Here is a 115343-nt window from a genome sequence, read left to right as displayed (position 1 = left end):
AGGCGCTTGGTGAAGATCGCCGTGATCGCAAAGCAGACCGCCGCCAAAAGCGCCGCGCCCATGCCGATGGAAAACGGCACAGAGCCGGGCTGGACCACGATCAGCACGCCAACGAAGCCCATGACGCCCGCCCCGATCTTCACGGGTGTCAGACGCTCGCCCAGGAACAGGGCGGCCAGCGCCATTACCCAAAGCGGTGAGGTGAATTCCAGCGCGAAAAGCTGTGCCAGCGGGATCAGCCCGACCGCCAGGAACCACAGGTTCTGCCCGATAAAGTGGAAGACATTGCGCAGGGTGTGACCGCGCAGACGCGTGGTGCTGATTTGCCCCAAGGTGCCCGCCGCGGCCCCAACAGCCACCACCAGCACCATCCCGATGGCCGAGCGGTAGGTCATCAACTCGAACGTCGAAAGCGCCGTGGACAACTCGCGCCCCGCGACCGCCATGGACGAGAACGCCACCACCGCGCCGATCATCCACAGCGCGGCAAGAGGAACATTGGAGGGAGGGTCAGATTGTGTGGACATTGTCCGCACATTAGCCAAGCGCGGAGCACTGACCAGTGGCAAATGTGTCAGAGCCGTCCTGCGCCTTCAAAAAGACCGCCCCAATGGGGGCGGTTCTGGCGTTCAAAGTGCGGCGATCAGAACCGGAAACCGGCGCGGATCGTGGCCGTGTTCACCGTGGTTTCATAGTCGAAACCGCCTTGGGATCCTTCCAGTTGGCGGCCCGTCACGTCGGCGCCCAGAAAGAAGCTTTCACTAAGGTTATACTCGACGCCGATGCCGTAGTTGTAGCCATCCATATCGAAATCGGCTGCGGCGGTGGCTTGAGCCATTGTCCAGCCCGCAGCACCGTAAACCATGAAATCCTGGCCCATCGCGAAACCGACACGAGCGCGCAGATCGAGAAGCGAATTCACCTCGAACCCGGCGACGCCATCCGTCAGGTTCGTGTGCAGGTAACGCACTTCACCCCCGAAAACGGTCGAACCGTTCTGGAAGTTGAAGCCCGCAAACGCGCCGTAGACTTCGCCGTCGAAGTCCAGCGGTATCGTGGGACCACCGATGACGCTTTCATCGCCGTCGCCCTGACCATAGCCAAGTTCCAGACCGGCATAGAGGCAATCGAACGTCAGGGGGCAATTGTCCACGATCACCGGCGGCAAAGGCGGCGGAACGTCGACGGGCCCGGCAAGGGCGGGAGATGTGGCGGCCAGCGCAAGGGCGGCGGAGATCGAAAATCGATGCATGGGAGTAAATCCTGAAATTTGAGATAACGTGAAATTCGTCGAAAATCTTACGGCAAATACGCTGATTTTCAAAGCTCAACGGCCCGATCGTGGCGGCGGCAAGCCGCCTGTGTTGCGCAGAGCCCACGCCTTTGGCGCAGAGCGCGTCGATCCGCTGCTACAGCCCCGCGCGTTTGGCAGCGTCCCAAAGCGCGTCCATTTCTTCCAAGGTACTGTCCTCGGGACTTGAAGATCGCGCCGCAAGTTCTTGTTCAATATGGGAAAAGCGTCGAACAAACTTGGCATTGGCCCCCCGCAGGGCAACTTCAGGATCAACCTTCAGATGCCGCGCAAGGTTGGCCATCACGAACAGCAAGTCCCCCATCTCCTCGGCGATCTTTTCTTGCGGCAGCCTGTCACGTGCTTCAACCAATTCTTCAACCTCTTCGGCTATCTTGTTGATAACCATATCAATCTCGGGCCAGTCAAAGCCAACCCGCGCGGCGCGTTTCTGCAACTTCTCGGCGCGCATCAAGGCCGGCAATCCCAGCGCCACGTCGTCCAGCACACCGCCTTTTGCCTTGGCCGCGCGCTCTGCGGCCTTCACCGATTCCCAATCGCTCACCTGTTGCTCGGCGGATTTGGCGTTGCTCTCAGAGCCGAACACATGGGGGTGGCGCGCGATCATCTTGTCGCCAATGGCGCGCGCCACGTCGTCGAAATCGAAAAGGCCGTCGTCCTGCGCCATTTGCGCGTGGAATACGGATTGGAACAGCAGATCGCCCAATTCGCCCTTCAATTCGTCCATATCGCCACGCTCGATCGCGTCGGCGACCTCATAGGCCTCTTCGATGGTGTAGGGGGCAATCGTCGCAAAGGTCTGCGCCACGTCCCAGGGGCAGCCGTGAACGGGGTCGCGCAGCCGCGCCATGATGGCGCGCAGGCGGTGCATCGGGTCCGAGGGAAGGTCCATGGGCAACCGTTGCCTCAACCCGTCCCGCCACGCAAGCCCGTGTTGTGGCGGCTGCGAAAAGGGTGCAGGCTGCCTGAAACATACCAGAGGTGCCCCATGCCCGTCATCAACTCCATCGCCGCCCTCGCGCCCGAGATGAAAACCTGGCGCCGTCATCTGCATGCCCATCCCGAGCTGAACTTCGATTGCCACCAGACGGCTGCCTTCATCACCGAGCGCTTGAAGGCCTTCGGGATCACCGACATCCACGGCGGCATTGCGACCAGCGGGATCGTGGCGATCATCGACAGCGGTGTGCCTGGTCCCACGATCGGCCTGCGTGCCGATATCGACGCGCTCCCGATCCTTGAGGCGACGGGCGCCGCGCATGCCTCGACCATCCCCGGCAAGATGCACGCCTGCGGCCACGACGGGCACACGACGATGCTGTTGGGGGCCGCGAAATACCTGGCCGAAACGCGCAACTTCAAGGGCCGCGTCGCGTTGATCTTCCAACCCGCCGAAGAAGACGGCGGCGGCGGAGAGGTCATGGTGCAGGAGGGCGCGATGGACCGGTTTGATATCGAACGGGTGTTCGCCATCCACAACGTCCCCGGCGCGCCCGAGGGGGCGTTCTTCACCACTCCTGGCCCAATCATGGCTGCCGTCGATACCGTCACGGTCGACATCACTGGCAAGGGCGGCCACGGCGCCTATCCGCAGGAGACGATTGACCCGATCCCGCCCGCCATCGCCATCGCGCAGGCCTTCGGCACCATCGTTTCGCGCAACAACCGCTCGCTCGATGATCTGGTCGTCTCCGTGACGCAGATCCATTCGGGCACGGCCAGCAATGTGACCCCTGACACGGCAATGCTCAACGGCACCGTGCGCACATTCGACCCGGTGGTGCAGGACATGGTGGAGCGCCGCATGCAGGAGATCGTCGCGGGCCATGCCGCCGCCTTCAACGTCGAGGCCAAGCTGACCTACGAGCGGGGCTATCCCGCCACCATCAACGATCCTGATCAGACGGCCTTTGCCGTTCAGGTCGCCCGCGAGGTCGTGGGGGACGCCGCCGTCGTGGACGACGCCAGCAAGGAAATGGGGGCCGAGGATTTCGCCTACATGCTGCAAGCGCGCCCCGGCGCCTACCTGTTCCTTGGCGCGGGCGAGGGGGCGGGCCTTCATCACCCGCAATTCGACTTCAACGACGACATCGCGCCCATCGGCGCGAGCCTGTTCGCGCGGCTTGTCGAAACGGCGAACCCGGCGTGAGGCAGCCATGTTGACAGCCCCCCGCATGCCACGCTTGGACACGCCGTGATCGGCAAGTGGCTTTGGGTGGTGCGCAGCATCCTGCGACGGCTATGGGTGCGCGTTGCGGCCTACGCCGTCTTGGCCCTGGTCGCCGCCGGTGTCGCGCCCACCCTGTCGCCCCTTGTGCCCGAGGGATGGGCCGCGTTCGTGGGCGAGGATGCCGTCGACCGTATCCTGACGATCCTGACCACCGCGATGCTGCCGGTGGCCACCTTTTCGCTTTCGATTGCGGTGAACGCTTATAACGCGGCCTCGCAAACCGCGACGCCTCGGGCGATTGCCCTGTTGCAAGAGGATCCGACCACCCAGAAGACGCTTGCGACCTTCGTGGGGGCCTTCGTCTTCGCGGTCGTCGCCGTGATCGGGTCGAGCGCGAATTTCTACGACACCGGCGCGCGGGTGATCGTGTTTTTTGCGGCCATTGCCGTGCTGTTGTTCGTCGTCTTCGCGCTGTTGCGCTGGATCGGATACCTCCAGGATTTCGGACGGATGGAGAACACCCTCGACCGGGTGCAGGCGGCGGCGCGCGAGTCGTTGAACACGCGGCTCTCCATGCCGTATCTGGGCGGCCGACGCGCCGACGAGGACGCGCCCGACTACGCCCATGACGTGACCACCGAAGGCTCTGGCTACGTGCAACACATCGACATGGCCGCGATCAATAGCTTTGCCAAGGACGCCGGCGCGCAGATCTGGCTGGTGGCGATGCCCGGCGATTTCGTCACCCCGGGTACCTGCCTTTTACGTATAAACGGGATGGCCCCGTCGGACGCGGACGCAAGCGCGCTCTGCGACACCTTCACGGTGAGGCGCCAGCGCACCTACGATCAGGATCCCGAGTACGGCTTGACCGTCCTGTCTGAAATCGCCTCGCGGGCGCTGTCGCCTTCCGTCAACGATCCCGGCACCGCCATCGCGGTCATCGACCGCGTTTTGTCGGTCCTGCTGGATTGGCAAGAGGGGCCGGATCCGGAGGTCGAATTCGACGCCGTTTGCGTGGCACCGATCGCGCCGCAGGACATGGTGGATGCCGCTTTCCGTCCGATCATCCGCGACGCCGCCGGGCACTCGGAAGTCTTGGAGCGTTTGATCCTTGCGTTCCAGGCCCTCAATGACCGCGCACCGGGGGTCTTTTCCGAACCGATGGGCGCGTTGTTGCAGGATCTTGACGAGCGCGTGGACAAAAGTGCCGCCCTATCGCAATGGGACACCGACCGGATCGCGCGTGCGCGCAAGACCCCCGCGCCTGATTAGCACCACTTGCGGCTAGTGCTCTTCGGCCCGCAGGTACTTGCGCATGCCATAAAGAAGCGGCTCGCCGTCGGGGGCGACCCGCACGGCCTGCACCGCACCGATGCAGATGTGGTGCGTGCCCAGTTTCTCGGCTGACACGAGACTGCAATCGAAGGCCACGAGCGCTTCGGTCAACCAGGGCGCGCCGGTCGCCAGCAGATCCACGTCGACTGCGTTGAACTTGTCGCCGCCCGGCGCGGGGCGCCGTGAGGAAAAGACGTCCGAGATATCGGTTTGCCCGATCCGCAACACGTTGATGCAAAAACAGCCGTTCTCCAGCAGGATCGGCAGGCACGAAGAGGCCGCGTTCAGGCAGGTCAGCATCGTCGGCGCTTCACCATCCGCCGAGATCGACGTCATCGCCGAAACAGTGACCCCGCCGCGCCCCGCAGGACCATCGGTCGTCACCACGCAGACCGAGGCCGCAGCCCGGCTCATGCCTTCCAGAAAACTCGCTTTCAGATCGTCCATCATCCGTCCCCAATACGCGCGGCCACACTCGCCCACGCAGCCGCGCGGTACAAGATGGATCAATTCGGGGGTTCGTCTCGTGAAATCTTGGGTATAGCAAGGGGACAGGCAGCCAAAGGGGCAAATCATGGCGTTGGAAGATGCGAAGAACGAAGTCGATGGCGCGATCATGCGGACCGACCTCAAGGGGCTGTCGTTCGAGAACGCCTTTGCGGGCGCGCCGTCGTTTCTGCGGCGCAGGTACACCAAGGATCTGTCCGGCGTGGATGTGGCCGTCACCGGCATTCCGTTCGACCAGGCCGTGACCAACCGCCCCGGCACGCGCCTTGGCCCCCGCGCGATCCGCGCGGCCTCCAGCCTGCAACCCTTCGATCCGCCCTATGGCTGGGACGGCTATTCCCCGCTGGAGGCGCTGGCCGTCGCGGACTACGGCGACATGGCCTTTGACTATGCCTACACGGCGGACGTGCCACAGCGGATCGAGGCGCATATCGCGGGCATCCTGCGCGCCGGGGCCGCCGCCATCACGCTTGGCGGCGATCATTCCATCACCTTGTCCATTCTGCGCGCCCATGCGGCGGTCCATGGACCCTTGGCGTTGATCCAGGTCGACGCCCATACCGACACCTGGCCCGATGATGACGCGGCGCGGATCGATCATGGCACCTTCTGCTACACCGCCGTGAAGGAAGGGCTGATCGATGTGGCGCGGTCCTCGCACATCGGCATTCGCACGGTGGTGGAAGATAACCTCGGCATTCACATCCATGACGCACGCGAGGTCCATGAGACAGGGGCCAGCGCGGTGGCGGCCGCCGCCAAGGCGCGGGCAGGGGACGCGCCCGTCTACCTCAGCTTCGACATCGACGCGCTTGACCCGGCCTTTGCGCCGGGCACGGGCACGCCGGTATGGGGCGGGCTTTCCAGCGCCCAGGCCGCGACCCTGCTGCGCGACCTGGCGGGCATCAACCTGGTGGGTGGCGACGTGGTCGAGGTCTCTCCGCCCTTCGACAGCGCCGAGATCACCGCCGTGGCGGGTGCCCATGTGGCGATGGAGCTGCTGTGCCTTTGGGGGTGGCCGGGCCAAACCGCGTAAGGCGCGCCAAACTGCGTAAGGCACGATAGTGGCGTGGTTACCCAAACGTCACTGGACCGGGCGCGCGGCAGTCCTTACATGTCGTCGTGCAAGCCCTTGACCAGGTCATCCGATGTCCAATCGTCGCCGCCGCGATTCCGAAAACAACCGAGAACACCGCGCCATTGCCCGTGAGATTTCCTACGCCAGTTCCGCCGCCACCAAGGGCGGACGGGCGATGATCCGCGCGATGGAAAACACGACCGGACGCTTGCGCCTGATCCGGACGGCGGCGGGCTACGACGAAGAAGTGCGCCAGGGGCGCGACTTCTGGGATGTCATGGTGGAACGCTACAAGCTGCAACTCAACGTCATCGGCGGATCGCTGGACAACATTCCCGAAACCGGCCCCGTGGTGCTGATCGCCAATCATCCCTACGGCATCCTCGATGGGTTGATGATGGGCCATATCCTGGCCCGGACGCGGGGCGATTTCCGCATCCTTGCCCATCAGGTGTTCCGCCGTGCCGAGGATCTGAACAAGGTCATCCTGCCCGTCTCGTTCGAGGAAACCAAAGAGGCGCTGGCCCAGAACATCGCAACCCGCAAGACGGCGCTGTCCTACCTGGCGGACGGCGGCGCGATTGGCGTCTTTCCCGGCGGCACCGTCTCGACGGCGGCAAAACCGTTCGGGCGACCGATGGACCCGAAATGGCGCAGTTTCACCGCGCGGATGATCGCCAAATCCGAGGCCACCGTGGTGCCGATCTATTTCGAAGGCCACAACTCGCGCCTGTTCCAGCTGATGAGTCACCTGCATTACACCCTGCGGATGGGCCTTCTGATCAAGGAGTTCAAGGCGCGCACCAATTCCGAGGTCAAGGTCGTCATTGGCGAGCCGATCGCGCGCGCGGACCTCGATGCGCTTGCCGGTGACGCGAAGGCGCTGATGGAGTTTCTGCGCAAGACAACCTATGCCTTGTCACCACGCCCCCTTGACGCGCAGGCCCATGGGTTCGAATTTGAGGACAGGCACCGTGGACCCGATGAGAAGTCCGCCAAGATCAAATTGCCCGGCATGAAAACAATAAGGGAGCGGTACTGATGGCAGTGGGAATTTTCGATAGCGGTTTGGGCGGGTTGACGGTGCTGGACGCGGTCAGCAAGGCCTTGCCCGAGGTGCCGTTGATCTACATGGGCGACAATGCCCATGCGCCCTACGGCGTGCGCGAGGCCGAAGATATCTACAACCTGACGACGGCGGGCGTGCAGGTCCTGTTCGACCGGGGGTGCGATCTGGTGATCCTGGCCTGCAACACCGCCTCCGCCGCCGCCCTGCGCCGGATGCAAGAAGGCTGGGTGCCCGAAGGCAAGCGCGTGTTGGGTGTCTTCGTGCCGTTGATCGAGGCGCTGACCGAACGTCAATGGGGCGACAACTCGCCCCCGCGTGAGGTGGACGTGAAAGAGGTGGCGCTGTTTGCCACGCCCACCACCGTCAGCAGCCGCGCCTTCCAGCGCGAACTGGCGTTCCGTGCCATCGGTGTGGACGTGGAGGCGCAGCCCTGTGGCGGCGTCGTTGACGCGATCGAGCAGGGCGACATGATCCTGGCCGAGGCGCTGGTGCGCTCTCACGTGGATGCGCTCAAACGTCGGATGCCCTCGCCGCAAGCGGCCATTCTGGGGTGCACCCATTATCCGCTGGTTGAGGACGTGTTCCGCGATGCCCTGGGCGACGGTGTTGCCGTCTTCTCGCAACCCTCGCTGGTGGCGGCCAGCCTTGGCGATTACCTCACCCGGCGCCCGGCGATGTTGGGCGGCGGAGAGCCTGCTTTCCTGACCTCGGGGGATCCGAAGTCGGTCGAGTCCAAGGCCACGATCTTCCTGCGACGAGAGATCAAGTTTCAGTCGGTGTAGTTACGGAAGACCTACAGAATAACTATCGGCGATTTGGTCCATCACCAAAGAAGATTTGAATAGACCACGCGCTTGGATTATCCCCAGCCGGGATCGTTTCGGAAGGCAGCCAAATGACCAAGAAAATCGCAATCCTAGGTGCCTCTGGCTACACGGGCGCAGAGCTGTGCCGCTTGATTGCGGGCCACCCGGGGATGGAGATCGTGGCCCTGACCGGCGACCGCAAGGCGGGGCAGTCGATGGCCTCGGTCTACCCGTTCCTGCGCTCTGCCGGTCTGCCTGATCTGGTGCGGATCGAGGATGTGGATTTCTCTGGGGTTGATCTGGCTTTCTGCGCCCTTCCGCATGCCACTTCCCAAAGCGTTATCAAGGCCTTGCCGATTGACCTTAAAGTTGTGGATTTGTCCGCCGATTTTCGCCTGCGCGACGTGGCGGATTACGCCAAATGGTACGGCAAGGCCCATGACGCGCCCGAGTTGCAGGCCGAGGCCGTCTATGGCCTGACCGAATTCTACCGCGACGAGATCCGCACCGCGCGGCTGGTGGCCGGCACGGGCTGCAACGCGGCCACCGGGCAATTCGCGCTCCGGCCATTGATTGCAGCGGGGGTGGTGGATCTTGATGACATCATCCTTGATTTGATCTGCGGCGTCTCGGGCGCCGGTCGCTCCCTGAAAGAGAACCTTCTGCACGCGGAACTGAGCGAAGGCACCAACGCCTACGCGCTGGGAAGCACGCACCGGCATCTGGGCGAATTCGATCAGGAGTTCAGCATGGTGGCGGGCCGCAAGGTCGAGGTGCAATTCACCCCTCACCTGGCGCCCTTCAACCGCGGCATCCTGGCGACCTGCTACGTGAAGGGGGACGCGCAAGCGATTTACGCCGCGTTGTCTGATGCATATCAATCCGAGGCGTTCATCGAGGTGCTACCGATGGGCGCAGCCCCCTCGACACATGACGTGCGGGGCACCAATTATTGCCACATCGGCGTCGTGGCCGATCGGCGGTCTGGACGGGCGCAAGTCGTGGCGGCGTTGGACAATTTGTGCAAGGGTTCCAGCGGGCAGGCAATTCAGAATGCCAACCTGATGCTGGACTTGGAAGAAACGGCGGGCTTGATGGGCCCCGGCGTTTTCCCGTAGCGGGGCCCTAAGGGAGGAATGCGATGCGTGGACTGAAGAAACAGCGACGGATCCAGATCTTGATCGTGGCCGCGGTCGCCTTGACGCTATCAACGGCGTTGATCGGCTACGCGTTGCGTGACGGCATCAATTTCTTTCGCCCACCGGCCGAAATCGTCGACAACCCGCCGCCCCCCGATGAGGTGTTCCGCATTGGTGGCATGGTGGAAGAGGGCTCGCTTGTGCGCGGTCAGGGCGAGACCATCACCTTCAACGTGACTGATTTCGCGGCGTCCATCCCGGTGCGCTACACTGGCGTTCTGCCGGATCTGTTCGGCGAGGGCGAAGGCATGGTCGGCACCGGGCGGCTTATCGATGGCACGTTTGAGGCCACGGAAATCCTGGCCCGCCATGACGAGACCTATATGCCCGCCGAAGTGACCGACGCGCTGGAGGCGTCGGGCTATAATGCCGAGGGCTACAGCACAGAAGATAACGGCAGCTGAGCCTGCGCCTGCACGGCCTTCGGTCGGTTTTCTTCCGTCTCCTTAGCGATTTGTTAACTGCCCCATGGTGGATTCGGGACTTCCGAAACACAGAGCATGGAGGGCGAACCCATGCAGTCGGTTCGGTCTATCGCAGAAGAAATCGTGTCCCGCGAAGGAGGCTTCGTCAATGATCCCGACGATCCGGGCGGGGCGACAAAGCACGGCGTGACGATCCACACGATGCGGGCCCTGGGCCTTGATCTGGACGCCGATGGCGACGTTGACGTGGACGATGTTCACCTCATTACGCCAGAAATCGCCACGGATCTATTCCTGGAACACTACTATAGCCGCCCCAACATTCATATGCTGCCCGAGCCGCTTCAGGCGAGCGTCTTCGACATGCAGGTCAACGCGGGCTCCAACGCGGTGCGGATCCTGCAACGGCTTCTGCGCGACATGGGTCTTGATATCGCCCTGGACGGCGCGATCGGCCCCCAGACCGCGCGTGCGGCCCATGCGGCGTTCTCGGATGCGCCCGATCACCTTGTAGATGCCTATGGCATTGCGCGGCGCAATTACTACTACCGGATCGGGGACCGCAGGCCCGCCTCGCGCAAATACGCGCGCAGGCGTGATGGCGGCAAGGGGGGATGGATCGTGCGGGCGGAAGAGTTCATTTCGCCGCGCTATCATCTGACGCTGGCACAGCACCGGGATCGGACCGCGTCATGGGGTTGATCGATCGCGCCCTGGGCGGGGGGCAAACCGTCAGCACCATCGGCGACGCCGCAGAGGGCCTGTCGGAGGTTTTCGTGCCCAATGCCACCCGCGCCATGGAACTGGCCGCCGAAATCCATCAGGCGACGCTGGAGACCGCCTCGGCCGAGTTCGAATACGCGGGCACAGGCTGGTTCGACCGCATGATTAATGGCCTTAACCGTTTGCCACGCCCGATGCTGGCGCTGGGAACCTTGGGCCTGTTTATCTACGCCATGGCTGAACCCGTGGGATTCTCGGAACGGATGGTCGGCTTGCAGGAAGTGCCCGAACCGCTTTGGTGGCTTTTGGGGGCGATTGTCAGCTTTTACTTCGGGGCGCGCGAATTGCATTACTCGCGCGATGAGCGGCCCCGACAGGAAGGCGCCGCGCGCCCGTCCTTGCGCGACCGCTTGGGCAATGTCTTCCAGCGCCGGCGTTCCCAGCCTGATCCAGGGCAGCCCGCCCCGCAAGCGCCGGACAATCCAGCGCTCTCGGAATGGCGCGACGCGGATTAACCGGTGGGTCGGGCGCGCAGGTCTTCGGGACGGGTGCCCGAAAGCGCCCCCAAGGCCACGCTCATCACGCCTGTTGCGTCCTGCAGCAGGCGTTTTGGCAGGTGCTCGTCGGGGGCATGTTGTGAGCAGCTGGGGAAGGAATGGGGCACCCAGACCGTGGGCAGCCCCAGGCCATCACAGAAGATGTCATTCGGCAAGGAGCCGCCAAGGGCGGGCAAGATCACCGGCGCGCTGCCGGTGCCCTCGGTGATCGCCGCGGCGATCAGCTGCGCGGCGGGATGGTCAACGGGGGTCTGGCTGGCGGCAAAGAACGGGCCTTCCTGGGTAATCTGCACATCGGCAAACCCATGGGCGTCGAGGTGGCTGCGCAAGGTGGCCTCCAGCCGGGTGTCGTCGGTGCCCGGTGCAAACCGCAGTTGCACCCAGGCTGAGGCGCGGGGCGGGATGGCATTGACCGGCGCGGGCGGATCGCCCGCGTGCAGGGCCAGCACCTCGGCCGAGGACCAGGCGTGAATGCGCTCGGCCGGTGTCAGGCCGGGCGCGCCCCAGTCCGCATCGATCGCACCGCCCGCAGGCGTCAACCCGGCCAAGGCCTGGCGCGTGGCGTCAGGGATGGTGCCCGGCGTCCAGTCGGGGATCTGGATCGCGCCGGTGCGATCGGTGATGCAGGCCAGCGCATGAGCCATCTCCAACGCCGGGTTGCGCAGCGCGCCGCCGAAGTTGCCGGAATGCCGCCCCGCGTCGCGCCGCACCAGATCAAGCCGGAAGGTCGCGCCGCCGCGCGCGCCCAGAAAGACCGTCGGGCGGTCAACGGCCACTCGGGGCCCGTCAGAGGCCAGCAGCATGTCAGCGGCCAGCAGATCGGCATGGGTCTGGCAAAACGTGGCCAGGCCCGGTGAGCCGATTTCCTCGCCCATCTCGATCAGCCACGTGACATTCGCGCCCAACCGCCCGCGCTGCGCCAGCACCGTTTCCACCGCCGTCAGGTTTACCAGGAATTGGCCCTTGTTGTCGGCAATCCCACGCCCAAACCAATCCTCGCCGATTTGCGTCAGGGTCCATGGGTCAAGGTTATTGCGCCAGCGTCCGGCCATGCCGGAGACGACATCGCCGTGGGAATAGCTGAGGATCGTGGGCAGGTCCGCGCCCTCAAGTCGTTGCACCACCAGAAAGAGGTGGCCGTCCTGCGTGTGGCGCGTGACGGAAAAGCCCAAAGCGGCAAACCATTGGCTGATGTGGTCCAGATAGGCCGATAGGTCAGGCCCAGACTCTGGCACCGTTGCATCGGTTCGAAAGCCGATCAACTCCGCCAGGCGACGCTTGAAATCAGGGGTTTGCGCGGCCGTAATCCCGGCCTTGTAGAGCGTTTGGGTCATGGCCGCAGTCTAATCGGAGCACGCGTCGCTGTGCACGCGGAAATTGTTTGCGACCACACACGACCCAAGACCATAACCGCGCCGCACCCCGCTACCGCGTTCTGATCTGGGCATCTCGGATCAGGGCCGCCAAGCGATAGAAGCCATGGACCATTTTCGAATAGGGCGTGGTCAGGAAAAACGCCAGCACGGTGCCCAAATGCAGTGCCAGAAGCGGTGCGACAAGGGCGGTGCCCGTGGCCGCGTATAGCATCAGGCCCGTTGCCCCCGTTGCCCCCAAAAGGCCCACGAACGCCATTTCCCCGCCCCAGACGGAGGGTGCCCCAAGCGCGCGGTCGGCCTTGGTCTTCAGCCACGCCAGCGAGACCGCACCCAAGGTCAACAGAATGCCGCCGGGAATACCAAACAGCTTCGGCAGGCTGAACAGGCCGTAGGGGGCCTCCATCCCGAAGCCATAGTGCAGAAGCGTGCCACTGGAGGTCGAGGCGAAGCACAGAAGAAAGCCATACATCACGGCGTGGTGGGCATGGCGGCGAGCCTGCGTGTAGCGGTCGCCTTCCTCATAATTGCACCCCTTCGCGGCACCGCCCGACAGGTTCTTCAGCCGCGCCGCATCGCCAAGGGCGGCCTTCAGATCGCCCCCTGTGATCCGCGTGCCGCCGACCTCGGACCAGTAGCGGCGCAGGCCCACGGCGATCACGGCCAGCGGAAACAGGAAGGCGGGCGCGAAAATCGCGACCATCGCGGCGTGCGAGAGGTAGGCGTAGAACCCCTCACCATCGGTCGGGGTCAGCGCGCTTATCGCCCAAAACAGGGCCGCAATGCCCACGACAAGGGCGGCGGCCAAGGAAACGCCCGAGGTCTGGAACACCCGCGCCAGGGCACCGGGCCAGGCAAAACGCTCCCACCCGTCAACGCGCACCTCGGCCAGCACGGCGGGCAGGTTCAGGGCGAATTCATGCGGTTCGGTGTATTGGCAGGCGTAGTAGCATCCCCGGCAGTTGTGGCAGAGGTTTGCGAGCTGCGTGATGTCGCCGTCCGCAAAGGCGCGTTCGCGGGTGATCGCGGGAAAGACCGAGCAGTAGCCCTCGCAATAGCGGCAGGCGTTGCAGATTTCCACCTGACGGCGGGCCTCTTCGGTGAGTGAAAGGGTAGGGGGATGATCAAGCGACATGGGCAGCGGCCTCCTGTCCTGCGATGCGTCCGAAGACGGTGCCAATGGTCATGCCGAAGCCGGCCAGATAGCCTTCGCCAAGGATCGAGCCTGCCATCATCTCGCCAGCGGACCAGACATTGTCCAGCGGGCCTGCGGGGCCGGACACCCGCGCCGTCTCGTCCACACGCAGGCCGAGGTAGGTGAAGGTGACGCCCGGGCGCAGGGAATAGCCATAGAACGGGGCCTGCGTGATGGGGCGCGCCCAGTTGGTCTTGGGCGGGCTGAGGCCCTCGGTCGCCAATCCGTCCAGTTCCGTTGGCATGAACTCCCCCTCACGGCAGGCGGCGTTGAAGGTCTCGATCGTGTCGCGTAGTTTTGCGCCTGAAATGCCAAGCTTCTGCGCCAGCCCGTCAATCGTGTCCGCCGTTTCGGGCGGGTAGACCGAGGGCATGAAATCGTGGATCGATTTGGCATCGATGATGCAATAGGCCACCTGCTCGGGCTGTGCGGCGACAAGGCGGCCCCAGATGGCATAGCGCTTGGGCCAGACGTCTTCGCCCTCATCATAGAACCGCTCGCCGTTCTTGTTGACCACGACCGAGAACGGCACGCAATCGAGCCGCGTGACGATACCGCCGTCGTATTGCGGCGCGCGCCCGTCGATGGCGACGGCATGGCATTGTGTGGGATCGCCCACGCTTTGCGCGCCCTGATCCAGCATGTCACGCAGCACCACGCCGCGATTATAGGGCGTGCCGCGGATCAGGAAATTGCGCGCGGCAGGGCCCCAGGCGTCGGCCAGCCAGTCCAGATCGGCCTGGAATCCGCCCGAGGCCAGCACCAGCGCGCGCGCCTTCAAACGCGTCGTGGTGCCGTCGAGGGTCACGTCCAACCCGGTGAACGCATTGTCCTCGATCGCGATATGGGTGACCTCTGCGTCGTAGGCGACGGTGACGCCAAGGTCTTGCGCCGTGTTGTAATAGGCATTCACAAGCGCCTTGCCGCCGCCCAGGAAGAAGGCGTTGGTGCGCGACAGCGACAGGGTCCCCGACAGCGATTTCTGAAAGGCGACGCCGTGGGCCTCCATCCACGGCAGACACGCTTCCGAGGCGCGGATCGTCATGCGGGCCAGCGCTTCGTCGGTCTTGCCCTTGGTCACGCGCAACAGGTCGTCGAAGTATTCCTCTTCCTCGTAGCTGCCCGTCAGCACCGACAGGGGCCCTTGGTGCATACAGCGAAAGTTGCGAGTGTGGCGCGAGTTACCGCCCCGGTACGCCTTCGGGGCGCTTTCCAGGATAAGCACACGCGCGCCTGTTTCCGCCGCCTCGATGGCGGCACAAAGGCCCGCATTGCCGCCGCCGACCACAATCAGGTCCCACAGCGTTTGGGTCAGGTCGCTCATGGCGCTAGGCCTCCGCGCAGTTGCTTCAGGCGTGCGCGGTGTGCAGCCTCGATATGCTGGCGCATAGCGGCTTCCGCCGCATCGCCGTCATGAGCCTTGAGCGCATCGATGATCGCGGCATGTTCGGCCAGCGCCCCCGCCGCGCGGTCCGCCTCTTCCAGCGTCGACGGGCCAAGGATCAGCAACGTTTTCTGGATCGACTGCACCGAGCGGACGAGAAACCGATTGCGCGCCGCGTTCAACAGCACCGCATGGAACCGCGCGTTCAGGGTGAACAGACCCGCGACATCGCCGGGAATGTCGGCCATGGCGTCATTGATCGCGGCAAGCTCTTCCGTTTCGCTGTCGTAGGCGGCGCGGGCGGCAAAGCGGGCGGCGGTGCCTTCCAGAATGGCGCGCATCTCGTAAAGCTCGGTGATTTCGGCGTAGTCCAGTGCACGGATCGTAGCGCCCACGCGCGGCGTGTGGATGACAAGCCCATCGGCTTCCAACGCGCGGATCGCCTCGCGAACCGGCGTGCGGCTGATGCCAAGACGCGTCGCCAGATCCGTCTCGGTCACACGGTCGCCGGGACGCAACGCGCCGCTGCGGATCTCGGCCAACAGACGCGCATAGGCGTCTTGCCCTTGCGAGGCGTCGTGGGGTTTCGGGTCAGACATACAGGCTGCCATTTCAGGGTTTCGAAATTGCATACACTTGGATACACTTGAATGCAACACGTGCGGAATCGTCATGACATCTTTCAAAAACAGCCCCCTGCAACAGCGCGGTGTGACCCTTGGCCTGGCGGTGATTGGCACGGCGCTGTTCTGGCTGACGGGCCTGCCGCTGCCGTTTCTGTTTGGTCCGATGCTGGCTTGCCTGATCGCCGCGCTGGCGGGGGTGCCGTTGAGGGGGATGGGACAAGTCTCGGTCGCGGCGCGTACGATCCTGGGCGTGGCCGTCGGGGCCTCGATCACGCCGGATCTGATCGGGCGCTTGCCGCAACTGGCGTTTTCCGTGGCGTTGATCCCGATTTATGTGGCGGTCATCGGGCTGATCGGCGTGCCGTTCTTTCGCAAGGTCTACAAGTTCGATTGGGTCACAAGCTGGTACGCGGCGATGCCGGGCGGCTTGCAGGACATGGTGATCTTCGGGACCGAGGCGGGGGGCGACCCACGCGCGCTGTCGCTGATCCATGCCACCCGCGTGCTGATCATCGTCACGGTCGCGCCGCTGATCCTGACCCTTGGGTTCGGCGTCTCGCTGAACAATCCCATCGGCGCGCCGGTGACGACGATGCCCCTGCACGAGCTGGGGTTGATGGTGGTGGCGGCCCTTGTGGGCTGGAAGGGCGGTGAGCGGATCGGCCTTTTCGGGGCGTCGATCCTGGGGCCGATGATCGTAACCGCGATCCTGTCGCTGTCCGGCCTGATCCACGTGCGCCCGCCCGCCGAAGCGATCCTGGTGGCGCAATTCATGATCGGGATCGGGATCGGCGTGGGCTATGTCGGGGTCACGCTTTACGAGTTGCGCCGCGATGTGACCTCGGGCGTGCTGTTCGTTCTGATGTTGGCGGCGCTGGCCGCCGGATTCACCGAGGTCGCCTATATGCTTGGCCTGGCCCCTCCGGTCGAAAGCTTCCTGGCCTTCGCCCCCGGCGGGCAAGCGGAAATGACCGTGCTGGCCATTGTGGCGGGGGCCGATCTGGGCTTTGTCATTGTGCATCATCTGACCCGGATCGTCATTGTCATCACCGGCGCCCCCATTGCGGCGCGGCTGTTTCGGGTCACGGACCGCGCGGCATCTGACCGTGGCTCTAACAACGGAGACACCACATGACTTTCACCACACGGCCCGAACTGTCGGGCACCTTCGGGATGGTCACGACGACTCATTGGCTCGCCTCGGCATCCGGCATGAAAATGTTGGAGATGGGCGGATCGGCGGCCGATGCGGCGGCGGCGGCGGGCTTCGTGCTGAACGTTGTAGAGCCGCACTTGAACGGCCCTCTGGGCGACATGCCCGCGATGATCTGGCCTGCGGGCGATGAGGCACCGACGGTCGTCTGCGGCCAAGGCACCGCGCCCGAGGGGGCCACGATCGACCATTATCGGGGCGAGGGGCTGGACCTGATCCCCGGCTCGGGCCTTTTGGCCACGGTGGTGCCGGGCCAGTTCGATGCCTTCATGCTGATGCTGCGCGACCATGGCCGCTTGCCCCTGCGCGAGGTGATGGCCCCCGCGATCTACTACGCGCGGCACGGCCATCCGATCCTGCCCCGTGTGGCCGCAACCATCGCCGATATGGCCGATGTCTTCCGGGACGAATGGCCAACCTCTGCGCCCGTATTCCTGCCCGGTGGCCATGCGCCCGAGCCGGGGACATTGTTCAAGAACGAGATGCTGGCGGATTTCTGGGACCGTCTGGTGACCGAGGCGGAGGCCGCCACGGGTCACGAGGCGCAGATCGAGGCCGCGCGCATCGCCTTTCACGAAGGCTTCGTGGCCGAGGCTATCGACGACTACCTCAAGAATGCCTGTGTCATGGACGCGACCGGCGCGCGGCGCAAAGGCGTGATGACGGGCGACGACATGGCGAAATGGCGCGCCAGCTACGAGCCCGCCTTACGCGTGCAACACTCCGGGTGGGACGTCTTCAAATGCGGGACATGGACCCAAGGGCCGGTACTGTTGCAATCGTTGCAGATGCTGGCAGGCGACGACATCGCCGCGCTGGACCCGGTGGGCGACGCTTTCGTGCACCGTGTGACCGAGGTGCTGAAACTGGCCTTTGCCGACCGCGAGGCCTACTACGGCGACCCGGACCACTTCGATGTGCCGGTAGACACCTTGATCTCTGCGACCTACGGGGCCGAGCGGCGCGCGCAGATCGGCGACAAAGCCTCGCTTGATCAACGCCCCGGTGCCATCGCGGGCCATGAAGCGCTGGCGCAAGCCTTCCTTGCCCGTGCCACCCGCCCGCCGGTGCAATCCGACGGCATCGGGATCGGTGAGCCGACCATGGCGCATCTGACCGAAAAGCGGGGGGACACCGTGCATATCGACGTGGTGGACCAATGGGGCCTTGCGGTCTCGGCCACGCCGTCAGGGGGCTGGCTGAAGTCGAACCCGGTCATTCCGGGCCTTGGCGTGCCTCTGAACACGCGCGCGCAGATGTTCTGGCTGGACGAGGGCCTGCCCACCTCGCTGGCGCCCGGCCGACGCCCACGCACGACCCTGTCGCCGTCGATGGCGCGCAAACCCGATGGGACGCGGGTTGCCTTCGGCACGCCCGGCGGCGACCAGCAGGACCAGTGGCAGTTGACGTTTCTGTTGCGCCTGATCCACCACGGCATGAACCTGCAAGAGGCCATCGACGGCCCACTGTTCCACACCGGACACCTGCAGGCGAGCTTCTTTCCGCGGGGCACCAAGCCGGGCCACCTGATGGCCGAGCCGCATTTCCCGGCGGCAACGCTCGACGCGCTGCGCACGCGCGGCCACAAGCTGGAGGTGTCAGAGCCCTGGGCCATCGGTCGCCTGACTGCCGCCTCTCTCAGCCCCGACGGAATGCTGAAAGCCGCCGCGACGCCGCGCCTGATGCAGGCCTATGCGATCGGGCGTTAGACCGGACGCGTCTGCGCGCTAGGCAGAGACATCAGCCAACGGCAGGCGCAGGGTCACCGCGAGGCCGCGCTGCTGGTCGGTGTCCAGGTGCAACGCGCCGCCGTGCCGCTCGGCCACCGCCTCGGCGATCGACAGGCCAAGGCCGCTGCCCTCTCCGGGGGAGGCCTGGCCGAAGCGTGACAGCACCGTCTCGATGTCGGCAGGGTCCAGCCCCACGCCGTCGTCGGCCACGCTCACCACGGCATTGTTGCCCTGTCGCGTCAGGCGCACTTGTACCTGGCTTAGCGCCGCACCGCCATGTTTCAGCGCGTTGTCGACCAAGTTGGTGATCGCCTCTTCCACCATCACCGCGTCGGCGACGACATTCGTCTGCCCCGGCCCAAGATCAGCCGAGATCCGGACGCCACGCGCCGCCGCTTTCGGCTGGAAGCCATCTACGATGTCGTTGATCATTGCCCCCATCTCCAGCGTGCTGTCGAATGCGCCCTCGGGTGCTGCGCGCACGCGCTCCAACGTCAGAAGCTTGTTGGCCAGGTCACTGGCCCGCCGCGCGGCGTGCAACAGCTCTTCCGTGCGGTCCTGCATGGCCACTTGGGTCGGCGCGGTTTGCACGGCCTCGGCCATTGCCAGCACGCCCGCAATCGGATTGCGCAACTGGTGAGCTGCGTTGGAAATCAGCGCAGTCTGTGCTTCCATCGTCCGCTCCACCTGCCCGAACAGCGTGTTGAGCCGAGTCACAAGCCCGCGCGTCTCGGGCGGGACGGCGCGGCGGATCGGGCTTAGATCATCGGAAGAGCGCCGCGAAATAGCGTCTTCCAGATCCAGAAGCGGGCGCAGGCCAAGGCTGACGCCGAACCAGACGACCAGGGCCACCGATCCGATCAGCACGGCAATTACCGTGAAGGTACGCAGCACAAGGTCCTGCACGAAGGCGCTTCGCACGGCCACATCCTGCCAGACGGTATAGGTGAACGCCCCGTTGATGCCGTCGATTGTCGTGACCGAACGGTAGCGCAGTACCCGCACATCGCGGCTGTGGTACCGGCCGTCGAAGAAAGTCACTTCCTCCTCGGATCCGATGGGCGCGTCGAGTGATACGGGCGGGGTGGCGTAGCCCAGGACGTATATGCCGTCGGGGGCGTAGACGTGGTAGAACACCGGCCCGCCAGAGGTATCTTGCAGCAGGTCCGTTGTCTCCAGCGAAATCGCGTCCCCATTGCTGAGCGCCACATCGGCCGAGATCGCCAGAGCAGCCGACAGAAGGCTGCGGTCAAAGAGGTCGGCTGCCTTGGTGCGCGCGTCGCTGACCTGCCACGCACCCACCGCCGCGCCGATCGCCAGAAGCGGCAGCAGGATGATCAGCGTCAGACGCAGCCGCAGAGAGGTCGAGGTCACACCTGCGCCTCCGCGATCAGCGCATAGCCAAGCCCACGGCTGACCACGATGGCAATCCCGTGCGGCTTGAGCCGTTTGCGCAGGCGCGAGATATGCGCCTCGATCGCCGCTTCATCCACGTCGCTGCCGGTGCCGTAGGTATGTTCCAGCAATTGCGACTTGGAGACATTGCGCCCGTCGGCTGCCATCAGCGCCTCCAGCAGACTGACCTCGCGTCGCGGCACCGTTTGGGGCGTGCCGTCGATCTCGACCTGTCGCGCGTCGAGGTCCAGCACCAACGGTCCAAGGGTCAGCGCCTTGCGGAAGGGCAGGGGCTTGCGGCGCGACAGCGCCCGGATGCGCGCCTCCAATTCGACCATCTCGAAGGGCTTCACAAGGTAGTCATCCGCGCCCGCATCCAACCCCCGAACCCGGTCGGCGGTATCCGCCCGCGCGGTCAGCAACAGGACCGGGCGGTCATCGCCGCGCGCCCGCAGTCCCTTGAGCAGGTCGATCCCGTCGCGTCCGGGCAGGTTGATATCAAGGATCACCAGGTCCGCCTGGTCCGTGCGCAGGTAGCTTTCCGCCGCCTCCCCGTCGTCCAGCACGTCCACCGCATGGCCTGCATCTTGCAGGCGATAGGTGATCCCCCGCGCGAGGCTGGCGTTATCTTCCACAAGAACAATGCGCATTCCGATAAACTTTCGTGCGGGGCTGCAAGCTTCAGGCAAGGTTCGCAGGTGACACCCGACACATCAAGCGGGGAAGATGCCCCGAGATTGAAGGAAAGCGTGGCCAGACCCGGGAGGGAGATGTGCCACGTTCCATGGGAGGATACTATGACGACACTGAAATCCATGCGCCGCACGGCGCAGGCCTTGCTTGCGGGCACGGCAACACTTGCATTGTCCACGGCGGCACAGGCGCAAGACGTCGATTATACCGGCGAGACGATTGAATTCGTGATCCCGTTCTCGGAATCCGGCGGATCCGCGCGGTGGGCAAACTTCTTCGCCCCGCTGCTTTCTGAAGCGCTGCCCGGCCAGCCCACCGTCGTCGTGCGCTACCGTCCCGGTGCCGGCTCCACCACCGGTGCCAACTGGTTCCAGGACCAGGACGTTGTCGATGGCACCGTGATCTTCGGCACGTCCGGTTCCACGCAGTTCCCCTATCTTCTGGGCGATCCCCGCGTGCGTTATGAGTACAACGACTGGCAGGTCGTACTGGCCTCGGGCACCGGCGGTGTCGCCTATCTGCCGCCAGATATGGCCGCGATGATGGACGGCCTTGACGCGACGGGCCTGCAAGACACCGACTTCATCTGGGGCAGCCAGGGCGCGACGCGTCTGGACCTGGTGGCCAACCTTGCCTGGGAAATGCTTGGCATGAACGTGGAGCCTGTTTTCGGCATCGAAGGTCGCGGCGATGGCCGCCTGATGTTCGAGCGGGGCGAAGCCAACATCGATTACCAGACCTCGTCCGCCTACCTGCGTTCGGTCGTGCCGATGGTGGAAGAGGGCCTTGCCGTGCCGATGATGTCCTGGGGCGCCCTGGATGGCGAAGGCAACATCGTTCGCGACCCCACATTTCCCGACATGCCAACATTTGCAGAGGTCTGCGAAGCGACACCCGCCTGCGAGACCGAGGGCCCCGTTTGGGAGGCCTGGCGCGCGTTCTTCATCGCCGGGTTCCCGGCCCAGAAGATGGTGTTCCTGCCCGAGGGCGCGTCGCCCCAAGTGGTCGAGACCTTCGCGCAGGCCTTTGACGAGGTCATCGCCCGCCCTGATTTCCAGGAGCTGGCCGAAGCCACTTTGGGAGACTACCCGCAGATGACCCGCGGTGCCGCAGAGGCCGCGTTCCAACTGGGCACCCAAGTGCCGCAGGAGGCGCGCGACTATGTCGTGAATTGGCTGGAAGAAAGCTACGGCGTTACCTTGAACTAATGCCGATCGGCCCCGCTGGATATCCGGCGGGGCCGTTTCGCCTTTGACAAACGCACCTCACTGAAAACCGACGGGCGGCCCGATGGACCTTCTTGCAACAGCGCTTCCGGCGCTTGGCGAAGCCTTTTCCCTGATCGTTCAGCCGGAACAGATCATGTTCCTGATGATCGGCGTGCTCCTGGGCCTGTCGGTCGGCGTATTTCCGGGCCTTGGCGGTATCGCGGGCCTGTCGCTTGTGCTGCCGTTCATCTTCGGGATGGACCCGGTTTCGGGCCTTGCGCTGATGGTCGGCCTGATCGCGGTGGTGCCCACATCCGATACTTTCGCCTCGGTTCTTCTGGGCATCCCCGGCTCTACCGCGAGCCAGGCCACGGTACTCGATGGCTTTCCGCTGGCCAAAAGGGGCGAGGCGGCGCGCGCGTTGGCGGCGGCCTTCGCCTCATCGCTTTTCGGGGGCATACTGGGCGCAATCATCCTGACTTTCTTCATCCTCATCGCGCGCCCCCTGATCCTTGCGTTCGGCACGCCCGAGATGTTGATGATCACGCTTCTGGGCCTGTCCATGGTCGCGATCCTTGCGGGCCGTGTGCCCCTGAAAGGCGTAGCCGCCGCGGGCCTTGGCCTGATGATCGGCACCATCGGCGAATCCGACGCCTCGGGCAGCCTGCGCATGGCCAGCTACTCCATTCCCTACCTGACCGACGGCATCAAACTGGTGATCGTGGGTCTTGGCATCTTCGCCATCCCCGAGATCATTGCCCTGTTGCGTCAGGATCGGGCGATTTCGCGCAGCGGGGGTCTTGGGTCCGGCTGGTTCCAGGGTATCCGCGATTGGTGGGCCAACATCTGGTTGTCGGTCCGCTCGGCTTTCATCGGGGTGATCGTGGGCGTGATCCCCGGCCTCGGCGGATCGGTGGTCGATTGGATCGCCTACGGCTTCACGGTGCAGGGCGCCAAGGACAAATCACAGTTTGGAAAGGGCGATATTCGCGGTGTGATCGGACCCGAATCCTCCAACAACGCCAAGGAAGGCGGTGGCTTGGTGCCGACGCTGATCTTCGGCATTCCCGGCTCCGGCTCCATGGCCGTATTCCTGGGCGGAATCGCACTTCTGGGGTACGATCCCGGCCCGCACATGGTGCGCAACAACCTCGACATCACCTACACGATTGTCTGGTCGCTGGCGCTGGCCAACGTCTTCGGCGCGGGCCTGTGCATCCTTTTGTCGGGCCAGATCGCGCGGATCACCACGATCCGCTTCACGCTGGTCGCGCCCTTCCTGTTCATGCTGATCGCTTTCGCCGCGTTCCAATCCAGCCAGTCCCTTGGCGATCTGGTGATGCTTCTGGGCATTGGCCTTCTGGGCATCTTCCTGCGCCGGTTCGAGTGGTCGCGGCCTGCCTTCCTGATCGGCTTCGTGCTGTCGTCGCAGGCGGAAAGCTTTGCCAACCAGGCGGTCCAGATCTCCACCATCCGCTTCCGCAACGATTTTTGGTCGGGGATGGAGTATATCTTCTCTCCCGTCTCCATCGGCATCCTGATCCTTCTGGTGGTCTCGGTCATCATCGGTATTCGGCAAGGAAAGAAGATCCTCGGCAATGACACGCCGCCCACGGGCGCGAAGCGTGCGCCGCTGATGTTCCTGATCGCGGTGACGGCCTATGTCGCGGTTGCGGTCTATGATGCCTCCACCATCAATGTGCTGCGCGACAAGATCTTCCCAGTCACCATTGGCATCGTGACCCTGATCGCCTGCGCCGCCCTGATGGTGCGGATGATGGCACAACCCGAGACGGACGTGGTTTTCGCAGACCTTGAATCGGGCGGCGAAGATGCCGCGGCCCCCCACGGCCTCTGGTCCACGCTTGCCTGGTTCGCCTTCCTTCTGGGCCTCTCGGCGCTGGTGGGCTTCGTTCTGGCGCTGGCCGTGTTCCTTGTGTCGTTCCTGCGCCTGCGCGCAAATGTCTCTTGGGTGCGGGCCGTGATCTTGACGGCGATCGGCATCGGCGTGCTGGCGTTTCTTGGCGGCTCGCTCGGGCGCGACTTCCCGCCGGGCCTTTTGCAGGAATACGTGAACCTGCCGTGGCCGCTGACATGACGCTTCGCCTGCTGGCGCTACCGGGCGACGGGATCGGGCCCGAGATCACGGAGGCCACCTGCGCGGTGGTTCGCGCGGCGCTGAACGGCGTCCAGATCGACGTGGCGCAGATCGGCTTCGCGGCGTTAGAGGCTGCGGGCACCACGATCCCGGAAAAGGTGATCGCCAAGGCCCGTGCCGCCGACGGCGTGATCCTTGGCCCGGTGTCGCACAACGCCTATCCGCCCGTGGCCGACGGCGGGTTGAACCCCTCTGGCGTGCTGCGCAAGCAACTGGCGTTATTTGCCAACATTCGCCCCGCGCGCAGCCACCCGGCTGTCCCGACGCCCACCGGCCATGCCGTGGACATGGTCGTCGTGCGCGAAAACCTTGAAGGCTTCTACGCCGACCGCAACATGGAAAGCGGCCCGGCCGAATTCATGCCCGTGCCCGGCGTGGCCCTTTCGATGCGCCGGATTACCGAGGCCAATTCCCGCGCGATTGCCGAAGCCGGATATGCGCTGGCCCGCCGCCGGGGCAGCCGCCGCGTGGCGGTGATCCACAAGGCCAACGTCCTGCGCTTGAGCGATGGCCTGTTCCTCGACACCGTGCGCGACGTGGCGCGCAACTACCCCGAGATCGAGACGGATGAGCTTCTGATTGACGCCGCCGCAGCCCTTTTCGTGCGCGACCCGACCCGGTTTGACGTTGTCATCGCCACCAACATGTACGGCGATATCCTGTCCGATCTGGCGTCCGAGCTTGCCGGCGGCCTTGGCCTTGCGGCGTCCCTCAACCACGGCGCGGATCATGCGGTGGCCCAAGCCCAACACGGCTCTGCCCCAGATCTGGCGGGGCAGGGCGTGGCCAATCCGGGCTCACTCATCGGGTCGGCGGCGATGTTGCTCGATCACTTGGGCCAGCCGGACGCGGCCGCCCTGATCCAGAACGCGCTTTTTGCAGCGCTCTGCGCGCCCGCGACGCGCACCCCGGACCTTGGCGGTGCGGCCAGCACCGCCGCCATGACCGACGCCATCCTCACCCATATCGAACAGGCCAAACCATGACCCAACGCGCCATACCCTACCATTTCCTGCGCGGCGGCACCTCTCGCGGGCCGTACTTCAATCGCGCCGACCTGCCCGAGGACCGCGCGGCCCTGTCCGCCGTTCTCACGCAGGTGATCGGCTCGGGAAACCCGCGTAACATCGATGGCATCGGTGGCGGTGATGCGGTGACCTGCAAGGTCGCGATGCTCAGCCCCTCGAACGAAGACGTGGCGGACATCGATTATTTCTTCGCCCAGGTCGATATCATGGAACCGATGGTCGACTACAGACCGACCTGTGGCAATATCCTTGTGGGCGTGGGGCCTGCGGCGATTGAAATGGGGCTTGTGCCTGTCACCGACGACACGACCACGGTGCGGATCCGGGCCGTGAATACCGGCGCGCTGGTGGAGTCAGTGGTGCAAACGCCGGGCGGGCAGGTGACCTATGCAGGTGACACCCACGTCGACGGCGTGCCCGGCACCGCCGCGCCCGTGGCGTTGAACTTCCTGGATGTTGTTGGCTCCAAATCGGGGGCGATGTTCCCTACCGGGCGGCCCCTGGACGTGATCGACGGGGTCGAAGTGACCTGCATCGACGTCGCCATGCCGATGATGATCGCGCGCGCCGCTGATTTCGGCCTGAGCGGTCACGAGACGCAGGCAGAGCTGGCCGAGAACTCGGCGCTTTTTGAAAGGATGGAGCCTATCCGCTTGAAGGCGGGTGCGCTGATGGGGTTTGGCGATGTCTCCAAATCCGTCGTCCCGAAGATTGGCCTGATCGCCCCACCCCGAACGGGCGCCCATTTTGCGGCGCGCTATTTCATGCCGTGGACGACCCACCCGACGCTGGCTGTCACCGGCTCTCAATGTCTGGCGGCTTGCGCGTTGGCCCCCGGCACGGTGGCAGAGGGGATCGCCCGCCCCGTGGAGCGTGGCCCCGAAGTCATGCGGATCGAGCACCCGATGGGCGAGATGGAAGTGACGGTGGATTTCACGCGCCAAGGCGATACGCTTGATTTTCGCTCGGCGGGCGTGGTGCGGACAGCGCGGCTGATCGCCCGCGGAGAGGTGATGGTCAGCGATGAGTAACGCGATGAAAACCTTCGATATCCTTGCCCGAAGCTTCCTGAACGAAGAGGTCTCGACCTGCTTCGCCCTGTTGGGCGACGCCAACATGAACTTCGCCACGCGCCTGGCCGAAGGCGGATGCGAGATGATCTATGTCCGCCACGAGCATTGCGCCGCCGCTGCCGCCATGGCCTACGCGCGCAAATCGGGGCAGGTGGGTGTGGCCACCGTCACCTGTGGTCCGGGGTTGACCCAACTGATGACCGCATTGCCCGCCGCCGTGCGCGCGCGGTTGCCGATGGTGATCCTTGCGGGCGAGGCGCCGCTGAAAACGGGCTGGTACAATCAAGGCATCGACCACGCGCCCTTCGTGGTGGCAACAGGATCTGCCTATCACGCACTTCACCACGTGGACCGCATGCCCACAGCCATCCGTGATGCCTTCCTTCAGGCAAAACGCGAACGCCGCCCGGTGGTGCTTGGCGTGCCGTTTGATCTGCAAAACCAGCCATGGACCGGCGCGACTGCTCTGCCCGCGCCGTCGCGCGACCTTATGCCGATAGCCTCTCCGATCCCGCCGCACGCCGATGATCTGGACCGCGCGCGCAAGATGATCGAGGGTGCCGAAAGGATCGTCATCATGGCTGGCCTTGGCGCGGTGGAGGCCGGGGCAGGGCCCGCCTGCCGCGATCTGGCAGAGCTGTGCGATGGACTTCTGGCCACGACCTTGCCCGCACGGGGGGTGTTCCATGACGATCCCTTCAATCTGGGTGTTGCGGGCGGTTTTTCCACTGAAACGGCGCGCGAGTGTCTGGGCAAGGCCGATCTGGTGATCGGCGTGGGCACCTCCTTGGCGCATCACAACTCGGACGGGGGCAAGCTGTGGCCCAAGGCGCAGTTGCTCCAGATCGATACCGATCCAATCGCGATCAGCCAGGGCCGTGTCGCCGCATCGGCGCACCTGCGGGCCGACGCCAAACTGGGGATGGAGGCGCTTGTCGCAGCGCTTTCCAAACGCCCCGCTGTCTGGCGCAGCGGCGCGCTGGCCAACCGCATCGCCACGGCACCCGCCGACAGCGCCTCTTTCCCGCCAGAGCCCGGCCTGCACGACCCCCGCGACGCGGTCGCGGCATTTGAGGCGCATCTTCCGGGCGATTGGCAAATGGTGAATTCCTCTGGCCATTGCTCGTTCTATTTCGCCCAGATGCCCTCGCGCCCGCAGACGCATTTCCTGACGATCCGGGAATTCGGTGCCATCGGCAATGGCATCAGCTTCGCCATGGGGGTGGCCGCCGCACGGCCCGACGACACGGTCGTGATGTTCGACGGGGACGGCAGCCTTTTGATGCATATTCAAGAACTTGAGACGATTGCCCGCCATGGCCTTAACATCCTCATCGTGGTGCTGAACGACGGGGCCTATGGCTCGGAAATCCACAAGCTGCGCGCCAAGGGGATCTCGGACCAGGGGGCCGTGTTCGGCCGCACGGATCTGGCCGCCATCGCGCGGGGCTTCGGCGTAGGGGGGGAGACGATCACCGACCTTGCGGCGCTACCGGCGCTGATCGCGGATTTTGCAGAAAACGGTGGCGCGGCGATCTGGGATGTGCCGATCTCCGATCAGGTCGCCTCTCCGGTGATCCGCCGCGCCCATCCCAAGCATTGATCGGAGGTTCGCCAGATGCAGAGGCTGCCCGCATGAAAGTTCATATCCTGGACGATTGGTTCGATACCCTGCGCACGCTGCCCAGTTTCGCAAAACTGGATGCCCACCAGGTGACGGTCTGGAACGACCACACAGAAGACGTGGACCTGCTGGCCGAGCGCCTGAAAGACGCCGAGGCGCTTGTCCTGTTCCGCGAACGCACGCCCGTTTCCGAACCGCTTCTGGCGCGTCTGCCGACCCTCAAGCTGATCAGCCAGCGCTCTGTCTATCCCCATGTGGATGTCCCGGCCTGCACCGCGAATGGCGTGGTCTTGTGCTCCAACATGCACGCAGGCACGCCCTCGACCGCCGCGTCAGAGCATACGTTTGCCTTGATCCTCGCTTCCGCCCGGCAGATCCCGCAGCAGATGGCCTCGATGCAGGCGGGGCAGTGGCAATTGGCACCGGGGCAGACCCTGTCGGGGCGGCGCATCGGCCTCTACGGCTATGGGCGCATCGCCAAGCAGGTGGCGGGATATGCGCGCGCCTTCGGGATGGAGGTGGTCTGGTGGGCGTCCGAGGCTGGCCGGGCCCGCGCCGCCGCCGATGGCGAAACCGTTGCCGAAAGCCGTGCCGCGTTCTTTGCGGACTCGGACATCGTCAGCCTGCACGTCCGTCTGAAGCCGGAAACGCGCGGCATCATCACGGCTGCGGACCTGACGGCCATGAAACCAACGGCCAGCTTCATCAACACCTCGCGCTCGGGCCTTGTGGAGGCCGGGGCATTGCAGGCGGTGCTTGACGCAGGCCGCCCCGGCAGGCTTGCGCTGGATGTGTTCGATACCGAGCCGCACACCGACCCGGACGATCCCCTTCTGACGCACCCCAATGTCATCGTGACACCGCACATCGGCTACGTCACCGAGGATGAATTGAACCTGCAATTCAGCGATATTTACGATCAGATCAACGCCTATGCCGAGGGGGCGCCGATCCACATGATCAATCCCGAGGTCTGGCCCGGATGAGCGGGGGCCGCGCCCCTCGGACCCTAGCTGGTCGGCGATGCTGAGCCTTCTGCCCGAAGGGCTGAGCCTTGCCGCGTTCTGGATCACCATGGCGGCCAGTTTCGCGGGGTCCTTCATCACCGCCGCCTTCGGCATTGGCGGCGGGGGACTGTTGCTGGCGATCCTGGCCTCGATCGTGCCGCCCGCCGCCCTGATCCCGGTGCACGGCGTGGTGCAGGCGGGATCAAACGCAGGCCGCATGGTGATGCTGTGGCGAGAGATCTTCTGGCCCGCGCTGCCATGGTTCGCCGTCGGCACGCTGATCGGCGTGGCGATCGGCGGGGCGGTGGCGGTCGAATTGCCGCCGCAATACGTGCAGATCGGGGTCGGCGCTTTCGTGATCTACACCGTGCTTGCCCGCGCCCCGCGCTGGTTCAGCCGCTGGCCGTTGTTCACTGGCCTCATCTCCAGCTTTCTGACGATGTTTTTCGGGGCGACGGGCCTTTTCGTGGCCAGCTTCACCAAGTCCCACAAGCTGCCACGCCACGCCCATGTGGCAACCCACGCCACGCTGATGACCCTGCAACACGGGCTGAAGGTCGTGGCCTTCGGGGTGCTGGGGTTCGCCTATGCCGACTGGATCTGGGTCATCGCCCTGATGATCGGCGTGGGCCTTGTCGGGACCTATGCGGGCCGCTTGGTGCTGAACCGATTGACGGACGTACGCTTCGGCTTGACCCTGAATATCTTGCTGGTGCTGATTTCACTTCGCCTCATCTGGCAAGGGATCACCACCCCATGAGGAGACACCGATGACAGCTAACCTGGCCGACATCGCCAAGGACGGCGTGCTGCGCGTGGCGATCAACACCGGAAACCGGGCCCTGGTGCAGACGGAGGGGGGAACATTGACCGGCGTCAGCCCTGCCTTGGCCCGGCGACTGGCCGCCGCCTTGAACGTGACCCTGGAGCCGGTGATCTATTCCGGCGCAGGCAAGGTCTTTGCCGATGCCGAGCGTGACGTTTGGGACGTGGCCTTCCTGGCCATCGATGCAACGCGCGCCCGCAAGGTCAGTTTCACGCGGCCCTATCACGTGATCGAGGCAACCTATGCCGTGCGCGCCGCATCGCCCATTCAGGACGTGGTGGATGTGGATCAGGCGGGCACCCAGGTTCTGACCTCCACCGGTTCCGCCTACGATATGCATCTGTCTGCGAACCTGCATCACGCCGATCTGGCGCATTCCGGCACACCGCCCGAGAGTTTCGCGGAATTCCGGGACGGGCGCGGTGACGCCGTGGCGGGCGTTCGCGCCTCGTTGCACCGCGCTTTTGGCGCTGACGACGCCTTCCGGATCCTGCCAGGCGTGCTGACCCGCGTGTCGCAAGCCATGGTGCTCCCGGGCCCCGACAATGCAACGATCGAGCCCCTGGACAGCTTTGTAGGCGCTGCCATTGACGAAGGGTTTGTGGCGCAGGCCCTGGATCCGCGGGAGTGATCGTTTGGCCGGGGCGGGGCGGTCAAGGTCAGTCGCACGCCATTGGACCGCTTGTAAAATGGCGTCCTACTCCGCATAGAAAAACGATCATCAAGAACTTCGGCAAAGGCAGAACGGCATGACATCACGGGATAGAACGGCGATTGTGACGGGTGGGTTGTCTGGGATGGGCCTTGCGATCGCTCGCAGGTTGGTCAGCGACGGCACAGCTGTTGTGGTCGGCGCACGCAGCGCGGGCGATGCCGCGCGCGTCCGCGACGTCCTTGGGGCAGACAGCGCGCATATCCAAGCCGCCGCCCTGGACGTGCAATCGCGCGATAGCGTCGATGACTTCGTCGCACAGGTGGTCGAGGCCCATGGCGGCGTTGATATCCTGGTCAATGCCGCAGGCGTCTATGAAGAGGCCGCCGTGATCGATCATCCCGAAGACGTCTGGGACGATCATATCAACACCAACCTGAGCGGCACTTTCCGCATGATCCGTGCGGTGATGCCCCACATGATGCGCGCGCGCTGGGGACGGATCATCAACATCGCCTCGGTCGCGGCAAATAATGGCATGGCCAACAACGCAGCCTATTGCGCGTCCAAGGCGGGGCTTTTGGGACTGGGGCGCTGTGTCAGCCTTGAGGGCGCGGCGCATGGCGTCACCTGCGTGTCGATCAGCCCGACATGGGTCGAGACCGAGATGCTGCGCCGCTTCATCGATGCCGACATGGAAGCGACCGGGCAGAGCCTGGAAGAGGTCCGCGCCGAATACGCCAAGTCGAACCCGCAGAACCAGTTGGTTCAACCCTCCGAGGTGGCAGAGCTTGCGGCGTTCCTGGCCAGCGACGCAGCCCGCGCGCTGACGATGGAGGACTATCAGATCAACGCCGGATCCCTTTGGTAGTCCCGCGCGCGGCGCGCCAGCAACGCGTCGCCATCGCTGATCACGGCAAACGGCTGGTCGCTGACCTGCGCCCAGGCGGCACGGGCGGCGCTATTGTCGAAAGTTGAAGTGGCACGCAGCGTGTCCGGAAACTCGGTGATCACCTTGGCGATGCCCTCGGCAAGGGTGACCTTCGCCAGCCAGTCCGCCGGGGGCAGGGCGTGCGGGTCCTTCGGGACGACATGCGCGTCGGCCATGAGGTTATAGATCAGGGCGTCAGATGCCGTGACGGGGCCAAGCAGGAAGGCGGCGGCAGCTGTCACGTCGGTCATCGGAAATTCGAGCCCTTCCGGCATGTGCTCCGCCCGCAAGGACGCCTCCAGAATGATCTCGTAGATGTCGCGCGGGTTCGGCGCCTCCAGATCATAAAGCGATGGCAAGCGCACGATCGCTGCCGGAATACCCGCCGCGCGAATGGCGTCTTCCGCCGCGATCTTGGCCGCGCCATAGCCGGTGCAGCCGTCCCAGGGTTTCGCGGGGGCCTCGGGCCAGGGGCCGCCCCGGTCGGGAAAAACCGCGCTGGACGAGGTGAAGCGCAGGTCAGCGCCCGCATCGCCACAGAATGTCAGCACCGTATCCATCCCGCGGGCCGACCAATCCAGCATCTCGTCCCGCCCGATGGCAAGATTCACAATCGCCGCGCAATGTACGACTTTGCTGACGGAGCGGGCCAGCGCCGTGTAGGCATCCTGGGCCAGCGCGAAACGGGGCGCGTCAAGGGTGCCGTGAACGATCACGTAGCGCTCGGCCGCGACGCCATGGGCGAGGGCGGCCTCGGCCAAGCGATCCCGCGCGCCCCGGTTCTTGTCGCGCACAAGGCAATAGATGACTTCATCCGGGGGCAGATCGCGCGCCGCCTTGGCAAGAACGTGCCCGCCCAGAAAGCCGGTCGCGCCTGTCAGCAAGATGCCGGGGCGGTCGAAATCCTCTGCGGGGGCGGGGGCGTCGGCCTCTTGCGTCATCAGCTGGTCCAGCCGGTGCAGCGGCACATTCATCGCAAGGTCGAAGTCGATGGGAAGACCATAGGTCTTCTCAAGCTCCAGCATCAGCGTCACGCACATCAACGAGTCACCGCCCTGCGCGTGAAAACTCAGCGCCGGGTCGATGTCCGAGGGCGCGCAGGACATGGCCAGTGCCGCGGCGGCAATCACGGCGTCCTCGGCGTAGTGGGTGCCCTGGGCCTCTTCCATGACCAGGGGCAAAGCGCGCATATCCGCCTTGCCCGACACCGGGTGCAGGGGCAGGGCCTCCATCTGCACCAGGAAGGAGGGCACACAATAGGCGGGCAACACGGCGCGAAGATCGGCGGCAAGGGAGGCCGGGATCTTGTTGCTTCCCGCCACGATCCCCCAGTCATCGGCGTTGCGTTTGGCTTGCGCGGCGTCGGCGGCAAAGTAGAAGATCAGGCTTTGGCCACGACTACCGACTTCTGCCACCCAAGGGGCCGCGCTGGAAAAGGCGATCCGGTCGCGCATCGTGTCGGCCAGCTCTTTGGTCTGGATCGAAAATCCGCGCAACTTCAACATATGCGCAACGCGTCCTTCGATGTGCAGCGCGCCGCTGTCATCCACCCAAGCCTGATCGCCGGTGTCATAAAGGCGGGCCTTGCGTCCTTCGTGTGTCAGCTCCCGAAACCGCAAAAGCGTTTCTTCGGGCCGGTTCACATAGCCGGGGCCAAGCATCCGGGGGCCTTCGAAATGCAATTGCCCCGACGTGCCGGGCGGGCAGGGCCGGTCCTCGTGATCCAGAATGACGGCGCGCAGATGCTCCATCGGGACGCCCACGGATGCAGGTTTATCCCCTGCGGGTTCCGTCAAATGCGACATGCAGACATCGTGGGTTTCGCAAATGCTGTAGAGGTTCCAAAGCGCCGCGTCAGGCAGTTTGGCTAGGGACGACAGGATCAGGTCATCGCTGACCACCTCCCCATTCAGGACGACGCGATGGATCGGCAGGGCGGCGGCCTTGTCGGCGTCCAGGGCATTGAGGAAGGTGTCGTAGAAAGATGGGGTGAACAGCATCTCGTCAATATCATGGGCGATCAGGAAGTCGGCCAGCTTGGCCGGGGCGAAGAGGGTGCTGGCGTCGGGGAACCACAGGCCGGCCCCCTTGCGTAGGGGGCGGAACATCTCCCAGATTGCGAAAATGTAGATGCCGACGCGCATGTCGGGGTCGTAGGGGGTGAACTCATCACGCCAGGCATAAGACAGGTAGGCGGCATCCTGTGACACCGGAATGCACTTGGGGCGCCCCGTCGTGCCGGACGTGGCGACCAGATAGATCGGATCGGCCGGGTCTACGGTGGCCGCGTGCAACGTTCCATGGGGCGCGGGCGCTTCAGAAAGCAGGTCATTGGCATCAACCGTTTTACAATCGCCCGGCAGTTGCCCTGGTGCGGCGGCTTCACAGGTGACGATCACGCTGACCTGCAACTCGGACACGATGTTATGCAGCACCATCTGTGGCATCGCGGGGTCAAGATGGACGAAGGGGCGGCCATGGATAACACAGGCAACAGCACTCGCGCCCATCGCAACACCCGGAGAGCCGAAGATGCCGACCACCTGCCGCGCGTCCAGATGTGCACCCAGAGTCGAGACGAACTGGCCGAGCCTTTGGTAAGTGACCGTGCGCGCCTGATCTGACATGGCAGACCGATCCGGGAACTCGGAAACGGCACGCACGAGTTCGGCCGCAACTGATTGATGTGATGTCATAAGATCGGCTCCAGTTTCTGGCCAAACGCCTACCAGCAAACCTGCGAGAAAACAGTATGGCTTTTGTCCCTTTGGCGGACCAGCGCGTCAACTGTTAAGCAAGCGCCCCGACGCGCCACGCCTGACACGGCCAAGCTGGTCACGCCGAAGGGGCCGAATTCAGTGGCATCCTGCCTTCCATTTGGGAAGCATACCTCGCGTTTCAAGGCGCGCGCCACGTCCCGTCCGGGGCCCGTGGGCGTGAAGGCGACGAGTTAGGGTCGGGAAACGAAACCCGCCGCCGGGCTTGATCAAGCGGGCCTGGCGTCAGGACATATCCACCTTTGCCAACACGGTTTCCGTCGCGCGGGCCAGTTTGTCGACGACTTCGTCCATCTGCGCCTCCGTCATGATGAACGGCGGGGCCAGAAGCACGTGATCGCCGTGCTTGCCATCGCGGGTACCCGCCATGGGGTAGCAGGCGAGGCCCTCGGCCATGGCGGCTTTCTTCAGCTTGCCCGCAAGGCCATGGTGCGGGGCAAAGGGGGTTTTCGTCGCGCGATCCGCAACAAATTCTATGCCCCAGAATAGCCCGCGTCCCCGGATATCGCCCACATGGGGCATCTGCGCAAAGCGATCACGCAGGCGCGCCTCGAACGCCGCGCCTTTTGTTCGCACGCCCGCGATCAGGTCACGCTCCAACATCTCTTGCAGAACCGCACGCCCGGCGGCAGCCGCGATGGGGTGGGCAAGGTAGGTGTGGCCGTGCTGAAAGAACCCGGTCCCATCTGAGACGGCTTGGTAGATCTGTTTGCTGCACAGCATCGCGCCAATCGGCTGGTAGCCCGCGCCAAGACCCTTGGCGATGCACAGGATATCGGGCGCAATCCCGTCTGCATCGCAGGCGAACAGATGCCCGGTGCGGCCCATGCCGCACATGACCTCATCCAGGATCAACAGCACACCGTGGCGGTCGCAGATCTCACGGATACGGGTGTAGTAATCGCCTACTGCCGGCACCGCGCCCAAGGTCGCGCCCACGACGGGTTCGGCAATGAAGGCCATGACGGTGTCGGGGCCTAGGCGCTGGATTTCATCCTCCAACTCCTGCGCAGATCGGGCAGCGTAGGCGTCCAGCGTCTCGCCCTCTGCGCGTTCGGCGTATTCATAGCAGGGCGCGATGTGATGCACATCGATCAACAGAGGTGAGAACTGCTCCCGCCGCCATGCATTGCCGCCCGCCGCCAAAGCGCCGAGGGTGTTGCCGTGATAGCTTTGCCGCCGCGCGATCAGGTGGCGGCGCTGGGGCTGGCCGTTTTCCACGTGGTACTGGCGGGCCAGTTTGATCGCCGATTCCACCGCTTCCGATCCGCCGGAAACAAAGTAGACGCGGTCCAGGTCGCCGGGGGCGTGGTCGATCAGAATATCCGCCAGCTCTTCCGCCGGGTCGGTCGTGAAGAACCCGGTGTGGGCATAGGCCAGCGCGTCGACCTGGTCCTTGATCGCCTGCTTCACCCGTACGTTGGAATGGCCAAGGCAGGACACGGCAGCACCGCCGGAGCCATCGAAATAGCGTTTGCCGGTCGCGTCGATCAGGTAGCAGCCATCGCCCGCAACGGCGGTGGGCAGCTCGGCATGGCAGTGGCGGGGAAAGACATGTGACATGGGGTCAGCTTTCACTGGAGGAGGGTTTCATCCAAGCGCCATCCGGGTCGCAGATAGGGCCGAGGACAACTTTGGCAGTGTAGTGCGTGCCAGCGATATCGAGGGTGACTTGCGTACCATCCGCCAGGGGCGCGCGGACATGGCCCAGGGCGATGGGGCGCCCAACACGGTGACCGAAGGCGGCAGAACTGGTTTCGCCGATGATCTTGTCGCCGGCGTAGATCGGCTCATGCCCTAGCGGGTTGGCGGATACGTCGTCGAGGACAAGAGAAATGACGTGGTTTGTTGCCCCGTTTGCGCGCGCGTCCGCCAAGGCCTCCGCCCCGATGAAGCCGCCCTTCTTTCGGGTCGCGAAATCGAGGCCGGTGGCGATGGGCGTGACGTCGCCGTCCAACTCGTGACCCATGGCACAAAAGCCCTTCTCGATCCGCATGGACGTCTGCGCAAACAGGCCTGCGGGGACCGCGCCCGCGTCCGTCAAGGCCTTGTAGATGGCGGTAGCATTCTCGGCCTTGCAGGTGATTTCCCACCCGGCCTCGCCCACATACGACATCCGCGCTGCGCGGACATGTTTGCCCGCAATGTGCGCGCCCGCTTGTTTGAAATACCCGATGTCGTGCAACTCAGGCGCGCCGACCTCCGCCGCGATGCGCGCGGCTTCGGGGCCCATCAGAGCAAGGACGGCGTAGACCTCGGTGGTGTCGGTCAGGGTCACGTCGAAGCCGTCGGCATGGCGGCGCAGCCAGGTGAGGTCGCGCTTAATGGCGTTGGTACCGACGAACAGGCGGTAGAGCGTGTCGGAAATTCGCTGTGCCGTCAGATCGGACTCGAAGGTGCCGCGATCGTTGAGCATTGCCGTGTAGATGACGGACCCCGGCGCGCGGCCCATGTAGCCGGCGCAGACGTGCAGCAGGAAGGCCTCCGCATCCGGGCCTTCCACGTCGATCTTGCCGAAGGGAGAGGCGTCGTAAATCGCCGCCTTGGTATGGGCGGCGTGAACCTCGGCTGCGACATTGTCGTGCCAATCGGGGCGGGCGAAGGTCATCGCGGGCTCGAACGTCTTGCCGAAATAGAGCGGGCGTTCCCAGCCATAGACCTGCCCCATATGGGCCTTCGCGGCGCGATATTCCGCATCCAGCGGCAGCAGGCGCAGGTCGCGCGTAGTCTTCAACTGCTTGCCGGGATAGGCGATGTCGTAATGGGTGCCCAGGATTTCCGGCGCGCGGGCCATGAGATGTTCGACCGAGTTGAACACCGGCGCGAAGCGCTTGGCGTCCGCCTCTCCCAGATCATAGGCAGTGTGGCCATGCACGATGGCGTGGGCGAGGTTCATCCCCGCGCCGCCACCCGATGCCATGCCAACGGAGTTCATGCCGGTGCCAAGGAAGAGGCCCTTGGTTTCCGCCGTCTCGCCCAACATGAACGCGCCATCGGAGGTGAAGGACTCTGGCCCGTTCAGCAGCATCTTCACCTCTGCCGTTTCCAGCGCGGGCAACCGATGCAGGGCGTTCATCATCATTGGCTCGAAGTGATCCCAATCCTCGCCCAGAAGGCCGAATTCGAAATTCTCATCCAGCACGCCCGGCTTGATCGCCTTGCCCATCGGCTCAAAACAGCCCACCAGCAACCCGCCGCTATCGTCGCGGATATAAAGGTGGCTGTCGTGGTCGCTGAGCGTGGGCATATTGCCGGTGATCCCATCGATGGGCTTGGTCAGCAGGTAGAAATGTTCACACGGCCAAAGCGGCACCTCGGCGCCCGCCATGGCACCCAACTCGCGCGACCAGAGGCCCCCGCACAGCGCAATCGCGTCGCACATCACGGTGCCTTGAGTGGTTTCAACGCCCTTCACGCGGCCGTTTTCGGTCAGGATGCCGGTGACGCCCGTGTCCTCAAAAATTTTCGCCCCAAGGCCCTTGGCGGCCTTCACCAGCGCGGCGCAGACGTCCGAGGGGCTGACACGGCCATCGTCCGGCGACCAGACGGCACCGAGAACATCTTCGCCGTTCATAAGCGGCCAACGCTCTTGCGCCTCGCCTGCCGAGATCTCGGTTACGTCGATGCCGAACGCCTTGGCTAACGCGCCTTGGCGGCGGACGTGAGTGAGGCGATCTTCAGTGGTGGCAATCGACAGGGACCCTTTCTGGATCCAGCCCACGGATTGGCCGGTTTCTTCCTCAAGCTGTGCGTAGAGATCGACCGAGTACTGGATCATCCGTGTCAGGTTGCGCGAATGGCGCAGGGCGCGGACCTGCGCCGCCGAATGCCACGTGGTGCCAGAGGTCAGCTTGTTACGCTCCAGCAGGATCGCATCGGAGACGCCCATCTTGGCGAGGTGATACAGCGTCGACGTGCCCATGATACCGCCGCCGATCACGACGACAGAAGCCTGAGAGGGAAGAATTGGGGACATGTTCTGGAAACCGAATGATTGCGCCAAGCGTTGCGAAAACCCTGGGCGCAAATTACACGATGCGTCAATTCCTCTGTATTGATAACATCTGTTATTAAGCTTCCGAGGATGATTCGATGGACCCGACCCTAAAAAACCGTTTGCTTTCAGACATTAGGCAGGAGGCGGCCGGGTTCTCTCCCCAACTCAGACATGCGGCGAAGTACGTGGCGGACAATCAAGCGGACTTCGGACTGGACCCGATCCGGGAAACCGCGCGTAAGGCGGGGGTGTCCACCTTCACCCTGGTGCGCCTGGCCAAACTGTTGGGGTTCGACCGCTTCGATGACCTGCGAGAGCCGTTCCGCCACGCGCTTGTGTCGCACACCGAACAGGTCGAGGGGCGCGCCTGGCTGGACCAATGGCGCGAGGATTCGCCAAGTGCGGCCTATCAGGCGGATGCGGCGGCGAACTCTTTGTCCGTCGTGCAGCGGTCATTGCAGCGCCAAACGCCCGAAAAACTGCAACACGCCGTTCAGATGATGTTGCAGGCGCGGACGGTGTATCTGACCGCGATGCGCGCGTCCTACGGATTGGCTTACCACTTTCATTACGTGGCACGCATGGCATTGCGATCAATGGAACTTGTGCCGCGCCATATGTCGACTGCCATCGACGAATTGAAGGACGCAGGCCCCGGCGACGTGTTGATGGCGATGACCTTCAGCCCCTACAGCCTTGAGACGATCGAGGCTGCCGCCTATGCCAAATCCAAGGGCGCGAAGCTGATCATGGTAACCGACAGCGAAATCATGGCCCCGGGGTTGGAGCCCGATTTGACGCTTCTGGTCTCGACCCTCTCGACGCATCATTTTGCCTGCAACTCGGGCGCCATGGCTTTGTTAGAGATCCTTCTGGCGATGATCGTGAAGGAAGGCGGCGAGGGGGCCCGCGCGCGAATCGCGGACTACGAGGCATTGCGCCGCGATCACAGCGCGTACTGGTCCGCCCCGAAAAAACATTAGTTTTTGCAGTGACTCCCTACGCGGATCAGATCACGGTACCGTCATAGCCCCGGCGACGGGGTCAGATGGCGGGCGCAGACCCGCGCTATCTCAAACAAGGAGAGATTCCATGACATTCCAGAAAACCATGTTCGGGGCGACGACCGCGGCAGCACTGCTGTTGTCCGGTTCCGCTTTCGCGCAGGACCAGCAGTTCATCACCATCGGCACCGGCGGTGTGACGGGTGTGTATTATCCCACGGGCGGCGCAATCTGCCGTTTGGTCAATGCGGGCCGCGACGATCACGGGCTGCGCTGCTCGGTCGAATCCACCGGTGGCTCTGTCTACAACACCCGCACCATCCGCGAGGGTGAGCTGGACTTTGGCGTCGTGCAATCCGACGTGCAGGCCGCAGCCCTGACCGGCGAGGGCGCGTTTGTTGACGACGGCCCCTATCCCGAACTGCGCGCGCTCTTCTCCATCCACCCCGAGCCGCTGCACGTCATGGCGCGCGCGGACGCGGGCATTGCCAGCCCGGCTGATTTCCCCGGCAACCGCGTGAACATCGCCAACCCCGGCTCGGGCACGCGCGTGTTGGCCGAGACGTTGTTGCAATACTATGACATCTCCGTCGATGATCTGTCGCTGGCCGCCGAAATGGCCTCGGCCGAGCAATCATCGGCACTGTGCGATGGTAACATCGACGCCACGATCTGGGCTGCGGGCCTGCCCAACGGCTCCAGCCAGGAAGCGACATCGACCTGTGACGTGGTGATCCTGCCCCTCGCGGGCCCTGAAATCGATCAGCTTCTGGCCGATAACACGGCCTATGCAGCCGCCACGATCCCCGGTGGCATGTACTCTGGCAACCCCGATGACATCCCGTCCTGGGGCCCGCGCGCGACCTTCGTGACCGCAGCCGGTACGGCCGATGAGGTCGTCTACGCCGTCGTCAGCGCTGTGTTCGAGAACTTTGAAAACTTCCAGCGCCTGCACCCGGCTTTCGCCAACCTGACGCCGGAAGAGATGATCAGCTCGGGCATCACCGCCGAATTGCACCCCGGTGCGGCGCAGTACTACCGCGAGCAAGGCTGGATCGAATAACCAGCTGAAAAACACAAGAGCCGCCCGAGGGGAAATCTCGGGCGGCTCTTTGCTATTGAGGAAACGTGCTTGGGGGACAGGGCATGAGCGACACTCAGACAACCACGGCAGGCGAGGACTTCATCGCCGAGGCCGACACCGGTGCCCGCGCACCCCGCAGCGGCTTCAACCGCGCCGTGTTGTGGACCGTGCCGTTGGTCTGGTCGCTGTTCCAGCTTTGGATCGCATCCCCCATCCCCTACGAGATCGGCTTCGGCGTCGTGAACAACGCGCAAGCCCGCTCCATCCACCTGGCCTTCGCCGTCTTCCTGGCCTTCGCGGCCTTCCCGGGCCTGAGGCCCGGTTCCGGCACCAGCCGCAGCCTTGTGGTGCTGGTTGGCAGCTTCGTCACCGCCTATCTGGCCGTGCTCGTCGGCTGGCTGACGGTGCAATCCTACATCAACGGCGTCGAAGATCCGCTGGAATTGCTGGTCGAGATGGGCACCGGCTGGTTGACCCTGATGCTGCCGTCGTTCCTTCATGTAATCGCCGTGCTGGTTCTGACTGCCGCCCTCTATCCTCTGGTCACGCGCACCCCGCGCGACAGTATCCCGGTTCTCACGTGGGTCGTTGGCCTGATCGCGACGTTCACCGCAGGCTATCTGTTCCTTGCCTGGGACGGCCTCGCCGCGCGTTCTGGCGCGCCGTCCAGTCTTGATATCACGGTCGCTGTTGTCGGCGTTGCGCTTCTGATGGAGGCCGCGCGCCGGTCGCTTGGCTTCCCGCTGATGGCCGTGGCGGGTGTGTTCCTGATGTATGTCTTCTTCGGCTCGTCCGAGTGGCTGCCCGATGTGATCCGCTGGCGCGGCGCCTCCATCGAGCGCGCGATGAGCCATATGTGGCTGACCACCGAAGGTGTCTTCGGGGTCGCTCTTGGCGTATCGTCGGGCTTCGTGTTTCTTTTCGTGCTGTTCGGCGCGCTTCTGAACCAGGCGGGGGCGGGCAACTATTTCCTGTCGTTGGCCTTTGCCACCCTCGGCCACCTGCGCGGCGGCCCGGCCAAGGCCGCCGTCATCGCCTCGGCCGCCACGGGCCTGATCTCCGGGTCTTCCATTGCCAACGTCGTGACAACGGGCACCTTCACCATCCCGTTGATGAAAAAGGTGGGATTCTCGCCGTCGAAGGCGGGCGCGGTCGAGGTGTCGTCTTCGATCAACGGCGTTCTCACGCCGCCCGTCATGGGGGCGGTGGCGTTCCTGATGACAGAATACGTCGGCATTTCCTACGTAGAAGTCGTGAAGGCCGCCATCGTGCCTGCCGCGATCTCCTACGTGGCCTTGGTCTACATCGTGCACCTTGAAGCCCTGAAAATGGGCATGAAGGGCACCAGCCGCATGAACCCGATCAAGTTCATTCTGGGGGCGATCCTGATCATCTGCACAGGCATCGTGATTGCGGGCGGCATCCTTTACACCGCCGGTATCCTCGTGGACCTGATCTATACGGCCTTGGGCGGCGCGGCCCTGCCGGTGATCGTGGTGGGCTTCCTCGTGGGCTATGTCGCCGCCGTGCGCTACGCGTCCCAAGGACCGGATCTGGAACTGTCCGTCGATAGCATGCAGCACCTGCCGCCCACCCGCGAGATTTTCAAATCCGGCGTCTATTACCTTCTGCCGATCCTGCTGCTGATGTACCTGCTGATGGTCGAGCGGAAATCCCCGGGCTTCTCGGCCTTCTGGTCGGCCTGCTTCATGATGCTGACGCTGTTCACGCAAAAGCCGCTGAAGGCCTATTTCCGGGGCGAGGGACAGATCAAGAAGCGCCTGATCGAAGGCGTCTGGGAAGTGACCGAAGGCTTGATCTCGGGCGCGCGCAACATGATCGGCCTGGCCTGCGCCATGGCCGTGGCGGGCATCATCGTGGGCTCTGTCACGCTGACCGGCGTGGGACAGGTGATGGCGGAATTCGTGGAATTCCTGTCGGGCGGCAACCTGATGCTGATGCTGTTCTTCGTGGCCGTCATCTCCATCATCCTCGGCATGGGCCTGCCCACCACGGCGAACTACATCGTGGTGTCGTCGCTGATGGCCACGGTTGTGGTAGAACTGGGCGCGCAAAACGGCCTGATCGTGCCGCTGATCGCCGTGCACATGTTCGTCTTCTATTTCGGGATCATGGCCGACGTGACGCCGCCCGTGGGCCTTGCCAGTTTCGCGGCCGCGGCCATTTCCGGGGGCGACCCGCTGAAAACTGGCTTCCAGGCGTTCTTCTACTCCATCCGCACGGCGCTGTTGCCGTTCCTGTTCATCTTCAACACGGACCTGCTGCTGCTGGATGTCACGCTGGTGCAGGCGATTTTCGTCTTCATTGTCGCGTTGATCGCGATGCTCGTCTTCGCGGCGGGCACGATGGGGTGGTTCCTTGTGCGATCACGGCTGTGGGAATCCGTCGTGCTGGTGATCGTGGCTCTGACGCTCTTCAGGCCGGGATTCTGGCTGGATCAGATCCAGGACCCGTACCTACAGCTTTCCCCAACCGAGATCTTCGAATTGGCCGAAGCCGCGCCCCCCGACGCGGATCTGCGTGTCGGCCTAGAAGGCATGACGCTCGACGGCGATTTCGTCTCATCCACCTACCTGCTGCCCTTGGGGGACGCGGGGCCGGATGGATTCACCCGCCTTTCGCAAGCCGCCGGTCTTGATCTGGTTGACCAGGACGGCACGATGATCGTGAATTCGCTGATGTTCGGCGGTGTGGGCGAGCAATTGGGCATCGACTTCGACTGGACCGTCACCACGCTGGAAGTCGAAAACGAGCGTATGCCGAAGGAGATCTTTTTCATCCCGGCGCTTTTGCTTTTGGGCCTGATTGCCCTGATCCAACGGGGCCGCATGCCCCGCGAAGAAGAGGAGGTCCCGGCATGAGCGCGCTCGTCCTTGCAGCCCTTGATCTGGCACACCCCGACCATCACGCGACACTTTTGCACAAGACCGCCCAGATGGCCGACTTGGAAGGCGCCGACATTGCCGTCGTCACCGTGATCCCCGACTTCGGGATGAGCATCGTCGGCTCTTTCTTCAAGGAGGGCGCCGAGCAAGAGGCACTCGAGGCGGCGGCAGCAAGCCTTCACGCGGTCACGCAGGATATCCTGGGGCAGGGGGCAAGCGCCCGCGTGAAACACATCGTCCGCCACGGCACCGCCTATGAAGAGATCCTCGATGCCGCCGAGAAGCACGGCGCGACGCTGATCGTCATGGGCGCACATCGGCCGAATTTTCAGGATTACCTGATGGGCCCCAACGCAGCCCGCGTCGCGCGCCACGCCAAATGCTCGGTTCTGGTGCTCAGGGACTGATCCGGTCGCCACCGCGTTGCAGAACGAAGCCTGCGCAGTAGTCGGTCGAACGGCACCCCCGTGTCCCAAGCAGGTCTTGCGTCATCCAGCCCCCAAAAGAGCGGACAATAGGGGGGAGCATACCAACGCCTTGAAGACGGGCGCCCAATACGAAGGGCTGTGAGTTCGAGCCTGTTCGCGGAAGACGCTTGCATGGTTTTTGGCCGCTGACATCAGCCCCCAGATTGAGAATTAGAATTGTGCCCCCGCATAGCTGGTCATACGGCAGCCGTGTCCTGCGTCGTCGCTATCGGGGATTGCCAATGCTGGCACGTGCCGCCGGTCATGCCAGCACGGACTTGCATTCCGACATCGCCCGTTGGACATATCACCTGCCGGGGCAGGCGCCCCGTGGAGGGCAGGATGGGGTTTTCCAGAACCAAGGACCGGGTTTTTGCAGGATATGAGACCATGTCGGGCTGGCTCTCGCGGCGGCCTCGGGCCGTGCGGATGGCCGTCTACAAGGTCTTTGGAGGGGCGTTTTGGGCCGCATACTGGCTACCGGGCAATTCCGTCCGGCCGACGATGGTGGCGTTGGCCAAGCGGGCGGGGGCGGGATCTGCGACGGCGCTCTTCCGCCGCTATGTGCGCCACTTTTTGACTGGCACCGATCTGGCCGAACGGGTGCGGCACGGGTTCGGCTCGGAATTGGACGGGCGGCTGGTGATCCCGGACAAAGCGCGTCTGGACGCGCTTTTGGCGGATCGCGGCGTGTTTCTGGCACTGCCGCACCTGCATGCGTCCTTCGCGATGGTGTACTGTCTTTCACACCAATACCCGATGTTGGCCGTCGTCAGTCTGACCCGCAACAAGGACCGCGCGCGGGCGCAGCGGGCGCTGTATGAGAAAGCGGGTTGCGAGATCCTGGACGTGCGCAGCGAAACCCCAAGCGCCGTGGCCCGTTCCATCCTTGGCGCGCTGAAGGCGGGCAAGATCGTAGTCGGCACCGTGGACCGCATCCAGCGCGCGCCGGAAGAGGCGATCGACAAGGCCCGCGACGTCGTGCGCGCGCAGGCCTTCGGCAGCCCGGTGGGCTTTGGCGGTTGGCCCACACGCTTCGCCGCCAAGGCAGGCGCGCCGATTGTGCCCGCGATGGTGGAACAGGCGGGCAACGACATCCGCTTGATCCTTGGCGATGCAACAGTTCCGACCGCAGACCTTTCCACCAGCACGCAGGCTTGGGCGGATGAATTGGAACGTCTGATCCGCGCGCACCCTCACGAATGGGCGTTCTGCCTCGACAAACATTGGTCACGGGTGCTGCGGGCGGAGTGAGTTGCGGCAGCCGCCGACACAAAAAAACGGCGCTGCCCGGGAGATGGGCAGCACCGTCTTGTTGTCCGGCGCGCGAGGGACAAGAACTTGCGCCGGATCGTTCAGCGCGGGGGACAAAGCCGCACTGACGTCTGCTGTGGGCTTCGCCGGGGGGACAAGCCCGGCGAAGACCGTTTCCCCGAAGCGGCAGTTTGGTCCTGAAAATACGAACCAACCGCTTCGAGCCCCGGAGGGGGGCCTCCGAGTGGGTTCGGTGACGGAAAATGCCGCTCCGAAACCCGGTGTTCCTGGCTGTAATTGCCATCACTCACGGAACACGCTTGTTTTGCGATATTCCGGGGCGTGGCGATAGATAAGGGAATCCTTACTGTCCATTAAGACATGTCGAAATGGACGGGATTACGCTCGGTCGCCCACCGATCCTGCCATTTGGGGCAGGCGGGGCGTGGGATCGTCACGCTCGTCGAGGCGGAAGATCTGATTGAGGATTGAAGCCTTGCGCACCGCTTGGGCTGTCGTCTCGACGCCCAAGGCGTCGCGGGCGCCGCGCAGGTGCTTTTCGATCGTGGCCACGTTCCGCTCCAACAGCAAGGCGATGTCGGCCATGGTCTTGCCGTCGGCCACAAGCTCCAAAACCTCGGACTGGCGCGGGGTCAACAGTTTGCGCTGCCCGGTGGCGGGCAGTTGCAGGATGCACAGGTGGGCGACATGGCAGATCGTCTCGATATCATCGCCGTGTTCTTGCCAGATCGCGTCGGCCTCATCCTGACCCATGCCCTTCTTCACCGCCAGGCCGATACCTGCGTTGGCGTTCTTGATCGCCATCGGGAAGCTGATCGTGTAACCGGCAGTAATCTCGTGCTTTTCGTTCATCGCGCGCATCGCGATTTCACCTTTTGAGGGCTCTTCATGGGCCATGGCCGTGTAGACATCCCGCCACGAAGCGGCGCCGACGTTCTCGGTCGCCCATCGCATCATCACCCCATCGCGGAACATGCCGCCGTCCACGTAGGCCTCGACGTAGTCGGAGGGCATGTTGGTCAGCAGCAGGGCGTCTTCGGGGTTGTCATAGAGGCCAGCCCCACGGAAGGCGTTGAAGCCGTAAAAGACCCGATCGAAGCCGTAGTCTGACAGCGTCTTGGTGTGGTGGGACCAAAGATCCTCGACCGAAGTCATTTGAAGGTAGCGGCGAAGACGTTTCATGGTGTGCTGCCTTTGAGGTGCTGAACCAGCGCGGTGAGGGCGAGGGGGTAGCCGCGCGCGCCGAAGCCCAGGATGAGGCCCACGCAGACCGGAGCGATCACCGAATGATGCCGAAACTCCTCGCGGGCGTGGGTGTTGGAAAGATGCAGCTCCACCGTAGGAAGCTGAGTGGCGCTGATCGCATCGCGCAGCGCAATGGAGGTGTGCGTATAGGCCCCGGCGTTGATGACGACGCCGTCGCTTACGCCGCGGGCGGCGTGGAAGGCATCGACCAGCGCGCCCTCGTGGTTGGATTGCAGGAAGTCGAGGTCGACGCCCAGATCGGCCGCGGTGGCGCGGCAGATGGCCTCGATATCAGCCAGCGTATCGGCGCCGTAAATTCCCGGCTCGCGCGTCCCCAGAAGGTTCAGGTTCGGCCCGTTGAAAACAGATATCTTCATGCGTCTAAATCCCTTTGAACGCACCATATATTCAAAACGCGCGTTGCGTCGAGTCGGTGCGTCGCGCACCGGGCTAATGGCGTTAATCGCGTGGTTGCGGGAACTCGACCGGGCCGCCTTGTGCTTCCCAAGTCGAGAAGCCTTCGCGCAGGTGTGCGGCGGCAAAGCCCATGTCCTGCAGCGTGGCCACCGTCAGGGCGGATCGCCAACCCGAGGCGCAGTGAAACACATACCGTTTGTCCGCCTGGCCGAAGACCGGTTTGAAGTAGGGGCTGTCGGGATCGACCCAGAATTCAATCATGCCGCGCGGGGCATGGACCGATCCGGGGATGAAGCCGCTACGCTGACGCTCACGGATATCGCGGATGTCGACGACAATCACGTCAGGGTCGGTCAGCTGCGCGATCAGATCAGCGGTCTCGACCTCGTCGATGCGGGTGCGGGCCTCGGCCACCATTTGGGCGGCGGTTTTGGTTAGGGGGGCATTGTCCATCGGGCGGGCCTTTCTGTCGCGGATAGCGATAACGCACATTGACCGCGCGCACGGCGCACCGCAACCTATCCCCAAAATATCGAAGAGCTGGCCCGTGTCTTGGCCAGCAAAAGGGACATCGCATGACATATCAAGAGACATATGCCGCCGCTGCGGCGGACCCGGAAGCGTTCTGGCTGGAGGCCGCGAAAGGCATCGATTGGATGCGTGCACCGGAACGCGCCTTCACCGAAGGCTCAGGCGCCTATGGCCGCTGGTTCGAGGGTGCGACCTGTAACACCTGTTATAACGCGGTCGATCGTCACGTGGCGGCGGGGCGCGGTGATCAGCCTGCGATCATCTACGACAGCCCGGTGACCGACACCAAGCGCACGCTGACCTATGCCGAGTTGCTGGACGAGGTTGCGACCCTTGGCGCCGTGTTGCAGGACATGGGCTTGGGGCAGGGGGACCGCGTCATCATCTACATGCCGATGGTCCCCGAGGCGCTTGTGGCGATGCTGGCCTGCGCGCGGATCGGCGCGGTTCATTCCGTCGTTTTTGGCGGCTTTGCAGCGGTGGAACTGGCCACACGCATCGATGACGCGGGGGCGAAAGCGGTAATCTCCGCGTCCTGCGGGATCGAGCCTGGGCGGATTATCGACTACATGAGCTTGCTGTCAGAAGCCATTGATATTGCGCAAAATAAAATCAAGACGTGCCTGATCTTGGAGCGCGATGTCCATGAGTGTGAATTGGTCGAGGGGCGCGACATCAACTGGGCCGAGGCGATGGCCGCAGCGCGCGCAGCAGGCAAGCGGACCGAGTGTGCCGAGGTCAAGGCGACGGACCCTGCCTATATCCTCTATACCTCTGGCACGACCGGCCAGCCCAAGGGCGTGGTGCGCGATACCGGCGGCCACATGGTGGCCTTGAACTGGAGCATGCGAAACATCTACGGCGTGACCCCCGGAGAGGTCTTCTGGGCCGCGTCGGACGTCGGCTGGGTCGTGGGGCATTCCTACATCTGCTACGCGCCGCTTCTGGCCGGATGCACCACGTTGGTGTTCGAAGGCAAGCCGATTGGCACTCCCGACGCGGGCACATTCTGGCGTGTGATCGAGGACCATGACGTGCGCGTTTTCTTCACTGCACCCACAGCGTTTCGCGCTATTCGGGGGCAAGACCCACAGGGCGAATTCGTCAAGAAATACGACCTTTCCGGCCTGCGGACGTTGTTCCTGGCGGGCGAGCGTTCGGACCCCACGACGCTGGCCTGGGCCGAGGCGCAACTGGGCGTGCCGGTCATCGACCATTGGTGGCAGACAGAGACCGGATGGGCGATCTCGGCGATCCCCATGGGGATCGAGGCGCTGCCGGTGAAGCATGGCTCTCCGGGGGTGCCGATGCCCGGCTATGACGTGCAGGTTCTGGACGACGCGGGCCATCCGGTGCCCAATGGAACCCTTGGCAATATCGTGGTGAAACTGCCGCTGCCGCCGTCATGCTTGCCCACGCTGTGGGATGCGGACGCGCGATTCCATTCGTCTTATCTGGCTGAATTTCCCGGGTATTACGCGACCTCTGACGCCGGAATTCTGGACGAAGACGGCTACCTGCACATCATGGCGCGCACCGATGACATCATCAACGTCGCGGGCCACCGGCTGTCGACCGGCGCCATGGAAGAGGTTCTGTCGCATCACGATGCGGTCGCGGAATGCGCGGTTGTCGGCAAGGCGGATGAGTTGAAAGGTCAGCTGCCGCTGGGGTTCTTCGTGCTGAAATCGGGCGTGACGCAAGCGCCTGATGAGATCGCGGCAGAGTTGGTCAAAAAGGTCCGCCACGACATCGGCGCGGTGGCCGCCTTCAAACTGGCGGTCTGCGTGAAGCGGCTGCCCAAGACACGCTCGGGCAAAGTGCTGCGCGCGACGATGCAGAAGATTGCGGATGCCGAGGATTTCAAGATGCCTGCCGCGATCGACGATCCGGCGATCCTCGATGAGATCAAGGCGGCGCTGGATGCGAAAGGATTGATCGGATGATTGGACGCATGGGAACATCGCGGCGCATGTCGAAGATCGTGAAGCACAACGGCGTCGCGTATTTGTGCGGACAGGTGGGCGAGGGTGCAACGGTGGCCGAGCAGACCACCGATTGCCTTGCACGCGTCGATGCGCTGCTGAAGGAAGCCGGATCCGATCGCACACATATGTTGCAGGCCATCATCTGGCTGGCGGATATGGCCGACTTCGCCGAGATGAACGAGGTCTGGGACACCTGGGTCCCGGAAGGTACGGCTCCGGCGCGTGCGTGCGGTGAAGCAAAGCTGGCGCGCGACGTGTTGAAGGTGGAGATCATCGTCACAGCGGCCATCAAATGAGGTGCTCAAGCTTGAGCAAGAGCTCAAGCCATTGATATCAAACGATATCCACGAAACTACATATTTAACATAATCATGATTACTGGCCAAATGGACTGCCTGATATGGACCTGAGAAAACGCCTCCCCCACGGGTATATCGACGCGCATCATCATGTTTGGGCGCCGGACAGCCGTGGTGACGAGATTGGCTATGGCTGGCTGCGCGACATCGGCGCGCCAAAACCGTTTGGGGACCCGACGCCGATCCAGCGCGACTACCTGATGGAGGAGTTTCTGGCCGAGGCCGACGTCAGGCCGCGTGCGTCCGTCCATGTGCAGACCGATGGCGCGTTGGCCCACCCGGTGGCCGAGACGCGCTTCGTGCAGGCCGAGGCAGACCGTATGGAACATACCGTCAAAATCGTCGCTCTCGTCGACCTGAGCGCCGATGACTTGACCCGGACCCTCTTAGCGCACGCTGAGAGCCGCGATTTCTGCGGTGTGCGCCAGATCGTGGCGCGGCTGGATCAAAGGCCTGATTTGTCTTTTGCGCCAAGGGATTACCTGAGCGAGTCCAAATGGGCGAATGGGCTCAAGGTGCTGGAGGACCGGGGCCTGACGTTCGATTTGCAAATGTATCCCGAACAGGCCGAGGCCGCGCTAAAGGCGTTTTCCGCGACCCCTGCCCTGACCGTCATTATCGACCACGCGCTGTGCCCCTATGATATGACGTCGCCCGCAGGCGTTGATCGGTGGCGCGAGGCGGTGCAACTGATGGCCGGGCGCGCCAATACCTTCGTCAAGCTGAGCGGGTTCGGGATGTACGACGGCGACTGGACCGGGTCGGACTGGGCCGCGTCCTGCATCCGCTTTCTGCTGGAGCAGTTCGGCGCGGAGCGCGTGATGTGGGGCAGCAATTATCCGGTTGAAAAGCTGGCGACGGATTATGAAACGTGTGCTGCAATCATTGCGGGTCAACTGAATGACGTGGACCGTGAGGCAGTATTTTTAAACACGGCATCAACGGCTTACGGGATAAAGTTAAGGTAATGCCTTAACCCAGCGAATAGCCCGCACCGCGCACGGTGCGGATGGGATCGCCCGCCTCGCCCACCTTCAAAGCCTTGCGCAACCGGCCCACATGGACGTCGACGGTGCGGCTATCGACATAGATGTCGCGGCCCCACACACGATCGAGCAATTGCTCGCGGCTCCACACCCTGCCCGGCCGTTCCATGAGGGCCGTCAGCAACCGAAATTCCGTCGGGCCAAGGGACAGGGGTTCGCCACTGCGGTAGACACGATGCTCGGTCAGGTCGACGGCTATGTCTTCGTATTCCAGCCGCTCCCCGACCGTGGAGGGGCGCACGCGACGCAACTGCGTGCGCAGGCGCGCCAGCAGTTCGGCCACGGAATAGGGCTTGGTGATGTAGTCGTCTGCGCCCGTCTCCAGCCCCCTGACCTTGTCGGTCTCTTCCGAGCGCGCGGACAGCATGATGACCGGGATTTTCGATGTATCGCTGGCCATTTTCAACTGGCGACAGACTTCGATCCCGCTGACGTGAGGCAGCATCCAGTCCAGCACGATCACATCGGGGGGCGTTTCGCGCACGGTGATCAGGGCTTCGTCGCCGGCGCTTGCGGTGATGACGTCAAAGCCCTCGGCCCGGATGTTGTAGGCCAGGACTTCGCGCTGTGCGGGCTCATCTTCGACCACCAGAACAAGGGGTTCACCGGCCATGGGTCACGCCTCCTGCACGTAGGGGGTCTTATCTTCCTTCGGGCGGTCTTCATCGGGCATCTCGCCGGTCACGAGGTAAATCACCTGTTCGGCCACGGAGGTCACGTGATCGCCCATCCGTTCGATGTTTTTCGCCATGAAATGCAGGTGCATGCAGGTGGTGATGTGGCGGGGATCTTCCATCATGTGGGTCAGGTATTCGCGGAACAGCGCGGAATACATCTGGTCCACCTCCAGGTCGCGCTGGCGCACGTCTTCGGCCAGGTCCACGTCCTTCTGGATGTAGGCATCCAGCGCGTCCTTCAGCATCAGCTCCACCTGGCGCGCCATGCGTTTGAGCGACGCGGTATCGCCGGGCACGGCGGGCAGTTCGATCACCGCCTGGGACCGCTTGGCGATGTTTTTTGCGTAATCCCCGATCCGTTCCAGATTGGCGGAAACACGGAAGATCGACAGCACGGTGCGCAGGTCTGACGCGATGGGCTGGCGCAACGCGATGATGCGCGCGGCTTCTTCGTTCACTTCTTCTTCCAAGGCGTCGATGGCCTTGTCGGCCTTGCGTACGGCCATCGCCAAGTCCAGATCGCTGGTTTCCAGCGCCGTGGAAGATTGGGCGATGGCCACTTCCACCAGCCCGCCCATGCGCATGATCTTTGCCTGGATGCCTTCCAGATCGCGGTCGAAACTGCTGACGATGTGCTCTGAGTTCGGCATGACTTATCCAATCCGTCCGGTAATGTAGCTTTCCGTGCGGGGATCGCTGGGGTTGGTGAAAATCTTGGTCGTATCGTCGAATTCCACAAGCGAGCCGAGGTGGAAAAACGCGGTCTTCTGGCTGACACGCGCGGCCTGCTGCATGGAGTGGGTGACGATGACGACGGAAAAGCGCGTGCGCAGCTCGTCAATCAGTTCCTCGACCTGCGCCGTGGCGATCGGGTCAAGGGCGCTGCAAGGCTCGTCCATCAGCAGCACCTCGGGAGAGGTCGCGATAGCGCGCGCGATGCAAAGGCGTTGTTGCTGGCCACCGGAAAGTCCCGTGCCGGGAGCTTGCAGGCGGTCCTTCACCTCATCCCAGATCGCGGCGCGGCGCAGTGATTTTTCGACGATATCGGCAAGGTCTGCCTTGTTTGAGGCCAGGCCGTGGATGCGCGGCCCGTAAGCCACGTTGTCGAAGATCGATTTGGGGAAGGGGTTGGGTTTCTGGAACACCATGCCGACCTTGGCGCGCAGTTGCACGGGATCCACCTTCGGGTCGTTGATGTCTTCACCGTCCAGCGTCACCTTTCCGGTCATGCGACACCCGTCGATGGTGTCGTTCATTCGGTTGAGCACCCGCAGGAAGGTGGATTTGCCACAGCCCGAGGGCCCGATGAAGGCGGTGACGGTATTGTCGGCGATATCGACGTCCACGGCCTTGATGGCGTGGGTGACGGACTTGTCGGCGGCCATGTCGGCGGCGCTGCGCCCGGCGGCCCCCGCCCCGTAAAACACGTCCACGCCGCGCGCTTGCATCTTCATCTGGTCCACGGTGACCCCTGTCATTGCTTGGCTCATATGGTTCATAGCGGTATCTCTCAATTCTACCAACGGCGCTCGAACCGGCGGCGGAGAAGGATGGCGATGGCGTTCATGATCAGGAGGAAGATCAGAAGCACGATGATGGCGCCGGACGCCCTTTCGACGAAGGCCGGGTCAGAGCGTTGGGTCCAGCTGTAGACCTGCACCGGAAGTGCCGTGGCACCGTCGCCCATCAACGGGAAAGAGTTGGAGTGGGACGACACAAGATCCGGGTATTCCCGCACGAAGGCCACCATGCCGATCAGCAGAAGCGGCGCGGTTTCCCCCAGGGCCTGGGCCAAGCCGATGATCGTGCCGGTCAGGATGCCCGGCATGGCAAGGGGCAAGACGTGGTGGAACACCGATTGCATCTTGGAGGCGCCCAGACCAAGGGCCGCCTGCCGGATGGAGGGCGGCACGGCGCGCAGGGATGCCCGCGTGGCGATGATGATCGTGGGCAGGGTCATCAGGGTCAGCACGAGGCCGCCGACCAGCGGAGACGACTGGTTGAATTCCATGAAGTTGATGAACACGGCCAACCCCAGGATGCCATAGACGATGGAGGGCACGGCCGCGAGGTTGGAGATATTCACCTCGATCAGGTCGGTCAGCCTGTTGGTGGGGGCGAATTCCTCAAGGTAGATGGAGGCCGCAACGCCGATGGGCAGGGCCAACACAAGCACCACGATCATCATGTAGAGGGATCCGATGATGGCGACGCCCAGGCCCGCGGCCTCGGGCCGGGAACCCGAGGCATCGGGCCAGGTGATGAAGTCCCAATTGAAGCGGGTAACGACGTCGCCCCGCTCGGCAAGGGTTTGCGCGAGCAGCAGTTGATTGACCGAGACGTTGCGGTCACGCTCTGCCGTTTCCATTGTCACGCGGCCCTTGAAAAAGCCGTCGATGCGGCCGCCCAGAAGGATCTGGACGTCGATGGTCTGGCCGATCAGGTCAGGGTTTGCCAGCACCATGGCGCGGATCTGGGCGGGCGCTTCCTCGGACAACATGGCGGCCAATTCGCGCCCGCCCATCTCGTGCTCGATCCCCTCGGCCTCCAGCCAGGCCTCCAGCGACATCGCCAGAACAGGAAGGTAGCCGAAGGTTGTGACGCGGGCCATTTCGCCCGGGTCGCGGTTGCCGTCGGGGTCAAGGCGTTCCTCGGTCAGTTCCAGCGGGTAGCTGATGTAGGTCTGCTTGAACGCGCTGAGGCCATTGCCAAGGATCGAGATCAGCAGCACGATCAGCGCCAGAATGCCGATCCCGACGGCGGCCATCCCGTAGGCACGGAACCGCTTCTCGGACCGGTTGCGCCTGGACGTGCGGGCATCGGCGGCAAAAAGCGAGCGCTCTGGCGTCGCGGCGGGGGTATTAACAGCGTCGGTCAATCGTACTGCTCCCGATATTTACGCACGACCACGAGGGCCACGATGTTGAGGCAGAGGGTTATGACAAAGAGCGTCAGGCCCAGGGCGAAGGCGACAAGCGCCTCGGGCGAGGAGAAATCCGTATCCCCGGTCAACTGACCCACGATCTTCACGGTAACGGTGGTCATCGCCTCGAACGGGTTGAGGTCAAGCCGGGCGGCGGCCCCTGCCCCCAGCACCACGATCATCGTCTCGCCAATGGCGCGCGAGGCGGCCAGAAGAACGGCGCCCACGATGCCCGGCAGGGCGGCGGGCAGGATCACCTGTTTGATCGTCTCGGACCGCGTGGCCCCAAGGCCATAGGAGCCATCGCGCAGGCTTTGCGGCACCGCGTTAATGATGTCATCCGACAGCGACGAGACAAACGGGATCAGCATGATTCCCATGACGATGCCAGCCGTCATCACCGATGAACTGCTATCGCCAAGCCCCAGCGGCTGCGCGAAGTAGTCGCGCAACATGGGGCCCACGGTGATCAGGGCGAAGAGGCCGTAGACGATGGTGGGAATGCCTGCCAGCACCTCGATCAGCGGCTTGGCGACGGAGCGGACGCGACCCGAGGCATATTCGGCCATGTAGATTGCGGCGAACAGGCCGATCGGCGCCGCGACCAGAAGCGCGATGAAGGAAATGTACATCGTGCCCCACAGAAGCGGGATCAGGCCCAACTCGGACCCGCCCTCAAAGGACGGACGCCATTCCAGCCCAAAGAAGAAATCCTGCCACGGATAAAGCTGGAAGAAGTTGCGCGTGTCCCAAAGCATCGACAACACGATGCCCACCGTCGTCAGGATCGCGAGGGTGGAGGCCGCGATCAGGATGCCAAGGATTGCGCGTTCCACGCTGTTGCGCGCGCGCTGATCCTTGTTGGTGCGCAGGAAGGCATAGCCAAGGCCCGCCACGGCGAGGGCGAAGACCACGACCAGCATCCAGGTGCGGCCCGTGACCGCCAGGACGCGGAATTGTTGGGCGGCGGCCAGAACCTCGGTGCTGACGTCGGCCCCAAGGGCCACACCGATCCCGGCCAACTGGTCGCGGATGGTGTCGTCGGTCACGTCGAGGGTGGCGACCTCTGGGTTGGTGAACAGGCCGCGCTCTACAGCTACATCGAACCCGGAGGCAAGGCGGCGCACTTCGGTCATGACAAGGGCGGGATTATCCGTCTGCGCCAGGTAGTCGGCGGGCAAGGAGGCCGTCACCGCGTTGTTGATCACGATGGGTTGGATAATCAGCCAGATGCCAAGGACCAGAACCGCAGGCACCATTGTCAGCAGAGTGACATTAAGGCCGTAATACGTGGGCAGCGAGTGCAGAAGACGCACGTCGCCCCCTGCGCTGGCAACCGCCCTGCCCCGGCCCAGGAGGAATCCCAGAAGCCCGAGACCGGCGATAACAGACAAGATCCAAAGCATTGAGCGGCAGCTTTCGCGTCAGAGTAGGGGTGAGCGGGGCTGTCACGCAGCCCCGCCCGGAAGGTAAGGGCCTAGTTGCCCATCAAGGTGCCGTTGGCGACGATGGCTTGCGTCTCGGCCAGTTCGGGGTCGGAGACAAGGCCATAGGCGGCCAGGGGGCCCCAGTCACCGGCGATGTCGTCGGAGACGAAGAAGTCAGCGTATTCCTGAAGGCCGGGAATGACGCCAAGATGCGCCGCCTTGATGTAGAAGTACAAGGGACGCGACACCGGATATTCGCCCGAGGCGATGGCGTCCACGGTCGGGACAATGCCGCCCATGGTGGCGACCTGAAGCGTATCGGTGTTGTTCTCGTAGAACGCCAGGCCAAAGACGCCGATGCCGTTCCCGTCAGCCGCAACACGGGCCAGCGTTTCGGTGTAATCGCCGTCGATGTCCACGGACACGCCGTCAGCGCGCAGTTCCATGCAGGCTTCTTCGGCGGCGTCTTCATCCATGCCCATATCAATCATGGCCGCGAGGGAGCCGTTGTCTTCGCAGCCTTGCAGGATCACACGCTCGTCAAAGACTTCACGGGTCCCGTGGCGCGTGCCCGGAACGAAGGCTGCGATGGGCTGATCGGGAAGGTCGGCGCGGACGTCGGACCAGTTGATGTTGGGGTTGGCAACCATTTCGCCGTCGACGGGCAGCTCTGCGGCCAGGGCCAGGTGCCAGTCGGATTGGGTGAACTCGAACGACGGACCGTTGATGTCGGAGGCGAAGACGATGCCGTCATAGCCGAAGCGCACTTCGATGATGTCGGTCACGCCGTTCTCGGCGCAGGTCGCGATTTCGCTGTCACGGATCGAGCGCGAAGAGTTGGCGATATCGGTGGTGTTCTCGCCCACGCCCTCGCAGAAGCGGCGCAGACCGGTGGAAGAGCCGCCGGATTCAACGACGGGCGTGGGGAAGTCGAAGTTTTCACCGAACGCTTCGGCGACGATCGTGGCATAGGGCAGAACGGTGGACGAGCCCGCGATCTGGACGTTGTCCCGGCTTTGGGCTTGAGCACCCGTGGCGGAGGCCACGAAGGGAACCGTGGCGACAGCGGCCAGGGCGATGACGGATACGCTATGTTTTGCGAACGACATGTTGGAGTCTCTCCAATTGGTTTTCAGACATCTTCACGGGGCTGTGTGCCTCGCTTGCCGCCCGACTTAGACGCGTTTCACTGACCTTTTGTGACACCTGTGTAACAGGATTATGACATGGCGCCGCTTGGCGGGGTTAATCCACCGGAAACTGCACCGAAAAGGTGCTGCCCCGCCCTTGTTGCGAGGTGATTTTCAGCCGCCCTCGGTGGCGGTTGACGATATGCTTGACGATCGCCAGCCCCAACCCCGTCCCCCCCATCTCGCGAGAGCGTCCTGCATCGATCCGGTAGAATCGCTCGGTCAGTCGCGGCAGGTGCAGCGGGTCGATGCCGGGGCCCTCATCGATGACATCGACGGTAACGGTCTCTCCCTTGGGCAGACCCCTGCCCTGCCCGCGTGTCAGGCGGATCGTCACCTTTTTGCCCGGCCCACCGTACTTTAGCGCATTCTCGGCCAGGTTAAGAAACACCTGGGTCAGTTGATCGCGGTCCCCCTGCACCAGCGCGGGCGCGTCGTCACGCAGGACCTCAAGGGTATTGCCTGCGTCATCGGCTCGGGGCTTCAATGCCGCGACAACGCTGCCCAGAAGGACGCTAAGGTCGATTTGCTCGGCCGGGCGCTTGCGCTCGACCGCCTCCACCTTGGACAGCGACAGCAGGTCCGAGATCAGGCGGTTCATGCGCCGGGCCTCGTCCTCCATGATGGCAAGGAAGCGGTCTTGTGCGTCCGGGTCATTTCGGGCGGGACCGCGCAGGGTCTCGATGAAGCCCAGGACCGAGGTCAGCGGCGTGCGCAATTCATGGGAGACATTGGCCACGAAGTCGCGGCGCATGTCCTCGGCCTCGCGCAGGTGAGTAATGTCGGTGAAATGCAGCAGAAGCGCCGCGCCCTGGCCGGGCAGGCTTGCAATTCGGACCTTGTATTCGGTGACACCTGATTGCTCTGAACGCTCGATCCGCGCCTCGGCCGAAGGCGCGCCCTGCTGCACCGCTTCGATCCGGCTCAGCAGCGCCGGCTGACGCAGGGCCGCCCCATGGCTGCGCCCGATGATCCATTCCCCCAACATCGCGATGGCGGCGGCATTGGCGTGCTCGATCGTGCCGTCTGGGCCGATGAACAGCATCGGATCGGGCACGGCATCGATCACGGATTGGATCAGATCGCGGGTCATTGGCCCGACTCCCCCTGGTTGATGGGTTTGGGTGTGTGGCGATTCTGCAAGGCCACGCAACGGCGAAGAGATGACAGGTGAAAAGGTTTCATTGGCAAGAAATATGCGCCGCGATGTATGACAGGAGCGCTACCGTGCGGGTGCAAAACGCGGACGCTCCCTAATCGGTGCCGCGCGCCAAACGCAGGTGCCTTTGCCATGACGACCGACCGACACACCGATTTCAACGACCATCCCAAGCGCGACGTCGCACCCTCGCCTGCGAGGGTATTGGCTGTAGCGCTGTCCAGGGACGCGTTGGCACAGACGCCGCGCCATGTGCTGGCACCCGACGCAGAGATGGTACTGAGCGCGCTGGCACAGGTCGGCGCGCGCGATGTCACCGGGCCCGATGCGCCGGGTCTGATCCTCGCTCCGCTGACCGCAAAGGGCTTTGACGCAATGGATTTGCTCGCGACCCTGACCCAGGCGGGCTTCGGGGATCGCGTGCTGGTCCTGGCGCCGCATGTGCCCGACGTGCCCCTGGTGCGCGCTGATGTGCTGGCCCAAGCGCCCACGTTGAACGTGGATGTCATCGCGTTGGACGGCAGCTCGGCGCTGCACCTGCATTAGACGGCGGCCAATCCGCCCTCGAAATCCGCGATCAACAGGTCGAGGTCTTCGATCCCAACGGACACCCGGAAGAACCCATCGCTGATGCCAAGCGCCGCGCGGCCCTCTGCCGTCAGGCCCCGGTGACTGGACGAGGCCGGATGGCTCAGCGTCGTGCCAACATCCCCTAATGTGGGGGCAAAGGGCAGGTCCGGGGCGGCCTGCACCATACGGTCGGCGGCCGCCTCGGTGGCGTCTTTCAGCTCGAAACTTACCATGTTGCCAAAGGCTTGGCCCACGATCGATGCCGCCATGGCATGGTCAGGATGGTCGCTGCGCCCGGGATAGAGCACGCGAGCGACCTTGGGGTGATCGGCCAGCCAATCGGCCAAGCCCGCCGCGTTGGCCTGCGCCTTCTCGAACCGCAACGGAAACGTATAAAGCCCGCGCTCGGCCAACCAACACTCGTTGGGGGCGGGCGTCATGCCGACTGTGACGGCGAAATCATAGATCGCCTTCATCTGCGCCGGGTCGCGCGCCGCGACATATCCAAGCGTCACGTCCGAATGCCCTGCCAGCAGCTTGGTGACGGAATGGATGGTGATATCCGCCCCCTCGACCAGGGGCTTGTAGGCCACGGGCGTGGTGAAAGTGTTGTCGACCGCCAGAATGACCCCGGCCTCTTGGGCCAGCGCGATGATCCCCGCCATATCCGCCACCCGCAACGTCGGGTTGGAGATCACCTCGACCAGGATCATCTTCGTCTCGGGCCGCAACGCCGCACGCATAGCGTCGACATCGGTAGGATCGGCCACGGACGTTGCAATCCCGAACCGCGCCAGATCCTGGTGCATCAGGCGTAACGAGCGTCCGTAAAGCTGGTTGCCACCTACGATATGGTCGCCCGCCCCCAGCAGCCCCAGGATCGTGGCCGACACCGCCGCCATGCCAGAGCCCAGGATCAATCCGCCCTCCGCCTCTTCCAGCATATCGATCTTGCGCGCCAGAAGGTCCGCATTCGGGTGCCCCTCCCGGGCATAGGTGTAGCCGTGGGCGCGTCCCTCGTACTGCGAATGCAGCGTCGCGATGGACGGCGAGGCATAGACGACCGACGGCTGGATGGGCGTCACGACCGGGCGGCTTACCCCCTCGCGCAGCGGCATGCGCCGCACCAAGGTACCCGGCTTCTCATTGCGCCCATCGCTCATGGCGTTGCTCTCCTCATCTTTGTTCCAAGAAAATGCCGGGGGGTGCGGGGGGCTGGCCCCCCGCTCTGCCGCCAGCCAAAAAGTACTGTCAGCCGCGAATTGTCCCGTCCCCTGTCACAAGGTACTTGAACGAGGTCAATTGCTCTGCCCCCACGGGCCCGCGTGCATGCATCTTGCCGGTCGCAATGCCAATCTCTGCGCCCATCCCGAATTCTCCGCCGTCGGCGAATTGCGTCGAGGCATTATGCATCAGGATCGCGCTATCGAGGCGCTGGAAAAACCGCGCCACCGCGGCTTCATCCTCGGCAATGATCGCGTCGGTGTGGTTGGAGCCATAGGTGCGGATATGATCCAGCGCGGCGTCGATGTCGTCCACGACCTTTGCGGCGATGATCATGTCGAGGAATTCGCGCCCCCAATCGTCGTCACCCGCCGCCACCACGCCGTCGATCTGCTGCAAGGCCGCGTCTCCGCGCACCTCCACGCCCGCGTCGATCAGGGCGCGCACGACGCCCTGCCCGATGGTGTCCACCACGTCGCGGTGGATCAGCAGGCATTCGGCCGAGCCGCAGATCCCCGTGCGCCGGGTCTTGGCGTTCAGAACCACCTTCAAGGCCTTTTGCGGGTCGGCGCTGGCGTCAAGGTAGATGTGGCAGATCCCTTCAAGATGCGCGAACACGGGCACCCGCGCCTCACGTTGCACAAGGCCCACAAGGCCCTTGCCGCCACGCGGCACGATCACGTCGATTGTGTCCGTCATCGTCAGCATCTCGGAAACGGCCCGTCGGTCGCGGGTCGGCACCCGCTGCACGGCCGCTTCGGGCAGGCCAGCGGCGCGCAGTCCCTCTTGCAGGCAGTCGGCCAAAGCCCCCGAGGAATGGAAGCTTTCCGAGCCGCCCCGCAGGATCACCGCATTGCCGGATTTCAGGCACAACGCGCCGGCATCCGCCGTCACATTCGGGCGGCTTTCGTAAATCACGCCGATCACGCCCAGGGGCGTGCGCACGCGCTTGATGTGAAGCCCGCTTTCCATGTCCCACTCGGTCATTACCTGCCCGATCGGATCGTCCTGCGCGGCAACCGCGCGCAGGCCCGTCACGATCCCCTCGACCCGCGCCTCGTCCAGCATCAGCCGGTCCAGCATCGCGTCCGACAGGCCCTTGTCGCGCCCATAGGCCATGTCTTTTTCGTTGGCGGCGATGATCTCGGCCCGACGGTCCCAGACCGCGTCTGCCGCGGCATTGAGCGCGTGCACCTTGGCCTCTGGCGCAGCGAAGGCCAACTCGGCGCTGGCGGCTTTGGCGCGCACGCCGATTTCTGCCATCAGGTCGGGGACGTTATCTGTCCGGTCTTTCATCGGAAACCTCATCGAAGGGTGGGCGCAGGATAGGCGGTTTTGGGCAAGTGTGAAGGGACGTCAAAGCACCATGTCATCGCGGTGCACCAAGGCGGCACGGCCGGGATAGCCCAGGATTTCCGGGATATCGTCAGAGTGATGACCCTTGATCGCGCGGGCCTCATCGGCGGCGTAACGGCTGAGGCCGATGCCGATGGCGGCGCCCTCACTAGTTTCCAGGCGCACAGGATCGCCGCGCAGGAAGTCGCCAGAGACGGTGCTGACACCGGCAGGCAATAGCGAATTGCCCCGGGTCAAGGCGGCGGCGGCGCCTGCATCCAGGCGCAGGGTGCCCTTGGGCTTCATCGCCCCGATCCACGCCTTGCGCGCCTGTTGCGGCGACACGGTGGCGATGAACCACGTGGCCTTGGCCCCGTCTTGCAGCGCCTTGAGGGGCCGCGTCACCGCCCCTTGGGTGATCGCCATGGCACAGCCCGCCGCCGTCGCTGTGCGCGCAGCCAGCACCTTGGTTTTCATGCCCCCCTTTGACAGTCCCGAACCGGCATCGCCCGCCATCGCCTCGATCTCGGGCGTGATCGCATCGATCAGGGGCAAGTGCGTCGCGGTGGCGTCGTCCTGCGGGTTGGCGGTGTAAAGCCCGTCCACGTCGGACAGCAGCACACAGATATCGGCCCCGGCCATGACAGCGACATTGGCAGCCAAGCGGTCGTTGTCGCCGTAGCGGATCTCGTCGGTGGCGATGGTGTCATTCTCGTTCACGATCGGCACCGCGCCGCGCGCGAGCAGCGCTGCGAAGGTCGCGCGGGTGTTGAGGTAGCGCCTGCGATCCCCACTGTCATCCAGGGTCAGCAAGATCTGCGCCGAGGTCAGCCCGTGGGGGGCCAGCGCCTCTTCATAGGCCCGCGCAAGGCGGATCTGCCCGACAGCCGCCGCCGCCTGCGCCTCATCCAGCGACAGCGCGCCTGTGCCCAATGCAAGCGCGCCGCGCCCCAGCGCGATGGCGCCCGAGGATACGAGGATCACGTCGGTCCCAGAGGCTTTCAGCGCGGCGACGTCTTCGGCCAGCGCATGCAGCCATTCATGGCGCAAATCGCCTGTGACCCGGTCTACCAGCAGGGCCGAGCCGATCTTGACGACGACGCGTTTAGCCCCGCCTAGGGACGCCATGTCTCAGGCTCCTCCAGGGCGTCGCGGGCCGCTTTGTGGTTGGCGTCGACGCGGGCGCGCAGGGTGCGGAGAACTTCGGTCACGCCGGTACGCGCGACGCCTGACATCTCCATCAGGTTGCCCGCCACGGCGCCAAGCGCGGCGCGCTTTTCTGCCAGTTCCTCCGGCTCGATGGCGTCGATCTTGTTGAGCACGGTGATCCGAGGTTTCAGCGCCAGTTCGCCACCGTAGGCCTCCAATTCAGTGATAATCGTCTGATAATCGCCCACGACATCTTCGGACGTGCCATCGACCAGATGCAACAGCGCGGCGCAGCGTTCCACGTGGCCCAGGAAAGTATCGCCAAGGCCCCTGCCCTCGCTGGCACCCTCGATCAGGCCGGGAATATCGGCGACCACGAATTCCGTACCATCCACGCCAACCACGCCCAGGTTCGGCACGAGGGTCGTAAATGGATAATCGGCAATCTTGGGACGTGCATTGGATGTCGCGGCCAAAAACGTCGACTTGCCCGCATTCGGCAGGCCCAAAAGGCCCACGTCAGCAATCAGTTTCAGACGCAGCCAAATCGTGCGTTCCACACCCTCAAGACCGGGGTTGGCACGGCGCGGGGCCTGGTTGGTCGCGCTTTTGAAATGCAGGTTGCCAAAGCCGCCGTTGCCGCCCTTGGCGATGCAAATGCGCTGACCCACGGTGTCAAGGTCGGCGATCAGCGTTTCCTGATCCTCCTCCAACACTTCGGTTCCTGCAGGCACGCGCAGAACGATGTCCGCCCCGTCCTTGCCGGTGCGCTGTTTGCCCATGCCGGGCTGGCCGTTCTTGGCAAAAAAGTGCTGCTGGTAGCGGAAATCGATCAGCGTATTCAGGCCGTCCACAACCTCGATGAACACATTGCCGCCCGATCCGCCGTCGCCGCCGTCGGGGCCGCCGTATTCGATATATTTCTCACGCCGGAACGAGACAGACCCGCCGCCCCCGCCGCCGGACCGAATATAGACTTTCGCAAGATCGAGAAACTTCATCTAAAACTGTGCGCGCCACTGGCCCGCCCTTTCATCTTGCCCAAAAAACTCCGGGGGTGTGGGGGCTGGCCCCCACGTATCCCCTGTGTGGGGGCCAGCCCCCACTTGTCTCCTGTGTAGGGGCTGGCCCCTACGTATCCCTTGTATGGGGGCTGGCCCCATTTTCCACACTTTGCCTCTTACGCCAAACGCTTCAGGTAAGTCCACGTCGCAACCTTGGCATTGCGTGCCACCGAAAACGCTTCCGCGTCGCCCAGGTAATCGAACCCCGCATTGGTCAACACGCGGGCCGAGCTCGGGTTGTCCTGGAAGACTGATCCAAAGATCGTCTGGTTTTCCAAGGGGTTCGCATCCACCAGTGCGTGGACGGCCTCGGACGCGAACCCGGTGTTCCACATGGCGGGCGCGACCCAGTAGCCGATCTCGGATTGATTGCGGTCCATCTGGTCGAGCGTGATGATGCCCATCACCTCCGCGCCGCCGAACGCGGTGGCATCCATCACCCAGGCGAAGGACCCGCGATCGGGCGTCGTCACCTTGGCGATGAAGCTTTCCGCCGCGCCCGGCGGCAAGGGATGCGGGATCGATGTTGTCATCTCGGCCACGCGCTTGTCGGCGTGATACATCGCCAAGAGCCCGGCATCGGACCCGCGCATCGGGCGCAGGAACATCCGCGGCGTTTCAATGACTGCCTGGGCCAAGATCGCTTCCTGTTTCATGCTAAGGTCCTCCTCCGAACCGTCCCCCGCATCGTGCCTCTCCCGGTTCCATGTGGGTCCAGGAGGCTCCATGCGCAAGCGGGGTAACAAATACGAAAGGGCCGGCGTAATCGCCGGCCCCTGAACTTTTTCCACGGGATGTGGCGACTACTCTGCAGCTTCCGCCGCCGGAAGCACGGAAATGAACGTGCGGCCCTTGAAGCCCTTCTTGAAGGATACGTGGCCGTCGGTCACGGCGAAGATCGTGTGATCCTTGCCTTCGCCCACACCTTCACCCGGCCACCACTTGTTGCCGCGCTGACGCGCGATGATGTTGCCGGAGATCACGGACTCGCCGCCGTATTTCTTGATGCCAAGGCGGCGACCAGCTGAGTCGCGACCGTTGCGGGAGGAACCACCTGCTTTTTTATGTGCCATGGGTTACTTACTCCTGTTCTGCGGCAAACGTGGTCGCTTGCTCAATCCAGTTGTCACGCTCAATGCGGCCTTTGAACGACAGCTTGTCATCCATATAGGCGATCTCTTCGGCGCCCCAGGCCATGATCTGGTCGAAGTGGAACACGCCGTTTTCGTGCAGCAGGCCTTCCAGTTTGGGACCCACGCCAGAGATCTTTTTCAGATCATCGGGCTGACCGCCACGGGCTTCCGTCAGAAGGTTCGCGGGGCGGGTGCCCTCTGCGGCGGCTTCGGGGGCTGCTTCGGCCTTCGCCTTCTTAGGCGCGGCTTTCTTTTCAGCTTTCGGCTTTTCAGCCTTGGGGGCGTCGGCTGCGGGCTCCTCTGCCTTCTTGGCTTTCTTCGCGGGGGCGGCTGCGACAGCCGCGCTTGCGGTCACGGAGCCAGAGCCCATCGCGGCCTTCACGCCGGTCTTGTCGCCACCGGATGCGAGGATCTCGGTGATCTCGATCAGCGTCAGCTTCTGACGGTGACCCTTCTTGCGCTGGGACGAGTGCTTGCGGCGACGCTTGACGTAGTGGATGAGCTTTTCGCCCTTCACCATGTCGATCACGTTGGCCTGAACGGCGGCACCTTCCACGAGGGGCGCGCCAACGGTGACACTGTCACCGCCAAGCATCAGAATTTCGTTGAATTGGATGGCCTCACCGGCCTCCGCTGCAAGCAGTTCCACGCGCAGTTTGTCACCGGCCTGGACCTTATATTGCTTGCCGCCTGTCTTCATGACAGCGAACATGGGCTTTTCCTTTGTCTCACCGCGTCCTGTGGTCCCAACGATACAAGCGGCATCGCCAGTGTTTGCGGGGCTTTTCCCACCTCGGACAGCGCACCCCTTCAAGGGTGATTGTAACCATAACACCACCGCGCGCGGGGAATCCCTTCACTGATGGACGCCGCTAGATGCGTCAGGGCCGGGCCTTTGTCAAGCAACCATTGCTGCGCGGGCGCAGGTCTGCTGCAATCGGGCCTTCAGGTGTCTTCACCAACAATGAACCCGGCTGCCGCGACGCCCAGATCATAGCTGAGTGAGGCGAGCATCTCGTCGAAGGCGTTGAACAATGCCGCATTCACCGCGCGCCCGGCAGGCGCGTCCGCAAGCGCTACATAGGTCTCCAGATCCGCATCCGTGACCTCGGCGTAGGCGGCAAGCTGGAATGAGAACAGCCATTCAACGGTGAGGTGGCGCACTTCGGGTTCTTGCGCCCAAACCTCGGCCAACATCATGCTTTCCGGCACGTCATTGTCGAAGGCTCCGCCATCGATCAGGCCCCGGTAGAAGGCGATCCGCAGGTTCAGCGCACCCGAGACGTTGCGATCGACCAGCCCGCTTACCGAATTGAGACGCTGCAGAGTGTCCAGCCGGGGGCTGTCGGCGGCAATGGCAGCCATCAGGTCCTCGGTCGCGGCATCGACGGCGGCCTCGTCCAGGAACATTCGCCGCGCGGCGAGTTCTCCGCCAATCACCCTTTGGCCCGCTTCCGAGTCGATGAAGGCCTGCACGATGGCGATCTGGTCCGGGGACACGGCGTCGCGGTCGAAGGCATCCTCGAAGAGCCCCACCATCCGGGGTGTCGCATGCAACCCGGCCACGGTCGCCCGCCAAGCCGCCCCCCCTGCCCCGGGAAACAACTGCTCTTCTAGGTCCGCGCCGCCGCGGGTGTTCTCGGTACCCATCAGCGCGATGATCTCATACATGCCCAAACCATCAAGCATCCGGTACAGCGCTGGCGCCTCCTGCGCCAAGGCGGTCGGTGGGGCGACCTGCGCCTCCTGCGCCCGCGCCGTATCTGGCAGCGAAGCCAAGGCCCCAAGCGCGAGGCTCACGGACAAACATGCGATGCGGATCATGGGGCGCTCCCTTCGGTGGTGTCGCATGTAGAATGACGTGGTTTTCCGACGGAATCCATGGAGCGATCTCGTTCCAGCACAGGTTCGCGCATTTTTTTCGGGTCCGAGAAGGGGCTTGCAGCGATTTTCCCGCAGCTTTGCCCCCCTGCCCCTTGCGTGCCCCGCCGCTTGCCGCTACCTGTCCGCCCACGGATTTTGCTGAAGCATCATCCAAGACCGCGGAGAGGTGCCGGAGTGGTCGAACGGGGCGGTCTCGAAAACCGTTGTGGGTGCAAGCCCACCCAGGGTTCGAATCCCTGTCTCTCCGCCATTTTTCCTAGGCCGCCAATTTGCAACACCCTGATCGAAGGTGAAAATTCGGCGTATTCGCGCTGACGGTAGTGTTCGATCCGCTTGATTTGCCACACAAACGCGGAGATATACCGTCAAGAGCATTGCCAAGCGGGGCAGCACCTTCCACTTGAGACGCCTCGATCCGCGCGGTATCGACCAACCGGGTCGGATTGGCACAGAGTCTTCGAGACGACAGCGGCGTCTTCACGCCGAACAGCTTGGACCCTTCAAACAGCGCTGTGCAGGGGCAAGTGCGTTGGTTGCAATACGGCCAGCGGCGGCGCACAAATCGGACCGTTGGCCTCTCAAGCGCCTCACCCGTGGCGGTCGCTGAAAGGTAGGATCGATCGGCTTGTCGGGGTAGTCAAAACGATCCCACGGCAGGCGCGCCCGGACCATCGGGACGAATTGCGAGATGAAACACTTGGCACTGAAGCGTGCCAAGGAGTTGTTGTTCAGGTTCTTGCGTGCCGGGCTGAAGCCTGTGGTGCTACGCCATTCAACAACTATCTGATATCGTGCGCAAATCTCAGTGCAATTGAATTGGTCCTCTCGGCAGCTGCCGTGCGGTTTTTTTCATATATTCTGTAGCTTAGGTGGCATCCTGCCGCACGGGTCCCAGCGACGCGGCGTAACTCGAAAGCCTTGGGCGTTCGTGCGAAGTTCCAGAGGCGGAACAGGCACCACTCCTCTCGCCGTTCCTCTGCCACGGCCAACTCATTGCGTGAGATGTGAAACGGCGTGCGCTCCCAGCCGTTTGTGATCTTGACCTCGATCAGACGCTGCCGCCCATCTGCATCGAAACTGGCAATATCATAGCCCGCGCCATCCCCGTCTTCTCCGGAAACCCAGCGGATTTTCTGCGCCAGATCCTCACGTCCCGCCGCAGTTAGAGCGTCACGCTCGTGCTTCAAGACTCGCTCTTCTCCAGCTTTGCCCAGGGCGCGGTTTCGCTCATCTCGCGCAGCCACGTCGAACTTCCGGGCGATGTGGAGCATCTGCTCGAGCTCGCCCGGCGGCGGCTGGTTGGACAGAGTCGGTGCGGGCCCGACCCAGAGTTGGGCCGAATCCGCCATGCCGTCCACGGGCCGTGAAGTGAGGGTGCGGTGCGGTGCGGTGCGTCCAGTCGGGGTTCATCGCCAACCATCGTGCAACGGCGTCGATCAGGCTGGCCTGAAAGTTGAACACGGGATTGTACCCGGTGATCCAGGCCTCACCGAGTCCTTTGAGCACAGCGCTGATGTTCTGACGTTTGAACTCAACCGCCCCGTCAGACCGGTTGTTGAGGCGCGGCAGAAGCTGCCGCCGATGCTCGGCCTTGTTGTGGGGACGGCCTGCCACATCGTCGGCCAGCATCGCGAAGTAATCCGCGACGATCAGGTCATTCTCGGTATCTGTCCACGCATGGCTCGACATCGCGCCAGGCTAAGGGAAGATCTGGCTGGTGTCACGAACGGCGGGATGCGGGCGTTCGTTTGCGTGTACAATGCATATGTCAAATGCGTCAAAGCGGACACCGAGGCATTCCTCACCATAGGTGCATGCGCCAGCTTGAGGTTCTTTCACAGATGTGCAAGGCGATGGTCGCGCGCGGCCGTTTGTGCCTAACCGGAGCCGAAAAGGCGGATACTTCTCATGGTTGATCACAGCACACACGGGCTTCTTCAGAACAAGCCATTCAAGATTGCCCTCGGCCTCACCTTGATCCTGGTGGGCGTCTTTTGGTTTGGATCGCGTTATCCCGATCTGGATCAGAAGGCCTTGATGGCCGGTGATACGCAATTCTCCGCTATCGGGTTCGACCTGCTGATCAATATGCCACCTCAACCTTCGCTTTTTCAGGAGATCGGGGTGAACGCGATCAACTGGGTGTTCACAAACTGGAAGGGAATGACGTTCGGTCTGCTGGCAGGCGCGTTGATCCTTACGATGCTTCCGCACCTGCAACGTCTTCACTTCAAGAGCCGATTGGCCAACAGCTTTTTGGGATTGTTGGTGGGCGCCCCTTTGGGGGTTTGCGTCAACTGCGCGACACCGGTTTCTCAAGGTGCGATCGTGGGCGGCGCGCGGCCAGAGACGGCTCTGGCCATGATGGTCAGCTCTCCGACAATGAATGTCTTGGTCCTGACCATGGTGCTGTCGCTCTTCCCGTTGCACATCGCGGTGACGAAGATTGGCCTGACTCTGGTATTTATCTTGGTCCTGGTGCCCCTGATTGTCCGGATGTTCCCAGCGAAGACCCAACAAATTGCCATCGGTGATGTGCCCCGATCGGCGCCCTTGAGCCGACTGCTGCAACCTCCGTCCCCTAGGACGGCGTTGCAGCAGGGCTGGAGTGGATCAAGCATTTTCGTGCTGTCCGAAGCCTTGAGGAACTTGCTCTATCTTGTCGCCGTGACGGTGCCGCTTATGCTGTTAGCCGGTGTCCTGGGGGCTGCAGTGGTGACCGTTCTGCCCTTTGACACGCTGGCTGAGATACTTCCACGCGATGGGGCGATCGTGGTTTTGAGAGCAATGCTTCTTTTGGCCATCTTCGCACTGATCCTGCCCTCACCGATGATGTTTGACGTCATCGTCGCGGCGGCTTTGTTCAACGCAGGACTAAGTGCGGGCTATGTCATGGTCATGCTGTTCGGGCTTGGGATCTTTTCCGTGTATCCGTTCTTGTTGATCTGGCGGCAATTGTCCCGGCAGATCGCGCTGGCCATGATCGCCTCTCTTTCCGCTTTGGGCGTGGCGGGTGGCGCATTTGTGCACGTCTATCACCCACAGTACGCAGAGGCCCAAGACACAGTGATCCGAGCGCAACTGGCGCAAGTCGATGCACCGGTCGAGAGAGAGTACTTCACCCGTCCCCTTCCAGATCGCCCGGCCCGGGCGCTAGTGGCCGAGCTGCAGGCAAATCAAGTGTCTGCTGAAATGCTTTTTGCAGCAGATGGCTTATCGATCGAGCAGGCACCGTACGATCCGTCAGCCGTGGTGCGCGCACAGCACCAGTTCACCCGCATTGAAGGCGCTGAGATTGGGTTGACCGAGGGTTTTGGGCAAACTTTTGAGCGCTTCAGCAACCCTATGGTCCAGGTCCGCGCGGTTGCCGCAGGTGACATCCACAATGATGGGTGGCCGGATCTGGTTTTTGGGTCGGAGCGGGGTTTTGGCGTCTACGCAAACTCTCAAAACGGACACTTTGAACGGCAGGAAGTGATCCTGCCAGAGGCAGAGAATTGGACAATCGGCGCTGTCGCATTAATCGATATGACGAACGACGGCTGGCTCGATCTGGTGTTCTCGACCCTGCAAGCAGGGGTCTGGATGGTCGCAAACTCGGACGGGATGTTTGAGGCCGATGGCCTTGTAAATTTGCCGAACACAGAAGCTGCGGTCATGCCCACGGTGCTTGCATTCGATGATACCAACCACGATGGCCGCCTTGATCTGTTCATTGGCAACGCGGGCTATGGCAACAATGGCCGCGAGGCGTCGCCGCCCTCCAGCCAAGATGTGCTGCTTATCAGCTCGGACACGGGATACGACCGAATAGATCTTGATGGCGTTGTAGCGGAAACGCTGACGGCGCTTTTCGTTGACCTGGACGAAGATGGGTCAAGAGATCTGTTCGTCGGCAATGACTTCGGACCAGGAGATATCATTTATCGCAACGACGGCCAGGGCGCGATGCACTTGATGTCAGAGCCGACGGATGTCCTTCCGCTTAGCGGTAGAACGACCATGGCCATGACAAGCGCGGATATCGACAATGATTTGATCCCAGAGATTTTTGTCGGCCAGCGTGCGTGGGAAAGGAACTCGGTTGCGAGTATGGAGCCGGCAGAGGTTTGCGCTGAGCTTTTGGATGACGCGGCAAGGTCGGCGTGTCTGCGTCACTACCAAGGGGTCGACATTCGGACGGTCGCACACCGGCGCGGCAATCTGGATCAATGCGCGCAATGGCCGGTTCCTGGTATGGAAGCTGATTGTGTTGCGCTTCAGGCCTACGCCGCGCTGGACACGCGCAACGTGTCGTTGGATTATTGTGCGCCCTTTTCACCGGGCTGGCCATTGCTTCACGCGGCTTGTGAAACGTTGGCAGGTCCCGTGACCCCGCCAACGGCTGCACAGATTGACAGCCAGCTTCCCTCGGTCGACAGGCGCAATCTCCTGTTTGCCCGCGATGAGGCAGGCGCATGGCGCGACGTTGCCGGGGCATTAGGGGTTGTGAATGGCGGCTGGGTCTGGAACGCGCGGTTTGCGGATTTGAACCACGATGCATTCCAGGATCTGTTTATCGTGACCGGGTTCCCCACCGTCGACATCCGCCATCCTTCGTATTTCTATCGCAATATCGAAGGCGGCGGGTTTGAGAATGTCACGCGAGAGGTCGGGTTGAACTCCAACCTCGACATTGCTTCGTTTGCCTACGTTGATTTCGACCTCGACGGAGATCTCGACATCGTCGTGCCGCCTTTGGTCGGCCCGGTTTCGATGTTGCGCAATGATGGCCCAATCGGAAATGCACTGTCGATCAGCCTGCGCGATGAGCGGGGGAACCGGTTTGCCGTAGGTGCCCGGATCACCATTACGACGCCCGATGGGACAAGCCAAATGCGCGAGATCGTTGCAAGCGGCGGCTACATGTCCCACGACGAGTTGATCGCCCACTTTGGCCTGGGGGATCAACCACTCGCGCAAGGCGTAGTGGTGACCTGGCCCGATGGGGAGGTTTCAGAGGTTGCGATCCCCCTGGAGGCCGGCGCGCGATACACGATTACCCGCCGCAGACTGGTCGAGTGATCGCTGCACTCAAAGCAAGGCTCTTCTAACGCGTTTTCCAGGCCCCGGCATCGCTATGGGGTGCAAGGTTCTGTGGCGCTTGCGCCAAGGCTTGATGAAGCGGATCCAGATGCGTGGCGACCAGCTCGGCGACAGCGGCGCTGGCATCGCGTTGCTTCTTGCCCTGGTCGTCCGCGAACTGCGCATTCTGGTAGGGAGATTTGGAATAGCTCCGGAAACAGCGCGACATCGCGGTCAAATCTACATCATCTGCGTCAATCCCAAGCGCTGCGAGAATATCGGGAAGACGGTGCGGCGCGAGTTCAGGATATTGCAGCAACGTCCAATTCTTTGCGGCATCAGACATCGCAACGGAATAATACCCCCGCAAGACCTTTGCATAGAATTCGGTCGTGGTTTGCGGAGTCTCCTGCCCACACAGAAAGCTTCCCCAGTCGGTCGACATGGCGTCGTGCCAACCGGGCTTGCGGTTCAGGTGTGAGACCAAAACCTCGGTCGGGTTGCGATACATGAACAAGCATGGCGCGTCGGGAAATGCCGCCCTGAGAGGGGAGGCAGCGTGCAACTCCACGGAAGAAAGCTTAAGGACCATGTGCCGGTATCCGCCACCGCGATTTCGTCCCATCAAAGTGATGACCTTCCGAAGCCGGGCAATGGTGCCAGTTGCATGGGTCAACGTGCTCGGGCCGCCCAAGCGCCACAATCCGTTGGGTATCAACGCCTCACCAAAGGCCAAGATACGGCGGTCGCGGGCCAGCGCGCGTGTCAACAAGGTAGAGCCGCAACGGGAAACCCCAAAGATGAAGGCCGTAGGGGACACGTCATCCGGCGCCGGAGTGAGATCATCGATTACTGACAATTCGGTTGTGAAAAATGGTTGATATACTGTGTCTGGACCTCTGCCCAGAAGCGCGACCGCCGTGTGCGAGGCCTTTTGGTAACTGCCCTCATACATGTGATAAGATCCCAAATCGATCCAGGTCAGGCGCGAGCCGTCGTGGCTGAGCGAATGAGGGATAAGCCCTGCCGTCTTCTCATAAATCTCTAGAAAGGCGTCATTTGGGGTGACGTTATTATCAGTCGCTGGCATCAACTTCGCCCAAAACGCCCACCTTGTATAGTTTTCGCACCAGTTCCAATTTGTAGGCCGGGGTCAACATGCCGGGCAGTCCTTGGGCGCTGAACCTTGCCCCTTCGTTGATCAGATCAATCGCGGGCCGCGCGAATACCGGTGCGACGAAACGATGATCCCGACAGTGAACGGACATGTTGATGCCATCTTGGTCGTCACATAGAATCTGATCCCCTGCGCTCAGCATCAATTCACACGCCATGGTCAGGTCGCCGGCGCGGAAATACCTGTCCAACGGTGCTTGAAGAAGGTCAATCATCTTGCTGCGCGTCGCTGCTTGCACGTCTTCAAGTGCTTGATCGACGACCTTTGGAGTCGCAAAGTGGGTCATGGCGGCGATGATTGCTTGCACGGATTTCGCCTTGTCTTCATCGTTTGAATACCCGTGGGGAACAGCCTCTCGTAACTCGGGGTCCTGCCAACACTGCGCTGAAGCGGCCTCTAGAACGTTGCCCAATGTCGGATGCAACAAGCCCAGAGTTACGTGAATCGAGACCCCCTCAATGGTTTCTGCGGAATGAACCAGACCGCGCGGCACATAGGCCAGACAGCCGGGGCTGAGCAGCATATGAGCGTGCTCGGTAACAGGAGACGGTGCCTTCAGCGTTTTAGGAGTTTCAAGCGTTGCATTGGGCACGCGATGGTCGAACAGAGCCCACCGTTTCTTGCCGTGGACCTGAAGGACGAACACATCATACCGGTCATAATGGGGGGGCAGCGCTTTGCGCCCGGGCGGCGTGATGTAGATGTTGGCGCGCAGCGGCATGCAGAGGTCTTGTTCCAACGCATGGCAAAATGCCTTGAGGCTTGGAATGCTCCGGTGGACAGAACTCAATCGAACCGACATGCCGCGGTCGATCAAGCTCATCAAAGCGTTGGCATCCACAAGCGGTGTCATGTCTGAACACGCGTCTATTCGGGTCCAGTCTTCATGTGGCGCGCGTGCATCCTCATTGAAAACGTGAATCAAATCAGGCTGTGGGTTGGAGGCAAGGAATGTCGAGATATCGGCGACTGTCAGCACGTCATCAAAAGCGCCCGCCGGACGATCCGACAGGTGCATCGATGTTTGCCCAAAAACATCCACGAAGAAATCTTCCGCAGACATTGGGGCGATCAAGCGCTCAAAAGGGCGAAGGTCTGTCATGACACCCGACTTCCAATCTCTTGTATGCGGCGCACATGGTCTGGCAGATAGCCAAGCCCACGGCGCCCTGCACAGGGAATAAAGGGCACGTCGCGACTCAGTTGGGCCAGTGCCTGGAATTCAGCCCGCACGTCTGCGCGATCGATCAAAGCGTAACTTGCATAGGATTGGCGTGACAAAGAGCGCAAGGATTGAGCCTCATTCAGGGGGAGGTCTTGATCAGAGGTTGTGTCGCCTAGATCGAAAACCGCAGAAACCGGCATGGGCCTGTCAGCGGTGCATTGCGCGGGCAACCACACATATCGTTTGTCCAACTGCGAAGCATAAACAAAGTCTGTATCCTGTGGCGAGGCGTTGCCGATGGCCCGCACTGCATCGCCATTGAGGCGGGACGCTGGATATCCTGTCCGGGCTGTCCATGTACCGTTGATCATTTCCAAAGCGGCAATATCGTCGGCGACCAATTGAGCCCCCGCGTAGCGCACAAAGGCAGCCGCCAAAGTAGACTTCCCCGTGCCGCTGCGCCCCAAGAACGCATAGCTACGGTCACCAATCCGTACCACGCTTGCATGTAGACAGGCCAATCCCCGCCGTCGCAAGGCAAACCCCATGATTGTCCCCAAGCAGACCGAGGCGAGATCCGCGTCAGTTGCGCCATCACAGCGCGCAATCTTGATGGATGTCGCTCCAAGATCTGAAACCGCAACAACCGTGCCAAATTTGGTGTCGTATATGAGACGAATCCGGTCCTTGCATTGCGCGACCTGGATACGGCCGCCGTGTCTGCGAAGCGGGAAAGTGACGTTCTCCCAGTCATGCAGATCGTGTGCAGGGTCATATTGACCTGCAAACTCGATCTTCAGATCGGCGGTTTTCCGGGGTGTGATCGGCGGAACGCGAAAAAGCGGCTGTGACGTTTCAACTGTTAACCCAAACAAACTGTACGTCGGGTTGGATATTGCGGGTGATGAATTCATCGCATCACAGCTCATCAAATTCACGCAGAAAGGCGAGGGTCGACAGAGCGCCAGGTACCACATGGGAGCCGTCGAAATAGCCCGCCGCCGCAGGGTCGTGGGGCATGTCGCGGGTCAAAATCTGCCGGAGCCGTTGGATATCCACGATGTGGGCTGCGGGATCATCGTTCCGAAGGTCGCTGACATAGTCCTGGGCGGCCGAACGCTGCCGATTGTATCGAGACACATAGTCTGTCGAGAAAGGAGCCTTGGACGTCCGCCATTGGATCGCCTTTGGCAGCACCCCATCTAGCGACCTGCGTACCATATGACGAGCGTATCCATCCTTCACCATCGCATCCACTGGTGCGCTGATCGCAAATTCAGCCAGGGATTTGTCCAGGAACGGGTACATGAACTGCGCCCCAAACAGCCCATCCGTGAACGAGTTGCGTGACGGGTTTTGCGAATGGGCCACGTGTCGTCGTGTCGCGTGGGATTGGCTGAACCGGTAAAGAATATCGCGCTGCCGCTTGGGTTGCGCCCGTGCATAGTCGGAATAGAACGACGGATGCAGAATACGCTTCATCAGGTCAGGGGCTTGATTGGCCCAAGGCTTCAAGAGAGGGCGTGCCAAGCGAGACCGGAACAGGCTTGCCATGCTGCTGCCCTCCGACACCTTTTTCATCGCCACCAACTCGCGGGTCAGATGTACCCATCGGCCTTGCATAGCCCATTGCGGGAAGGCCGCACTTGCTGGGTTTGTGGGGCCAATTTCACCCCCGATGCCGTCCAGAATAGCCGATGCCCCTTGCGCATTCGCAGCTTGGGCGAAGGCTTGATACATAAAATGACGCGATGACCAAAGCGGACACTGCACCCCGGCCGCCATCTTCTCCAGGTCGTCGAAAGGTCCCCGTTCCGGTGCGGTTACGAAAATTTGCCGCAGGTTTTGAAAACCTGCAAACTGCTCCATGAATTCCCGCTCGGACCGTTGGTCGGGATGCGCGAATTCAGGGATGGCAGACAAGCTCACCAACTCACGGTTCTGGCGTTTCAGGACCTGCATGGCCATTGCGGTGATGGCCGACGAGTCCAAGCCGCCGCTGAGAAGCGTAATGACCGGCCCTGTCTTGGGAAGACACTTTTCCACCGCAGCAAACATAAGATCTCGGCACTCATCCCAATAGTCTTCAATCGCCCGCGTCCCACGTCTCAAACCGACGCCGCGCACCGACCCGGGCGACCAATATTGGCGGACGGTGAATTCATTTGGCTTGACCTGCGCGATACATGCCGCCGAAAGGCCTTGGATACCGTGAAAGGTAGTGCCATGGGTCATCCCGCCCCGCTCTTTCATTAGTCCGCTTTGCGTCAATTGCACGCGATCAAGGCGCAACGGAATTCCGGCAAACCGCGCCAGCAATCGCGGAGACGTTGCGACAAACGTCGCGTCAGGCGCCTGATGAAAGAACAGCGGGTTTCGCCCGAAGTGATCACGACCGCAAAACAAGGTGCGCGATCGGGCGTCCCAAAGGGCATAGGCAAACTGCCCTTCCAACCGCTCCAGGGCGGCTGCTCCTCCAGACCTGAAAAGGTTCAAAGCTGTCGAAGATGGGTCGGATAAGGGACCGCATTCTGCAAAGGGCAAGTCGCGCGTGTTGTGTAGCGACCCGGACATTGCACAAAACGCTTGGTCAAGCGTATTTTTAGCCGGATGAACCGCGCCGCGCCGAGCCGCAAGCATCACGCAATGCGGGTCTGAGATGATCAGATACGCAGAATTACCCGCCTCAAGATTTCGATCAAGCCGAGCAAGGAGGTCACGATGATCAAAGTGATCGGCCGCTTTAGTGACGACCGCCGCGAACTCTGATCGTACTGATGTAGTGAAGCTCATCTCGCGCCAAGGCACCTTCAAAAACGGCTTTCAGGTGTGTCAGGCGAAGCCCGGCGTAGCCAACCAGGACGCGAAAGAGTTCTAGGATCCAGAGTCTGTTGGAAAGCCACCTGATGCGTCATTGCCTGGATTAAAGCTGTTTTGAACGACATCACCAAAAGCGCCCATTTTGGTCAGTGACGGCTTGCTATAGGTTGAAAGCTCTTCCCGATCAGAGCGTGATGTGTTGGCGTCTCCGCCGTTGGCCTGTGTCATGGTTCGGATCCTCTTGTTTGGCTCAAGATATCGCGGCTTTATCCAATGGAAGCAAGCGCGTTCTGGCGCTTTTTATGTCAAGATGTCCGATCAACGCTTGCCGTTTTAGCGCAGTGTATCAGCATGCTGGAAACCTCAGGGTGGCATTTGCTTGGAAGACGCGCGCGCTCGCCCGCAATGACACGGGCCCCCTTCGGGATACCAATCTCTTGACCTATGCAGGATTTCTGGATTTGGGAAACCGGATCAAAGTTGTATTCGGCGACCTGACCGTGACGGTCTATCAATGCGCTGAGTTCAAAATCGAAAATTCTGAACTGGGCGGAAGCGACAACGACAATTCAGCAACACGCCTTTCCCGATGCGTTCAAGGTGGTGGTCGGGTCGAGTTTTCATGGCGTTTGGACTTTCGATAAACACTAGTCTGCAAGTTCAAAAATGCTGATTGGCGGCTGTTCCTTGACAGCGCCAAGGATGCCTATGGGCCCCTTGCCCAACACCTGCTGTCCGCGCGGGAGGGACAAATGCAGGTTCGCTATATCACGGCTGCAAGGCAGTCGATCACGGATCCAGACATTCGGTTCTTTCTGACAATGCTCTTGAATCTTCCCTCCCAAAGCGCATGCTTCACTTCGATCGAGGCGCATCATACCGAAGTGTCTTCACATCGGTCTTGCGCATGGTGCCTCATCGCCCTGAGCGAAAGCGACGTTGTTCTGGCTTTACAAAGGGACATAAGCAACGTCGCTAAGGTGCAAGGCGCCAATACCGGCGTCGAAATTGCCCTCGCTTTGGAAAGGCTTACAGAGGAACAATCTCAGCAATCCATCATGGGCCTACTGGAGGGCCGATGCATCATGGCGGTGGCTGTGAGAATAGTTCTTCAGACGTTGCGAAGGTGGCGCTTGCGGTGAAACGTTCATGACAAATCATGGAATTGTCTCCGCTGTCCATTGTGGGGCATAGAGACTTGGCCGATTGACACGAAACCGCAAACACGGTTGCCGCACCCCGAACCCAAGACACGCGAGATCCCTCCATGCCTTCAAAGATGCCCCAAACGGTCACGACTTCACCCGACGTCTTATTCCAAGAACTTACGGATCAAACGGTTCTGCTAGATTTGACGACTGGAACATATTTTGCGCTGGATCCTGTAGGAAGCGTTTTCTGGAAGCAGCTTGCGGATCATGGTGACACCTCCAAGACAATCGAGGCTGTGCTAAACTCTTTCGCCGTGGATCGTGACCAAGTGGTGGACGATTTTTGCGAGTTGATCGACCAACTGGACGCGGAAGGCCTGATCGCTGCCAGCTAGGGTACTGGGTCCACGCCAGGGCCATGCCGGCATTCAGATATAGCTGGTCAGCACAATATACTGCCTTGATCGATCCCCCCCAATCACAATCTCTCCGGCGACTTCGACCCAAGCATGGGCATCGACACCAACCGCTTCCCGGGAATCCCGCACGCCGACTACACAAACCGAAGCAATCGCGCGTCGATCGAGCATCGTTTTCAAGGCCATGGCGCGCGGCAAGCACATTGCCTTGGTGGGAAGGACCCGGGCAGCTCGACGCACGCTGCTGGCAATCTCGCGTGTCTCCTCCAGCCTATCGGGCTGGCCATGGAGGCCCACGTCTCGGACTTCGCGGCCAAGTCCCGCAGCAATTGCCGGAAATGGGCGGATCTTGATGCGTACTTGCGCCCGCACCAAAGCGGCAGCCGCCTCAATAAGCAGCGCACGCTCCCGTTTGGGCATGGTTACAAAGGCAGCAAACTTGTGCACGAGGACCATGGCTTGCTTCTCTACGATGGGTGCGGTTTCGAATGGTGTCGCGCGCCACCCTACAACCCAGCCCATAGACAGCCAAGAAGAGACGTGTAGACAACGCCATGAATGCGGCGTCCCGTCTGCTTTGGTAAATATGCGCCGCAACGTCGAAGGCTTCGACGAAACGCGGCTTTGGGCCGTGGGCACGCTCCGACAATGATGACACGGCAGATGATGCCGTGCCTCGGAAATGCTTGGCCGTAAGCCCGCTTCACCCCAGGCTACGCAGCGGATGAATGGCCGTTCCCATGGATTACGCTGCTGTCACGGTGTTTAGTTCAATAGGATCCTAGATTTTCCCGTCGGAGCGTTCGACGAGTGCGGACGAAAACTGATCTGAGTGTCGAATAGTTTCCTTGGAGTGATACCCATCAGCGCAAGCTACTGCTTTCCCCTTGCTCTGAAGGTCATTGAAGGCGGCGGATGAGCGCTAGCCATGCGGTCAGCGGGGTTGTCCGATGCCAGCTCAATTCAACGCTCCGGGAGCGCGTTGTAGCGGTATCCCCCAATGGATCACCTGCCGCTCCTGCGTGACGTGGCGGAAGCAATATCGTTCGGTCATCTTCGCGGACTGCTACGTCGTACGGCGCGCGAGGCCGTCCCGAATGGTCTTGATTTCATCCTCAAGGTGCGGGCCGCGATAGACAAATGACGTTTCGTGCCGGGCGTATTGCCCGTTCCGATCCGCGCTGAGCCAGTTGAATGATCCAGCACAGAGAAGCGATTGATCGACGGTCACGATCTTGCTGTGGAGTTTCGGCACCCGGTGAACGGCGACACCAATCGCGGAAAGTCGGCGTTCGACGGCTTCCATCTGGCTCAGCCCACCGGCCGCCGGGCCGGTGTTCAGCAGAGGATCGGCAAAGACTTCGATCTCTGCCCCGCGCTGACGAGCGGCCTCCATGGCGTCCAAAAGGCCAGTCCGTTCGATGGTTCCCGCAACGACCCACGGGCTGACGATCATGTATCTCCGCCCCTCGCCCTTTAGGGCACTCACGAGGAAGGCATCGTGCTCAGCGGAGTGCTGAAGCATCTCGATTTTGGCGTCGTCGCGGGTCAGGTCCTCGCGCGGCTCCATGGCGAAATCCAACGCCTTGCCCTGGGCCGCAAGGAATTCGGACAGCAGCGCGCGCGAAGAGCCGCTCCGGGCGGTGGCCATGATGTCCATATCGCCGAAAACAAGGCAGCTGTCCTTGGCTCGCGACACCGTCACGTTCAACATGCTGGGCGAGGCATCGATGAAACCGCCATCCGCGTGTTTTGAATAGACCGGCGAGAAGATCACCACCGGCCGCTCGGCCCCTTGCAGCGCGTGCACGGTGCCGATTGTCATGCCTTCGCGTCCGGACACCGTGATGCCGCGCGCGGTGCAGGCGTCCCGAATGGCGCGCACTTGCTGGCCAAAGGGCGTGACGAGCCCGACAATCTGCTCAAGTGGAAGACCGTAGTGGCCTTCCAGACCCGCGCGGTTTTCCTTTAGCCATGCTCCGATGGTACGGGCCTCGACGGGGTTGATGCGGCTGCCACCATTCGTGAAGGCGCGGCCTTCGACATGCAGGTAGCCCAGTGCGGGAAGAACCGCATCCGTTGGTGCCGGGCCGCGCATCGGGCGTAGTTTACCCTTGTAGCACAGGGCATTGCTGAAGCCGATGATCTCATCATGGCAGCGGCGATGTTCAAACAGGTAAAGCCCGCGATCCAGATCGGGCCAGGGCGCGACGGTGCAGGCCTGCTGCGCAAGACGCATGGCGCTGCCGCCGGTGGATCGGATGCCGCTTGCGGCCAGGTCATCGGGCACCCCTTCGCCGTCGATCAACCCACAGTCCTTGAGGTTCCCGATATCGACAGGGCAGGGCACGGCCGATATCGGCTCGATCTGCTGCGTGTCGCCGATGACCAGCGCGCGTTTGGCCAGAGCGAAAGAGGCGCCAGCGACCTCGGGCAGGACTTGCCCGGCTTCATCGACGATCAGTAGGTCGATGAAATTGTAAAGGCTGTCAGACGCGAACTTGCCCCCTTGATAGCGGCTGCACGTCAGTTTCCCCGGCAGGCTGGCAAAGGTGGCCACGGCGCAGGGCGTCAACATCATGCGACGTTGCCAGCGTGGTTCGATCGTCTTTCGTCCGGACTTCTCATGCGACGCGGTGATGGTGCCAAGATCGGCTTCCATCGCCATCAACCACCGTCCTTCCCAGTAGTGGGTCGCGAGCAGGAACAAGTCGAAACGGGTCCCGAGATCCGCCTCCCGCTCCAGCACGTCCAAGTCATCCGAGCCCCCGAAGGCCTCTGCCGCCTTGCGCCAAGCCTGATCGCTGGCCGTGGCCTGCCGTATCAACTCCTCTGCTCGGGCGAAGAGCTGTTTGGCAGAAGCGAGGTTCTGCTGCGCCTGTTTCAGGGCATCCGCGACCCGCGTTTCGATATCCTCGACACGAGTTATGTCCTGCAAGCCGTCCAGTCGATCTCCGATAGTCAGGCGCGCCCTCAAAGCGCGTTTGCGCTTGACCGAAGACATGAACGCGAAAAGACCGATTAGCCAGGACTCGGAGGCAAGATAGTGATCCAGCGCCGCACGTGCGGCGGCCAGTCGATCCGCCTCTTCCTGACTGGCGCGCAAAGCATCGGCGCGCCGTGTTTGCTCTGCGCCCGGATCTTCACCCAGTTCCGACAGGAGCGCGGCAGCGCAGGCTCCGCGGCGGTCAAAAGCCTGGTCCAGCTGTCGGAGCTTATTGGCTTGTGCAATCATACGATCCTGAAGCGCGACGACATACCCGGAGACGTCTTTGTTCCTTGCATCCGGAAATGCCCTTTCCGCAGCTTCCAGCCAGGCAACCCGCGCACGCTCGACATAGGCCACGGATTCACATTCCGCCTGGAAGGCCTCTGTCTGATAGCGCTGCGCGGCCTCCATGCGCCGCGAATGTGACGGCAGAAACATCCCGAAGCTCTTGATGTCCGGTAACCAGCGCCCGGCAAACACACCCTCGCCCGCTGCGAAATCCTTGCCAAAGGCGTCGATGATGTTGGTCACTGCCTGGTTGTTGGATGAGGCCGCGACGATGATCGGCGGCTCGCCTCCGTCGAGCGCGGCCTTTATCCAAAGCCCCGCCACAGCGGAAAGCAGCATGGTTGTCTTGCCAGTCCCGGGCGGGCCGTTCACCGCGATCACCTCGCCCGGTTTGGCGACGTCAAGCCACGCGAGGACCTGCCGTTGCTGTTCGGCGAGGGGGAAATGCGGGTTCGAATGACCAAGGCGTCGAAAAAACTCCTTTTCGATGCCGTGATCCATCGCGATCTCAGAGCGACAGGGCAAGGCAAGCTGGCTTAGAAGCGGCGTGTCCGGTTCATCGGCCAGCAGGCTGTCGTAAAGATCCAACATCCCGCGCACCGTTGCATTGGCGCCTTCAGATGCCTCGATGAAACCGCTTCCGGTCGGCAGGTATTCCGTCTCCCGAGAGGGCCAGCCGGGGGCGAGGGCATCGACCATCTGACGGCAATGCTGGCGATAGTCCTGCCAGCCTTCGACCGTCGTCATTTCGGGAAGGGGTGTCGTCGTCAGAAAATCGTCAAGCGCGTCCACCGATCCAAGGGCGAAGGCACCCCGGGGCAAGGGCGTCAGCAGGTCGCGCGCGATGGCATTGCGGGTCGGCACGATCCGCCCCGTCCGATCCACGAAACCTTCGGTGACTACGGGGGCGACAATCTCGGGCATCCCATCGGCGCGCGACGCGGCGTGTGAGGCTTTGCGAGCGGTCACAAGAGGCCAGAACCGAACCGAGACGGTTCCAGAAGCATCCTTGCCTTGGAACAGGTTCTGGACGACCTCTTTGGGAAGGATGCCCGTCTTGAGCGCGTCATTCGGGAGCGCGAGAAATCTTCTTCGATCCGCAGTCCGGAACGTCCCGTCACCAAGTGCACCATCCGCCAGAGATGTCCGCCAATACCGCAGGACGTTGGATAGTGTTGCGGCCATGCGGGGATCACCGTGGGGCTATTGCAGGCAGAAAAGTGAGCAAGCTCTGTGACTTGCTTGGAGATTTCCTGATTAGTGACCTTTTCAAGATGGGAGGGCAAGTGCTGGCCTGCCAGCCTCTCGTCCGCGGGAGGGCAGCTTCGATCTGTAACTCGGAAAGTTCCCGCCATACGGCCGATCGGACATTCAACACCCGTTCGTTTTTTTTGCAGCAATGAACAAGCTCGTTCCAGGAAGCCGTTCTGCAACAAGGAAGGAAGAATGCACGGCTGGGTCTGGGTCGTTCGCCTGAGCCAAGGCTTGTGGCGTGGATCTTTGCGACTTGACACATCGCGGTCGACGGGGGTCCCGTCAGGATCATTGGCGTAGTCTCCCAACCCGATCGTAAGTGCACCGTGACTGGATTTCAGCTATCCAGCCTCAGCGACCGGAGCGATTTTGACAAGGATCGCGCCAGAAGGTGCTGCACTGGCAACAGGCCGGTCCGCGATGAAATCAGAACGCCGATCCGCAGTTCGCGCAGCCGTGGCGAATTGAGAGCCACATAGCGTAGGCGTCCGTCCTCGATTTCGTCGATGAAACCGATCTTTGAGTAGATCCCGATGCCGTGCCCTTTCAGGATCATGGACTTCGCCAGCGGCAGCGAATTTGTCGACATCTGTGTCGAGAGCTGGACACTGAGGTTTGCCAGAGCCTCGTTCACAAATGACCGATGTGACTGTGAATCGTAGGACCGGATCAGATGGTAGGGCGCAAGATCACTGACCTCGAGCAGATCGCGTTCGGCAAGGGGATGGTCATGGGCCATGATCGCACCGATGGGGGTGGATTTTTCGGCCTGACAGCGGACATCGGGATGCAGGTCGTTGCTGAAAGACAGGCCGATATCGGCGGAATCCTCGGCCACGGCCTGCATGATGTTGTGGGGTTCGGCGGTTTGGATCGTATATCCCACCTCCGGGTAGGAGTCCTTGAAGGTATCCAGCACTTCCGGCAACACGCTAAGCGCAATTGAATCGAGGGTCGCGATATTGATGTGGCCGGTCCGCATATCGCGGATGTCGTCGACCATGTGGATAATGCGCTGGTAGTCGAACAACGTGTTTCGACAATGCTCCAACACAACGGCCCCGGCCTCGGTGACGCTCACCCCGTCCGCATGGCGATCGAACAGCCTGATCCCAAGCTTGTTTTCAACGCTGATGATCTTCCGGTTGAGCGATGAGGACGACAGGTTCAGCACCGCGGCTGCCTTGCGGATCGACCCCTGCCGCACCGTTTCATCGAAGTAATTCAAAAACTTGTCATGCATCGGAAAGCCTTTGCCGGAGGTCCTACCAGGTAAGCGCTGCAAAAAAGGCAGCACTATTCGCGCATTTTGACCCTATATACATCGCTCCCAATGCGTCTAGCGTTTGTTGAGTTACCAAAAAACCGATCGCAACTTGGAGTACCATCACAATGTCTCATACATTCGACCGCCGTTCTTTCCTGCAGACCACCGGCGCTGCCGCGAGTCTTGCCGCCTCTGGCACGATGATGTCGGTCCTGCCAGCACGCGCCGACGGCCACCTCTACACGATCCGAATGCAGTTGGGCTGGCTTGCCTCCAACGGGATCATGGGCGAAGTGATGGCCAATCACCTGGGCTATTTCGAAGAAGAAGGGCTGGCGCTGGAAATCGTGCCGGGCGGTCCCAACGTGGACGGCGTTGCCGCAGTCGCATCTGGGGCCAACAACCTCGGGTCGATCTCGTCCTCGCCCTCACTGATGCTGGCGCGTTCGGCAGGGTTGCCGATCAAATGCATCGCCGCTGGCTACCAGCAGCACCCGTTTACCTATTTCTCGCTGGCCGACAATCCGGTGCGCACGCCGCAGGATCTGATCGGCAAGACCGTGGCCACCCAAGGCACCGCGCGCATCCTGTTGAGCGCGCTTCTGGCCCATAACGGGATCTCGGAAGATGACGTCGACGTCATCGTCATGGGCGGCGACATGAGCGCGCTGATGACCGGGCAGGCCCAGGTCGCGACCGGTTGGACCACCAATGTCAGCGCGCTGTCGATCCTTGGTGATCAACGGGTCGACATGGCACTGTGGGACGCTGGCATCCAGCTTTACGCCAACCCCTACTACACCACCGACGACATGCTGGCCGAGCATTCGGACAAGTTGCAGGCGGCAATCCGGGCCATCTCGCGCGGTTGGGGCGCGGCCTACGAGGATCCGGAAGCCGCCGTGGACGCACTGGTGGCGGCCTATCCGAACCTTGATCGTGACAGCGAGATGGAGGCGGCCCCCCTGGTCCTCGGCTATTCATTCAACGACCAGACCGCCGAGCGCGGCTGGGGGACGATGACGGCCGAAAACTGGCAGGCGCAGATCGACATCTACGACCGGCTTGATCAATTCACCAGCGGCGCGCCGGCGCTGGAGGACATCATGACGATGGATATCCTCGAAGCGACGGCGGACACCCGTCCGACCTTCGGATAAGCCGATGGATGGGATGTCGCAAATCCAGACGGGAGGTCGCCCTGTGGCGGCTTCCCTGACCAATGCGAGCGTCAAGTTCGGCTCATTCACCGCACTGTCCGACATCTCGCTTGAGATCGGCGCGGGGGAGTTCTGGACCATTCTCGGCCCGTCGGGCTGTGGAAAATCCACCATGCTTCGCCTGGTGTCCGACCTCGTCCCACCGGCCTCGGGCGGCGTTGAAATCCTGGGAAAATCGACAGAGGCGGCGCGCCTCGCCCGCGAGTTTGCGTTCGTCTTTCAGGATGCCACGTTGCTGCCTTGGCGCTCTGCCCTGAAGAACGTGGAATTGCCGTTGGAGATGGGACGCAAACGCGGCATCGAGATCCCGCGCGGCGACCGGACGCCGATGGAATTGCTGGAGCTGGTCGGCCTGAAGGGGCGCGAGGATGCCCTGCCCCATGAGTTGTCGGGCGGCATGCGCCAACGTGTTGCGATTGCGCGCGCCCTGGTGTGCCAACCTAAGCTTTTGCTGATGGATGAGCCATTTGGCGCCCTGGATGAGATGACCCGCGACCACCTCAACATGCAATTGCTGGAGATCTGGCGAGAGACCGGCGTGACCTGCCTTTTTGTCACCCATTCGATCCCGGAGGCGGTGCTGCTGGGTCAAAAGGTCCTGATGTTGCGCGCCCATCCGGGCCGGGTGAAGGAGGTCGTCGAAATCGATCTGCCCGAGCCCCGCCACGTGGAACTACGTGAGACGCCGGATTTCAATCGCTACTCGTCCTATTTACGCAAATCCCTGGAGGATTGCTGATGGCTGTCGTCGAGAACCTATCCCAAGACTCCGAAGCCGAGGTCCGCGCGCCATCGCTGCTGATGCGGCGGCTGAAAAATGCCGCCGTTCCCATAGGCACGGCGATCGCCTTGCTGCTGATCTGGCAATTCGGTGTGCGTTTCTTCGAGGTCCCGACCTATATCGCTCCGGCTCCGACCGACGTGGGCGCGGTGCTGCGTGACGATTTTCCGCTTCTGATGCGGAACTTCTGGCCCACCTTCATGGTCAGCGTTGTTGGTTTTTTCGCCGGGAACACAGCCGCCATCCTGATCGCCGTGGCCTTTGTGCATAGCCGTGCGGCCGAGCGCGCCTTCTTCCCGATCGCGGTGTTCGTCAATACCATCCCGATCCTGGCCATCGCGCCGATCTTGGTGCTGATCTTTGGTCCCGGCATGACCGCGAAAGTGGTGATTGCAGGCTTGATCTGCTTCTTTCCGACACTGGTCAACATGGTGCGCGGGCTGCAATCGGTCAGCCCGCAGGCGCTGGAACTGGCGCGGATCCTGTCGGCTTCCAAGGCCGAGGTGTTCTGGAAAATCCGCCTGCCCTCATCCCTGCCCTTCCTGTTTTCGGCCCTGAAAATCGCCGCGACAACCTGTGTGATCGGCGCGATCGTCAGCGAATGGATCGGTGCGGATCAGGGCCTTGGGGCGCTCATCATCGACAGCACGTTCAACTATCGCTCCCCCCTGCTTTACGCCACCGTCTTCATGTCTTCGGGCCTGTCGGTGCTGCTGTTTGCGTCGGTGACGATCACGGAAAAACTTGTGGTGCGCTGGTAGCACCCGACAGACTTCAAGGAGAAAACAACATGACAGATCGTCAGACAGCTTTCGTGAAAGTCGAAAGCGCCCAGTTGCCAGTGGTTGCGGATTGCGACGTGGTGGTCGTTGGGGCGGGACCGGCAGGCCACGCGGCTGCGGTTTCTGCGGCGCGCAATGGCTCATCGGTGACGCTGTTGGAACGCTATCATCATCTTGGGGGCATGGCGTCTGGCGGCATGGTCCTGGTGCTCGACGACATGGTCAACGAGGGCAACGAGGTGGTCACGACCGGCATCGTCGATGAATTCGTGGACCGCATGGAGAAGCAGAATGGCGCGGTCTATCCGCCGTCTTCCGATTGCCAGACCAACTGGGAGATGTGGCAGAAATGGTCGCGCTGGGGCTGCATCGATTTTCACAAATCGATGATGCCGCAACCGATCATCCATGCGGTGGCGTTCGATCCCGACGCGTGGAAGCGCGTCAGCCTCGACATGGTGCGCGAATCCGGCGTCAACCTGCGCACCCATAGCTGGTTCTCGGATGTGCTGATGGAAGGCGGGCGCATCACCGGCGTCATCGCCCAGACCAAGGAAGGCCGTCAGGTGATCCGCGCGAAATATGTCGTGGATGCAACCGGTGACCTGGATGTCGGCAAGGCGGCGGGCGCAGAATACACCGACGGGCAATACATCGTCACCACCGTATTCCGTCTGTGCGACGTGGATACTGAAAAGGCCATCGCCTTCGAGTTCGCGGAGCCAGAGGCATACAAGAAGCTCGACCGGCAGGCGCGTCGCGTGATCGGCGGGGCCTGGGGCATGTGGTGGCTGAAGACGCCGTTGCCGGGCATCGTCTGGTGCAACTGCCCCCATATGCCGGGCTACGACGGGCTGTCCGTCGATCACATGGTCGCCGCCGAATACGAGGGCCGCGAGCGGATGATGAACCTGCTGCATTTCGCGCGCGCCAATATCCCCGGCTTCGAGAACGCCAAGATGTTGGGGGGTGCCGAGCAGATGGGCGTGCGTCAGACCCGTCTGTTGCAGGGCGAATATGTGGTCAGCAAGAAAGACGTCACCTCGCGGCGGTATTTCGAAGATACCGTCTGCCGCGGCCGCGACTACTACACGCCCTACCGCGCGCTTCTGCCCAAGGGCATCGACAACCTTATCGTCGCCGGGCGGCACTATTCCGTCGACAGCGACGCCCAGAAGATGAGCCGCGAGATCCCGCCCTGCATGGCGCAGGGAGAGGCCGCAGGCATCGCCGCACACCTGGCGCTGGACGGCAACAAGGCGCTGCGTGACGTCGATTACAAGGCGATCCAGAAACAGATGCGCGCCCAGGGGGCCGATCCCGGCGACAAGCCATCCGCAAACGCGCTGATCGAAGATCCGGTCGCAGCAGAATAACCAGAGGCAAAATCAATGTCAGACACAATCATGCCGCTCAGCGGCATCAGAATCATCGACTTCACCCAGGTCATGTTGGGGCCATGCTGTACCCAGATGCTGGGAGATTTCGGCGCGGACGTCATCAAGGTCGAACGCCCCGGCGCAGGTGATCTGAGCCGCTCGTTCTATGGCGAACGCGGCGAGGAGGCGATGAACAATGCCGTCTTCGCCTCTCTCAACCGCAACAAGCGCTCTGTCACGCTGGACACCAAGACCGACGAAGGGCGGCAGGCAGCCCTTGACCTGATCCGCACCGCCGACGTGGTGGTGGACAACTTCCGCGCGGGTGTGATGGATCGCCTGGGCTTCGGGTACGATGCACTCAGCAAGGTCAACCCGCAGATCATCTGCGCCTCGGGCACCGGCTTCGGGCCCGTTGGACCCTATGCCCACAAGGGCGGGCAGGATGTGCTGGCGCAGGCGATGACGGGTGTGATGGAGAAGACGCAAGATCCCTCGATCCCGAAATCGATCTATCCCACAACGCTGTGCGACTACTCGGCCGGCATGCATCTGGTCCAGGGCATCATGGCGGCGCTGTTGATGCGCGAGAAAACCGGGTTGGGTCAGAAAGTCGGCGTCTCGCTTTACGACAGCATGATCGCGATGCAGATGCAGGAGGCCGCGCAATGGTCCAAGCATCGCGAAGTCCTGAACTGGGCCGCGATGCCCCTGACCGGCGTGTTTGACACGCAAGACGGCGCAATCGTGATCGTCGGCGCGTTCAAGGCGAACCCCTTGCAGGACATCTGCACCGCGTTGGAAATCGAAGACCTGTCGCCGACATATCCGACCTTGCCCGATCAGCGCGCCAACAAGCCGTTCCTTCAGGACACGTTCCGCACCGTGATCGCGACCAATACCTCGGCCCATTGGCTGGAAAGGCTGGAGGCAGTGGACCTGCTTTGTGCGCCGGTCCGCTCGTTGGGCGAGGCGCTGGATGATCCGCAGACACAGGTCAACGATATGCTGGTAGAAATCGACCACCCGGTGCTGGGTGAAGTCAAGCTGGTCGGATCGCCCGTGCATCTGAGCGCGGCCCCGCTATCGGTCCGTCATCTGCCGCCGAAACTGGGCGAGCACACGGACGAAGTGTTGCAGGAGGTGGCCGAACTGCTGCGAACCGAGGCGGCGGAATGAGCGTACTTTTCGACGTCGCGGATCATGTTGCGCGGGTCACCATTGACCGCCCGGACCGGATGAATGCCATTGATACGGCGACCCACCGGCGTTTGGGCGAGATCTGGGACGAGGTAGAGAGCAATCCAGATATCCGTTGCGCCGTGCTGACCGGTGCGGGGGATCGGGCGTTTTCCGCCGGTGCGGACCTGAAGGACGACACGGGCATGTCCGGCGTGGACTACTGGAAGGGCCTGAGCAGGAACGGCTATCGCGGCATCTCGCTGCGGCACATGTCGACGCCGGTGATCGCGCGGGTCAACGGGCTGGCGCTTGGCGGCGGGCTAGAGATGGTGCTGGGGTGCGACATCGTGATTGCCGCCGACACGGCTCGGTTCGCCCTGCCCGAGGCGAAGGTGGGCCGGGTGCCGCTGGACGGTGGCATGCTGCTGCTGCCGCGCCTGATCCCCCGCAACATCGCGGTGGGCATGATGATGACGGGCCGCATGGTGCCCGCGTCCGAGATGGCGCGGTATGGTTTGGTGAACGCGGTTGTGCCGTTTGCAGATCTGGATGACGAGGTGAACACTTGGGTGACAGACATCCTGTCCGCCGCGCCCCTGAGCCTGCGCGCGATCAAGGCAGTGGCCCGGCAGACGGCGTCGTTGTCGGTGCATGAGGCTTATGAAACGGGCGCGCCGGAGCTGGCGCTTGCCCTGAGATCAGACGACGCGGACGAAGGTGTTCTTGCCTTCCGCGAAAAACGCGCGCCGGTCTGGCGCGGGCGGTAGACCATGGCGCTTGTGATCCTCAGTGCTTGCGTCGACGTGAAGGACGGGATCTGCACGACCTCGTGCCCCGTCGATTGCATCTACGAGGGTGAGCGGATGTTCTACATCCACCCGACGGAATGCATCGAATGCGGCATGTGCGAAAGCATCTGCCCGGTGGACGCGATCCGCTATGACGATGAGGTGCCAGAGGGCGAAGAAGCCTTCGCCACGCTCAACGACGCCGTGTTCCGCTTGGCCGATGGCACGCTGGACGAGCCCGGCGGATGGGCCAAGGGCATGGTGCCATTGAGCGACCCGCCACAATTGGCGGACCTCTCTGCCGAGACGGAAAAAGAAAAGGAACCAAGCTGATGGACGGGATTATTGCGGCTGTGCCAACGCCGGTGGATGGCACGGGTGCGCCTTTACGAGACTTGTTTGTGGAGCATTGCCAATGGGCCTTGGCCAATGGCTGTCATGGGCTGAACATCCTTGGCTCGACCGGTGAAGCGAATTCTTTCGATGCAGCAACCCGGCGCGAGGTGATGGGGTGGGCAGTCGAGGTCTGCCCGGTGGATCGGTTGATGGTGGGCACCGGCACGCCGTCCCTGGCCGAGACGATTGCCCTGACCAAAGCGGCGGATGATCTGGGATATGGCGTCGCACTGGTGCTGCCGCCCTACTATTACAAGCCGGCCAGTGAGGCCGGGCTGATCGCTTGGTACATGGCCCTCCACGAGGCGCTCGGGCCCCGCAAGATCCAGGTATTCTTCTATAATTTCCCGCAGATGACCGGGCTTGCAATTCCGATTGCGGTCATCGCGGAACTGGCGCGCCGCGCGCCATCCCGGTTCACCGGCATCAAGGACAGCTCCGGCGATCTGGACTACGCCCGCGCCCTTGTCGCCGAGAACCCCGCGTTGCGAGTATTTCCAAGCTCCGAGACGGTTTTGCCCCACGCGCGAAAAGACGGCTTCGCGGGCTGCATTTCAGCGACAGTCAACATCACGGCCCCGCTCTGCGTGCAGGTCTGGAACGCGCAGGGTGCCGCAACGGACGGGGTCGCCGACGAGATTGCCCGCCAGCGCGGCGCGATGGCCGGTCCGGCCTTGATCCCCAACATCAAGGCCATGGTGGCCGCACGCACCGGCGACACCCGCTGGCGCACTACGCTGCCCCCCTTCCTGCCGCTGTCCGATACGGCGGCGCACGATCTTGAAACGGCCCTTCAGGCCCAACAACAAACGGAACCTACATGACCAAGCATATGTCTCTCATCGACGGAACCTGGGCCGATTTCGGCAACTTCCAACCCGATATCAACCCCGCGAACACCGACGAGGTGATCGGTGAATTCTCCTATGGCGATGCAAGTGCCGTCGATCAGGCCGTGGCCGCAGCCAAGCGCGCTGCCCCTGGATGGGCGGCCTCGACGCCGCAGGTGCGCCATGACTTGCTGGCCGCCGTTGGCGCGGCTCTGGCGGATGGTGCGCAGGAATATGGGCGCATCCTGGCCCGCGAAGAGGGCAAGACCCTGGCCGAGGCCATCGGTGAGGTCGGCCGCGCGGCGCAGGTGTTCAAGTTCTTCGCCGGTGAGGCATTGCGCCTGGGCGGGCAACTGCACCCCTCTGTCCGGCCCGATATCGATATCGAGATCACCCGTGAGCCCGTCGGCGTCGTCGGCCTGATCACGCCCTGGAACTTCCCGATTGCGATTCCAGCCTGGAAGACCGCTCCGGCGCTGGCGTTTGGCAACTGCGTGGTGATGAAACCCGCCGATCTGACACCCGCCTGCGCGCAGATCATCGCGCGCCTGCTGCACGAGAATGGCTGCCCGCCGGGCGTCTTCAACCTTGTTTACGGACGCGGATCGGTGGTGGGCGAGGCCCTTGTCAATCATCCCGACGTGGCCGCGATTTCCTTCACCGGATCGGTCGATGTCGGTAACCGAATGGCTGAAACCTGCGGACGCCTGCGCAAGAAGCTCCAGCTGGAGATGGGCGGCAAGAACCCGATGGTCGTCATGGATGACGCGGATATGGATGTGGCCGTCAACGCCTGCCTGAACGGGGCGTTCTTCTCCACCGGGCAACGCTGCACGGCGTCGTCGCGCCTGATCGTGCAGGCCGGTATCCACGATGCGTTCGTCGAGAAGTTGAGCGCCGCAATGTCCGCCTTGAAGGTCGGCGATCCGCTGGACGCGGCCACTCAGATCGGGCCGGTGGTTGACGAGAAACAACTCGCGTCAAACCTGAAATACGTCGATCTCGCGCATCAGGAGGCGGCTGAGGTGATCGGTGGCCAGCGGCTCAACCTTGCGACACCCGGCTTCTTCCAGGCCCCTGCCCTGTTCCTCGGCACGACCAACGACATGCGCATCAACCGCGAAGAGATTTTTGGCCCCACAGCCTCCGTTATCAAGGTGGGCGACCTCGAAGAAGCCATCGCGGTGGCCAACGATACAGAATTCGGCCTGTCGTCGGGCATCTGCACCAGCAGCCTGAAATCCGCCCGCGAGTATCGCCGGCGCGCGCAGGCGGGCATGCTGATGGTAAACCTGCCGACGGCAGGTGTCGATTACCATGTGCCATTCGGGGGCCGGAAAGGATCCAGCTTTGGGCCGCGTGAACAGGGCAGCTTCGCGGCCGAGTTCTACACCGTGGTCAAGACCTCCTACGTGTTCGCGGGGTAACGCCATGGCCGATGACGCAACCTGGACGGCCCGGTTCATGGGGATGTGCGACCATGTCGCCAGCTGGTCGGAAGATCGGGACCGGCATGTGGGTTGCGTCATTGTCGGATCAGACGGACACGAAGTGCGCGCGACGGGCTATAACGGCCTGCCGCGCGGCGTCTCGGACGCCGATGAGGCACGCTTCGACCGCGCCAGCGGCGAGAAGTTTTTCTGGGGCGAACATGCCGAACGCAACGCGATCTACAATGCCGCGCGCATGGGCGTGTCGCTTCAGGGTTGCACAGTCTACGTCAATCGCTTTCCCTGCGCTGATTGCGCCCGGGCGATCATCCAATGCGGGATTGTCAGGGTCGTCTGCCCGCCGATCCCCGAAGCGGATGGGGCGTTGGACTACAGCTTTCAGGTCGCGAAGCAGATGCTGACCGAAGCCGGGATCGCCCTCAATCATCCCTGACGCAAGGCCTACAAGAAAGTTGCTCCCGTCGTTACGCTAGCCAAAGCCCTTATCCGATGATGTGATGCAAGACGGCGCGACAGGGGCAGGTCGTGCCAACGCACCAAGCCGTTTTTGCTGCACAACCAACAACAAATTGTGCAGAGTCTCAACGCATTCCCAGCATCCCAAGAAATTCGTAGGGCGTCACCTGCGGAGTATCTCTCCGCCACCGACTCCTATTACGCACCCGTTGCGAAATACGTGTCCGCAATCGGGCGATTTCCGTGCCCCTTTTCGTTCCCCGCCTCGAAATCAATTCTCTTGCCATGTTTCCGCAATTGGCGGGATTTTCATCGCTCGGTCCGTGATCAGCCACCACATCTCAAAGCTGGAGAAAGACCTTGGCGCATCGCTGCCGTATCGCTCGACGCGGCGCATGTCGTTGATCGAGGCGAGCGCACCCCTTTTGGCGGCCCGTCAGCCCCTGATCGCCGCCGCTATTGATGGGCTTTCGGCACGTCGCGACCATTCGTGCATCATGCAGAACCCGTCGCTATGGGCTCGACCCCGCCATTTGATGCACGACAAAAAAAAGGGCAGAGGATCTCTCCCCTGCCCCTTCGAAATGCTCAAGGCGTAAGGCCGTTCAGCCCTTGCCGGCGGTCTTGGCGACTTCTTCGGCGAAGTTCTCGACCTTCTTCTCGATTCCTTCGCCAACTTCCAACCGGACAAACCCGGTGATCTCGGCGCCGGCTTCCTTGGCGGCGTCGCCGACGGTGAGGTCGGGGTTCACCACGAAGGCTTGATTCAGAAGCGTGACCTCGGCCATGTACTTCTTCATCCGGCCCACGATCATCTTTTCGATGACCTGCTCTGGCTTACCGCTTTCGCGCGCGATGTCCATTTGGACCTGCTTTTCCTTCTCGACCACATCCGGGTCCAGATCGACCTCGGACAGCGACGCCGGGTTCACGGCGGCGACATGCATGGCGACCTGCTTGGCGAAAGCTTCATCGCCGCCCTTGGTGGCGACCAGAACGCCGATCTTGCCCATGCCGTCAGCAACGGCGTTGTGGACGTAAGACACAACCGTGTCGCCTTCCAGCTTGGCCATGCGGCGCAGGCCCATGTTTTCACCGATGGTCGCGATCTTGTCGGTCAGGATTTCCGAAACGGGCTTGCCGCCAATCTCGAACTTCTGCAGCGCGTCCGTGTCGGCCACCTGAAGGGCGGCCGTCGCGAAGCTTGCGACCATTTCCTGGAACTCGGCGTTCTTGCCGACGAAATCGGTCTCGGAGTTCACTTCGACCGCGACGCCCGTGCCACCGTCAACGGAAACGGCCACAAGGCCTTCGGCGGCGGTGCGCCCGGATTTCTTGGCGGCTTTCGCCAGGCCTTTGGTGCGCAGCCAGTCGATTGCCGCTTCCATGTCACCGTCAGTTTCCGTCAGTGCCTTCTTGGCGTCCATCATGCCTGCGCCGGACGTTTCGCGCAGTTCTTTTACCATGCTTGCCGTGATTGCCATGTCATGGGTCTCCTGAAATGGGGGGGTAGGTTGGGCCCGGCGGTGCCGGGCCCTTGAAACAGTGCCGTTTGGCCGGGCTTAGGCCTCGGCGGCGGGCGCTTCTTCAGCAGGGGCTTCCGCGGCTGCCTCTGCGGGTGCTTCTTCCGCGATGGCTTCCTCGACGGAGCCCTCTTCAAGCGCACCCAGGTCAACACCGGCGGTTTCCAGCTGCGTGGACATGCCGTCCAGCGCCGCGCGGGAGATCAGGTCGCAGTACAGCGCGATCGCACGGGCCGCGTCATCGTTGCCGGGGATAATGTAATCCACGCCATCGGGCGAGCAGTTGGTGTCGACCACGGCCACAACCGGAATACCCAGCTTCTTGGCTTCGGCAATCGCCAGGTCTTCCTTGTTGACGTCGATCACGAAGATCAGGTCAGGAAGGCCACCCATTTCGCGGATGCCACCCAAGGAGGCTTGCAATTTGATCTGGTCACGCTCCATGCCCAGACGCTCTTTCTTGGTCAGACCTTCCAGCGAGCCGTCGGCCTGCTTTTCGTCGATCTCTTTCAGGCGAGAGATGGAGTTGGAGACGGTCTTCCAGTTGGTCAGCGTGCCGCCCAACCAACGGTGGTTCATGTAATACTGGGCGCAACGCTCGGCCGCATCGGCGACCGGCTTTTGCGCCTGGCGTTTGGTGCCCACGAACAGGATCCGGCCGCCCTTGGCGACGGTTTCGCGCACAACCTGAAGCGCTTGCTCCAGCATCGGGTGCGTTTGGGTCAGATCGAGGATGTGGATGCCATTGCGGTCGCCGTAGATGAACTCGCCCATGCGAGGGTTCCAGCGTTGCGTCTGGTGGCCAAAGTGAACGCCAGCTTCAAGAAGCTGACGCATGGTGAAATCAGGAAGCGCCATGCCAATTTCCTTTCCGGTTTGCGCGTAGGGCGAAGGATAGGATTGCTCCAACCGGTGGACTGACCCGGAGAATTTGCCCCGGAAGCCCGCCTTCGCCTGAGAAGTGAGCGTGCCTTAGGGGGTTTGACGGCGCGGTGCAAGAGGGGATCGACACACGGCAAGGGGCGTGCGTTTCGAATGAGTTGTAATTTGCAAGATGAAGGACGGAGCGCTTGCGATGGGCCCCGAGGGCGGGCAAGACGGGGCATGGGACAAGACCCGGACATATTGTGCATCGGCGCGGTGCTGTGGGATATCATCGGACGGTGTGACGCCGCGATGGTTCTTGGCAACGATCGGCCGGGCAAAATCACCCGCGTGCCGGGCGGTGTGGCCTTGAACATTGCGATGACCCTGAAGCGGTTCGGGCTGCGCCCCTCGTTGCTGTCGGTGGTCGGAGAGGATGCCGAGGGCCATCAATTGCGCGCGGCCTGCGCTGAGATGGGCCTCGACGTGGCGCATATGCTGGTGGACGCGCGCTTGCCCACGGACCGTTATATGGCGATCGAGGCACAAGGCGCGCTGATTGCGGCCATCGCCCATGCCCAATCGCTGGAGGATGCCGGCGCGCGGATCCTCTTGCCCCTGGCCGATGGTCGGCTGGGGTCCGACGCCGCGCCATGGGCCGGCCCTGTCGCCCTGGATGGCAATCTGACGGAAAGCCTGCTGCAAGAAATCGCTTCCAGCCCCCTGTTTTCAAAAGCTGATCTGCGCGTCGCCCCGGCCTCTCCGGGTAAGGCCATGCGCCTGCGCCCGCTGCTATCGCACCCGCGCGCCACCTTCTACGTGAACCGCGAAGAGGCCGGTCTTCTGACCGACACGCATCCCGCCAACGCCGCCGCTGCCGCTGCCGCAGTGCTGGCGGCGGGCGCGCGGCGTGTGTTGGTCACGGAAGGCGCGCAAATGGCCGTAGACGCCACGCCCCAGAGCACCCTTTCAGCCGTCCCGCCCGCCGTCGAGGCGCGCCGGATCACCGGCGCGGGCGACACCTTCATGGCGGCCCATATCGCCTCGGAAACGGCTGGAAACCCGCGTGAAATCGCGCTGAACGCCGCCGTTCAGGCCGCCGCCACCTATGTCTCGGGAGACACGCCATGACCCTTCCCCTCACCTTTTCCCCCGAAGTGATCAAGGCCCGTGCCAACGGCACACCAATCGTGGCGCTCGAGTCCACGATCATCACCCACGGCATGCCCTATCCGCAGAACCTCGATACCGCCCGCACCGTGGAACAGGACGTGCGCGACGCGGGCGCCGTGCCTGCGACCATCGCCGTGATGGAAGGGCGCATCCAGATCGGCCTCACGGACACCGACCTTGAAATCCTCTCGCAAGCAGAAGGGGTGGCGAAGCTCTCGCGCGCAGATCTGGCGGCCTGTCTGGCCTCCGGCGGTCTTGGCGCCACCACGGTGGCCGCCACGATGATCTGCGCCGCGCTTGCCGACATCCACGTTTTCGCCACCGGTGGGATCGGCGGCGTCCACAAGGGCGCGGAAGAGACGTTCGATATCTCGGCCGACCTGCGCGAACTGGCCCATACGCCCGTCACGGTCATTGCGGCCGGGCCCAAGGCCATCCTCGACCTGCCCAAGACACTGGAAGTGCTTGAAACCCTTGGCGTTCCCGTCATCGCCTATGGCCAGGATGCCTTCCCCGCCTTCTGGAGCCGCGACAGCGGCCTGCCTGCGCCCCTGCGCATGGATACGCCCGAACAGATCGCGGCTGCGCATCTGATGCGGATGCGCCTTGGCCTGCCCGGTGGGCAACTCGTGACCAACCCGATCCCGCAAGACGCTGAAATCGCGTCACATACTCTGACGCCGATCATCGCGCAGGCGCAATCCGAGGCCGATTCCAAGGGCATCGCGGGCAAGGCCGTGACGCCCTTCCTGCTCAATCGCCTGTTCGAGCTGACGAAGGGTGCCACCTTGACGTCAAACATAGCACTTGTCCGCAATAATGCGCGCCTTGGCGCCTTGGTGGCCCGCGAAATGCAGCGCTGATCGCGCCCGTGCTTGTGTGACGCGACAACGGCGCTTAGATATCGCGTGACGCTTCGCACGAGAACCCTTGCCCCGATGCAACTGCCCCCTGCCCCTCCGCCCCCCCGTCGCGGTATTTTCGCGTCGCTCCGGTCGAATTTCCTGACCGGACTGATCGTGATTGCCCCCATCGGCATCACGATCTGGCTGATCTGGACACTGACGGGTTGGATCGACAGCTGGGTGCTGCCGTTCATTCCCGATGCCTATAATCCGTCAATGCTGATCAACGAATGGACCGGGATCCAGATCAACATCCGTGGCATCGGCGTTGTAACGTTCCTGATCTTCACCATGATCGTGGGCTGGATCGCCAAGGGCCTGATCGGGCGCTCGATGATCCGGTGGGCGGAAAGCCTCGTGCTGTCGATCCCGCTGATCCGCTCTCTGTATTCCGGCCTGAAACAGATCGCCGAGACGATCCTGCAACAAGGTCAGCAGAACTTCGACAAGGCCTGCCTTGTGGAATACCCGCGCAAGGGGATCTGGGCGATTGCCTTCATCTCCACATCCGCCAAGGGCGAAATTGCCGTCCGCGCGCCCGAGGCCATGGTCTCGGTCTTCCTGCCAACGACGCCCAACCCCACCTCCGGCTTCCTGCTGTTCGTGCCGGTCAAGGACACGATCGTGCTGGATATGTCGGTCGAGGATGCCGCCAAACTGATCATCTCGGCCGGGCTCGTCTATCCCAACGGAAAAGACCCGACCCAGCCGCCAAAGCCCCAAGACGCCACGTCCTGAACGCAAAGGGCGCGACCCTGACCGGACCGCGCCCCTTTTTCATCTTGCCAGAAAAACTCCCCCCGGAGGGCCCGCCTATCATGGCGCGCCCCGTTCTGTTCAGGCTCGTGCCATTCAAGCTCGTGTCATTCAGGCTCAACCCACCAGACATCGGGCTGCCAGCCGATCCAATCGCCGTAGATCGGGATCGTATCGGGGAAGTTCAGCTCGGAATTATAGGCGATCCGGCTGATCGGATTGTGGTGGAACGGCACGACATAGCGATCCGAGATCAGGATCCGGTCCAGCGCGTGGACCGCCGCGCGGTAGTTGTCCTGGCTCGACGCGCTCAGCATCTCGTCGATCATCGCCTCGATCGCCGGATTGCAACCGCCGTGCAGGTTGCGCCCCCCGTCGATTTCCGCCGCCTCGCAACCCCAATAGCTTCGCTGCTCGTTGCCCGGGCTCAGGGACAGGCCCCAGCGGTAGTAGATCATGTCGAAATCATAGACATCGCGCCGCTCGCGGAACTGCGCGCTATCGACCCGCGTCACTCCCACGTCGATCCCCAGCCGCTCCAGCGCCTCGGTGTAGATGTTTGTGATCGCATCATTTTCCGAGCTTCCGGTCTGCAACAGGATCTCGAAGGTCACCGGTCCGTTCGGGCCGGTCATGACCCCCTCCTCGATCGTGTAGCCTGCCTCTTCCATCAGGGCGATGGCCGTTCGGATGCCATTCCGGTTCCGCTCGGACCCGTCCGACACGGGCAGCGCATAGCCTTCGATCGCACCGGGCAGCAGATCCTCCGCGAAGGGCTCCAGCAGCTCCAACACACGGCCCTCGGCCGCGCCGGGGCTCATCGACAAGGGCGAATTGGAGAACGGAGACGTGATCCGCGGATCCACACCGCCGTTCACCGTGGCATTGATGAACTCGAAATTATAGGCTTGGATCATCGCCTCCCGCACCCGCCAGTCCGAGAACAGCGGCCTGCGCGTGTTCATCACGTAACCGGTCATGCCCGAGGGACGCTGATGGCGCACCTCGACCAGTTCGACCTCACCGGACTGAACGCGCGGGAAGTCATAGTCATTGGCCCAGGACGTCGCCGAGGTTTCGCGCTGCGTGGTCACGATGCCGCTGGTGAAAGCCTCGCGCATGGCGGTGCCGTCGGCGAAAAACTCCATGCGGATCTCGTCGATGACGTTGGTGCCGCGCCGGAACGGCAGGTCCGCGCCCCAATAGTCGGGGTTGCGGCTCAGTTGCACGAAACGTCCGGCCTCGAAATCGGTGACCGTATAGGGCGCGGTCGCGATCGGGATCACGTCAAGGCCGCTCTCAAGAAACGTGGTTTCTTGCCATTGCGCGGCTTGCAGGATCGGGCGCAGGCCCATGATCATCGCCAACTCGCGATCCGCTTCGGCCAGGGTGATCCGAACGGACCGCTCTCCGGTGGCCTCGATGCCTTCGACCCGGCTCCAGGCCCCCAAGTAACGCGGGTGCCCTTCGGTGCCGAGCGTCTCGAACGACCAGATCACATCCTCGACCGTCACCGGGCTGCCGTCAGAGAATCGCGCCTCTTCGCGGAGCACGAATTCGACGCTGAGGTTGTCATCGGCGATGTCGATCGATTCGGCCAACAACCCGTAAAGCGTGAACGGTTCGTCCCAGGACCGGCCCAAAAGCGATTCGTAGGTCAGGAATCTAAGCTGCCATGGGGTGGAGCCCTGGCGGATGTGCGGGTTCAGACTGTCGAATGAGCCTACTTCTCCGGTCACGATCCGCCCGCCTGTGGGCGCATCCGGGTTGGCATAGGGCAGATGCGTGAAGTCCGGCCCCAGCGCAGGTTCACCATACATGGCCACACCATGTTGTGGGTCAGTCAGGCCTGGGGTGCTAAGTCCGAGGCAAAGCACAATGGATAAGGTGCTTTTCTTGAAACAATTCGTCGGCATCTGCGAACATCCTCCTGCGGCTCGATTTTCGTTATGGTCCAAGGCTATCGGGCGCCGCGCGGGGGCGCAAACTTTTCAGTTGGACTCCGGCCAAGTCATTGCTTATAAAGGTGTCACTGCTCGATAGGTTTCTTGCCTGTATGAAACCTGCCTCAATGACTTAGCCCTGGCCTTGTGCCAGGGTTTTTTTTGTCCCGCCACCGGGCATCTCCCTGGACTTGCGTGCGCCACAAGGGCCCCGCGCCAAATCTCTTGCAAGAGATTTGCAAGGCTTTTGCAAAAGCCTTGTCCAGTTGGCGCATCGGCGGCCCCTGTTCTTTTCGCACCTGCAGCATTAGCCTGACCCAAACGATCAATCAGGAGCACTCCCATGGCCATCATCACAGACCTGTCCGGCAAGACCGCCGTGATCACCGGATCCAACTCGGGCATCGGGTTGGGAATCGCCCACGAATTGGCGCGCGCGGGCGCCGATGTGGTGTTGAACTCCTACACCGATACGCCTGAGGATCACGCCCTGGCCGAAGAAATCGCCGCAAAGCATGGCGTAAGCGCCCGCTACATCCAGGCCGACCTGTCCAACGGCGACCAGGCCCGCGCCCTGATCGAGAAGGCCGGCGTCTGCGATATCCTGGTCAACAACGCAGGCATCCAGCATGTCGCCCCCCTCGACGAATTTCCCGTCGCCAAGTGGGACGCGATCATCGCCATCATGCTCAGCGCGGCCTTTCATACCACCGCCGTCGCCCTGCCGATGATGCGCAAGGCAGGCTGGGGCCGGGTCATCAACATCGCCTCCGCCCATGGCCTGACGGCCTCGCCCTACAAATCGGCCTATGTCTCGGCAAAGCACGGCCTCGTGGGCATGACCAAGGTGGTCGCACTGGAAACGGCGAAAGAGCCGATCACCGCCAATGCCGTCTGCCCCGGCTACGTGCTGACGCCACTGGTCGAAAGCCAGATCCCCGATACCGCCAAGAAGTACGACATGACCGAGGAAGAGGTGAAACAGAAGGTCATTCTGGAACGCCAGCCCTCCAAGGAGTTCGCCACGACGGAACAATTGGGCGGAACGGTCGCGTTCCTGTGCTCGGCCGCGGCCGACCAGATCACCGGCACCACGATCAGCGTGGATGGTGGCTGGACGGCCCTGTGATGCGCCAAGGCGCATCACAATAGGTGGGAAAAGGCGGTTCTGCCCTGGCAAGACCCGCCGACCCAGATCCCCAGACATTACAGGCGCCTACTTGCCCCCCACACGACACAGGAAAGCCACGACATGTCAGACAAAAAGCCCCCTGAAGCAGGCCGCGACAAGCTGAACATTTCCATGATGTATCTCTGCGGCTCCACCTTCACCGCCGTCAGCCTCAGCGATGCCGAGTTTCGCGACACGCATCTGATGAACGCGTTGGTCGATGACGTGAACGAAACGGCTATGCGCTTCAACAACGTCAACCTATCAGACGCCACCTTTCGTGACGTGAATATGTCGGGCGCGTCGATCCAGTTCGCCAATCTCACGGGCATGTCCGTCGCTGACGCAAACTATACCGATATGACGATTGAGGGGATCAAGGTGACCGACCTTCTGGACCATTGGAACAAGACCCATGGCAACGCCTAAGTCCATCAATCTGGCCCTTCAGGGCGGCGGTGCCCACGGTGCCTTTACCTGGGGCGTGCTGGAGGTGATCCTGGCAGAGCCCGGCATCGAGATCGCCGCCATGTCCGGCACCTCGGCGGGCGCGCTGAACGGCGCGGCGGTGAAATCCGGCCTTAGCCAGGGCTCGCGCGCCTTGGCGCTCGAAACGCTTGAAAGTGTCTGGGAAAAGGTCGGCGCCATCACCGACCCCGCCTTTGCGCCGTGGCTTGGCCTGGTCTCGCCGCAGGTCCTCAGCGCGGCCTTGGAAACCTCACTCCCCTTTCTCGCAGGCGATGCCTATTCCCGCATGGTCAGCCCCTATGCGTCCGGGCCGCTTTACGCCAACCCGCTGGAGCCGATCGTCAGCAAATTCCACTACGAGGATATCTGCGGCCAAACCGGGCCCGACTTCTTCATCTGCGCCACCAATGTGCGATCCGGAAAGATCCGCGTCTTCTCGGGCGAAGATATCTCACCCAAGGCGATCATGGCGTCCGCCTGCCTGCCTACGATGTTCCGCGCGGTCGAGATCGACGATCCCGTCACCGGCAAGTCTGAGGCCTACTGGGACGGCGGCTATACCGGCAACCCGGCGCTTTTTCCGCTGTTCACGCCGGATCTGCCGCGCGACATCGTGATCGTGAACATCAACCCCCTCACCCGTGACGAGGTCCCGACGACCGCCCGCGCGATCCAGAACCGGATCAACGAGATCAGCTTCAACTCGTCGCTTTTTCGAGAGCTGCGTGCCATCGCCTTCGTCCAGCGCCTGCTGACCACGGGCGCGCTTTCCGGGGATGCGATGAAGCACGTTCTGATCCACATGATCGCCGACGATGACCTTATGGGGCAACTGTCGGTCGCCACGAAAACCATCGCGACACCGCAGGTCATGCACCTGTTGCGGGATGCTGGTAAAGCGGCTGCCGAAGCTTTCCTGCGCGACGGAATAGATAAGATCGGAGAGGCCTCGACCGTCGATTTGCGCACCATGTTCGAGTAGCGCGCCAGCATCTACCCCTTTGCACCACGGCCGAGCGCCCCGCTTCGACACCGAAGGCGGCACACTTCATGGAAAAACCGCCATAGGCGGCCCCACCCGTCACGCCAGTGACGTGACCCACAAAATCGTGGCGTCGTCGTCCGAGGTCGACACCACGTTGTGCCCCATGGCCGCGTCGTAATAGGCACTGTCGCCCCGCAGCATGTCGACGGGCTGGTAGAACTCTGTGAACAGCCTCACAGCGCCGGTCAGGACATAGAGGAACTCTTCGCCCTCATGGCGGACCCAACCGTCGAACTCCTCAAACCGGCGCGCCCGAATTCGCGCGCGGTAGGGCAGCATCGACTTCTGCACCAGTTGGTCGGCCAGCAACTCGTGCTCATAGGTTGTCGTGGCATGGGCCGCGCCTTCCCCGCGCTTGGTGGTGATCATTCGCCCACCGCCCTGAGGCGCCACCGACGGCGTGAACAACTGCGGCACGCTGATCCCAAGGCCCCCGGCCAACTTCTTTAGGGCGTCGTATGTCGGTGACATCTGCCCGTTCTCGATCTTCGACAAGGTCGACCGCGCAAGTCCCGCCCGACCGGCGGCCTGCTCCAACGTCCAGGACCGCGCCTTGCGCAATTCGCGCACGCGCGCAGCAAGATCCACGGGCACGGGGGCCCTGTCATCGCCAGAGGCCCGGGCGAGGCGGATCAGGCTGGGTTCACCGGGCGTATCGGAGGGGGCATGGCTCATGGATGGTGCGATACCGCACAGGTGCCCCCGCTTGCAACCTCCGCCGCTGTCTCATACGCCCTTGCCATGCAATGCCCCGACCGCTTCAACCTTGCGTCCTATGTCTTGGCAAACGCCCGGAAGACGCCCGACAAGATCGCCCTCGCGATCCTCGGCCCCGCGCGGTCCGAGCGGTGGTCCTACGCGCGACTGGAAGATGCCGTGGCCTGCGCGGCCGGGGGGCTTGTCGCGGCTGGTTTAACAACGGGCGATAAGCTGCTGTTGCGGATGGGCAATTCCGCCCAATTCCCCATCGCCTACCTTGGTGCGATCCGCGCGGGTATCGTGCCGATCCCCACCTCTGCCGCCTTCACCGCGCCTGAGATCACCCGGATCGCCGACGCCTTGCCGCCCACCGCCATCCTCGCGGAAAAGGGCATCGCCCTGCCCGACGGCCCCTACCCGGTCCTGCCGATGGCGGCGTTGAACGGGCCGCCCCATCCTGCCCACGACAGCGCCGCCGATGATCTGGCCTATATCGTCTTCACCTCCGGCTCTTCCGGGCAGCCCAAACCCGTGGCCCACGCCCACCGTGCGGTCTGGGCGCGGCGGATGATGTGGCAGGGCTGGTATGGGCTGCGCGACGACGATCGCCTGATGCACACCGGCGCGTTCAACTGGACCTATACGCTTGGCACCGGGCTGCTGGATCCTTGGGCGATGGGCGCAACCGCCCTTGTGCCAGCCCCCGGCACCGATCCCGCCAGCCTTCCCCTGTTGGCAAAACGCCACGACGCCACCATCCTTGCGGGCAGCCCCGGCATTTTCCGCAAGCTGTTGCACGCGCCACTGCCCCCGCTGCCGAAGCTGCGCCACGCCCTCAGCGCGGGCGAAGCCCTGCCGCCAAGCCTGCGCAGCCGGTGGCAAGAGGCCACCGGCACCGACATTCACGAGGCACTGGGCATGTCCGAAATCTCGACCTTTCTGTCGGGCTCACCTTCGCGGCCCGCGCCCGCGGGCACGATCGGATTCGCGCAAGTCGGGCGCAAGATCCGGATCACCGACGGCTGCCTTGCCATCCACGGATCGGACCCGGGACTGATGCTGGGGTATATCAATGGTAGATCAATTGACCTGCCACTGACCGACGGCTGGTTCCAGACCTCGGACCGTGTCGCGCAACGCGCGGACGGCGCCTTCACCTATCACGGTCGCGCCGATGATATCCTCACGGCGGGCGGTTTCCGCATCGCGCCGCTGGAGATCGAACAGGTCTTCCACGGGCTGGACGGCGTCACCGACTGCGCCGCCCTGACGTTGCACCCCGGCCCCGAGACGACCATTCTCGCCCTTGCCTATTGCGGCACCGCGCGCGAAAAAGACCTCACGCACCACGCCAGCACCCTCCTTGCAAGCCACAAGCATCCCCGCGCCTACCTGCGCCTCGATAGCCTGCCGCGTGGGGCCAACGGCAAACTGAACCGCCGTGCCCTGATGGCGGCTGTGAAGGACATGACATGATCACACTTGATATCCTCTCGGACCCGATTTGCCCCTGGTGCTATATCGGCTGGTCCAACCTCGCCCGCGCGATGGAGGCGCGGCCCAATCATCCGTTCACGATTCAATGGCACCCGTTCCAGTTGAACCCCGACATGCCGGCGGAGGGCATGGACCGCCGCGCCTATCTGGAGGGCAAGTTCGGCGGCAAGGAGGCGGCCGTCCGCGCCTATGCGCCGGTGGTCGAGAAGGCCGCCGAAGCGGGCCTGAAGATGAACCTAGAGGGGATCAAGCGCACGCCCAACACACGCGACGCGCACCGGCTGATCCACTGGGCGGGGATCGAGGGGCGGCAAACGCCGACGGTTCTGGCGCTTTTCCGGGCGTATTTCACCGACGGGCGCGATATCGGCGACCGCGAGACGCTTCTGGATATTGCCGAAAGCGTCGGGCTGGACCGCGCGATGATCGCCAAGCTCTACGAAAGCGGCGCGGATGCCGATGATATCGCGGCCCGTGACACCCATGCGCGCGAACGCGGTGTCCAGGCCGTGCCGACCTTCATCGTGGCCAATCAGCATGCCGTCCCCGGCGCGCAACCGCCCGAGCAATGGATCGCCATCATCGACGACCTGAACGAACAGCTCGCCAAAGCGCAGGAAGCAACCCCCGAGTGACAGATACACCCGCCCCCACCGCGCGCCTGTCACAAGTTGAATTCATTGCTCTGATCGGCGTGCTCTTTGCCACCATCGCGATGTCCATCGATGCCATGCTGCCCGCGTTGCCCGACATCGCGGCCGAGTTGACGCCCGATAACCTGACCCTTGCGCAGTTGGTCCTGACCAGCTTCGTGCTTGGCATGGGTGCGGGCACCTTGATCACCGGGCCCTTGTCGGATGCCTTTGGCCGCAAGCCGGTGATCGTGGTGTTTTCAGCCCTCTACATCATCGGTGCGGGGCTGGCCTGGGCCGCGCAATCGATGGAGGTTCTGATTGCCGCCCGTGTCCTTCAGGGCATTGGCGCGGCGGGGCCCCGGGTTGTCGCCATGGCCTTGGTGCGCGACCTTTATTCGGGCCGCGAGATGGCCAAGATCATGTCATTCGCGATGCTGGTCTTCACCCTGTTTCCCGCTGTCGCGCCCCTGTTGGGCGCTGGCATCATCGCGCTGTTCGATTGGCGCGCGATTTTTCTGGCGCTTGTGCTCTTCATCATCGTTTCGGTGACATGGCTCAGTGTTCGCCAACCCGAGACGTTGCCACCGCCCGCGCGCCGCCCTCTCAACGCGCGGCAGCTTTGGCAAAGCACCAGGGAAGTGATGAGCAACACGCAGATGCAGTTCTCCATCGGCGTTCAGACGCTGATTTACGGGATGCTGTTCGGATCCCTTTCGTCGATCCAGCAGATCTTCGATCTGACCTATGACAAAGCCGCCATCTTCCCGGTCCTGTTCGGGTGTATTGCCGTGCTTTCTGCCCCTGCGGCGCCATTGAACGGGCGTCTTGTGGTTCAGTTGGGCATGCGGCCGCTGGTGCGGCGCGCGCTGTTCATGCAGACCGGCCTTGCGGGGGTGTTCATCGTCATCCTGGGCCTGGGGTTTGCCCCGACGACCGAGGTTTGGTTCTACTTCGCCTGGAGCGTGACGGTCTTTGCGACCATGGGCTTCACCATCGGCAATCTGAATGCCCTTGCCTTGGAGCCATTGGGCCATGTGGCGGGGCTTGCCGCATCGCTGATGGGGGCCTTGTCGACCATCGGGGGGGCCCTGTTGGGCGCGCTGGTGGGCCAGCTTTACAACGGCACGCCCCTGCCCCTTGCCCTTGCGGCCGGGATCCTGTGCGCGATTGGCGGCGCCGTCATGCTGCGGATGCCGCGCGAGAAGGTGTAACCGCTATTGCGCCGGTTGCGCATGGGGGACTTGCGCCTTTGACTGTCGGTGCCACCACCAGGCCACCACCAGCACGTTTGGCACCCAGCAGGTCCAGCCGAGGTAGGGAAACACCACGTCCATATCCCAGAATATCCGCAGGATCGGCAGTTGGATGCGGAAGGATACAGCGCCGAAGCTAAGCGCCGTCATCATCACCATCCAGCGTTGGTGGCGCACAATCTGCTTTGTCTTGATCGCCCAGATCCCCATCACCAGCGCCCCGAACCACGCCACCGAGCCAAGCGCAAAGCCCAATTCGGACCAGAACGGCAGGGTCATGTTGAAGCTGATCGGGGGCGTCGTCAGCGCCGCAATGGTGACGATCGGCACCAGCGCCCACCCCAGGTACACATGCTTGCGCCGGTCGCCCCGCCGCCACATGCGGCTGACTTGCAGCGGCACAAGGATCACGGCCAGCCCGCCCGTGATCATGTGGACCGCAAGAATGGAGCCGACATTCTCAATGTGGTATTCCACGTGGTCCGCGCCCCGAGAGATCCCCTCCACCACAAAGCTGGTCCAGGTCGCCGCAAACCCCTCCCCCCAATGGGCGAAGACACCGTATATCAGTCCCGGCGGGACGAATTTGAACGCCGAAAGCGCGGACAGCGCCGAGAAGAAAAGGAAAGCGTACCAGCCCCAGCGGGGCATGGTACGGCGCGATCTTGGGGTGTCTGACATCGTTCTGGGGCCTTGAATCCGGCGGGCGTCGCCTATGGGGTCTCGATACGCCTCTGCAATTCCAACTGCAATGCGGCCAACTTGCCCAGTCAGCGACGGAGGCGGCACTGGTCCTTACCGGGAATGCCCTCAGGGTCTGCGCAGGGCACTGCACCTGTTGCAATCGATGCTGCTCGCAAATGTCGCGCTGTGCGGGGGGCGCTGGCACGGGCGTCGCATGTCAAGGCTGACGCCCTTACCCCTTCGCGAACACCGCCAGATCCCGCGCCACGGCGAAGGCCCCTTTGATCTTGTCCGCGTCCTTGGGCCAATCGGCCATGACGACGATCTTGTTGTCTTTCACCTTGGCGCGGCCCTGCTGTGCGTGAACGAACTCGACCAGACCGCCGGGGTTGGGAAACTTGTCGTTGTGGAACTGGATCGTCACGCCCTTGGGGCCCGCGTCCAGCTTGGCGATATGCGCGCGCTTGCACATCGCCTTGATGCGCACCACCAGCAGCAGCGTGTTGACCTCTTTGGGCAGCTTGCCGAAGCGGTCGATCAACTCGGCCGCGAAGCCTTCGAGGTCCACCTTGGTTTCCAACTGGCTGAGGCGACGATAAAGCCCCAGACGCACGTCCAGATCGGGCACGTAAGGCTCGGGGATCAGGACCGGCACGCCGAGGTTGATGGTGGGCGACCATTGACCATCGCTGTCGCCCGGAAGCCCCTCTCCCTCGCCAGAGCGGATCTTGGCAATCGCCTCTTCCAGCATGGATTGGTAAAGCTCGAACCCCACCTCCTTGACGTGGCCCGATTGTTCCTCGCCCACGATGTTGCCCGCACCCCGGATATCGAGGTCCTGGGACGCGATGGTGAAGCCCGCGCCAAGGCTGTCGAGGCTGCCCAGAACCCGCAGCCGCTTCTCGGCTGATGGGGTCAGCTTGCCGCGCGGCTTTGTCGTCAGATAGGCATAAGCCCTTGTTTTTGCGCGACCCACCCGGCCCCGGATCTGATAAAGCTGCGCAAGACCGAAGCGGTCGGCGCGGTGGATCACCATGGTGTTGGCGGTGGGGATATCGATGCCGGATTCCACGATGGTCGTGGCCAGCAGGACGTCGTATTTGCCGTCGTAGAACGCCACCATACGGTCATCCAACTCGCCCGCAGCCATCTGGCCATGGGCGGTGATGAAGGACACCTCGGGCACCTGTTCGCGGATGAAATCCTCGATCTCGGGCAGGTCCTGGATGCGGGGGACCACATAGAATGTCTGCCCGCCCCGGTAATGCTCGCGCAGCAACGCCTCGCGGATGGTGACGCTGTCGAATTCCGACACATAGGTGCGGATGGCAAGGCGGTCCACGGGCGGCGTGCCGATCATGCTCAGGTCGCGCACACCCGACAGCGACATCTGCAAGGTGCGCGGGATGGGCGTGGCCGACAGGGTCAACACATGCACGTCAGAACGCATCTCTTTCAGCCGTTCCTTGTGGGTGACGCCAAAGCGCTGCTCTTCGTCGATGATCATCAGGCCAAGGTTCTGCATCCGCACGTTTTTCGCCAGGATCGCATGGGTGCCGATGACGATATCGACGGACCCGTCGGCAAGGCCCTTGCGGGTCTGCTCGGCCTCCTTGGCGCCAACGAACCGCGAGAGTTGGCGCACGGTGATCGGAAAGCCCCGGAAGCGGTCCTTGAAGGTCTTGGCGTGCTGACGCGCCAGCAGCGTCGTGGGGGCCACGACCGCCACCTGCATACCGCTTGCCGCCGCGACGAAGGCGGCGCGCATGGCGACCTCGGTCTTGCCGAAGCCCACGTCGCCCACGACCAGCCGGTCCATCGGGCGGCCAAGGGTCAGGTCATCAAGGACGTCGGCAATGGCGGACAGTTGGTCGTCCGTTTCCTCGTAGGGGAAGCGGGCGTTGAAGGCTTCCCACATGTCGCCGGGGGGCTCGAAGATGGGGGCCTTGCGCAACTCACGTTCCGCCGCGATGCGAATAAGCTTGTCTGCGATCAGGCGGATACGTTCTTTCAGGCGTGCTTTCTTGGCCTGCCACGCCCCGCCACCAAGCTTGTCGAGCAACCCATCGTCGTGGCCATAGCGCGACAGCAGCTCGATATTCTCGACCGGCAGGAACAGACGGTCGCCGCCGGCATATTCCAGCGCGATACACTCGTGCGGCGCGCCCGCCGCGGTGACCGTTTCCAGCCCGTTGTAGCGCCCCACGCCGTGATCGACATGGACCACCAGATCGCCGGGGCTCAGGCTTTGCGCCTCGGTCAGGTAGTTGTCCGCGCGCTTGACCTTGCGCTTGGGCCGGATCAGCCGGTCGCCCAACACATCCTGCTCGGAGATCACGGTGACCCCGCCCCCGGTAAACCCCTCTTCCAGCGGCCAGACCGTTAGGTTGACCGTGCCCGTCTTGCCGATCCCGCGCGCATCACCCACGCGGGCGGTTTCGCTCAGGCCCTCATCTTCCAAAAGACCTTCCAGCCGTTCCCGCGCGCCCTCGGACCAACTGGCGATAACCACCGGGCCATCCTCACGCATCGCTTTAATATGATCCGCCAAGGCCCTGAAAAGACTGATATTTTCTTGCTGGCGCTCCGGGGCGAAACTGCGCCCGACCCGGCCACCGGCATCGATGATCCCCGGCCCCGGTGCTGCGGAATTGACCGAGAATTGCACCACGCGGTGCCCCGCCACGGCGCGCCCCCACGCCGCATCATCCAGATAAAGCAGCCCCGGCGGGGCGGGTTTGTAGACCGTGTCCAGCCGCCCTTTCTGGGTCAGCGCGGTCTTGCGGGTGTCATATTGATCGGTGATGCTGTCCCACCGCGCCAGCCGCTGGGGCGTGGACTGGTCGTCCAGCGTGATCGTGGCACCGGGAAGGTAGTCAAACAGCGTCTCCAACCGCTCATGGTAGAACGGCAGCCAATGCTCCATGCCCTGTGCCTTGCGACCTGCCGTGACGGCTTCGTACAAAGGATCCTCGGACCCGCCCGCCCCAAACTCCACCCGGTAATTCTGCCGGAAGCGCGCGATGGCGGCCTCGTCAAGAATGACTTCAGAGACGGGCGCAAGCTCGACCCGGTCCAGCTTTTGGGTGGTGCGCTGGGTGCCGACGTCGAACCGCCGCGCGCCGTCCAGGGTATCGCCAAAGAGGTCGAGGCGCACGGGGCTGTCTTCACCCGGCGGCCAGACGTCGATGATGCCGCCGCGCACGGCATAGTCGCCGGGCTCCGACACCGTGGGCGATTGCACGTAGCCCATGCGCACGAGGAAGGCGCGCAGCGCGCCCTCATCCACCCGCCCGCCGACCGTGGCGACAAAGGCAGAGGATGCCAGCAGATCACGCGGGGGCACGTATTGCGTGGCCGCGTTGAGCGTTGTCAGGACGATAAACGACCCCGAAAGCCCCGCCGCCAGCGCGGCCAGCGTCGCCATGCGCGCGGCGGAAATCTCGGCCTGGGGAGAGACCCGGTCATAGGGCAAGCAATCCCAGCCCGGAAACTCCAGGATCGGGACAGAGGGGTCAAAGAACGTCAGCGCCGTATGCATGGCGCGCAGGCGCTTGTCATCGCGGGCGACGTGGACGACCGCGCCCGCGCGGGCCTCTTTCAAGACCAGCGTGGCGTCGAAGCCTTCGGGTGCGCCGCCGCACAGGATGTGTCTTGGATCAGCCATGGGCTGCGTCACCTACCCCACCGCGCGCGCAAGTCAACCGTTAACGCCGTTAACGTCTACCCGAGCGGCCCGACATTGACGTTTTGGTACATGCCCCAGAACGCCGTAATGAAAATGAACACCACGCCCAACATCTGCACCATCGTGCGGTGCTGGCGCAGGATCTGCGGCACGTGTTGGTAGTCGTCGGCCCGTAGCCGGTAAGAGGTCCAGACCCCCAGCCCCAGCACCATCATCGAAGGGCACAGAAGCAGGAAGATCGCTTGGCTGAATTCGACACCGTAGACCCATCCGGTGATTGCAAGCCCGGTGAGGATGAAGGTGGAAAATGCCGTCGCCACGGTCCCCGAGGTTTCGGCATAGGCCACGTTGCGCTCGGCGTTCATGCGCGCCAGCACCAGCATGTCGATCTCGGCCTGGGCATCTCCACGGCGGGTCCGGGTGACCAGATGGAACGGCACACCGATGGTCCAATGGCTCATCGAGGACCACAAGATCGCCAGCACGATCCAGTACCAGAGGTTGGAAAAAGACCTGAGGTCAATCACTTCGGTGACAAGATCGAAGAAGTCCAAGGGCACTGTCCATGGTGGAGGGGTCGGTTTCGCGCACCATATGCGCGGGGTTTGCAGGATGCCAGCCCCCTCGGGGCGCTTGCACGCCGGGCGTTGCCGTGGCACCTCTGTCAAGCAGACCTGACACCTGAAAGACCACGCCCATGACCGTCAACCAAGCCCCCTTTCCCCTGACCCGTTTCCGCCGCACCCGCGCGGCCGCACCGATCCGCAACCTGGTGCGCGAAAGTAGCTTGAGCGTGCATGACCTGATCTGGCCCGTCTTCGTATGCGCCGGCTCGAATGAGCGGCAAGCCGTGGCATCGATGCCCGGTGTGGAACGGCTGTCGGTCGATCTGCTGGTCGAGGCCGCGCGCGAGGCGGCGTCCCTTGGCATCCCCGCGATCTGCATCTTCCCCTATACCGACCCGTCCCTGAAGACCGAGCTGTGCGAAGAGGCGTGGAACCCCGACAACTTGTCCAACCGCGCGATCCGCGCGATCCGCGAGGCGGGCATCGAGATCGCGATCATGACCGATATTGCGCTGGACCCCTATAACGCCAACGGCCACGACGGGATCGTGCGTGACGGCGTTATCGTCAACGATGAAACCGTAGAGGCGCTGGTGAAGATGGGCCTGGCCCAGGCCGAGGCCGGTGCCGATATCCTGGGCCCCTCGGACATGATGGACGGACGCATCGGGGCCATTCGCGCGGCGCTGGAGGCCGAAAACCACACCAACGTCACGATCATGTCCTACGCCGCCAAGTTCGCGTCGGCCTTCTATGGCCCGTTCCGCGATGCAGTCGGCGCGTCAGGCGCGCTGAAAGGCGACAAGAAGACCTACCAGATCGATCCGCTGAATGCGCGCGAGGCGCTGCGCTGTGTCGAGCGGGATCTGCGCGAAGGCGCGGATATGGTCATGGTCAAGCCTGGCCTGCCCTATCTGGACATGTGCCGCCAGGTCAAAGACCGCTTCGGCGCGCCGACCTACGCCTACCAGGTCAGCGGCGAATACGCGATGATCCAGGCGGCGGCTCAGAACGGCTGGATCGACGGCGAAAAGGTCATGCTGGAAAGCCTGATGGCGTTCCGCCGTGCGGGCTGTGACGGCGTTTTGACGTATTTCGCGCCCCGGGTGGCCAAAATCCTCAACCAATAGCGCTTCCATCGGCGAAAACCCGCAGGTCTTGTAGTATCATGGGATGACAGGGCCTGCGTTTCGGCGTATTCTTGCCGTCAAGGATCGGGGTGCGAAGCCCCGGCGATAGCAGTTATATAGGCAAGGTATCCCCATGGCAGATGGTCTTTCTCGGCGTTCTCTCCTTCTTGGTGCGGGCTCGGTGCCGCTTCTGGCGGCCTGTGGCAACCCGCTCGGCAACTCCAACGCGCCGCGCATCGATGCGCGCGTCGATGCCGCGATCGAATTCATGCAACAAGAGGTCCCCGGCACGGCAGAGCTTGTGCGCCAAGCCTCCGGCATGTTGGTCATGCCCTTGATTTCAGAAGCCGGTTTCGGCTTCGGGGGCAGCTATGGGCGCGGTGCATTGCGCGTGGGCGAGGCGACGGTCGATTACTATTCCGCCGTCTCAGGCAGCTTCGGCCTGCAAATCGGCGCACAGCAATACGCCCACACGCTGTTCTTCATGACCCCCGCCGCCCTGGCCGATTTCCGCAACTCCGTCGGCTGGTCCGTGGGCGCTGACATCCGCTATGCGGTCAACACCGACGCGGGCAATCTGGGCTTCGACACCGCCACCCTGGCCGAGCCGGTGATCGCGGTGATCTATGGCCAGGCGGGCCTGATCATCGGCGCGACGCTGGACGGCACGCGCTATACCCGGATCATTCCGTAACCGTCGCGCAAGCGTGACTGGCCGCGCGTCCGCGCGCGGTCCATCCTGCGGCGCGCCCGCGCGCCGTAGCTTCCTATGGAACTCACATCCTTTTGAAGCCCCGGCCTTTGTGTCCCCGGCCTCCGACGACGCCGCGTCTGGCCATGTTGTGATCTTCGCCGCCATTGCGGCAGACGCCATCGCGCGCTAGACGCGGGCGACACGCGACTCCCACCGGGCAACGAAGGCCAATCCACCGATGATCACTCTCTTGCGATGGCTGACGCGCCTTGTGGGCGCCGGTATCGCGGTTCTCGTGGTCGCAGGCAGCCTGTTCTACTGGATGGCAAGCCGCTCGATCCCCGACTACGAGGCCGACTGGACTGTCCCCGGCATCGATGGTGAGATCGAGATCGTCCGCAATACCGCCGCTGTCCCGCACATCTTCGCGCTGACCGACCACGATGCCTATTATGGCCTCGGGTTCAGCCATGCCCAGGACCGCCTGTGGCAAATGCTGTTGATGCGGCGGCAAGCGCAGGGGCGCCTGTCTGAGGTGTTCGGGCGGCGCACGCTGGAGATCGACGACCTGATGCGCAGGCTTGATCTGGACGGCCATGCTACACGGTCGCTGGACGCCTTTTCCGAGGAAAGCCGCGGCATCCTTCAGGCTTACGCCGATGGCGTGAACGCGTGGTTGCGGCTTGTAGGGTCCGAGGCGTTGGGGCGCGGCGCACCGGAATTGTTCCTGTTCGAACCCGAAATCGCGCCGTGGCGGCCCAATGACAGCGTTCTGATCTCGTTCCTGATGGCGCTGGAACTGGCGACCCACCACGAGAACGAGATCCTGCGCGCCCGCGCCTCCCTTGCGCTGCCGGAACCCGGACGGATCGCCGATCTGATGCCCGACGCGCCGGGCACAGGCGCGGCAGAGCTTGGTGATTTCGCCAGCCTGCTGGAATTGCCCCGCACGCTATTTGCGGAAGCCACCGGAAGCACCGGGCCGCGCGACGCCCTGCACCCGAATTGGCAAGGCCTCAATCGCGGCGGGGCCTCCAACGTCTGGGCCGCCACGCCTGCCCGCTCTGCCGCGGGGGGCGCGCTGATGGCCTCGGACCCGCATCAAAGCCTCAGCGCGCCGACCCTGTGGTATCTGGCGCGTCTGGAACTGGCCACGGGCGGCGTGATCGGTGCCACGATCCCCGGCACGCCGGGCATCCTCAATGGCCGTTCCGAGCGGCTGAGCTGGGGCATCACCGCCTCCTATCTTGACGATATCGACCTCTATATCGAAGAGGTGAACCCCGAAAACCCCACCCAGTACCGCACCCCGGACGGTTGGGCCGAGTTCGAGACCCGGCGCGAGATCATCGAGATCGCCGATGAGGCCCCCGTCACCATCACCCTGCGCGAAACCGTCAACGGTCCGGTTATCCCCGGCGCCCATTGGAACGCGGGCACCGTGACGCCGGCGGGCCACGTGATGACGATGCGCTGGACCGCCCTGAGCGACGAGAATACCACGATCCAGACCGGCCTGCGCCTGATGCGGGCGCGCACCATCGAAGAGGCGCTGGAGGCGGGCGAGGATTTCGTCGCGCCCTCCGCCAACCTGATGCTGGCCTCCGAGGACGGGCGCATCGCGATGCAGGTCGTGGGCCACATGCCCTGGCGCCTGAT

Annotated in this window: 101 protein-coding genes, 1 tRNA gene and 1 pseudogene (2 of these 103 cut by a window edge); 56 read left to right on the top strand and 47 right to left on the bottom strand. The window is 62.9% G+C overall.

The annotated features are described in order from the left end of the window. The 3 genes from KUL25_RS05545 to mazG all read right to left on the bottom strand — a co-directional run. Positions 1-527 carry the 5' portion of a DMT family transporter gene (locus tag KUL25_RS05545; protein ID WP_257892031.1) on the bottom strand. Its footprint begins 382 nt before the window's first position, so the window shows 527 of its 909 coding nt (coding positions 1-527); the start codon lies at positions 525-527; the stop codon falls past the left edge of the window. A 116-nt stretch (positions 528-643) separates the two neighbouring features. After that, entirely contained in the window at positions 644-1252 is a 609-nt protein-coding gene (locus KUL25_RS05540; protein ID WP_257892030.1) for an outer membrane protein, read from the bottom strand. Between the two features lie 157 nt (positions 1253-1409). Further along, positions 1410-2204, bottom strand: a complete 795-nt coding sequence (gene mazG, locus KUL25_RS05535; RefSeq protein WP_257892029.1) for a nucleoside triphosphate pyrophosphohydrolase — start codon at positions 2202-2204, stop codon at positions 1410-1412. A gap of 96 nt (positions 2205-2300) precedes the next feature. Here mazG and KUL25_RS05530 point away from each other — a divergent pair, with 96 nt between their 5' ends. Together KUL25_RS05530 and KUL25_RS05525 are read left to right on the top strand one after the other, a co-directional pair. Beyond that, positions 2301-3461, top strand: a complete 1161-nt coding sequence (locus tag KUL25_RS05530) for a M20 aminoacylase family protein (RefSeq protein WP_257892028.1) — start codon at positions 2301-2303, stop codon at positions 3459-3461. A 45-nt stretch (positions 3462-3506) separates the two neighbouring features. Then, positions 3507-4757 (top strand): DUF2254 domain-containing protein, encoded by a 1251-nt coding sequence (locus KUL25_RS05525; protein ID WP_257892027.1) that lies wholly within the window; start codon positions 3507-3509, stop codon positions 4755-4757. A gap of 12 nt (positions 4758-4769) precedes the next feature. Here the strand turns inward: KUL25_RS05525 and KUL25_RS05520 are convergent, their stop codons facing one another. Then, on the bottom strand, positions 4770-5267 hold the full coding sequence (locus KUL25_RS05520; RefSeq protein ID WP_257892026.1) for a flavin reductase family protein: 498 nt from the start codon (positions 5265-5267) through the stop codon (positions 4770-4772). Between the two features lie 127 nt (positions 5268-5394). On the opposite strand from KUL25_RS05520, the gene speB reads away from it, so the two are divergent. The 7 genes from speB (at position 5395) to KUL25_RS05485 (ending at position 11142) form a co-directional block, all read left to right on the top strand. Further along, positions 5395-6363, top strand: a complete 969-nt coding sequence (gene speB, locus KUL25_RS05515) for an agmatinase (protein WP_257892025.1) — start codon at positions 5395-5397, stop codon at positions 6361-6363. A 112-nt stretch (positions 6364-6475) separates the two neighbouring features. After that, positions 6476-7447, top strand: a complete 972-nt coding sequence (locus KUL25_RS05510) for a lysophospholipid acyltransferase family protein (protein WP_257892024.1) — start codon at positions 6476-6478, stop codon at positions 7445-7447. Further along, positions 7447-8256 (top strand): glutamate racemase, encoded by an 810-nt coding sequence (locus KUL25_RS05505; protein ID WP_257892023.1) that lies wholly within the window; start codon positions 7447-7449, stop codon positions 8254-8256. The genes KUL25_RS05510 and KUL25_RS05505 overlap by 1 nt, the downstream gene beginning before the upstream one ends. Positions 8257-8369: 113 nt before the next feature. Next, positions 8370-9398, top strand: a complete 1029-nt coding sequence (gene argC, locus KUL25_RS05500) for an N-acetyl-gamma-glutamyl-phosphate reductase (protein ID WP_257892022.1) — start codon at positions 8370-8372, stop codon at positions 9396-9398. Between the two features lie 23 nt (positions 9399-9421). Continuing rightward, positions 9422-9883: a cytochrome c maturation protein CcmE gene (ccmE, locus tag KUL25_RS05495; protein ID WP_257892021.1), complete on the top strand. Its 462-nt coding sequence runs from the start codon at positions 9422-9424 to the stop codon at positions 9881-9883. Between the two features lie 111 nt (positions 9884-9994). Continuing rightward, complete coding sequence (locus KUL25_RS05490) at positions 9995-10606, top strand: holin-associated N-acetylmuramidase (RefSeq protein ID WP_257892020.1); 612 nt, start codon at positions 9995-9997, stop codon at positions 10604-10606. Further along, on the top strand, positions 10597-11142 hold the full coding sequence (locus KUL25_RS05485; RefSeq protein ID WP_257892019.1) for a holin family protein: 546 nt from the start codon (positions 10597-10599) through the stop codon (positions 11140-11142). The genes KUL25_RS05490 and KUL25_RS05485 overlap by 10 nt, the downstream gene beginning before the upstream one ends. Here the strand turns inward: KUL25_RS05485 and KUL25_RS05480 are convergent. From KUL25_RS05480 to KUL25_RS05465, 4 genes are all read right to left on the bottom strand, one after another. Beyond that, complete coding sequence (locus tag KUL25_RS05480) at positions 11139-12518, bottom strand: M20/M25/M40 family metallo-hydrolase (RefSeq protein WP_257892018.1); 1380 nt, start codon at positions 12516-12518, stop codon at positions 11139-11141. The two genes, KUL25_RS05485 and KUL25_RS05480, sit on opposite strands and share 4 nt — an antisense overlap. A gap of 91 nt (positions 12519-12609) precedes the next feature. Then, a complete protein-coding gene (gene tcuB / locus KUL25_RS05475; protein WP_257892017.1) occupies positions 12610-13692 on the bottom strand; it encodes a tricarballylate utilization 4Fe-4S protein TcuB in 1083 nt (360 codons plus the stop codon). Then, positions 13682-15076 (bottom strand): FAD-dependent tricarballylate dehydrogenase TcuA, encoded by a 1395-nt coding sequence (gene tcuA / locus KUL25_RS05470; RefSeq protein ID WP_282563148.1) that lies wholly within the window; start codon positions 15074-15076, stop codon positions 13682-13684. Before tcuA ends, tcuB begins: the two co-directional genes overlap by 11 nt. Beyond that, a complete protein-coding gene (locus tag KUL25_RS05465) occupies positions 15073-15735 on the bottom strand; it encodes a GntR family transcriptional regulator (protein WP_257892016.1) in 663 nt (220 codons plus the stop codon). Before KUL25_RS05465 ends, tcuA begins: the two co-directional genes overlap by 4 nt. 73 nt (positions 15736-15808) lie before the next feature. Here KUL25_RS05465 and KUL25_RS05460 point away from each other — a divergent pair, with 73 nt between their 5' ends. Continuing rightward, on the top strand, positions 15809-16897 hold the full coding sequence (locus KUL25_RS05460; protein WP_257892015.1) for an AbrB family transcriptional regulator: 1089 nt from the start codon (positions 15809-15811) through the stop codon (positions 16895-16897). Then, the gene (locus KUL25_RS05455) at positions 16894-18684 is read left to right on the top strand and encodes a gamma-glutamyltransferase family protein (protein WP_257892014.1); all 1791 of its coding nucleotides are present in this window, start codon (positions 16894-16896) and stop codon (positions 18682-18684) included. Before KUL25_RS05460 ends, KUL25_RS05455 begins: the two co-directional genes overlap by 4 nt. Positions 18685-18702: 18 nt before the next feature. Here the strand turns inward: KUL25_RS05455 and KUL25_RS05450 are convergent, their stop codons facing one another. Both KUL25_RS05450 and KUL25_RS05445 read right to left on the bottom strand, forming a co-directional pair. Beyond that, entirely contained in the window at positions 18703-20079 is a 1377-nt protein-coding gene (locus KUL25_RS05450; RefSeq protein ID WP_257892013.1) for a sensor histidine kinase, read from the bottom strand. Beyond that, positions 20076-20750 (bottom strand): response regulator transcription factor, encoded by a 675-nt coding sequence (locus KUL25_RS05445; RefSeq protein ID WP_257892012.1) that lies wholly within the window; start codon positions 20748-20750, stop codon positions 20076-20078. The genes KUL25_RS05450 and KUL25_RS05445 overlap by 4 nt, the downstream gene beginning before the upstream one ends. Positions 20751-20897: 147 nt before the next feature. Between KUL25_RS05445 and KUL25_RS05440 the strand changes: the two genes are divergently transcribed. The 9 genes from KUL25_RS05440 to KUL25_RS05400 all read left to right on the top strand — a co-directional run bounded on the left by KUL25_RS05440 (position 20898) and on the right by KUL25_RS05400 (position 31240). Continuing rightward, the gene (locus KUL25_RS05440; protein WP_257892011.1) at positions 20898-22001 is read left to right on the top strand and encodes a type 2 periplasmic-binding domain-containing protein; all 1104 of its coding nucleotides are present in this window, start codon (positions 20898-20900) and stop codon (positions 21999-22001) included. 82 nt (positions 22002-22083) lie between these two features. Further along, complete coding sequence (locus KUL25_RS05435) at positions 22084-24099, top strand: tripartite tricarboxylate transporter permease (RefSeq protein ID WP_257892010.1); 2016 nt, start codon at positions 22084-22086, stop codon at positions 24097-24099. Further along, positions 24096-25145: an isocitrate/isopropylmalate dehydrogenase family protein gene (locus tag KUL25_RS05430; RefSeq protein ID WP_257892009.1), complete on the top strand. Its 1050-nt coding sequence runs from the start codon at positions 24096-24098 to the stop codon at positions 25143-25145. Before KUL25_RS05435 ends, KUL25_RS05430 begins: the two co-directional genes overlap by 4 nt. Then, positions 25142-26218, top strand: coding sequence for a 4-oxalomesaconate tautomerase (locus tag KUL25_RS05425; protein WP_257892008.1), 1077 nt, complete (start codon positions 25142-25144; stop codon positions 26216-26218). Before KUL25_RS05430 ends, KUL25_RS05425 begins: the two co-directional genes overlap by 4 nt. 4 nt (positions 26219-26222) lie before the next feature. Next, positions 26223-27863, top strand: a complete 1641-nt coding sequence (locus tag KUL25_RS05420; protein WP_257892007.1) for a thiamine pyrophosphate-binding protein — start codon at positions 26223-26225, stop codon at positions 27861-27863. A gap of 32 nt (positions 27864-27895) precedes the next feature. After that, on the top strand, positions 27896-28870 hold the full coding sequence (locus KUL25_RS05415; protein WP_257892006.1) for a D-2-hydroxyacid dehydrogenase family protein: 975 nt from the start codon (positions 27896-27898) through the stop codon (positions 28868-28870). A 37-nt stretch (positions 28871-28907) separates the two neighbouring features. Then, complete coding sequence (locus KUL25_RS05410; protein WP_257892005.1) at positions 28908-29651, top strand: sulfite exporter TauE/SafE family protein; 744 nt, start codon at positions 28908-28910, stop codon at positions 29649-29651. 10 nt (positions 29652-29661) lie between these two features. After that, the gene (locus KUL25_RS05405; protein ID WP_257892004.1) at positions 29662-30348 is read left to right on the top strand and encodes a transporter substrate-binding domain-containing protein; all 687 of its coding nucleotides are present in this window, start codon (positions 29662-29664) and stop codon (positions 30346-30348) included. A 118-nt stretch (positions 30349-30466) separates the two neighbouring features. Further along, positions 30467-31240, top strand: a complete 774-nt coding sequence (locus KUL25_RS05400; protein WP_257892003.1) for an SDR family NAD(P)-dependent oxidoreductase — start codon at positions 30467-30469, stop codon at positions 31238-31240. Here the strand turns inward: KUL25_RS05400 and KUL25_RS05395 are convergent. The 3 genes from KUL25_RS05395 to KUL25_RS05385 form a co-directional block, all read right to left on the bottom strand. Continuing rightward, complete coding sequence (locus KUL25_RS05395) at positions 31213-33996, bottom strand: AMP-binding protein (protein ID WP_257892002.1); 2784 nt, start codon at positions 33994-33996, stop codon at positions 31213-31215. The two genes, KUL25_RS05400 and KUL25_RS05395, sit on opposite strands and share 28 nt — an antisense overlap. A 306-nt stretch (positions 33997-34302) precedes the next feature. Continuing rightward, positions 34303-35640 (bottom strand): aspartate aminotransferase family protein, encoded by a 1338-nt coding sequence (locus KUL25_RS05390; protein ID WP_257892001.1) that lies wholly within the window; start codon positions 35638-35640, stop codon positions 34303-34305. A 4-nt stretch (positions 35641-35644) separates the two neighbouring features. Then, complete coding sequence (locus tag KUL25_RS05385) at positions 35645-38053, bottom strand: GcvT family protein (RefSeq protein ID WP_257892000.1); 2409 nt, start codon at positions 38051-38053, stop codon at positions 35645-35647. 206 nt (positions 38054-38259) lie between these two features. Here KUL25_RS05385 and KUL25_RS05380 point away from each other — a divergent pair, with 206 nt between their 5' ends. From KUL25_RS05380 to KUL25_RS05360, 5 genes are all read left to right on the top strand, one after another. Then, positions 38260-39057 (top strand): MurR/RpiR family transcriptional regulator, encoded by a 798-nt coding sequence (locus KUL25_RS05380; protein WP_345790936.1) that lies wholly within the window; start codon positions 38260-38262, stop codon positions 39055-39057. A 109-nt stretch (positions 39058-39166) separates the two neighbouring features. Continuing rightward, the gene (locus tag KUL25_RS05375) at positions 39167-40141 is read left to right on the top strand and encodes a TAXI family TRAP transporter solute-binding subunit (RefSeq protein ID WP_257891999.1); all 975 of its coding nucleotides are present in this window, start codon (positions 39167-39169) and stop codon (positions 40139-40141) included. A gap of 83 nt (positions 40142-40224) precedes the next feature. Next, positions 40225-43044, top strand: a complete 2820-nt coding sequence (locus tag KUL25_RS05370; RefSeq protein ID WP_257891998.1) for a TRAP transporter permease — start codon at positions 40225-40227, stop codon at positions 43042-43044. Beyond that, positions 43041-43475, top strand: coding sequence for a universal stress protein (locus KUL25_RS05365; protein ID WP_257891997.1), 435 nt, complete (start codon positions 43041-43043; stop codon positions 43473-43475). Before KUL25_RS05370 ends, KUL25_RS05365 begins: the two co-directional genes overlap by 4 nt. A gap of 402 nt (positions 43476-43877) precedes the next feature. Then, positions 43878-44789 carry an LpxL/LpxP family acyltransferase gene (locus KUL25_RS05360; protein WP_257891996.1) on the top strand — a complete coding sequence of 304 codons (912 nt, stop codon included), beginning with the start codon at positions 43878-43880 and terminating at the stop codon, positions 44787-44789. Positions 44790-45188: 399 nt separating this feature from the next. On the opposite strand, the gene KUL25_RS05355 is transcribed toward KUL25_RS05360, so the two are convergent. The 3 genes from KUL25_RS05355 to KUL25_RS05345 form a co-directional block, all read right to left on the bottom strand. Then, the gene (locus KUL25_RS05355; RefSeq protein ID WP_257891995.1) at positions 45189-45992 is read right to left on the bottom strand and encodes a helix-turn-helix transcriptional regulator; all 804 of its coding nucleotides are present in this window, start codon (positions 45990-45992) and stop codon (positions 45189-45191) included. Beyond that, positions 45989-46432, bottom strand: coding sequence for a type II 3-dehydroquinate dehydratase (aroQ, locus tag KUL25_RS05350; RefSeq protein WP_257891994.1), 444 nt, complete (start codon positions 46430-46432; stop codon positions 45989-45991). The genes KUL25_RS05355 and aroQ overlap by 4 nt, the downstream gene beginning before the upstream one ends. Before the next feature lie 82 nt (positions 46433-46514). Beyond that, complete coding sequence (locus KUL25_RS05345) at positions 46515-46925, bottom strand: rhodanese-like domain-containing protein (RefSeq protein WP_257891993.1); 411 nt, start codon at positions 46923-46925, stop codon at positions 46515-46517. Between the two features lie 122 nt (positions 46926-47047). Between KUL25_RS05345 and KUL25_RS05340 the strand changes: the two genes are divergently transcribed. From KUL25_RS05340 to KUL25_RS05330, 3 genes are all read left to right on the top strand, one after another. Then, positions 47048-48949 (top strand): propionyl-CoA synthetase, encoded by a 1902-nt coding sequence (locus KUL25_RS05340; protein ID WP_257891992.1) that lies wholly within the window; start codon positions 47048-47050, stop codon positions 48947-48949. Beyond that, entirely contained in the window at positions 48946-49287 is a 342-nt protein-coding gene (locus tag KUL25_RS05335) for a RidA family protein (RefSeq protein ID WP_257891991.1), read from the top strand. Before KUL25_RS05340 ends, KUL25_RS05335 begins: the two co-directional genes overlap by 4 nt. Before the next feature lie 104 nt (positions 49288-49391). Next, a complete protein-coding gene (locus KUL25_RS05330) occupies positions 49392-50318 on the top strand; it encodes an amidohydrolase family protein (protein WP_257891990.1) in 927 nt (308 codons plus the stop codon). Positions 50319-50322: 4 nt separating this feature from the next. On the opposite strand, the gene phoB is transcribed toward KUL25_RS05330, so the two are convergent. The 7 genes from phoB to KUL25_RS05295 form a co-directional block, all read right to left on the bottom strand. Beyond that, positions 50323-51009, bottom strand: a complete 687-nt coding sequence (gene phoB, locus KUL25_RS05325; RefSeq protein ID WP_257891989.1) for a phosphate regulon transcriptional regulator PhoB — start codon at positions 51007-51009, stop codon at positions 50323-50325. Between the two features lie 3 nt (positions 51010-51012). Further along, positions 51013-51723: a phosphate signaling complex protein PhoU gene (phoU, locus tag KUL25_RS05320; protein ID WP_068361458.1), complete on the bottom strand. Its 711-nt coding sequence runs from the start codon at positions 51721-51723 to the stop codon at positions 51013-51015. 3 nt (positions 51724-51726) lie between these two features. Next, entirely contained in the window at positions 51727-52551 is an 825-nt protein-coding gene (gene pstB / locus KUL25_RS05315; RefSeq protein ID WP_257891988.1) for a phosphate ABC transporter ATP-binding protein PstB, read from the bottom strand. Between the two features lie 38 nt (positions 52552-52589). Beyond that, positions 52590-53951 (bottom strand): phosphate ABC transporter permease PstA, encoded by a 1362-nt coding sequence (gene pstA / locus KUL25_RS05310; RefSeq protein WP_257891987.1) that lies wholly within the window; start codon positions 53949-53951, stop codon positions 52590-52592. Further along, on the bottom strand, positions 53948-55402 hold the full coding sequence (gene pstC, locus KUL25_RS05305; protein ID WP_257891986.1) for a phosphate ABC transporter permease subunit PstC: 1455 nt from the start codon (positions 55400-55402) through the stop codon (positions 53948-53950). Before pstC ends, pstA begins: the two co-directional genes overlap by 4 nt. A gap of 71 nt (positions 55403-55473) precedes the next feature. Further along, positions 55474-56532 carry a substrate-binding domain-containing protein gene (locus KUL25_RS05300; RefSeq protein WP_257891985.1) on the bottom strand — a complete coding sequence of 353 codons (1059 nt, stop codon included), beginning with the start codon at positions 56530-56532 and terminating at the stop codon, positions 55474-55476. 136 nt (positions 56533-56668) lie between these two features. Next, on the bottom strand, positions 56669-57706 hold the full coding sequence (locus KUL25_RS05295; protein ID WP_257891984.1) for an ATP-binding protein: 1038 nt from the start codon (positions 57704-57706) through the stop codon (positions 56669-56671). A 198-nt stretch (positions 57707-57904) separates the two neighbouring features. Here KUL25_RS05295 and KUL25_RS05290 point away from each other — a divergent pair, with 198 nt between their 5' ends. After that, positions 57905-58318, top strand: coding sequence for a hypothetical protein (locus KUL25_RS05290; RefSeq protein WP_257891983.1), 414 nt, complete (start codon positions 57905-57907; stop codon positions 58316-58318). Here the strand turns inward: KUL25_RS05290 and KUL25_RS05285 are convergent. From KUL25_RS05285 to KUL25_RS05250, 8 genes are all read right to left on the bottom strand, one after another. Beyond that, on the bottom strand, positions 58315-59505 hold the full coding sequence (locus tag KUL25_RS05285; RefSeq protein ID WP_068361435.1) for a trans-sulfuration enzyme family protein: 1191 nt from the start codon (positions 59503-59505) through the stop codon (positions 58315-58317). The genes KUL25_RS05290 and KUL25_RS05285 overlap by 4 nt on opposite strands. An 88-nt stretch (positions 59506-59593) precedes the next feature. Continuing rightward, complete coding sequence (locus KUL25_RS05280; RefSeq protein ID WP_257891982.1) at positions 59594-60862, bottom strand: glutamate-5-semialdehyde dehydrogenase; 1269 nt, start codon at positions 60860-60862, stop codon at positions 59594-59596. 60 nt (positions 60863-60922) lie between these two features. Next, positions 60923-62029, bottom strand: a complete 1107-nt coding sequence (proB, locus tag KUL25_RS05275) for a glutamate 5-kinase (RefSeq protein ID WP_257891981.1) — start codon at positions 62027-62029, stop codon at positions 60923-60925. Next, positions 62017-63051 carry a GTPase ObgE gene (gene obgE / locus KUL25_RS05270; RefSeq protein ID WP_068361425.1) on the bottom strand — a complete coding sequence of 345 codons (1035 nt, stop codon included), beginning with the start codon at positions 63049-63051 and terminating at the stop codon, positions 62017-62019. The genes proB and obgE overlap by 13 nt, the downstream gene beginning before the upstream one ends. Before the next feature lie 179 nt (positions 63052-63230). Then, positions 63231-63770, bottom strand: coding sequence for a GNAT family N-acetyltransferase (locus KUL25_RS05265; RefSeq protein WP_257891980.1), 540 nt, complete (start codon positions 63768-63770; stop codon positions 63231-63233). Positions 63771-63917: 147 nt separating this feature from the next. Then, the gene (gene rpmA, locus KUL25_RS05260; protein ID WP_257891979.1) at positions 63918-64187 is read right to left on the bottom strand and encodes a 50S ribosomal protein L27; all 270 of its coding nucleotides are present in this window, start codon (positions 64185-64187) and stop codon (positions 63918-63920) included. A 7-nt stretch (positions 64188-64194) separates the two neighbouring features. Beyond that, positions 64195-64959: a 50S ribosomal protein L21 gene (gene rplU, locus KUL25_RS05255; protein WP_257891978.1), complete on the bottom strand. Its 765-nt coding sequence runs from the start codon at positions 64957-64959 to the stop codon at positions 64195-64197. Positions 64960-65192: 233 nt separating this feature from the next. After that, positions 65193-66071: a hypothetical protein gene (locus KUL25_RS05250; RefSeq protein WP_257891977.1), complete on the bottom strand. Its 879-nt coding sequence runs from the start codon at positions 66069-66071 to the stop codon at positions 65193-65195. 220 nt (positions 66072-66291) lie between these two features. Here KUL25_RS05250 and KUL25_RS05245 point away from each other — a divergent pair. Next, a tRNA-Ser gene (locus tag KUL25_RS05245) sits at positions 66292-66381 on the top strand. Positions 66382-66910: 529 nt separating this feature from the next. Here the strand turns inward: KUL25_RS05245 and KUL25_RS21835 are convergent. Further along, positions 66911-67820 (bottom strand): annotated as a pseudogene (locus KUL25_RS21835) (protein NO VEIN domain-containing protein). A gap of 219 nt (positions 67821-68039) precedes the next feature. Between KUL25_RS21835 and KUL25_RS05230 the strand changes: the two are divergent. Next, entirely contained in the window at positions 68040-71195 is a 3156-nt protein-coding gene (locus KUL25_RS05230) for an FG-GAP-like repeat-containing protein (RefSeq protein ID WP_257891974.1), read from the top strand. A 25-nt stretch (positions 71196-71220) separates the two neighbouring features. On the opposite strand, the gene KUL25_RS05225 is transcribed toward KUL25_RS05230, so the two are convergent. The 5 genes from KUL25_RS05225 to KUL25_RS05205 all read right to left on the bottom strand — a co-directional run bounded on the left by KUL25_RS05225 (position 71221) and on the right by KUL25_RS05205 (position 76585). Further along, complete coding sequence (locus tag KUL25_RS05225) at positions 71221-72288, bottom strand: sulfotransferase (RefSeq protein WP_257891973.1); 1068 nt, start codon at positions 72286-72288, stop codon at positions 71221-71223. Beyond that, positions 72272-73474: a cupin domain-containing protein gene (locus KUL25_RS05220; RefSeq protein WP_257891972.1), complete on the bottom strand. Its 1203-nt coding sequence runs from the start codon at positions 73472-73474 to the stop codon at positions 72272-72274. The genes KUL25_RS05225 and KUL25_RS05220 overlap by 17 nt, the downstream gene beginning before the upstream one ends. Beyond that, positions 73471-74466, bottom strand: a complete 996-nt coding sequence (locus KUL25_RS05215; protein WP_257891971.1) for a phosphoenolpyruvate carboxykinase (ATP) — start codon at positions 74464-74466, stop codon at positions 73471-73473. Before KUL25_RS05215 ends, KUL25_RS05220 begins: the two co-directional genes overlap by 4 nt. After that, a complete protein-coding gene (locus KUL25_RS05210; protein ID WP_257891970.1) occupies positions 74456-76330 on the bottom strand; it encodes an asparagine synthase-related protein in 1875 nt (624 codons plus the stop codon). Before KUL25_RS05210 ends, KUL25_RS05215 begins: the two co-directional genes overlap by 11 nt. 81 nt (positions 76331-76411) lie before the next feature. After that, positions 76412-76585: a hypothetical protein gene (locus KUL25_RS05205; RefSeq protein WP_257891969.1), complete on the bottom strand. Its 174-nt coding sequence runs from the start codon at positions 76583-76585 to the stop codon at positions 76412-76414. Positions 76586-76602: 17 nt separating this feature from the next. On the opposite strand from KUL25_RS05205, the gene KUL25_RS05200 reads away from it, so the two are divergent. Continuing rightward, on the top strand, positions 76603-77001 hold the full coding sequence (locus tag KUL25_RS05200; RefSeq protein ID WP_257891968.1) for a hypothetical protein: 399 nt from the start codon (positions 76603-76605) through the stop codon (positions 76999-77001). 623 nt (positions 77002-77624) lie between these two features. Further along, positions 77625-77903, top strand: coding sequence for a PqqD family protein (locus KUL25_RS05195; RefSeq protein WP_345790935.1), 279 nt, complete (start codon positions 77625-77627; stop codon positions 77901-77903). Between the two features lie 33 nt (positions 77904-77936). On the opposite strand, the gene KUL25_RS05190 is transcribed toward KUL25_RS05195, so the two are convergent. The 3 genes from KUL25_RS05190 to KUL25_RS05180 all read right to left on the bottom strand — a co-directional run bounded on the left by KUL25_RS05190 (position 77937) and on the right by KUL25_RS05180 (position 83701). After that, the gene (locus tag KUL25_RS05190; protein WP_257891967.1) at positions 77937-78383 is read right to left on the bottom strand and encodes a lasso peptide biosynthesis B2 protein; all 447 of its coding nucleotides are present in this window, start codon (positions 78381-78383) and stop codon (positions 77937-77939) included. A 610-nt stretch (positions 78384-78993) separates the two neighbouring features. Beyond that, on the bottom strand, positions 78994-82389 hold the full coding sequence (locus KUL25_RS05185; protein ID WP_257891966.1) for an AAA domain-containing protein: 3396 nt from the start codon (positions 82387-82389) through the stop codon (positions 78994-78996). 406 nt (positions 82390-82795) lie between these two features. Beyond that, positions 82796-83701, bottom strand: coding sequence for a LysR family transcriptional regulator (locus KUL25_RS05180; protein WP_257891965.1), 906 nt, complete (start codon positions 83699-83701; stop codon positions 82796-82798). A gap of 149 nt (positions 83702-83850) precedes the next feature. On the opposite strand from KUL25_RS05180, the gene KUL25_RS05175 reads away from it, so the two are divergent. The 11 genes from KUL25_RS05175 (at position 83851) to KUL25_RS05125 (ending at position 93589) form a co-directional block, all read left to right on the top strand. Continuing rightward, entirely contained in the window at positions 83851-84885 is a 1035-nt protein-coding gene (locus KUL25_RS05175) for an ABC transporter substrate-binding protein (RefSeq protein WP_257891964.1), read from the top strand. Positions 84886-84928: 43 nt separating this feature from the next. After that, complete coding sequence (locus tag KUL25_RS05170; RefSeq protein ID WP_257891963.1) at positions 84929-85684, top strand: ABC transporter ATP-binding protein; 756 nt, start codon at positions 84929-84931, stop codon at positions 85682-85684. Further along, positions 85684-86487 carry an ABC transporter permease gene (locus KUL25_RS05165; RefSeq protein ID WP_257891962.1) on the top strand — a complete coding sequence of 268 codons (804 nt, stop codon included), beginning with the start codon at positions 85684-85686 and terminating at the stop codon, positions 86485-86487. The genes KUL25_RS05170 and KUL25_RS05165 overlap by 1 nt, the downstream gene beginning before the upstream one ends. Positions 86488-86516: 29 nt before the next feature. After that, complete coding sequence (locus tag KUL25_RS05160) at positions 86517-87884, top strand: FAD-dependent oxidoreductase (protein ID WP_257891961.1); 1368 nt, start codon at positions 86517-86519, stop codon at positions 87882-87884. A gap of 15 nt (positions 87885-87899) precedes the next feature. Next, positions 87900-89066: a CaiB/BaiF CoA transferase family protein gene (locus KUL25_RS05155; protein WP_257891960.1), complete on the top strand. Its 1167-nt coding sequence runs from the start codon at positions 87900-87902 to the stop codon at positions 89064-89066. After that, the gene (locus tag KUL25_RS05150; protein WP_257891959.1) at positions 89063-89836 is read left to right on the top strand and encodes an enoyl-CoA hydratase-related protein; all 774 of its coding nucleotides are present in this window, start codon (positions 89063-89065) and stop codon (positions 89834-89836) included. Before KUL25_RS05155 ends, KUL25_RS05150 begins: the two co-directional genes overlap by 4 nt. A 3-nt stretch (positions 89837-89839) precedes the next feature. Next, a complete protein-coding gene (locus KUL25_RS05145) occupies positions 89840-90190 on the top strand; it encodes a ferredoxin family protein (protein ID WP_257891958.1) in 351 nt (116 codons plus the stop codon). Beyond that, positions 90190-91077: a dihydrodipicolinate synthase family protein gene (locus KUL25_RS05140; protein ID WP_257891957.1), complete on the top strand. Its 888-nt coding sequence runs from the start codon at positions 90190-90192 to the stop codon at positions 91075-91077. Before KUL25_RS05145 ends, KUL25_RS05140 begins: the two co-directional genes overlap by 1 nt. Beyond that, a complete protein-coding gene (locus tag KUL25_RS05135) occupies positions 91074-92510 on the top strand; it encodes an aldehyde dehydrogenase family protein (RefSeq protein WP_257891956.1) in 1437 nt (478 codons plus the stop codon). The genes KUL25_RS05140 and KUL25_RS05135 overlap by 4 nt, the downstream gene beginning before the upstream one ends. 4 nt (positions 92511-92514) lie before the next feature. After that, positions 92515-92967 (top strand): deoxycytidylate deaminase, encoded by a 453-nt coding sequence (locus KUL25_RS05130; protein ID WP_257891955.1) that lies wholly within the window; start codon positions 92515-92517, stop codon positions 92965-92967. Positions 92968-93385: 418 nt separating this feature from the next. Continuing rightward, positions 93386-93589 (top strand): hypothetical protein, encoded by a 204-nt coding sequence (locus KUL25_RS05125; RefSeq protein WP_257891954.1) that lies wholly within the window; start codon positions 93386-93388, stop codon positions 93587-93589. A 6-nt stretch (positions 93590-93595) separates the two neighbouring features. On the opposite strand, the gene tsf is transcribed toward KUL25_RS05125, so the two are convergent. Then, positions 93596-94474 carry a translation elongation factor Ts gene (tsf, locus tag KUL25_RS05120; protein WP_257891953.1) on the bottom strand — a complete coding sequence of 293 codons (879 nt, stop codon included), beginning with the start codon at positions 94472-94474 and terminating at the stop codon, positions 93596-93598. A gap of 78 nt (positions 94475-94552) precedes the next feature. After that, entirely contained in the window at positions 94553-95371 is an 819-nt protein-coding gene (rpsB, locus tag KUL25_RS05115) for a 30S ribosomal protein S2 (protein ID WP_257891952.1), read from the bottom strand. Positions 95372-95617: 246 nt separating this feature from the next. Here rpsB and KUL25_RS05110 point away from each other — a divergent pair, with 246 nt between their 5' ends. From KUL25_RS05110 to KUL25_RS05100, 3 genes are all read left to right on the top strand, one after another. Continuing rightward, positions 95618-96508: a PfkB family carbohydrate kinase gene (locus KUL25_RS05110; protein ID WP_257891951.1), complete on the top strand. Its 891-nt coding sequence runs from the start codon at positions 95618-95620 to the stop codon at positions 96506-96508. Then, on the top strand, positions 96505-97413 hold the full coding sequence (locus KUL25_RS05105; RefSeq protein ID WP_257891950.1) for a pseudouridine-5'-phosphate glycosidase: 909 nt from the start codon (positions 96505-96507) through the stop codon (positions 97411-97413). Before KUL25_RS05110 ends, KUL25_RS05105 begins: the two co-directional genes overlap by 4 nt. A 75-nt stretch (positions 97414-97488) precedes the next feature. Then, complete coding sequence (locus KUL25_RS05100) at positions 97489-98193, top strand: DUF502 domain-containing protein (protein WP_257891949.1); 705 nt, start codon at positions 97489-97491, stop codon at positions 98191-98193. A 125-nt stretch (positions 98194-98318) separates the two neighbouring features. On the opposite strand, the gene KUL25_RS05095 is transcribed toward KUL25_RS05100, so the two are convergent. Beyond that, the gene (locus KUL25_RS05095) at positions 98319-100127 is read right to left on the bottom strand and encodes an extracellular solute-binding protein (RefSeq protein WP_427854397.1); all 1809 of its coding nucleotides are present in this window, start codon (positions 100125-100127) and stop codon (positions 98319-98321) included. Between the two features lie 370 nt (positions 100128-100497). Here KUL25_RS05095 and KUL25_RS05090 point away from each other — a divergent pair, with 370 nt between their 5' ends. The 3 genes from KUL25_RS05090 to KUL25_RS05080 all read left to right on the top strand — a co-directional run bounded on the left by KUL25_RS05090 (position 100498) and on the right by KUL25_RS05080 (position 102775). Continuing rightward, positions 100498-101283: a 3-hydroxybutyrate dehydrogenase gene (locus KUL25_RS05090; RefSeq protein WP_257891947.1), complete on the top strand. Its 786-nt coding sequence runs from the start codon at positions 100498-100500 to the stop codon at positions 101281-101283. Positions 101284-101406: 123 nt separating this feature from the next. Continuing rightward, a complete protein-coding gene (locus KUL25_RS05085; RefSeq protein WP_257891946.1) occupies positions 101407-101754 on the top strand; it encodes a pentapeptide repeat-containing protein in 348 nt (115 codons plus the stop codon). Continuing rightward, positions 101741-102775, top strand: coding sequence for a patatin-like phospholipase family protein (locus KUL25_RS05080; RefSeq protein ID WP_257891945.1), 1035 nt, complete (start codon positions 101741-101743; stop codon positions 102773-102775). Before KUL25_RS05085 ends, KUL25_RS05080 begins: the two co-directional genes overlap by 14 nt. Before the next feature lie 99 nt (positions 102776-102874). Here the strand turns inward: KUL25_RS05080 and KUL25_RS05075 are convergent, their stop codons facing one another. Beyond that, positions 102875-103513 (bottom strand): helix-turn-helix domain-containing protein, encoded by a 639-nt coding sequence (locus KUL25_RS05075; protein ID WP_257891944.1) that lies wholly within the window; start codon positions 103511-103513, stop codon positions 102875-102877. A gap of 66 nt (positions 103514-103579) precedes the next feature. Between KUL25_RS05075 and KUL25_RS05070 the strand changes: the two genes are divergently transcribed. The 3 genes from KUL25_RS05070 to KUL25_RS05060 are packed head-to-tail and all read left to right on the top strand — an operon-like array spanning position 103580 to position 106880. Then, positions 103580-105013 (top strand): class I adenylate-forming enzyme family protein, encoded by a 1434-nt coding sequence (locus tag KUL25_RS05070; RefSeq protein ID WP_257891943.1) that lies wholly within the window; start codon positions 103580-103582, stop codon positions 105011-105013. Beyond that, positions 105010-105669: a DsbA family oxidoreductase gene (locus tag KUL25_RS05065; RefSeq protein WP_257891942.1), complete on the top strand. Its 660-nt coding sequence runs from the start codon at positions 105010-105012 to the stop codon at positions 105667-105669. Before KUL25_RS05070 ends, KUL25_RS05065 begins: the two co-directional genes overlap by 4 nt. Next, positions 105666-106880 (top strand): multidrug effflux MFS transporter, encoded by a 1215-nt coding sequence (locus KUL25_RS05060; protein ID WP_257891941.1) that lies wholly within the window; start codon positions 105666-105668, stop codon positions 106878-106880. Before KUL25_RS05065 ends, KUL25_RS05060 begins: the two co-directional genes overlap by 4 nt. A gap of 3 nt (positions 106881-106883) precedes the next feature. On the opposite strand, the gene KUL25_RS05055 is transcribed toward KUL25_RS05060, so the two are convergent. From KUL25_RS05055 to KUL25_RS05045, 3 genes are all read right to left on the bottom strand, one after another. Then, positions 106884-107573: a DUF2306 domain-containing protein gene (locus tag KUL25_RS05055; protein ID WP_257891940.1), complete on the bottom strand. Its 690-nt coding sequence runs from the start codon at positions 107571-107573 to the stop codon at positions 106884-106886. Between the two features lie 265 nt (positions 107574-107838). Next, entirely contained in the window at positions 107839-111273 is a 3435-nt protein-coding gene (gene mfd / locus KUL25_RS05050) for a transcription-repair coupling factor (protein ID WP_257891939.1), read from the bottom strand. A 56-nt stretch (positions 111274-111329) separates the two neighbouring features. Then, entirely contained in the window at positions 111330-111854 is a 525-nt protein-coding gene (locus KUL25_RS05045) for a component of SufBCD complex (RefSeq protein ID WP_257891938.1), read from the bottom strand. A gap of 137 nt (positions 111855-111991) precedes the next feature. Between KUL25_RS05045 and hemB the strand changes: the two genes are divergently transcribed. The 3 genes from hemB to KUL25_RS05030 form a co-directional block, all read left to right on the top strand. Next, a complete protein-coding gene (gene hemB, locus KUL25_RS05040; RefSeq protein WP_257891937.1) occupies positions 111992-112990 on the top strand; it encodes a porphobilinogen synthase in 999 nt (332 codons plus the stop codon). Positions 112991-113123: 133 nt separating this feature from the next. Continuing rightward, positions 113124-113684, top strand: coding sequence for a lipid-binding SYLF domain-containing protein (locus KUL25_RS05035; protein ID WP_257891936.1), 561 nt, complete (start codon positions 113124-113126; stop codon positions 113682-113684). Between the two features lie 238 nt (positions 113685-113922). Next, positions 113923-115343 carry the 5' portion of a penicillin acylase family protein gene (locus KUL25_RS05030; RefSeq protein WP_257891935.1) on the top strand. 1063 nt of this gene lie beyond the right edge of the window, so 1421 of the gene's 2484 nt are visible here — the first part of the coding sequence; the start codon lies at positions 113923-113925; the stop codon falls past the right edge of the window.

This window comes from Gymnodinialimonas phycosphaerae (genome assembly GCF_019195455.1).
In the GTDB taxonomy this organism is placed as follows: Bacteria; Pseudomonadota; Alphaproteobacteria; order Rhodobacterales; family Rhodobacteraceae; genus Gymnodinialimonas; species Gymnodinialimonas phycosphaerae.
This window is presented reverse-complemented; position numbering and strand designations above follow the sequence as displayed.

Bases quoted from the DNA above. Each gene is read 5' to 3' on its own strand.
- KUL25_RS05530 (WP_257892028.1), top strand. From the start codon at position 2,301: ATGCCCGTCATCAACTCCATCGCCGCCCTCGCGCCCGAGATGAAAACC.
- KUL25_RS05230 (WP_257891974.1), top strand. From the start codon at position 68,040: ATGGTTGATCACAGCACACACGGGCTTCTTCAGAACAAGCCATTCAAG.
- KUL25_RS05540 (WP_257892030.1), bottom strand. From the start codon at position 1,252: ATGCATCGATTTTCGATCTCCGCCGCCCTTGCGCTGGCCGCCACATCT.
- KUL25_RS05145 (WP_257891958.1), top strand. From the start codon at position 89,840: ATGGCGCTTGTGATCCTCAGTGCTTGCGTCGACGTGAAGGACGGGATC.
- KUL25_RS05080 (WP_257891945.1), top strand. From the start codon at position 101,741: ATGGCAACGCCTAAGTCCATCAATCTGGCCCTTCAGGGCGGCGGTGCC.
- KUL25_RS05220 (WP_257891972.1), bottom strand. From the start codon at position 73,474: ATGACAGACCTTCGCCCTTTTGAGCGCTTGATCGCCCCAATGTCTGCG.
- KUL25_RS05175 (WP_257891964.1), top strand. From the start codon at position 83,851: ATGTCTCATACATTCGACCGCCGTTCTTTCCTGCAGACCACCGGCGCT.
- KUL25_RS05405 (WP_257892004.1), top strand. From the start codon at position 29,662: ATGACAGCTAACCTGGCCGACATCGCCAAGGACGGCGTGCTGCGCGTG.
- KUL25_RS05265 (WP_257891980.1), bottom strand. From the start codon at position 63,770: ATGAAACAGGAAGCGATCTTGGCCCAGGCAGTCATTGAAACGCCGCGG.
- rpmA (WP_257891979.1), bottom strand. From the start codon at position 64,187: ATGGCACATAAAAAAGCAGGTGGTTCCTCCCGCAACGGTCGCGACTCA.
- pstB (WP_257891988.1), bottom strand. From the start codon at position 52,551: ATGACAGGGGTCACCGTGGACCAGATGAAGATGCAAGCGCGCGGCGTG.
- KUL25_RS05285 (WP_068361435.1), bottom strand. From the start codon at position 59,505: ATGAGCGATGGGCGCAATGAGAAGCCGGGTACCTTGGTGCGGCGCATG.
- tsf (WP_257891953.1), bottom strand. From the start codon at position 94,474: ATGGCAATCACGGCAAGCATGGTAAAAGAACTGCGCGAAACGTCCGGC.
- phoU (WP_068361458.1), bottom strand. From the start codon at position 51,723: ATGCCGAACTCAGAGCACATCGTCAGCAGTTTCGACCGCGATCTGGAA.
- KUL25_RS05095 (WP_427854397.1), bottom strand. From the start codon at position 100,127: ATGCCGACGAATTGTTTCAAGAAAAGCACCTTATCCATTGTGCTTTGC.
- KUL25_RS05365 (WP_257891997.1), top strand. From the start codon at position 43,041: ATGAGCGCGCTCGTCCTTGCAGCCCTTGATCTGGCACACCCCGACCAT.
- aroQ (WP_257891994.1), bottom strand. From the start codon at position 46,432: ATGAAGATATCTGTTTTCAACGGGCCGAACCTGAACCTTCTGGGGACG.
- KUL25_RS05370 (WP_257891998.1), top strand. From the start codon at position 40,225: ATGAGCGACACTCAGACAACCACGGCAGGCGAGGACTTCATCGCCGAG.
- KUL25_RS05360 (WP_257891996.1), top strand. From the start codon at position 43,878: ATGGGGTTTTCCAGAACCAAGGACCGGGTTTTTGCAGGATATGAGACC.
- KUL25_RS05335 (WP_257891991.1), top strand. From the start codon at position 48,946: ATGATTGGACGCATGGGAACATCGCGGCGCATGTCGAAGATCGTGAAG.
- KUL25_RS05250 (WP_257891977.1), bottom strand. From the start codon at position 66,071: ATGATCCGCATCGCATGTTTGTCCGTGAGCCTCGCGCTTGGGGCCTTG.
- KUL25_RS05215 (WP_257891971.1), bottom strand. From the start codon at position 74,466: ATGAGCTGTGATGCGATGAATTCATCACCCGCAATATCCAACCCGACG.
- KUL25_RS05090 (WP_257891947.1), top strand. From the start codon at position 100,498: ATGGCCATCATCACAGACCTGTCCGGCAAGACCGCCGTGATCACCGGA.
- KUL25_RS05140 (WP_257891957.1), top strand. From the start codon at position 90,190: ATGGACGGGATTATTGCGGCTGTGCCAACGCCGGTGGATGGCACGGGT.
- rplU (WP_257891978.1), bottom strand. From the start codon at position 64,959: ATGTTCGCTGTCATGAAGACAGGCGGCAAGCAATATAAGGTCCAGGCC.
- KUL25_RS05375 (WP_257891999.1), top strand. From the start codon at position 39,167: ATGACATTCCAGAAAACCATGTTCGGGGCGACGACCGCGGCAGCACTG.
- KUL25_RS05520 (WP_257892026.1), bottom strand. From the start codon at position 5,267: ATGGACGATCTGAAAGCGAGTTTTCTGGAAGGCATGAGCCGGGCTGCG.
- KUL25_RS05395 (WP_257892002.1), bottom strand. From the start codon at position 33,996: ATGACATCACATCAATCAGTTGCGGCCGAACTCGTGCGTGCCGTTTCC.
- KUL25_RS05165 (WP_257891962.1), top strand. From the start codon at position 85,684: ATGGCTGTCGTCGAGAACCTATCCCAAGACTCCGAAGCCGAGGTCCGC.
- KUL25_RS05445 (WP_257892012.1), bottom strand. From the start codon at position 20,750: ATGCGCATTGTTCTTGTGGAAGATAACGCCAGCCTCGCGCGGGGGATC.
- ccmE (WP_257892021.1), top strand. From the start codon at position 9,422: ATGCGTGGACTGAAGAAACAGCGACGGATCCAGATCTTGATCGTGGCC.
- KUL25_RS05180 (WP_257891965.1), bottom strand. From the start codon at position 83,701: ATGCATGACAAGTTTTTGAATTACTTCGATGAAACGGTGCGGCAGGGG.
- KUL25_RS05100 (WP_257891949.1), top strand. From the start codon at position 97,489: ATGCAACTGCCCCCTGCCCCTCCGCCCCCCCGTCGCGGTATTTTCGCG.
- KUL25_RS05195 (WP_345790935.1), top strand. From the start codon at position 77,625: ATGCCTTCAAAGATGCCCCAAACGGTCACGACTTCACCCGACGTCTTA.
- KUL25_RS05075 (WP_257891944.1), bottom strand. From the start codon at position 103,513: ATGAGCCATGCCCCCTCCGATACGCCCGGTGAACCCAGCCTGATCCGC.
- KUL25_RS05400 (WP_257892003.1), top strand. From the start codon at position 30,467: ATGACATCACGGGATAGAACGGCGATTGTGACGGGTGGGTTGTCTGGG.
- KUL25_RS05465 (WP_257892016.1), bottom strand. From the start codon at position 15,735: ATGTCTGACCCGAAACCCCACGACGCCTCGCAAGGGCAAGACGCCTAT.
- KUL25_RS05355 (WP_257891995.1), bottom strand. From the start codon at position 45,992: ATGAAACGTCTTCGCCGCTACCTTCAAATGACTTCGGTCGAGGATCTT.
- argC (WP_257892022.1), top strand. From the start codon at position 8,370: ATGACCAAGAAAATCGCAATCCTAGGTGCCTCTGGCTACACGGGCGCA.
- KUL25_RS05065 (WP_257891942.1), top strand. From the start codon at position 105,010: ATGATCACACTTGATATCCTCTCGGACCCGATTTGCCCCTGGTGCTAT.
- KUL25_RS05440 (WP_257892011.1), top strand. From the start codon at position 20,898: ATGACGACACTGAAATCCATGCGCCGCACGGCGCAGGCCTTGCTTGCG.
- KUL25_RS05300 (WP_257891985.1), bottom strand. From the start codon at position 56,532: ATGTCGTTCGCAAAACATAGCGTATCCGTCATCGCCCTGGCCGCTGTC.
- KUL25_RS05390 (WP_257892001.1), bottom strand. From the start codon at position 35,640: ATGTCACATGTCTTTCCCCGCCACTGCCATGCCGAGCTGCCCACCGCC.
- KUL25_RS05425 (WP_257892008.1), top strand. From the start codon at position 25,142: ATGACCCAACGCGCCATACCCTACCATTTCCTGCGCGGCGGCACCTCT.
- KUL25_RS05455 (WP_257892014.1), top strand. From the start codon at position 16,894: ATGACTTTCACCACACGGCCCGAACTGTCGGGCACCTTCGGGATGGTC.
- KUL25_RS05070 (WP_257891943.1), top strand. From the start codon at position 103,580: ATGCAATGCCCCGACCGCTTCAACCTTGCGTCCTATGTCTTGGCAAAC.
- hemB (WP_257891937.1), top strand. From the start codon at position 111,992: ATGACCGTCAACCAAGCCCCCTTTCCCCTGACCCGTTTCCGCCGCACC.
- KUL25_RS05505 (WP_257892023.1), top strand. From the start codon at position 7,447: ATGGCAGTGGGAATTTTCGATAGCGGTTTGGGCGGGTTGACGGTGCTG.
- KUL25_RS05480 (WP_257892018.1), bottom strand. From the start codon at position 12,518: ATGACCCAAACGCTCTACAAGGCCGGGATTACGGCCGCGCAAACCCCT.
- KUL25_RS05290 (WP_257891983.1), top strand. From the start codon at position 57,905: ATGACGACCGACCGACACACCGATTTCAACGACCATCCCAAGCGCGAC.
- KUL25_RS05485 (WP_257892019.1), top strand. From the start codon at position 10,597: ATGGGGTTGATCGATCGCGCCCTGGGCGGGGGGCAAACCGTCAGCACC.
- KUL25_RS05185 (WP_257891966.1), bottom strand. From the start codon at position 82,389: ATGGCCGCAACACTATCCAACGTCCTGCGGTATTGGCGGACATCTCTG.
- KUL25_RS05130 (WP_257891955.1), top strand. From the start codon at position 92,515: ATGGCCGATGACGCAACCTGGACGGCCCGGTTCATGGGGATGTGCGAC.
- KUL25_RS05410 (WP_257892005.1), top strand. From the start codon at position 28,908: ATGCTGAGCCTTCTGCCCGAAGGGCTGAGCCTTGCCGCGTTCTGGATC.
- speB (WP_257892025.1), top strand. From the start codon at position 5,395: ATGGCGTTGGAAGATGCGAAGAACGAAGTCGATGGCGCGATCATGCGG.
- phoB (WP_257891989.1), bottom strand. From the start codon at position 51,009: ATGGCCGGTGAACCCCTTGTTCTGGTGGTCGAAGATGAGCCCGCACAG.
- KUL25_RS05035 (WP_257891936.1), top strand. From the start codon at position 113,124: ATGGCAGATGGTCTTTCTCGGCGTTCTCTCCTTCTTGGTGCGGGCTCG.
- KUL25_RS05055 (WP_257891940.1), bottom strand. From the start codon at position 107,573: ATGCCCCGCTGGGGCTGGTACGCTTTCCTTTTCTTCTCGGCGCTGTCC.
- KUL25_RS05460 (WP_257892015.1), top strand. From the start codon at position 15,809: ATGACATCTTTCAAAAACAGCCCCCTGCAACAGCGCGGTGTGACCCTT.
- rpsB (WP_257891952.1), bottom strand. From the start codon at position 95,371: ATGGCGCTTCCTGATTTCACCATGCGTCAGCTTCTTGAAGCTGGCGTT.
- KUL25_RS05420 (WP_257892007.1), top strand. From the start codon at position 26,223: ATGAAAACCTTCGATATCCTTGCCCGAAGCTTCCTGAACGAAGAGGTC.
- proB (WP_257891981.1), bottom strand. From the start codon at position 62,029: ATGGCGTCCCTAGGCGGGGCTAAACGCGTCGTCGTCAAGATCGGCTCG.
- KUL25_RS05105 (WP_257891950.1), top strand. From the start codon at position 96,505: ATGACCCTTCCCCTCACCTTTTCCCCCGAAGTGATCAAGGCCCGTGCC.
- KUL25_RS05160 (WP_257891961.1), top strand. From the start codon at position 86,517: ATGACAGATCGTCAGACAGCTTTCGTGAAAGTCGAAAGCGCCCAGTTG.
- KUL25_RS05190 (WP_257891967.1), bottom strand. From the start codon at position 78,383: ATGGTCCTCGTGCACAAGTTTGCTGCCTTTGTAACCATGCCCAAACGG.
- KUL25_RS05435 (WP_257892010.1), top strand. From the start codon at position 22,084: ATGGACCTTCTTGCAACAGCGCTTCCGGCGCTTGGCGAAGCCTTTTCC.
- KUL25_RS05415 (WP_257892006.1), top strand. From the start codon at position 27,896: ATGAAAGTTCATATCCTGGACGATTGGTTCGATACCCTGCGCACGCTG.
- KUL25_RS05330 (WP_257891990.1), top strand. From the start codon at position 49,392: ATGGACCTGAGAAAACGCCTCCCCCACGGGTATATCGACGCGCATCAT.
- KUL25_RS05110 (WP_257891951.1), top strand. From the start codon at position 95,618: ATGGGACAAGACCCGGACATATTGTGCATCGGCGCGGTGCTGTGGGAT.
- KUL25_RS05295 (WP_257891984.1), bottom strand. From the start codon at position 57,706: ATGACCCGCGATCTGATCCAATCCGTGATCGATGCCGTGCCCGATCCG.
- pstC (WP_257891986.1), bottom strand. From the start codon at position 55,402: ATGCTTTGGATCTTGTCTGTTATCGCCGGTCTCGGGCTTCTGGGATTC.
- KUL25_RS05490 (WP_257892020.1), top strand. From the start codon at position 9,995: ATGCAGTCGGTTCGGTCTATCGCAGAAGAAATCGTGTCCCGCGAAGGA.
- tcuB (WP_257892017.1), bottom strand. From the start codon at position 13,692: ATGTCGCTTGATCATCCCCCTACCCTTTCACTCACCGAAGAGGCCCGC.
- KUL25_RS05135 (WP_257891956.1), top strand. From the start codon at position 91,074: ATGACCAAGCATATGTCTCTCATCGACGGAACCTGGGCCGATTTCGGC.
- KUL25_RS05210 (WP_257891970.1), bottom strand. From the start codon at position 76,330: ATGAGCTTCACTACATCAGTACGATCAGAGTTCGCGGCGGTCGTCACT.
- KUL25_RS05205 (WP_257891969.1), bottom strand. From the start codon at position 76,585: ATGACACAGGCCAACGGCGGAGACGCCAACACATCACGCTCTGATCGG.
- tcuA (WP_282563148.1), bottom strand. From the start codon at position 15,076: ATGAGCGACCTGACCCAAACGCTGTGGGACCTGATTGTGGTCGGCGGC.
- KUL25_RS05150 (WP_257891959.1), top strand. From the start codon at position 89,063: ATGAGCGTACTTTTCGACGTCGCGGATCATGTTGCGCGGGTCACCATT.
- KUL25_RS05510 (WP_257892024.1), top strand. From the start codon at position 6,476: ATGTCCAATCGTCGCCGCCGCGATTCCGAAAACAACCGAGAACACCGC.
- mazG (WP_257892029.1), bottom strand. From the start codon at position 2,204: ATGGACCTTCCCTCGGACCCGATGCACCGCCTGCGCGCCATCATGGCG.
- obgE (WP_068361425.1), bottom strand. From the start codon at position 63,051: ATGAAGTTTCTCGATCTTGCGAAAGTCTATATTCGGTCCGGCGGCGGG.
- KUL25_RS05430 (WP_257892009.1), top strand. From the start codon at position 24,096: ATGACGCTTCGCCTGCTGGCGCTACCGGGCGACGGGATCGGGCCCGAG.
- KUL25_RS05345 (WP_257891993.1), bottom strand. From the start codon at position 46,925: ATGGACAATGCCCCCCTAACCAAAACCGCCGCCCAAATGGTGGCCGAG.
- KUL25_RS05085 (WP_257891946.1), top strand. From the start codon at position 101,407: ATGTCAGACAAAAAGCCCCCTGAAGCAGGCCGCGACAAGCTGAACATT.
- KUL25_RS05125 (WP_257891954.1), top strand. From the start codon at position 93,386: ATGTCGTTGATCGAGGCGAGCGCACCCCTTTTGGCGGCCCGTCAGCCC.
- mfd (WP_257891939.1), bottom strand. From the start codon at position 111,273: ATGGCTGATCCAAGACACATCCTGTGCGGCGGCGCACCCGAAGGCTTC.
- KUL25_RS05385 (WP_257892000.1), bottom strand. From the start codon at position 38,053: ATGTCCCCAATTCTTCCCTCTCAGGCTTCTGTCGTCGTGATCGGCGGC.
- KUL25_RS05155 (WP_257891960.1), top strand. From the start codon at position 87,900: ATGTCAGACACAATCATGCCGCTCAGCGGCATCAGAATCATCGACTTC.
- KUL25_RS05340 (WP_257891992.1), top strand. From the start codon at position 47,048: ATGACATATCAAGAGACATATGCCGCCGCTGCGGCGGACCCGGAAGCG.
- KUL25_RS05280 (WP_257891982.1), bottom strand. From the start codon at position 60,862: ATGAAAGACCGGACAGATAACGTCCCCGACCTGATGGCAGAAATCGGC.